At 34.8% G+C, this 115,343-nt stretch carries 111 protein-coding genes and 2 pseudogenes (2 of these 113 running past the window's edge); 41 read left to right on the top strand and 72 right to left on the bottom strand.

The features are described from left to right. The 6 genes from HS129_02810 to HS129_02785 all read right to left on the bottom strand — a co-directional run. A protein-coding gene (locus tag HS129_02810) for a hypothetical protein (protein ID MBE7410985.1) crosses the window boundary here: on the bottom strand, positions 1-46 show its beginning. The gene continues 998 nt to the left of window position 1, outside the view; 46 of the gene's 1,044 nt are visible here — the first part of the coding sequence; its start codon is at positions 44-46; its stop codon lies off the left edge, out of view. A gap of 109 nt (positions 47-155) precedes the next feature. After that, complete coding sequence (locus tag HS129_02805; protein ID MBE7410984.1) at positions 156-1,670, bottom strand: bacteriohemerythrin; 1,515 nt, start codon at positions 1,668-1,670, stop codon at positions 156-158. A gap of 189 nt (positions 1,671-1,859) precedes the next feature. Further along, a complete protein-coding gene (locus HS129_02800; protein ID MBE7410983.1) occupies positions 1,860-4,319 on the bottom strand; it encodes a hypothetical protein in 2,460 nt (819 codons plus the stop codon). A 1,373-nt stretch (positions 4,320-5,692) separates the two neighbouring features. After that, positions 5,693-7,015 (bottom strand): response regulator, encoded by a 1,323-nt coding sequence (locus HS129_02795; GenBank protein MBE7410982.1) that lies wholly within the window; start codon positions 7,013-7,015, stop codon positions 5,693-5,695. Position 7,016: 1 nt separating this feature from the next. After that, complete coding sequence (locus tag HS129_02790; protein ID MBE7410981.1) at positions 7,017-7,409, bottom strand: response regulator; 393 nt, start codon at positions 7,407-7,409, stop codon at positions 7,017-7,019. Continuing rightward, positions 7,406-8,998 (bottom strand): GHKL domain-containing protein, encoded by a 1,593-nt coding sequence (locus tag HS129_02785; GenBank protein ID MBE7410980.1) that lies wholly within the window; start codon positions 8,996-8,998, stop codon positions 7,406-7,408. The genes HS129_02790 and HS129_02785 overlap by 4 nt, the downstream gene beginning before the upstream one ends. Positions 8,999-9,315: 317 nt before the next feature. Here HS129_02785 and HS129_02780 point away from each other — a divergent pair, with 317 nt between their 5' ends. The 8 genes from HS129_02780 to HS129_02745 all read left to right on the top strand — a co-directional run bounded on the left by HS129_02780 (position 9,316) and on the right by HS129_02745 (position 15,228). Further along, entirely contained in the window at positions 9,316-9,723 is a 408-nt protein-coding gene (locus HS129_02780) for a hypothetical protein (GenBank protein ID MBE7410979.1), read from the top strand. A gap of 165 nt (positions 9,724-9,888) precedes the next feature. Further along, on the top strand, positions 9,889-10,197 hold the full coding sequence (locus HS129_02775; protein MBE7410978.1) for a BrnT family toxin: 309 nt from the start codon (positions 9,889-9,891) through the stop codon (positions 10,195-10,197). Beyond that, positions 10,194-10,403, top strand: coding sequence for a hypothetical protein (locus HS129_02770; protein MBE7410977.1), 210 nt, complete (start codon positions 10,194-10,196; stop codon positions 10,401-10,403). Before HS129_02775 ends, HS129_02770 begins: the two co-directional genes overlap by 4 nt. 279 nt (positions 10,404-10,682) lie before the next feature. Beyond that, entirely contained in the window at positions 10,683-10,916 is a 234-nt protein-coding gene (locus tag HS129_02765) for a hypothetical protein (GenBank protein ID MBE7410976.1), read from the top strand. A 203-nt stretch (positions 10,917-11,119) separates the two neighbouring features. Continuing rightward, a complete protein-coding gene (locus HS129_02760; protein MBE7410975.1) occupies positions 11,120-11,338 on the top strand; it encodes a hypothetical protein in 219 nt (72 codons plus the stop codon). A 65-nt stretch (positions 11,339-11,403) separates the two neighbouring features. Then, positions 11,404-11,703, top strand: coding sequence for an Eco57I restriction-modification methylase domain-containing protein (locus tag HS129_02755; protein ID MBE7410974.1), 300 nt, complete (start codon positions 11,404-11,406; stop codon positions 11,701-11,703). A 1,012-nt stretch (positions 11,704-12,715) separates the two neighbouring features. Next, positions 12,716-13,339: a response regulator transcription factor gene (locus HS129_02750; GenBank protein MBE7410973.1), complete on the top strand. Its 624-nt coding sequence runs from the start codon at positions 12,716-12,718 to the stop codon at positions 13,337-13,339. Next, positions 13,336-15,228 (top strand): 7TM-DISM domain-containing protein, encoded by a 1,893-nt coding sequence (locus HS129_02745; protein MBE7410972.1) that lies wholly within the window; start codon positions 13,336-13,338, stop codon positions 15,226-15,228. The genes HS129_02750 and HS129_02745 overlap by 4 nt, the downstream gene beginning before the upstream one ends. Positions 15,229-15,357: 129 nt before the next feature. On the opposite strand, the gene HS129_02740 is transcribed toward HS129_02745, so the two are convergent. From HS129_02740 to HS129_02730, 3 genes are all read right to left on the bottom strand, one after another. Further along, positions 15,358-17,382, bottom strand: a complete 2,025-nt coding sequence (locus HS129_02740; GenBank protein MBE7410971.1) for a long-chain fatty acid--CoA ligase — start codon at positions 17,380-17,382, stop codon at positions 15,358-15,360. 276 nt (positions 17,383-17,658) lie between these two features. Then, entirely contained in the window at positions 17,659-19,008 is a 1,350-nt protein-coding gene (locus HS129_02735) for a thiolase family protein (GenBank protein ID MBE7410970.1), read from the bottom strand. A gap of 92 nt (positions 19,009-19,100) precedes the next feature. Further along, positions 19,101-19,586: a TlpA family protein disulfide reductase gene (locus tag HS129_02730; GenBank protein ID MBE7410969.1), complete on the bottom strand. Its 486-nt coding sequence runs from the start codon at positions 19,584-19,586 to the stop codon at positions 19,101-19,103. Between the two features lie 95 nt (positions 19,587-19,681). Between HS129_02730 and HS129_02725 the strand changes: the two genes are divergently transcribed. The 4 genes from HS129_02725 to HS129_02710 are packed head-to-tail and all read left to right on the top strand — an operon-like array spanning position 19,682 to position 22,517. After that, the gene (locus tag HS129_02725; GenBank protein MBE7410968.1) at positions 19,682-20,179 is read left to right on the top strand and encodes a hypothetical protein; all 498 of its coding nucleotides are present in this window, start codon (positions 19,682-19,684) and stop codon (positions 20,177-20,179) included. 5 nt (positions 20,180-20,184) lie between these two features. Further along, positions 20,185-21,084 (top strand): lipoyl synthase, encoded by a 900-nt coding sequence (lipA, locus tag HS129_02720; GenBank protein MBE7410967.1) that lies wholly within the window; start codon positions 20,185-20,187, stop codon positions 21,082-21,084. Then, entirely contained in the window at positions 21,084-21,860 is a 777-nt protein-coding gene (locus HS129_02715; protein MBE7410966.1) for an SDR family NAD(P)-dependent oxidoreductase, read from the top strand. Before lipA ends, HS129_02715 begins: the two co-directional genes overlap by 1 nt. A 45-nt stretch (positions 21,861-21,905) precedes the next feature. Beyond that, a complete protein-coding gene (locus tag HS129_02710; GenBank protein MBE7410965.1) occupies positions 21,906-22,517 on the top strand; it encodes an SOS response-associated peptidase in 612 nt (203 codons plus the stop codon). Between the two features lie 2 nt (positions 22,518-22,519). Here the strand turns inward: HS129_02710 and HS129_02705 are convergent, their stop codons facing one another. From HS129_02705 to HS129_02685, 5 genes are all read right to left on the bottom strand, one after another. After that, positions 22,520-24,739 (bottom strand): hypothetical protein, encoded by a 2,220-nt coding sequence (locus HS129_02705; protein ID MBE7410964.1) that lies wholly within the window; start codon positions 24,737-24,739, stop codon positions 22,520-22,522. Next, a complete protein-coding gene (locus HS129_02700; protein ID MBE7410963.1) occupies positions 24,736-25,014 on the bottom strand; it encodes a hypothetical protein in 279 nt (92 codons plus the stop codon). The genes HS129_02705 and HS129_02700 overlap by 4 nt, the downstream gene beginning before the upstream one ends. After that, positions 24,965-25,540: a hypothetical protein gene (locus tag HS129_02695; GenBank protein MBE7410962.1), complete on the bottom strand. Its 576-nt coding sequence runs from the start codon at positions 25,538-25,540 to the stop codon at positions 24,965-24,967. Before HS129_02695 ends, HS129_02700 begins: the two co-directional genes overlap by 50 nt. 116 nt (positions 25,541-25,656) lie before the next feature. After that, positions 25,657-26,040, bottom strand: coding sequence for a peptide chain release factor-like protein (locus tag HS129_02690; GenBank protein ID MBE7410961.1), 384 nt, complete (start codon positions 26,038-26,040; stop codon positions 25,657-25,659). 1 nt (position 26,041) lies between these two features. Further along, positions 26,042-26,572 carry a hypothetical protein gene (locus HS129_02685; protein MBE7410960.1) on the bottom strand — a complete coding sequence of 177 codons (531 nt, stop codon included), beginning with the start codon at positions 26,570-26,572 and terminating at the stop codon, positions 26,042-26,044. An 85-nt stretch (positions 26,573-26,657) separates the two neighbouring features. On the opposite strand from HS129_02685, the gene serA reads away from it, so the two are divergent. The 3 genes from serA to HS129_02670 are packed head-to-tail and all read left to right on the top strand — an operon-like array spanning position 26,658 to position 29,952. Beyond that, positions 26,658-27,878: a phosphoglycerate dehydrogenase gene (gene serA, locus HS129_02680; protein MBE7410959.1), complete on the top strand. Its 1,221-nt coding sequence runs from the start codon at positions 26,658-26,660 to the stop codon at positions 27,876-27,878. Positions 27,879-27,895: 17 nt separating this feature from the next. After that, positions 27,896-29,143 (top strand): MFS transporter, encoded by a 1,248-nt coding sequence (locus tag HS129_02675; GenBank protein ID MBE7410958.1) that lies wholly within the window; start codon positions 27,896-27,898, stop codon positions 29,141-29,143. Further along, a complete protein-coding gene (locus HS129_02670; GenBank protein ID MBE7410957.1) occupies positions 29,143-29,952 on the top strand; it encodes a ribonuclease Z in 810 nt (269 codons plus the stop codon). The genes HS129_02675 and HS129_02670 overlap by 1 nt, the downstream gene beginning before the upstream one ends. Positions 29,953-29,965: 13 nt before the next feature. Here the strand turns inward: HS129_02670 and mutL are convergent, their stop codons facing one another. Further along, entirely contained in the window at positions 29,966-31,723 is a 1,758-nt protein-coding gene (mutL, locus tag HS129_02665; GenBank protein ID MBE7410956.1) for a DNA mismatch repair endonuclease MutL, read from the bottom strand. Between the two features lie 3 nt (positions 31,724-31,726). Further along, the gene (locus HS129_02660) at positions 31,727-32,104 is read right to left on the bottom strand and encodes a transcriptional repressor (protein ID MBE7410955.1); all 378 of its coding nucleotides are present in this window, start codon (positions 32,102-32,104) and stop codon (positions 31,727-31,729) included. Positions 32,105-32,215: 111 nt separating this feature from the next. Here HS129_02660 and HS129_02655 point away from each other — a divergent pair, with 111 nt between their 5' ends. Then, complete coding sequence (locus HS129_02655) at positions 32,216-32,695, top strand: flavin reductase family protein (protein ID MBE7410954.1); 480 nt, start codon at positions 32,216-32,218, stop codon at positions 32,693-32,695. A gap of 11 nt (positions 32,696-32,706) precedes the next feature. On the opposite strand, the gene HS129_02650 is transcribed toward HS129_02655, so the two are convergent. Beyond that, the gene (locus HS129_02650) at positions 32,707-33,687 is read right to left on the bottom strand and encodes a hypothetical protein (protein ID MBE7410953.1); all 981 of its coding nucleotides are present in this window, start codon (positions 33,685-33,687) and stop codon (positions 32,707-32,709) included. A 39-nt stretch (positions 33,688-33,726) separates the two neighbouring features. Here HS129_02650 and HS129_02645 point away from each other — a divergent pair, with 39 nt between their 5' ends. From HS129_02645 to HS129_02605, 9 genes are read left to right on the top strand one after another with little or no spacing between them, the layout of a single operon-like run. After that, positions 33,727-34,359 carry an ABC transporter ATP-binding protein gene (locus HS129_02645; protein MBE7410952.1) on the top strand — a complete coding sequence of 211 codons (633 nt, stop codon included), beginning with the start codon at positions 33,727-33,729 and terminating at the stop codon, positions 34,357-34,359. Beyond that, positions 34,347-35,015 carry a heme exporter protein CcmB gene (locus HS129_02640; protein ID MBE7410951.1) on the top strand — a complete coding sequence of 223 codons (669 nt, stop codon included), beginning with the start codon at positions 34,347-34,349 and terminating at the stop codon, positions 35,013-35,015. Before HS129_02645 ends, HS129_02640 begins: the two co-directional genes overlap by 13 nt. Positions 35,016-35,031: 16 nt before the next feature. Next, positions 35,032-35,718 carry a cytochrome c biogenesis protein CcsA gene (gene ccsA / locus HS129_02635; protein ID MBE7410950.1) on the top strand — a complete coding sequence of 229 codons (687 nt, stop codon included), beginning with the start codon at positions 35,032-35,034 and terminating at the stop codon, positions 35,716-35,718. A 28-nt stretch (positions 35,719-35,746) separates the two neighbouring features. Then, positions 35,747-36,880: a SpoIIE family protein phosphatase gene (locus HS129_02630; GenBank protein ID MBE7410949.1), complete on the top strand. Its 1,134-nt coding sequence runs from the start codon at positions 35,747-35,749 to the stop codon at positions 36,878-36,880. After that, complete coding sequence (locus HS129_02625; GenBank protein ID MBE7410948.1) at positions 36,877-37,728, top strand: phosphoribosylaminoimidazolesuccinocarboxamide synthase; 852 nt, start codon at positions 36,877-36,879, stop codon at positions 37,726-37,728. The genes HS129_02630 and HS129_02625 overlap by 4 nt, the downstream gene beginning before the upstream one ends. Then, positions 37,710-37,958, top strand: a complete 249-nt coding sequence (gene purS, locus HS129_02620) for a phosphoribosylformylglycinamidine synthase subunit PurS (protein ID MBE7410947.1) — start codon at positions 37,710-37,712, stop codon at positions 37,956-37,958. Before HS129_02625 ends, purS begins: the two co-directional genes overlap by 19 nt. Further along, positions 37,955-38,614 carry a phosphoribosylformylglycinamidine synthase subunit PurQ gene (gene purQ / locus HS129_02615; protein ID MBE7410946.1) on the top strand — a complete coding sequence of 220 codons (660 nt, stop codon included), beginning with the start codon at positions 37,955-37,957 and terminating at the stop codon, positions 38,612-38,614. The genes purS and purQ overlap by 4 nt, the downstream gene beginning before the upstream one ends. 57 nt (positions 38,615-38,671) lie before the next feature. After that, positions 38,672-39,955, top strand: a complete 1,284-nt coding sequence (locus tag HS129_02610) for a glucose-1-phosphate adenylyltransferase (GenBank protein ID MBE7410945.1) — start codon at positions 38,672-38,674, stop codon at positions 39,953-39,955. Between the two features lie 15 nt (positions 39,956-39,970). Continuing rightward, positions 39,971-41,281: a hypothetical protein gene (locus tag HS129_02605; protein ID MBE7410944.1), complete on the top strand. Its 1,311-nt coding sequence runs from the start codon at positions 39,971-39,973 to the stop codon at positions 41,279-41,281. Here the strand turns inward: HS129_02605 and HS129_02600 are convergent. Continuing rightward, positions 41,276-42,025 (bottom strand): menaquinone biosynthesis protein, encoded by a 750-nt coding sequence (locus HS129_02600; protein MBE7410943.1) that lies wholly within the window; start codon positions 42,023-42,025, stop codon positions 41,276-41,278. The genes HS129_02605 and HS129_02600 overlap by 6 nt on opposite strands. A gap of 106 nt (positions 42,026-42,131) precedes the next feature. Here HS129_02600 and HS129_02595 point away from each other — a divergent pair, with 106 nt between their 5' ends. Continuing rightward, on the top strand, positions 42,132-43,007 hold the full coding sequence (locus tag HS129_02595) for a protein-glutamate O-methyltransferase (GenBank protein MBE7410942.1): 876 nt from the start codon (positions 42,132-42,134) through the stop codon (positions 43,005-43,007). On the opposite strand, the gene rlmN is transcribed toward HS129_02595, so the two are convergent. Together rlmN and sufB are read right to left on the bottom strand one after the other, a co-directional pair. Next, positions 42,996-44,015: a 23S rRNA (adenine(2503)-C(2))-methyltransferase RlmN gene (gene rlmN / locus HS129_02590; protein MBE7410941.1), complete on the bottom strand. Its 1,020-nt coding sequence runs from the start codon at positions 44,013-44,015 to the stop codon at positions 42,996-42,998. The two genes, HS129_02595 and rlmN, sit on opposite strands and share 12 nt — an antisense overlap. Continuing rightward, a complete protein-coding gene (gene sufB, locus HS129_02585; GenBank protein ID MBE7410940.1) occupies positions 44,015-45,415 on the bottom strand; it encodes a Fe-S cluster assembly protein SufB in 1,401 nt (466 codons plus the stop codon). Before sufB ends, rlmN begins: the two co-directional genes overlap by 1 nt. 260 nt (positions 45,416-45,675) lie before the next feature. On the opposite strand from sufB, the gene HS129_02580 reads away from it, so the two are divergent. Then, entirely contained in the window at positions 45,676-46,665 is a 990-nt protein-coding gene (locus HS129_02580) for a CoA ester lyase (protein MBE7410939.1), read from the top strand. Between the two features lie 136 nt (positions 46,666-46,801). On the opposite strand, the gene HS129_02575 is transcribed toward HS129_02580, so the two are convergent. The 23 genes from HS129_02575 to HS129_02465 all read right to left on the bottom strand — a co-directional run bounded on the left by HS129_02575 (position 46,802) and on the right by HS129_02465 (position 71,681). Further along, on the bottom strand, positions 46,802-48,226 hold the full coding sequence (locus HS129_02575) for an NADH-quinone oxidoreductase subunit N (GenBank protein ID MBE7410938.1): 1,425 nt from the start codon (positions 48,224-48,226) through the stop codon (positions 46,802-46,804). A gap of 5 nt (positions 48,227-48,231) precedes the next feature. Continuing rightward, a complete protein-coding gene (locus HS129_02570; GenBank protein ID MBE7410937.1) occupies positions 48,232-49,926 on the bottom strand; it encodes an NADH-quinone oxidoreductase subunit M in 1,695 nt (564 codons plus the stop codon). Positions 49,927-49,929: 3 nt separating this feature from the next. Further along, positions 49,930-51,873: an NADH-quinone oxidoreductase subunit L gene (gene nuoL / locus HS129_02565; GenBank protein MBE7410936.1), complete on the bottom strand. Its 1,944-nt coding sequence runs from the start codon at positions 51,871-51,873 to the stop codon at positions 49,930-49,932. A 4-nt stretch (positions 51,874-51,877) separates the two neighbouring features. Next, entirely contained in the window at positions 51,878-52,198 is a 321-nt protein-coding gene (gene nuoK / locus HS129_02560; GenBank protein MBE7410935.1) for an NADH-quinone oxidoreductase subunit NuoK, read from the bottom strand. Positions 52,199-52,220: 22 nt separating this feature from the next. Further along, positions 52,221-52,793, bottom strand: a complete 573-nt coding sequence (locus HS129_02555; GenBank protein MBE7410934.1) for an NADH-quinone oxidoreductase subunit J — start codon at positions 52,791-52,793, stop codon at positions 52,221-52,223. Beyond that, the gene (gene nuoH, locus HS129_02550) at positions 52,793-53,863 is read right to left on the bottom strand and encodes an NADH-quinone oxidoreductase subunit NuoH (GenBank protein ID MBE7410933.1); all 1,071 of its coding nucleotides are present in this window, start codon (positions 53,861-53,863) and stop codon (positions 52,793-52,795) included. The genes HS129_02555 and nuoH overlap by 1 nt, the downstream gene beginning before the upstream one ends. Before the next feature lie 6 nt (positions 53,864-53,869). Continuing rightward, positions 53,870-55,150, bottom strand: a complete 1,281-nt coding sequence (gene nuoF, locus HS129_02545) for an NADH-quinone oxidoreductase subunit NuoF (GenBank protein ID MBE7410932.1) — start codon at positions 55,148-55,150, stop codon at positions 53,870-53,872. Positions 55,151-55,153: 3 nt separating this feature from the next. Continuing rightward, positions 55,154-55,633 carry an NADH-quinone oxidoreductase subunit NuoE gene (nuoE, locus tag HS129_02540; protein MBE7410931.1) on the bottom strand — a complete coding sequence of 160 codons (480 nt, stop codon included), beginning with the start codon at positions 55,631-55,633 and terminating at the stop codon, positions 55,154-55,156. A gap of 4 nt (positions 55,634-55,637) precedes the next feature. Next, a complete protein-coding gene (locus HS129_02535) occupies positions 55,638-56,852 on the bottom strand; it encodes an NADH-quinone oxidoreductase subunit D (protein ID MBE7410930.1) in 1,215 nt (404 codons plus the stop codon). An 8-nt stretch (positions 56,853-56,860) separates the two neighbouring features. Next, a complete protein-coding gene (locus tag HS129_02530; GenBank protein MBE7410929.1) occupies positions 56,861-57,382 on the bottom strand; it encodes an NADH-quinone oxidoreductase subunit C in 522 nt (173 codons plus the stop codon). Then, positions 57,379-57,939 (bottom strand): NADH-quinone oxidoreductase subunit B, encoded by a 561-nt coding sequence (locus HS129_02525; protein ID MBE7410928.1) that lies wholly within the window; start codon positions 57,937-57,939, stop codon positions 57,379-57,381. Before HS129_02525 ends, HS129_02530 begins: the two co-directional genes overlap by 4 nt. Further along, a complete protein-coding gene (gene ndhC, locus HS129_02520; protein ID MBE7410927.1) occupies positions 57,930-58,307 on the bottom strand; it encodes an NADH-quinone oxidoreductase subunit A in 378 nt (125 codons plus the stop codon). The genes HS129_02525 and ndhC overlap by 10 nt, the downstream gene beginning before the upstream one ends. Before the next feature lie 110 nt (positions 58,308-58,417). Beyond that, a complete protein-coding gene (locus HS129_02515; protein MBE7410926.1) occupies positions 58,418-59,092 on the bottom strand; it encodes a DUF1566 domain-containing protein in 675 nt (224 codons plus the stop codon). Between the two features lie 8 nt (positions 59,093-59,100). Beyond that, the gene (locus HS129_02510) at positions 59,101-60,567 is read right to left on the bottom strand and encodes a BamA/TamA family outer membrane protein (GenBank protein MBE7410925.1); all 1,467 of its coding nucleotides are present in this window, start codon (positions 60,565-60,567) and stop codon (positions 59,101-59,103) included. Positions 60,568-60,904: 337 nt separating this feature from the next. Next, positions 60,905-61,750, bottom strand: coding sequence for a flagellin (locus tag HS129_02505; protein MBE7410924.1), 846 nt, complete (start codon positions 61,748-61,750; stop codon positions 60,905-60,907). A gap of 329 nt (positions 61,751-62,079) precedes the next feature. After that, complete coding sequence (locus tag HS129_02500) at positions 62,080-62,925, bottom strand: flagellin (protein ID MBE7410923.1); 846 nt, start codon at positions 62,923-62,925, stop codon at positions 62,080-62,082. 242 nt (positions 62,926-63,167) lie between these two features. Continuing rightward, positions 63,168-64,028: a metal ABC transporter permease gene (locus HS129_02495; GenBank protein ID MBE7410922.1), complete on the bottom strand. Its 861-nt coding sequence runs from the start codon at positions 64,026-64,028 to the stop codon at positions 63,168-63,170. Between the two features lie 23 nt (positions 64,029-64,051). Then, a complete protein-coding gene (locus HS129_02490; protein ID MBE7410921.1) occupies positions 64,052-64,708 on the bottom strand; it encodes an ATP-binding cassette domain-containing protein in 657 nt (218 codons plus the stop codon). After that, positions 64,708-65,646: a zinc ABC transporter substrate-binding protein gene (locus HS129_02485; protein MBE7410920.1), complete on the bottom strand. Its 939-nt coding sequence runs from the start codon at positions 65,644-65,646 to the stop codon at positions 64,708-64,710. The genes HS129_02490 and HS129_02485 overlap by 1 nt, the downstream gene beginning before the upstream one ends. Further along, the gene (locus HS129_02480; GenBank protein MBE7410919.1) at positions 65,647-67,044 is read right to left on the bottom strand and encodes a hypothetical protein; all 1,398 of its coding nucleotides are present in this window, start codon (positions 67,042-67,044) and stop codon (positions 65,647-65,649) included. Further along, positions 67,044-67,781, bottom strand: a complete 738-nt coding sequence (locus HS129_02475) for a hypothetical protein (GenBank protein ID MBE7410918.1) — start codon at positions 67,779-67,781, stop codon at positions 67,044-67,046. Before HS129_02475 ends, HS129_02480 begins: the two co-directional genes overlap by 1 nt. Positions 67,782-67,837: 56 nt before the next feature. Next, on the bottom strand, positions 67,838-68,182 hold the full coding sequence (locus tag HS129_02470) for a hypothetical protein (GenBank protein ID MBE7410917.1): 345 nt from the start codon (positions 68,180-68,182) through the stop codon (positions 67,838-67,840). 58 nt (positions 68,183-68,240) lie between these two features. After that, positions 68,241-71,681 (bottom strand): PAS domain S-box protein, encoded by a 3,441-nt coding sequence (locus tag HS129_02465; protein ID MBE7410916.1) that lies wholly within the window; start codon positions 71,679-71,681, stop codon positions 68,241-68,243. A 210-nt stretch (positions 71,682-71,891) separates the two neighbouring features. On the opposite strand from HS129_02465, the pseudogene HS129_02460 reads away from it, so the two are divergent. Next, positions 71,892-72,821: pseudogene (locus HS129_02460) on the top strand (DNA cytosine methyltransferase). A gap of 18 nt (positions 72,822-72,839) precedes the next feature. Here the strand turns inward: HS129_02460 and HS129_02455 are convergent. Beyond that, complete coding sequence (locus HS129_02455; protein MBE7410915.1) at positions 72,840-74,189, bottom strand: HEAT repeat domain-containing protein; 1,350 nt, start codon at positions 74,187-74,189, stop codon at positions 72,840-72,842. A 125-nt stretch (positions 74,190-74,314) separates the two neighbouring features. On the opposite strand from HS129_02455, the gene HS129_02450 reads away from it, so the two are divergent. Further along, positions 74,315-76,033 carry an acyl-CoA dehydrogenase family protein gene (locus HS129_02450; GenBank protein ID MBE7410914.1) on the top strand — a complete coding sequence of 573 codons (1,719 nt, stop codon included), beginning with the start codon at positions 74,315-74,317 and terminating at the stop codon, positions 76,031-76,033. Here the strand turns inward: HS129_02450 and HS129_02445 are convergent. From HS129_02445 to HS129_02430, 4 genes are read right to left on the bottom strand one after another with little or no spacing between them, the layout of a single operon-like run. Further along, the gene (locus HS129_02445; protein MBE7410913.1) at positions 76,030-76,419 is read right to left on the bottom strand and encodes an acyl-CoA thioesterase; all 390 of its coding nucleotides are present in this window, start codon (positions 76,417-76,419) and stop codon (positions 76,030-76,032) included. The two genes, HS129_02450 and HS129_02445, sit on opposite strands and share 4 nt — an antisense overlap. Next, positions 76,409-77,083 (bottom strand): endonuclease III, encoded by a 675-nt coding sequence (gene nth, locus HS129_02440; GenBank protein ID MBE7410912.1) that lies wholly within the window; start codon positions 77,081-77,083, stop codon positions 76,409-76,411. Before nth ends, HS129_02445 begins: the two co-directional genes overlap by 11 nt. Further along, a complete protein-coding gene (locus HS129_02435; protein ID MBE7410911.1) occupies positions 77,064-77,372 on the bottom strand; it encodes a 50S ribosomal protein L28 in 309 nt (102 codons plus the stop codon). Before HS129_02435 ends, nth begins: the two co-directional genes overlap by 20 nt. A gap of 36 nt (positions 77,373-77,408) precedes the next feature. Next, positions 77,409-78,194, bottom strand: coding sequence for a TIGR00730 family Rossman fold protein (locus HS129_02430; protein MBE7410910.1), 786 nt, complete (start codon positions 78,192-78,194; stop codon positions 77,409-77,411). A gap of 139 nt (positions 78,195-78,333) precedes the next feature. Between HS129_02430 and HS129_02425 the strand changes: the two genes are divergently transcribed. Continuing rightward, complete coding sequence (locus tag HS129_02425; protein ID MBE7410909.1) at positions 78,334-79,494, top strand: hypothetical protein; 1,161 nt, start codon at positions 78,334-78,336, stop codon at positions 79,492-79,494. Between the two features lie 14 nt (positions 79,495-79,508). On the opposite strand, the gene HS129_02420 is transcribed toward HS129_02425, so the two are convergent. Genes HS129_02420 through HS129_02410 form a run of 3 tightly spaced genes read right to left on the bottom strand, consistent with a single transcriptional unit; the run spans position 79,509 to position 80,619 of the window. Continuing rightward, positions 79,509-79,724 (bottom strand): hypothetical protein, encoded by a 216-nt coding sequence (locus HS129_02420; protein MBE7410908.1) that lies wholly within the window; start codon positions 79,722-79,724, stop codon positions 79,509-79,511. A 35-nt stretch (positions 79,725-79,759) separates the two neighbouring features. Then, entirely contained in the window at positions 79,760-80,230 is a 471-nt protein-coding gene (locus tag HS129_02415; protein MBE7410907.1) for a cyclic nucleotide-binding domain-containing protein, read from the bottom strand. A gap of 2 nt (positions 80,231-80,232) precedes the next feature. After that, positions 80,233-80,619, bottom strand: coding sequence for a ParB N-terminal domain-containing protein (locus HS129_02410; GenBank protein ID MBE7410906.1), 387 nt, complete (start codon positions 80,617-80,619; stop codon positions 80,233-80,235). Positions 80,620-80,704: 85 nt separating this feature from the next. Here HS129_02410 and HS129_02405 point away from each other — a divergent pair, with 85 nt between their 5' ends. From HS129_02405 to HS129_02385, 5 genes are all read left to right on the top strand, one after another. Next, positions 80,705-81,001, top strand: a complete 297-nt coding sequence (locus HS129_02405) for a GTP cyclohydrolase (GenBank protein ID MBE7410905.1) — start codon at positions 80,705-80,707, stop codon at positions 80,999-81,001. Between the two features lie 143 nt (positions 81,002-81,144). Beyond that, entirely contained in the window at positions 81,145-82,305 is a 1,161-nt protein-coding gene (locus HS129_02400) for a methionine adenosyltransferase (protein ID MBE7410904.1), read from the top strand. 1 nt (position 82,306) lies between these two features. Next, on the top strand, positions 82,307-83,281 hold the full coding sequence (locus tag HS129_02395; GenBank protein MBE7410903.1) for a transketolase family protein: 975 nt from the start codon (positions 82,307-82,309) through the stop codon (positions 83,279-83,281). A gap of 73 nt (positions 83,282-83,354) precedes the next feature. Beyond that, complete coding sequence (locus tag HS129_02390; GenBank protein MBE7410902.1) at positions 83,355-83,675, top strand: ATP-dependent Clp protease adaptor ClpS; 321 nt, start codon at positions 83,355-83,357, stop codon at positions 83,673-83,675. A gap of 14 nt (positions 83,676-83,689) precedes the next feature. Beyond that, positions 83,690-85,990, top strand: a complete 2,301-nt coding sequence (locus HS129_02385) for a transglycosylase domain-containing protein (protein ID MBE7410901.1) — start codon at positions 83,690-83,692, stop codon at positions 85,988-85,990. Here the strand turns inward: HS129_02385 and HS129_02380 are convergent. Beyond that, complete coding sequence (locus HS129_02380; GenBank protein ID MBE7410900.1) at positions 85,965-87,431, bottom strand: ABC transporter substrate-binding protein; 1,467 nt, start codon at positions 87,429-87,431, stop codon at positions 85,965-85,967. The genes HS129_02385 and HS129_02380 overlap by 26 nt on opposite strands. An 11-nt stretch (positions 87,432-87,442) precedes the next feature. Here HS129_02380 and HS129_02375 point away from each other — a divergent pair, with 11 nt between their 5' ends. Further along, positions 87,443-89,320 carry an ABC transporter ATP-binding protein gene (locus HS129_02375; GenBank protein ID MBE7410899.1) on the top strand — a complete coding sequence of 626 codons (1,878 nt, stop codon included), beginning with the start codon at positions 87,443-87,445 and terminating at the stop codon, positions 89,318-89,320. On the opposite strand, the gene HS129_02370 is transcribed toward HS129_02375, so the two are convergent. From HS129_02370 to HS129_02305, 14 genes are all read right to left on the bottom strand, one after another. Continuing rightward, positions 89,317-89,892: an MXAN_6521/LA_1396 family lipoprotein gene (locus HS129_02370; protein ID MBE7410898.1), complete on the bottom strand. Its 576-nt coding sequence runs from the start codon at positions 89,890-89,892 to the stop codon at positions 89,317-89,319. The two genes, HS129_02375 and HS129_02370, sit on opposite strands and share 4 nt — an antisense overlap. Positions 89,893-89,896: 4 nt before the next feature. Continuing rightward, on the bottom strand, positions 89,897-92,824 hold the full coding sequence (locus tag HS129_02365) for an MMPL family transporter (GenBank protein MBE7410897.1): 2,928 nt from the start codon (positions 92,822-92,824) through the stop codon (positions 89,897-89,899). Continuing rightward, positions 92,824-93,447: an ABC transporter substrate-binding protein gene (locus HS129_02360; protein ID MBE7410896.1), complete on the bottom strand. Its 624-nt coding sequence runs from the start codon at positions 93,445-93,447 to the stop codon at positions 92,824-92,826. The genes HS129_02365 and HS129_02360 overlap by 1 nt, the downstream gene beginning before the upstream one ends. A 114-nt stretch (positions 93,448-93,561) precedes the next feature. Continuing rightward, positions 93,562-94,782, bottom strand: coding sequence for a pyridoxal phosphate-dependent aminotransferase (locus tag HS129_02355; GenBank protein ID MBE7410895.1), 1,221 nt, complete (start codon positions 94,780-94,782; stop codon positions 93,562-93,564). Positions 94,783-94,799: 17 nt separating this feature from the next. After that, positions 94,800-96,506: a DEAD/DEAH box helicase gene (locus HS129_02350; GenBank protein ID MBE7410894.1), complete on the bottom strand. Its 1,707-nt coding sequence runs from the start codon at positions 96,504-96,506 to the stop codon at positions 94,800-94,802. Positions 96,507-96,564: 58 nt separating this feature from the next. Continuing rightward, complete coding sequence (locus HS129_02345) at positions 96,565-96,852, bottom strand: hypothetical protein (protein MBE7410893.1); 288 nt, start codon at positions 96,850-96,852, stop codon at positions 96,565-96,567. Between the two features lie 10 nt (positions 96,853-96,862). Continuing rightward, positions 96,863-98,512: a 2,3-bisphosphoglycerate-independent phosphoglycerate mutase gene (locus tag HS129_02340; GenBank protein ID MBE7410892.1), complete on the bottom strand. Its 1,650-nt coding sequence runs from the start codon at positions 98,510-98,512 to the stop codon at positions 96,863-96,865. A gap of 77 nt (positions 98,513-98,589) precedes the next feature. After that, a complete protein-coding gene (locus tag HS129_02335; GenBank protein ID MBE7410891.1) occupies positions 98,590-99,153 on the bottom strand; it encodes a hypothetical protein in 564 nt (187 codons plus the stop codon). Further along, positions 99,140-99,676 carry a DUF4416 family protein gene (locus tag HS129_02330; protein MBE7410890.1) on the bottom strand — a complete coding sequence of 179 codons (537 nt, stop codon included), beginning with the start codon at positions 99,674-99,676 and terminating at the stop codon, positions 99,140-99,142. The genes HS129_02335 and HS129_02330 overlap by 14 nt, the downstream gene beginning before the upstream one ends. Continuing rightward, positions 99,673-101,040, bottom strand: coding sequence for a TldD/PmbA family protein (locus HS129_02325; GenBank protein ID MBE7410889.1), 1,368 nt, complete (start codon positions 101,038-101,040; stop codon positions 99,673-99,675). The genes HS129_02330 and HS129_02325 overlap by 4 nt, the downstream gene beginning before the upstream one ends. A gap of 18 nt (positions 101,041-101,058) precedes the next feature. After that, positions 101,059-102,450, bottom strand: coding sequence for a TldD/PmbA family protein (locus tag HS129_02320; GenBank protein ID MBE7410888.1), 1,392 nt, complete (start codon positions 102,448-102,450; stop codon positions 101,059-101,061). Between the two features lie 2 nt (positions 102,451-102,452). Further along, positions 102,453-103,475 (bottom strand): alpha/beta hydrolase, encoded by a 1,023-nt coding sequence (locus tag HS129_02315; GenBank protein MBE7410887.1) that lies wholly within the window; start codon positions 103,473-103,475, stop codon positions 102,453-102,455. 31 nt (positions 103,476-103,506) lie between these two features. Continuing rightward, complete coding sequence (locus HS129_02310) at positions 103,507-104,298, bottom strand: hypothetical protein (GenBank protein MBE7410886.1); 792 nt, start codon at positions 104,296-104,298, stop codon at positions 103,507-103,509. Then, on the bottom strand, positions 104,295-106,298 hold the full coding sequence (locus HS129_02305; GenBank protein MBE7410885.1) for a tetratricopeptide repeat protein: 2,004 nt from the start codon (positions 106,296-106,298) through the stop codon (positions 104,295-104,297). Before HS129_02305 ends, HS129_02310 begins: the two co-directional genes overlap by 4 nt. A 120-nt stretch (positions 106,299-106,418) precedes the next feature. Between HS129_02305 and HS129_02300 the strand changes: the two genes are divergently transcribed. Continuing rightward, positions 106,419-107,591 carry a hypothetical protein gene (locus HS129_02300; GenBank protein ID MBE7410884.1) on the top strand — a complete coding sequence of 391 codons (1,173 nt, stop codon included), beginning with the start codon at positions 106,419-106,421 and terminating at the stop codon, positions 107,589-107,591. Further along, positions 107,588-108,712, top strand: coding sequence for an aminotransferase class V-fold PLP-dependent enzyme (locus tag HS129_02295; protein MBE7410883.1), 1,125 nt, complete (start codon positions 107,588-107,590; stop codon positions 108,710-108,712). Before HS129_02300 ends, HS129_02295 begins: the two co-directional genes overlap by 4 nt. A 70-nt stretch (positions 108,713-108,782) precedes the next feature. Here HS129_02295 and HS129_02290 read toward each other — a convergent pair. From HS129_02290 to HS129_02280, 3 genes and pseudogenes are all read right to left on the bottom strand, one after another. After that, positions 108,783-110,003, bottom strand: a pseudogene (locus tag HS129_02290) (type I restriction endonuclease subunit R). Positions 110,004-110,368: 365 nt separating this feature from the next. Then, positions 110,369-110,683, bottom strand: coding sequence for a hypothetical protein (locus HS129_02285; GenBank protein MBE7410882.1), 315 nt, complete (start codon positions 110,681-110,683; stop codon positions 110,369-110,371). 100 nt (positions 110,684-110,783) lie between these two features. Beyond that, on the bottom strand, positions 110,784-111,473 hold the full coding sequence (locus tag HS129_02280) for a hypothetical protein (GenBank protein MBE7410881.1): 690 nt from the start codon (positions 111,471-111,473) through the stop codon (positions 110,784-110,786). A 364-nt stretch (positions 111,474-111,837) separates the two neighbouring features. On the opposite strand from HS129_02280, the gene HS129_02275 reads away from it, so the two are divergent. Then, a complete protein-coding gene (locus tag HS129_02275) occupies positions 111,838-112,110 on the top strand; it encodes a BrnT family toxin (GenBank protein MBE7410880.1) in 273 nt (90 codons plus the stop codon). After that, positions 112,085-112,360 (top strand): CopG family transcriptional regulator, encoded by a 276-nt coding sequence (locus HS129_02270; GenBank protein ID MBE7410879.1) that lies wholly within the window; start codon positions 112,085-112,087, stop codon positions 112,358-112,360. Before HS129_02275 ends, HS129_02270 begins: the two co-directional genes overlap by 26 nt. Before the next feature lie 151 nt (positions 112,361-112,511). On the opposite strand, the gene HS129_02265 is transcribed toward HS129_02270, so the two are convergent. The 3 genes from HS129_02265 to HS129_02255 all read right to left on the bottom strand — a co-directional run bounded on the left by HS129_02265 (position 112,512) and on the right by HS129_02255 (position 114,236). Beyond that, positions 112,512-112,916: a hypothetical protein gene (locus tag HS129_02265; GenBank protein ID MBE7410878.1), complete on the bottom strand. Its 405-nt coding sequence runs from the start codon at positions 112,914-112,916 to the stop codon at positions 112,512-112,514. A gap of 528 nt (positions 112,917-113,444) precedes the next feature. After that, positions 113,445-113,789, bottom strand: coding sequence for a hypothetical protein (locus HS129_02260; protein ID MBE7410877.1), 345 nt, complete (start codon positions 113,787-113,789; stop codon positions 113,445-113,447). 9 nt (positions 113,790-113,798) lie between these two features. Next, positions 113,799-114,236: a hypothetical protein gene (locus HS129_02255; protein MBE7410876.1), complete on the bottom strand. Its 438-nt coding sequence runs from the start codon at positions 114,234-114,236 to the stop codon at positions 113,799-113,801. 942 nt (positions 114,237-115,178) lie between these two features. On the opposite strand from HS129_02255, the gene HS129_02250 reads away from it, so the two are divergent. After that, positions 115,179-115,343, top strand: the 5' portion of a protein-coding gene (locus HS129_02250; GenBank protein MBE7410875.1) for a hypothetical protein. The gene runs 36 nt beyond the window's last position; 165 of the gene's 201 nt are visible here — the first part of the coding sequence; it begins with the start codon at positions 115,179-115,181; the stop codon falls past the right edge of the window.

Genomic DNA, 115,343 nt, shown 5'->3' with positions numbered 1-115,343 from the left:
CTAAGATAGAGTTTTCAAGAATAAAATTTTCAGAATAGTTTTTCAAAGTACTCGAATCTGAAAAAATAGAACTAAATGTTCAAGCGAATAATTCAGAATACTCCCCCCTAAATTTGGGGTTTTTTATATCCTTCTAAATTATTGTGATTTAATTTCTAAAGCGTAGTTACTCCAGTCCAATCATCTCCAGGTGGAACTCGAAGTAGTGTGCTGCAACGACGAATATATATTTCGGGAATTTCATCTTCAGGACAAATTTTACCACATTCGATGAAAGAGGCAATAGCATCTTGAAACTTTCCGCACTTAAAAAGACTTAGAGCTTCGTCATACAAATTCATAGACTGAATCTTTTTTTCTAAAATTTCTTGAGAGTCGGTATTCAATACTTCAAACAAAGTAATTGGTTTCTCTCTGCCTTTCACTCGAACATTATCTATCTCTCTTGTAAATAAAGAGTTTCCTGACATTCCTCCATCTGTTAAAGAATCTCCACTTACAATTAATGGAACTTTGTAAACTTTAGTTAAAGTTTCAATTCTGGATGCAAGGTTTACACCATCTCCAATTACAGAAATTTCCATCCTGTTGTTATTTCCAAGAGAGCCGACTAAGATTCGGTCTCGATGAATCCCTATACCGGCGGTAATTCCTTCTTTTTGTTTTGTTCTACGAATTTCATTAAATTTATTCATTGCTCGAACGATGTAGATTCCGGCATGAATTGCGGCAATACTACTTTCCGTAAAAACTCCAACAACTGCGTCTCCTACATACTTATCCACAAATCCCGAGTGCTTACGAATTGCAGGCTCTAAAATATTGTAGTAATCATTTAGCAAAGCAAAAGTTTCTTCTGCAGTTGAATCTTCTGCAATGCTCGTAAAATTTCTAAGGTCTGCAAACAAAACTGTCAAATTAGCGTATTTGTAACTGCGTTCAGCAATATCGGCAATAGACTCAACTTCTAATAATTGTATATACTCATTTGGGAGCATCCTTGAAATAGGTTTCGATAATGCACAAGTAAAAGTATTTTCTTGTTCTTGATAGTATTTGCATTGAAACTTAGGTTTTAGATATGGTGTCTTCTCTTTTTTTTTCAGTGCATCAATCAAAGACTGAGCTTGATTAAAAGTAATCCCCCCATTTTCCTGAAGAGTTTTTTCAATAGCTTCAATATCTATACCAAATTGTGCTTCCAAGAGAAATGAGTCCAAGCTATCACTTTTTGCTGAAGTAACAACAGGAAGTGGGAAGGGATTGTTGGATTCTAAAGTCTTCTGATATTCTACTATTTTTTTGTCAGAATTCATAATATGCGACACAAGCCACTGACTCAAAAAATCCAAAACTTCATAAGAGATCGTAGCACTTCCATCTCGAAAACTTTTCTGCAATTCGAGTACTTGGCGAGTAAGCCCATTGTGTTGCTTCTTATGTTTTTCTAAATCAGGATAACCAATTTCTGCCATAATAAATTCTTCATCTTGAAAATGTTCGATTGTGTAGTCTATAAGCTCAGAAAATATCTCTCCTAATTTTTTCCTCTCATGTCCGTGAGCCACAAGTTCGTGAACACGATTGATCAAGCTAACCAAGCATTGATGCTGATCATCTACTTTAGTTATTCCTATTTCTAATTCGTTTGACCATTCTATAAATTCCATAAGTGCCCGTTCCTTAGCGCAAAACCAATTTTGAAGTGTTGGAAATATATTTCAAGGTGAAAAATTTGTATCCCCACCCCCTAAATTGGGGGATTTTCAGATACGTTAGTTTTAATGGAATCCTTCTAAATAATTTTGATAGGTTTAGAAACTGAATTATTTTATTTGCAATTGTCACTATTTTTCTTTTTATAATGCCAATAATCCTTGAAGTCTTTCATTAGGAATCCTGCCCTCTTCGTCTATTGAAAACTCAGGTTTGATTCGGTTCAGGTAGTACATCTTCACTGGGCCTTTGTTTTTTGCATTGACCTCCCCTCTATATTCGCATTCAAAATATTCTTTTACGATTTCGTATGTTGCCTGACTGATATTAATCCGTCCGGGACTTCCGCTTGATTCCATGCGGGATGCTGTGTTCACCGTATCCCCCCATACGTCATAAGCGAATTTCTTTTCCCCAATTACACCTGCAATCAGTGGACCAGTATGAATCCCAAGTCGAAGTTCCCAGCATGGGAGTGCTTGACTTTCTTTAATTTCTTTCATTGCTTTCATAAACGATTGAATTTCAAATGCAGCCAGTACACAATCTATTGCATGTGTTCGATTGGGGCGTGGAATCCCTCCAGCGGCCATATAGCTGTCACCTATAGTTTTCAATTTTTCCAAATGAAACCTTTCGGTGATTTTATCAAATTGTACGAAACAAGTATCTAAATCCTTAACCAATTCCTGTGGAGATAAAATTTCTGCGATTTTTGTGAAGCCCTTGAAGTCAGTAAACATCACACTCACGCTTTCAAAATGGACAGGTTCGGTGAAACCTTTTTCTTTGAGTTCCGTTGCGACATCTTCGGGAAGGATATTCAAGAGTAAATTTTCTGATTTTTGTTTTTCATGATCTGCAATTTTTCTCGCCTCTTCTGTCTCTTTCAGAAGCTGCGCGTTATGCAAAACACCTGCAATCTGATTTCCGAATCGAACAAGCTTTTCAACATCTTCTTTGGAAATTTCAATTTTTTTATCATAGGAAGAAAGATTCAGAATTCCAATCACTTCGTTTTGAAGTATTAAAGGGATTTGGATAATCGTTGTTATCTTTCCTTTAAGTATAATTTTTAAATCAGTTTTACTCCCTTCATAAATTTCTCCGTTAAATTGATTTATATACTGGTTTCTAGTTCCCATGACTCTTTCGTTGACATCAGGAATGTACAATGGGTTTTTTGTCAGGTAAGTCTTGTAAAGTGTACCCAATGAAGGTTCTAATTTTGTTTTAAAACTGCGAAAAAATTCTGAATCAATTTCATCCTCGTAATCAGATTGAGCGATTTTATTATCTGAATAAATATCCTCAGTTTCCTTGTTTACGAGAAGTGTCCAAATATTATTAAATCCGAAAGATTGGTTTAAGTAAGAATAGATTTCTTTGAAAATGACGGAAATATCGGATGTAGAATTGATCAGTTTTGTAAATTCATTCAGCCTTTCCACTTCAAGGCTTGCTTTTTCTACTTTTTCCTTTTCTTCCTGCACTTCTTTATATAAATTCGATCCGTGAATAATTCCCGCAAGCTGTTCACCCAAAATGGAAAGTTTTGTGATATCTTCTTTGGTTAAGTCCATTTTGCCGACATTGTACAGATCAAAAAAACCGATGAGCTCATTTTGCAGGACAAGAGGAATGATTAAAATAGATTCCATTTTTAAGGTTTCAAATACAACCAATTCTTCAGGAGATAAACCGGATTTTCTTTTAAAAGTATTCGGTATAAAAAATGCTTTTTTCGTTTTAAATGCAAATGAATGCGATCCGATAGAATTATTGATTTTCGTTGAAGAATGATTGATTCTTGTTTTTTCTTCCTCAGTTAAAAAATCCGGAGATGAGGTATCTATAGTAATCAATTCATTTTTTTCTTTATCCGCTACAGAAAGTCCATAATACTGTATTTTATAATTGGCTTTCACATATTCATGAACTTTCACCATTATTTTTTTGATGTCCAAACCCTCATTCAAACTTTTGATGAGTTTGTTCAATTCTTCTGTTTCTATTCTTTGAGTTTCTGCAATTTTTCTGGCTTCCTCAAGACTTTGAAGTGCTGAATCAATCCGAGCAGAAATCGGTCGAATTAAGATAAAAGTTGTAATAAACCCGAGTAAAGAAAGGGGGATGCCAAGAAAGACAAGATGAAAGATTTTATTGATTTGCACTGTAGCTTCTGGAAGTGTATGCCATACGAATAAAATGAACAGGAATATAATGAATAGTGCAAACGGTACAAGATACGCACTGATCCTTAATGCTTCCGTTCTGACATTTTTTCCTCCATACCGAATGATGGCATAAGCAAGAATGGAGGTGGGGATAAGACTTAAATTTCCCAGTGGATAAAAATCAATCCCTAGTGTTGCCGGAAGATTGCTGAGTATCATAAATCCTCCGATGATAACATAGAGAGCCGCAAAATTTCCCATTGGATTTGAAGCTTTCTCCTTTTTTAATTTCCACCAGTCATTTAGTATTGTGAAAAAAGCTGTAATGGCAACCAATCCGAAGATTTGAATCACTGGACCGGATGCAGAAAAATTTCCCCACGGAAATTTGTAGTATCCTGTAAACAAATAGGGAGACATTGCCATTGTGCAGAGTACTAATGAGGTAATATCAAATAGATGAATTTTTTTGGTAACGGGGATATTCAGGCTCAGATAAGTGAATCGCATGTGAATGGAGGGAGCAAGACAAAATATAAGATAGCTGAGTTGTTCAATTCTGCGTCCAACAATAGGCTCAAGACTCATAGTGATGCCGATCGTCGCGAGTAGCTGAAAACCATATAGGTACAATGAAATGGAGCCCAGCTGGTTGATGAGCCTGTAGGGACTAGTTCCTCCGATAAATATTCCCAATCCGACTACAACAAAAACAGAAACTAAAGGAATCAAAAGCCAGGGATACCAGCGAGTGGTGTCATAATCATCCGGAGAAAAAGTAAATAGTACAATCCCAGCAATCAAAAGAAGAACAAAGCTCAAGAAAATATTCAGAATATAAAATAATCTACTTTTATCCAAGAATAATCTTTTCAGATCCTTGAAATCAGAATTGAATATCCCGTAGGCTAAAATGCACATGGGTATGAAAGAAAATGTACTGGCCGGAAAAATAGGAATCCCGATGAAGCTGGGCAAATTCGAGATCACAAGAATCAAAAGCAAATTGTGTCCTACAACCAAAAATCGTCTTTCATGGAAAGAATGACTTTTTAGAAAAAAATAATACGCCGGGAATCCGATCAGGATATAGCCAATTGTCGCAAGAACTGCCCAAGGTTTTAAATAAAAAGAAGCAACCGGGTAGATACCAAAGGAATAATGAATAAAATTTCCGGTGAATGCTTCGCCTTTCAGAATTCCGATAAATCCAAAGAGGGTTGTTACCCAATTCAGAATTGCGGCCCATTGAATGATTGAATATTTTTTGTCTAAAATATAATACACTAAATGATAGGAAGCCGGGGCCAATAACAAAACAAATGGATACAGATAGGTATTGAGACTGAGAAGTAAATTCTCATCGCGAACTATTGCCCTTAAGCTCAGTATCAGTCCAAGTATTCCGAACCCAGCACAGGTTCCGCTAAAAGATAGAAAATATCCAAAGTGTTCTTTTTTTCTAAGATGGAAGATCCCAATTACTGTAAGGGTCAATCCAACGATAAAAGTTATAGTTCCTGGAACTGCGAAAGGAAGATTGTACCAAAAGTACAAAATCTCCGTTGGATTGATCGGCATTTCTGGAATTGGATTTAAAGGATATGGATTCATAATCAATTGATTCTTTATAGAAAATGAATATTTTTTTCGTACCTTTTCAAAGTATTCCAATTCCAAAAAAATTAGAATTAAATTCAAGAGAAAAGCCGTAAACACCTCCCCCTAAACTGGGGGTTTTGGAGGTTATTCAAAATTTAATCATGTCAATTCAAATGAACCGTATTCTCAATTAAGCGCTATAATGTGCTGACCCCAGTCCATTCATCTCCGGGCGGGACTCTAAGTAAGGTACTGCAACGACGAATATACATTTCTGAAATTTCATCTTCAGGACAGATCTTACCGCATTCTATAAAACAATCAATCGCTTCTTGAAACTCACCCTTTTTATAAAGACTTAGAGCTTCTTCATACAGTGGTTTAGACTGGATTTTTTTTTCTAATATTTCTTGAGAGTCAGTATTCATCACTTCAAATAAAGTAATCGGTTTTTCCTTACCTTTCACTCGAACATTGTCAATCTCTCTTGTAAATAAAAAATTTCCTATCCTCTTTTCATCGACTAATGATTCACCGCTTACAATGAGTGGAGCCTTATATACTTTTGTTAGAGCTTCAATTCTTGCTGCGATATTCACCGTGTCACCTATAACTGTAGTTTGCAGACGATCTTCTTCTCCTACAGTTCCAAGAATCAACATCCCTGTATGCACTCCTATACCGATACGAATCGTTCTCAATTCCTTGTCGCTTTGTATCGAGTTGAACTTAGTCAAGGCTCGTAACATACCTATAGCGGCTGTAACTGCTTTTTGTGGAGATTCAAAAAGAGCCATGATTGCGTCACCAATATATTTATCTATAAAACCATTGTGTTTGCTAATAACTGGTCCCATGCAAGCAAGATAATTGTTTATGAATTCAAATGTTTCTTCCGGTGACATCTTCTCGCTCATCTCAGCAAAGTTCCGAATATCGGAAAAAAGTACCGTCATCTCTTTTTTCGTTGCATCCCCTAAGCAAATATCTTCGGGCTTACCGGATCGTTTTAATGCTTCTAAAAATTGCAATGGAACAAATTTATGGAAAATATTTACCTGACGCTCTAAATTTGCATTAGCTTTCAATAGAAGTTGATTTTGCTCTTCTAATTTACGTGCCTGAAAGTAACTTCGTAATGCCTCTGTTACAGTGAGTTCTAAATCAGCCTGTTGCCAGGGTTTGGCTATATAACGATAGAGCCGTGCATTATTTACGGCATTGACAACTGCGTCTGCATCGGCTTGACCTGTAAGTAAAATTTTCAGAGTTGTCGGCATTGTAGAATGGATACGGATTAATAATTCATCTCCTTTGATTCCCGGCATAATATGATCTGAAATAATCACAGGTAATTCCCTGCCTTCGTTTTGCAGTTCGGTAACTAATTGAATGGCTTCTTCACCATTCTCTGCAGTTTCAATCGAGAAGTCTGCGGCGAAGGTACGTTTCAATTGGTCTTTTAGAGATCGAAGTATTATTTGCTCATCATCAACGCACAAAATAATTGGCTTAGTCATGTTAGAGACTCATACTGTATTCAATCATTTCGTAAAGTTCTTCTTGTTGCCAAGGTTTACTAAGGCATTTATACAGGTTCGCATTTTTCATGGCGTTTTCGATATTCTCCGGATCGGCTTGACCTGTGAGCATTACCTTGATAACCTTTGGAAAACGCTCATGCACCTTGACTAAAAATTCATCTCCTTTAATACCTGGCATTAACCAATCCGATACAATCAACAGTAGATTTACACCATCCTCCTCAAGGTCTAAGATAATCTCCCACGCTTCATAGGCACTTTCTGCAAATTCGTAATTGTATTGATTTCCAAATTTATATTTTAACTGACCCCGAATAGAATCGAGTATTGTTTTTTCATCGTCCACACATAGAATTGCTTTTTTTGTCATCGTATTTTGTCCTCTATTGGTATCTGTATTGAAAACGCAGTCCTACCCGGTTTTGAATTTACCTGAATATTACCCTTATGCTTTTCGATAATCTTCCTCGAAATATCTAATCCAAGTCCGCTACCCTCTCCTTTCTTTTTTGTTGTAAAGAATGGATCAAATATTTTTCCGATGATTTCTTGTGGAATACCCGGCCCGTTATCAATCATGTTGACCTGAATATATTCATTGAATTTTAATACTTCGATTTCAATCTTACCTTGGTTGTTCATGGCTTGGAGAGAATTGTGTAAAAGATTAGTCCAGACCTGACTAAGTTCGTCTCGATAACATGCGATAGGCGGAACAGACTCAAAACGTCTAATAATCTCTACACCTTGTTTGAGTTGATTTGTGTATAAGGTTAAAATAGTTTCGATAGAATCAATAATATCAGTTTGAGTTCTTTCACCTTCCTCTGTATGGTGGGCTGTTTTTTTTAATGCGAATACAATTTTAGAAGCTCGCTCAACTGCAATGGTTATGTTTGCACTATTTTTACGTTGAGAAGAAAGGTTATAGATTAGTTTTAAGATTAGATCAATTTCTGGATGGTGTAAAAAATCAAGATACGATTCGAGTTTGTCATAGATTTGCAAGCTACTTAAATGCTCTGCAAGGTCTTCTGCATTACGGAAATTATGCTCTGTAAGTTTGGCTTCAATACTTTTGCGATATTGTCTCTCTTCACGCGCCGATATATTGATTGCAGCTTGCATAGACTTTTCTAAAATTTCAAAGAAGTCATGAAATTGTTTTTCATTCAGTAGGACGCTTAACTTGGGTAAGTTCAAGGAAGTATCGGCTAAAGCTGCATTTATATTTTCAATTGAAGCACGAATAGCACCAAGTGGAGTGTTTATCTCATGAGCAACACCTGCAATGAGTTGACCTAAGGCAGCCATCTTTTCATTCAGTATCAATTTGTCTTGAGTTTGCCTTAATTCATTCAGTGTATTGCTAAGTTCTCCGACAACAAAATTCAACAAATAAATCATTAAGCCTACAACAATAGCTGATACTGAAACAATGTTCATAACAAAAAATACAACTGATACATTTGCATCTGTGTTGACCTGATGCTGTCTAACTGTTGAATCAATGATCCCGCTAAAAATCACAAGCAAGCAATAAAAAATAAGCCAGCGAAAGCTGAGTGAGGATTGCTGAAAAGTAAAGGATCCCACCAACGCCAACATCGACCAGAGCATAACTGCACCACTGGCTACAAAGCCCCCCAGAGACCACTGCAAAAGAAATGGCAGAAGCAAACTAATCAATACCTGTATAAATCGAACCAGCTCAAACTTTTTCGTAAACCGGAAAAAAAGAAGATTCAAAATCGTGAGAAAAGTATAAGAAAAGGGAATAGTTGATTGAATAGCTAATCCAAAAATTAGGCACGTGCTACCCCAAACCAAACCTCCCCCACTCATCAAAATACCCATGCAAATCAAAAAAAATTTTCTTTGAGATTCTTCAGGAGAGTCATCCGAAAGATCGCCGAATCTTCCCCAATCGCGTATTTTATCGTACAATCCCAGATTCAATTCATATCCTTTGAAATAAAAATGAGTAAAAAACTAAAATGATTATAAGTAAATTTTTTCCTCACAAATCTCTTTAGGCAACCTTATTTATATTGAAATAAATTTCCAGAAATAAATAAACAATCCATCCCCCTGAATAGGGGGTTTTTGAATTCAATAACAAACCATTGAAGAAGAGGAAAAGGTTTACAGAATGGACTTCCCTGATTTGAAGATTTAAAAATTTTTTCAAAACCCCCAATTCAGGGGGAGAGGTTTAAAAAAAATATATTTAGAGATCACTGAACAAACTATCCAAAACCGGTAAAAAATAAGTAATGCTTTACAAACGTTACACAATTACAAATACATGTCTCATGTTCAAAAAAAATACAATTCATATTTTTCTTATAGCCGGTTTCATTATAATCGGAATCACCTCCCCTTTTAGTGCAAAATCCCGAAAACCAAAAGCTGAAAAAAAATGGGAGTTTCAGGGTGAAATGATTCATTTAACTATCAAAAAAACCTGTGAAAAGCAGGGTAGAAGAGTTCCGATACTCAAAGAACTTCAAACAGCATACCAGAATGGAGAGTTCGAAAACTGGGAACCCGTCGGTCAGTACTGGACGACTGATGAGAAAGAGGGCGATAACACTCAAGTAATCGTCTTTTATACGAAAGATGGAACAACAACGTATTTTAGCAAGGCATTAGGAATGGCCTACCTGGCTTGTATAAAGTAGCACCCAAATTTTACTAAGAGCGCGTATAGAAAAGTGCTTGTACTTTAAAGAGGTGATCTGATATTTCCCAATATGAGAAATATCAGAAAATCATATCCAACAGATTTAAAAGAAAGGGAATGGGAAAAACTTGCATAAAATGACTATCTCAAGATTTATTATTTTATGAGGTTCGACTGGGATCCCGAAAAAAATCTTAAAAATAGAAAAAAACATGGGATATCGTTTGAAGATGTTGTTTTGGTTTTTTCTGACAGGTCGGCGATTTCTATTCCAGATCAGGAGCATTCCAGCACGGAGGATCGTTGGATTACTATCGGATTAATTCCTTATGGTAAAATTATTGTAGTAGTTCATACCGATCAGACAGAAAATGAAAAGGGTGAAATTTCTATCCGGATCATTTCTGCAAGAAAAGCGACTAAAAAAGAAACATCTCAATACCATAAAATGAGTGAGGGTGATAAACTATGAAAAGAGAATATAATTTTTCTGGAGGAGTAAAAGGAAAATTTTATACCCCGCATGAGAAAATCGAGATTCCAGTGTATTTGGAAAAATCTGTGCAGGATTTTTTTTATGAAGCCGCTACCAATAAGAGAGTAGAAATGAGTAAGCTGGTTAATAAAATTCTCAAAAAAGAAATGGAAATTCAAAAAGAAATTTCATTTTCAAAATAATACATATATAGTGAAAGTCGCTCATGGGATGCAAGAAAAAAAAGGAGCACATTAACTGCCAATATTGAGCCTGCATTTTAGCGTTTCATGCAGGAAAAGAAGCCGAACTTTCGACTTTCGCGTAGGAAATGTAATGGGGGAACATTTTCCAAACCAAAATAGGAAAATAATTGGGGGACTTCAACATCTGGTTCTCAGGAGAAAAACTTGCAAAAAAATAGAGAAAATAGACTTGAAAATTAACTCTCAATAAGTCAATGTCTTGAAAAGACGTTAAGCATGTTTACAAAAGAAGAAGCAAAAAAGAATATTAAAAAACTCGCAGAAGATTTCAGTGATCGGATCGATTACATCAAAAATTCTGGGCAATACAAAGAAGCACAAATCGAAGATGAATTTATCAAGCCGCTTTTCAAATACCCCAAAATATATCCAACGAAGGAATCAAAAATCCGTCAGAAAGAGAATATATTGTTCAAATTAGTTGCAGAGGCATACAAGCCTCTGATCTAAGAAAAGAACCGGATTATCTACTCCAAATCAATGGAAAAAGAAAATTTTTTATAGAAGCAAAACATTCCAAATACTATTTGGGTTGAAAAATTTTTGACAATAACGATAACGTAAAGGGCGGAAATGTTCATCCCCAACCAAGTCATGAAATCAAACTTTCCTCAAAACTCAAACGAGACATTCTACGGGCTTATATCTATGCCGTGGATATAGATGCCCAAGCTGTTGAAGTCACCCGGATGAGTCTATCTATCAAAGCACTCGAAGACACGAATCACAATCAGGTTTACGACGAACGCACCCTCTGGCACACAACAATTCTGTCTCCATTGGAAGGGAATATTAAGTGCGGGAATAGTTTGATCGGGACGGATATTTACAGGCAACAAGATTATTTTGCGTTAGGCGACAAGAGGAGCTGAAAATCAATGCCTTCGATTGGGAAGTAGAGTTTGAGAGTATATTTAAAGGTGGTGGATTTGATGTTATGATTGGAAATCCACCATACATTCCGATTGAGATGATTAATGAAAATCAAAAGGAATATTTCTTGAGAAAATTCTCAAAATTAGAAAGGAAATATGATTCTTCAATTCTATTTTTTCTAAGCATGACCCGCAAAATAAATGGTTCTGGATATTTAGGTTTTATATCTTCAATAACTTGGCAAACAGGCGAGAATTGCAATAAATTACGAGAATATCTCATAAAGAAAGTTGGAATTGCTCAGTTGGTTAATTTGCCATTTGATGTTTTTAAAGATGCGTATGTTGATACTGGAATTTAAATCATCAAGGGTAGCCCAATAAGGAGTTATAAAATTCATCGATTTTCCAAGAAAGAAAAAAACATATCTTTTAAAAATATCCCGCTAATTGAAGTACCTATTCAATCTATCGAATCGCCTTTCTTTACAATCATTCTTAATCCAGATGCTTCAAAACTATTAGTTAAGTTTCAATCGAAAAAATTCATTTCCTTGGGAGAGATTTCAAATTCCACGCGAGGTTTAGCTGGAGGTATGTTCGAAAGAATGAATAAGGCTAAGACTAGAATCTTCTATCCCTTTATAGAAAAGGGACAAGTTTATTGATACTTTTTCGTAAACCGGAAAAAAAGAAGATTCAAAATCGTGAGAAAAGTATAAGAAAAGGGAATAGTTGATTGAATAGCTAATCCAAAAATTAGGCACGTGCTACCCCAAACCAAACCTCCCCCACTCATCAAAATACCCATGCAAATCAAAAAAAATTTTCTTTGAGATTCTTCAGGAGAGTCATCCGAAAGATCGCCGAATCTTCCCCAATCGCGTATTTTATCGTACAATCCCAGATTCAATTCATATCCTTTGAAATAAAAATGAGTAAAAAACTAAAATGATTATAAGTAAATTTTTTCCTCACAAATCTCTTTAGGCAACCTTATTTATATTGAAATAAATTTCCAGAAATAAATAAACAATCCATCCCCCTGAATAGGGGGTTTTTGAATTCAATAACAAACCATTGAAGAAGAGGAAAAGGTTTACAGAATGGACTTCCCTGATTTGAAGATTTAAAAATTTTTTCAAAACCCCCAATTCAGGGGGAGAGGTTTAAAAAAAATAACTTGTTCCACTCTTAAAAGAATTAGAAACTGTGCTAAACTAGTTTTTTTTAATATAAAAACTTTGAACTATTTATGACGCTACTGCTCAACCCTTGTGTTGCAAGAGCTGGGCATCGTTAGCAAATGGCGATTTTGTCTGAGTATTCAAACGTATATGTTTCTAAGAAAAACTTTTTGCAGGTGTGCCATTTATGAAAAAAACTCTGTCCATCGGAATTGTAGAAAATGATTTAGAATTTCGTACTACAGTAGAATCAAAACTCTGCGGTATTTCTTATATTCCAAAAGTGTATTCGTGGAATTCAGCTGAAGAATATCTGAGAGAAAAAAATCGTCCAGTCTTGGATCTAATTTTTCTGGATATAGTATTGCCTTATATGAATGGAGTTGATCTCGCCCGTGAAATTTCAAAAAAAAATCCCGAAACAAGTATAATCATGCTCACCAACATGAATTCTGATGCGATGATTTTTGAGTCAATAAAAAATGGAGCACTCGGATACGTGTTAAAATCAGAGCTAGGCACTTTGGAAAATATAATTCAAATAGTTATCGATGGTGGAGCAGTGATTACACCTACAATTGCACTTCGTGTTTTTTCCTCATTTAGAAAAGATAAGCCGCAAGCTCCTGATTTGACAGATAGAGAGAGGCAAGTTTTAGAGCTTTTAGTTAGAGGGAAATCGGTTTTTTCAGTAGCAAGTTTTTTAGATCTAAGTATTCACACTGTTCAAGGTTATGTAAAAACAATCTACAAAAAGTTGAATGTTCATAACCGTGCAGAGCTAACTCAAAAGGCAAACCAACTCTTTTGAATTCTATAGTTCATTCAATACGAAAAACTTCTTTACTAAAAATTTTCTCGATTGCATTTGTATTTTTTTTTATTACCTCCGGATGCAAAAAAAATCTGACTACATTGGAAGCCCCGGGAAAATTAGACGCTACTGACGTTGATTTGAATAAAGAGGTTTTAGATTTAAACGGCTCTTGGGAATTTTATTGGGAAAAGTTATTGTATCCAAATGATTTTAATTTGCCTAATTCTCCGATTCCGGACGGTTATACTAAAGGTTTGAAATCATGGAACTCAATAGAGACCAAAGAAAAAAAAATAGGGAGCGATGGGTATGCAACGTACAGGCTCCGTGTTCAATTACCAAAAAATTCTATTCGATTAGGAATTCGTATTTCTGCACAAAACACGAGCTTTCGACTTTTTGTAAATAAGAAAGAGCTTGCTTTGAGCGGGATCCCTGGAAAAAATAAAGCCGAAACAATTCATGCTCGCACAAATCGCACCATATACTTTCAACCGAATACAGATGAATTAGAAATCATCCTCCACGTCGCAAATTATTATTTTTTTCGAGGAGGACTTCGTGGGTTTATACAGATAGGCTCATCCGAGTTGATAGAAAATGTTCAAAACAGAAGATATGTCTTTGACCTCGTTTTGTCAGGATTCGGGATATATATTTGGTTATACCATATATTTTTATTTTTACAAAGACCCAAAGATCGTTCGATTCTGTATTTCATATTACTGTCAGGCTCTTTCCTTCCAAGATATTTTCTTATAAGCGAAAGAACCCTTTCTTTATTAATTACAGAAGTCCCGTTTGATTTGAATATCCGAATGCTTCATTCCCTGCACGTAATGACCCCTTCTCTTTTATTATTGTTTATGCACTCCATTTTTCCTGAGTTCATCAAGTTTCGGACAGTACTCTATTTTTTATTGTCAACTCTATTATACTTTTTTACTTGGTTTTTTTCTCCTCAAGTTTACACCAGCATGTTTCTTTTCTATTCGGTGGGTGCCACATTTGCAGCTTTGATTCCAATCAGTTTTGCACTTTTTCAATCTTTAAAATTAAAAATCCGAGGAGCTATTTTTCAAAGCCTTGGAATTTTATTTTTTGTGGTACTTCTTGTTTTTGCCTTTTCAGGTGTGCTTCAGGCCGAGTCGTCAGGATTTATGGCAATTCTTGGATTTACTTCCCTCTCTTTCTTTCAGTCGTTATTTCTTTCCGTATCTTATACAGAAAAAATGCAAACAAACTTAGTTATGGCAGAGCAATTGCAGGAGAGTAAAGAAGCTTTAAAAAAGCAAAGAGAAGAATTGGAGTTGAACTTTCACGATGCGTTAGGCGGAAGTCTTACGGATTTAAAAATCTTTACGGAAAGGATAAGAAAAGAAATTCCTAAAAAATCTTGGTCTGATGCTATTTGGAAATTAGACAAAAAAATTTCTGATATAATTCAGACATTTCGTTCACAGCTTCTTTTTATGGAAGATATGGAGTTTGCCTCATCAGAGCTTTTTACAGGACTTCATTTAGCTCTTCTTAGAAGATACTCGGATGCAGGAAGAGAATTGAATTTCACTACTTCGGGTATCGGTCTTACAGAAAATACCTTAGATAAAACAAACGCTTGGATTCAATTATTCTTTCTGGTTATGGAAATTTGCACAAACGATTTGAAATACGGAATTGGCGAATCTAAATGGAAAATTATCCGAAAAGAAAATGATCTCTTTATCCACCAAGAAAATACAATTGCTAAACTAAAAAAAGAAATCTTCACCCCCGGAAAAAGAACTAAGGAAAGGACTGAGCTTTTGGGTGGAAATATAAATGCAGTTATAACTAAAAATAGATTAAAATTAGAGATTCACTTACCTAAGTTCTGGAGATAGTTCACTTATCACAATTTGTATATGAAGATTACGCAAACCTTGTCTATAATTTATGAGTAAATCCCATCTAAAAACAAAAAAGGCAGATCCATGCTTGATCTACCTTTTTCAATGAAAAACTAACAAGAATTAATTGTATAGTTTTTTAATTTCAGATGCGTATTTTTCTGCAATAACATGTCTTTTTAGTTTCATAAGATTTGTCATTTCATCACCTACTTCAAACGGTTTTGCAGTCATAAAGAATGGGGTAACTTGTTCAAATGACTTAAATCCTGTTTTTGTGCTGTTCAACTCTTTAATCTCTTTTTTGATCAATTCATTCACCTTAGGATTCTTGATTATCGTATTTGGATCAGAATCTCCGATTCCATTTTCAGCACACCACTCTTTCAATTTATCAAAATCAGGAACGATAATTGCACCTAGAATTTTTTGGTCTTGACCAACTACCATACACTGGCTGATATATTTAGATTCTGTTAGTTTGTTTTCTATAGGTACCGGCTCTACGTTTTCTCCACCAAGCAGCACCACAGTGTCTTTTGCTCTACCGGTGAGTGTGAGGGTATTTTTAAAATTCACCATTCCTATATCTCCGGTATCCATCCAACCGTCTTTTAACGCTTTGGAGGTTGCCTCAGGATTTTTGTAGTACCCTTTCATTACTTGAGGCCCTTTTACGTGGATTACTCCTTTTTGTCCGAGTTTTCCTTCTACAAGTTTTCCTTTTTCATCAATACCTGTTAACACATTTCCTTTATCGTCTCTAATTTGCAGCCTAGTGTTTGGAGCAATAGGTCCAACTGACCCCATAACCAATTTATCAAAAGTTCTAACCGCAATTACAGGAGTAGTTTCAGTCATACCGTAACCTTCTAATACGTTTACACCTATATCGTTGAAAAAGGCATCTACGTGACGAGGAAGTGCACCACCACCAGAAACAGAGGCTTTCAATTTTCCACCGGTAGCCGCCCTGATTTTAGATAGTACAATTTTGTCTAATGTGAAGTAATTTAGAATCAGGCCAAAACCAAAGAGTGTCCAAAAGATTCCAGAAAATCCTGTGTCTGCTAAGGCAACCGCAAGACCGGCAGAAATCAGAGATACTGTAAACGGGCCGGTTAATAAAACGACGAATACGGACTTTATTGCTCTAAACAGCGAGGTAAAAATATTTCTGCCTTCATAATCCACTTCATTCCCTTTCAAAAATCGAAGAGCTGCGTTAAAGTGTTTAGAGAAGAAGTAGGCTGTATTAAACATAGCTCTTCTGACAGGTGGAGTAATCTTTGGGTCATTTACTTTGGTATAGATTCCAAGGTAGATACTTTCCCATAGTCTTGGTGCAGAGCCCATAAATGTAGGTTGGGCTTTTGCGAGGTCATCACGCAAGTCACGAACATTTGTATAATAGGTAGAAGCCCCGGCTTTAATAGAAATATATTCAAATACTCTTTCAAAAATATGCCAAACTGGTAATATAGAAAGCATTCTTTCAGAAGATGTACACTTAATCAAAGGGAGTACATCATTCAATTGGTGCATCATATTGGAGTGCATAAGCATTACACCTTTTGGAGCGCCTGTAGTTCCAGAAGTATAAATTAAAGTAAATAGATCGTCCGGTTTAATCCCGGCAATTCTTTCTTCTGCTTTTTTAGAGCCTTTTGCTCTCAAGTCCCTTCCTTTTTGAATCAAATCATATAGCTTTAATACACCTGTAGCTTTTGAGTTTTTATCCATCATTATGATTGTTTTCACATTTGGGGTTTGGGATTTTACCTTATTCAGTTTTTCAAGCATTTTATCGTGCTCTACAAAAACTATTTTTGCCTCAGAATGGGTTAAAATGTGGATTAGCTCTGACTCTGTAACATCAGTTCCTCTTGGAACGTTCGCAGCACCAGACATTAGAATACCGTAATCTGTAATGATCCATTCTAAGCGATTGTCCGCCATCTGGCCGACGTTTTCTCTGGCATTCACACCTAAATCAATCAAAGCCTCTGAAAGAGCAAGACCCATTTCGTACAAATCTTTATAATTTGTAGCAGCATACTGTTTTTTCTCATCTTTAGAGCAAAAAGCCGGTAAACTACCGTATTTTTCTGCTGACTCCTTGAATACTTCCGCCAGATTATTCGCCATTTCTTACCTCAAAATAGTTGTATTATTTTTAAAACTTTACTTATTTCTATCTTCCTTATAAATGAGTCAATAAAAAAAGAAAAAAATCTTTGTATTCTTTTTAAAAAGTTATCTTTTAAGAATTCGATTTAAATTTCTAAAATTGGCATCTTTTGAAAGTATGCCAATTTGGAGATATTAAAACTGATTCAATTCTATTTTTATTGGCTGTATAAAAATAGAAACCTCAAATATATTGAGGCTTCCATCAAAGATATTTCAAATTTCTTGAAATATTTATGGTTTTTCTAAGATGATGGCTCCACCTACACCACCACCAGCACAAATAGTACCAATTGATCGTTTTACGCTTGGATTTAAACGGAAATTCATAATTTGGTTTAGTAAAACTCGAATTCCAGTAGCTCCAAGTGGGTGACCAATTGCAAGTGTTCCACCGTGTGGATTCACTTTGCCTTCTTTATCAGCCGCCTCTAAGTCAAAATTATAGGATTTTTTGACTTCTCTCATTGTTCCCATTGCAGTTGCAGCAAAAGCCTCGTGGATTTCAAATGAATCTATATCCGTAAATTTTAAATTGGCGGCGTTTAGTGCTTTATTCATCGCATAAGCCATACCGATTCCCATCCAAGCCGGATCAGTTCCATACATTCCCCAACCGGTGATTATAGCCTGTATATCGAGTCCGAGTCGCTTGGCTTCCTTTTCAGTAGTAACAAAAAATGCACCTGCACCATCAGATCTTGGGCATGCGTTGAATAAAGTCACGGCAGCTTGTGATTCTCCTTCTTTGTAAGGCTTATTGATCCATTTTCCGTACTGTGAGTAGAAATCTTTTAAACTCATGTATTTTGAATCAAAGATCACCGATGCCTTGTCAAACCTGCCAGGATTTTCTACCATTCCAGTTTTACTCATAATGTATTCGTCGTCTTCTAAAAGCCCGTCCGATGTCTGAACTGAAACCTGATACGGTCTATATTTTCCAGCTTGAATTGCATCATAAGCTTTTTTATAGGATCTGTATGCGTAATCATCCAATTCTTTTTTTGTTAAATTGTAGTTTTGAGCAGCAATTTCTCCAGTCATTGCCATATTCATCTTACGAATAGGATCATTTAACCCCTCATCTATAGAATCGATCACTTTTACACCGAGGGATGGAGCATCTGCCCAATTGGTCATTAATTTATCTACGGTTGCAGTTTTGGAGTTTTCTTTCGCGCCTTCTATGATAAAAGGCCCTTGAGACATAGACTCTAACCCCAATGAAAGGTATAGGTCCCCTTCTCCAATCATAACCCTTCTGGCTGCGTCTAATACAGATTCAAACCCGGAAACACAGTTGTTTGCTACTGTGATTGCTGTAGATTCTAAAGGTAGGTTGGCTTTTACGGCAATGACTCTCGCTACGTTTGGAGCACGCATACTCTGGCTGATCTCTCCTGCGGTAACACCATCCACTTCTTCTTTAGAGATTTTACTTCTCTTGAATATTTCTTCTGTTACTAAATACCCTAATTCCATGGATGGAATATCTGCAAAAGACTTTCCTGCCTGACCTACAGGTGTTCTTAAGCCGGATGCGAGAACTACTCTCTCATTATCTACTGTTGTAAATTTCATAAAAGTTCCTTAATTTAGATTCAATATCTAGTTTTTTTACCCATAAATGAGTTTATAATACATTTTTTTTATCTAATTGTCCCAAGTCCACTTCAATTTTTGTCAATAGCCCAATTTTTCAGTTTATGAGAAAGATAAGGAAAGTCTATTGCCGAAACCCCGTACTGCCTATAGAGTAGCTCCCCTTTTTCATTAAAAAAAGCGAGAGCCGGAAGACCCGTGATTTGCAGAGTGTCTGAAAGAATTGTATCCGGATCCAATAAACTATCGTAGGTCATCCCAAAATTTTCTGCAATTTTTTTAACTTCTTTGGGACTTTTACCGGAGTCTGTGTTAATTCCTCTAAAAATAATTTTTTCAGGGTCTGCTCCCTTTTTTAAAGATTCAATCACAGGGATAGATTTCTTACAAGGCTCACACCAGCTTGCCCAAAAATCTAAAACGATTATTTTCCCTCTATAATCAGAAAGAGTAAACTCCTTTCCATTCCAATCTTTTAAAGAAATAGAAAGATAGGTATTTTGTTTTTCCTGGGTGCAACTGATGATAAAAAATAATATGAAAATGATTTTATTCATAATCGAATTTTTTTTATTGCGAATAAAAAATCAAGTAACTATTTCTAAATGATTCTACAGCTTCAATCAATTGCATGATTGAAAAAATTTTTTCCATGACAAAAAATTTTTATAAAATTTTATGGAATGAAAGGCTTCGATTTGTAAAATCAAAAAAACTCAACATGAAATTCTACAACTATTTTTCCGATCAATCCGAATTGTTAATCTATCTTAATGGGATTTTTTCCGGTAAAGGAATTTATTTTCATCCGGATGAATTCAAAAAAAAGGAAACTCTTAGATCGAATTTAAAAATATATTCTAAAGATAAAATGCTAACATTTCGTCTGTATGCAAAAAATAAGAAGTCATTCAATTTTCAAATTCATGCCTCTGAAATTCTTGACATCAGAGAAGATATATGTAAATTTCAAACTAAAGGTTTCAAAGTTCAAATTCAAGCAATGACTGAAGATAAGGTGCATGTTCATGTTTGTGGTGATGAAGGTGATTTTCTTAACATAATTTATATATCAGGAATTCTCACCAGAAATAAATTCTTTAGGCTTCTTTTATTTTTTTCCGGCATAAAATCTATTCGTAAATATTAAACAAAATGAACCCTTTAAAAAAAAAACCAAGAACGCATAGTGTCCAAAATCCTCCTCCAAAACCAAATTGGCTAAAAGTACACCTGTCCTTTCCGACAAAAGAAAATGCAGTCCAAAATGTAAGAGAAAGTTTAGAAAAATCGAAACTAAATACAGTTTGTGAAAGTGCTTCTTGTCCAAACTTAAACCACTGTTGGTCAAATAAAACAGCAACCTACATGATACTTGGAGATATATGCACAAGAAGGTGTCATTATTGCGATGTTCCCTCTGGAAAGCCTGGCTTTATAGACATCGATGAGCCTAAAAAAATCGCAGATTCCGTACAAGAGCTGAATCTAAACCACGTAGTAATCACTTCGGTAAATAGAGACGACCTAAAAGACGGCGGGGCTACTCATTATTCCAACGTGATTTCTGAAATTAGAAAAGTTTCAAATTCTGTTATTGAAATACTCATTCCTGATTTTAAAAATAAACTTGAATCATTGGAAATTGTATGCAACGCAAAACCTGACATTATCAACCATAATATCGAAACAGTGCAGTCTTTTTTTCCGGTAGTAGCCCCTCAAAAAAACTATAAAACTTCTTTGGAAGTATTGCAATATTTTTTCGAGAAAGGGTTTACTACAAAAAGTGGGATCATGCTTGGGTTTGGAGAATCAATAGAGGAAGTCAAAGACTGTCTTCAAGATTTAAGAAAAGTAAACGTAAAAATGATCACCATAGGACAATACCTCCAGCCAAGCCCTACCCATTACCCTGTTTTTGAATATGTTCCTAAAAATATATTTTCTTTCTTGAAACAATATGCACTTGAAATTGGATTTACAAATGTAGAGTCAGGACCCTTAGTAAGAAGTTCTTACCACGCTAAAGAGCAAGCCAAAGAGGTGTTATAATGAAAAAAAATTACATCCAGCCTAGAAAAAAAATAGCAATTATTACAGGCGCATCCAGTGGATTAGGATGGGAATTCTCAAGAGAAATCGACAACGAAAAAGAAATAGAGGAAGTTTGGCTAATCGCAAGAAGAAAAAAAAACTTAGACACTTTATCTAAAAAATTAAAAAATAAACCGGTTGTATTGACCCTCGATTTACAAAATCCAAATTCGATTTCCCAACTCCAAAAAAAATTAGAAAAGGAAAATCCAATAATTCGATTTTTGGTAAATAACGCAGGAATCGGTGCTGTAGGTTTCGCAAAAGAAATCTCATCAGAAAGGCAAATCGGAATGGTTGACCTTAATGTGAAAGCTCTCACAAAGATAACTCTTCTTTCTATTCCCTATATGCAAGAAGGATCAAGCATTATTCAAATAGCAAGCTCGGCAGGTTTTGCACCTATGGCAAATTTTGCAATATACGCAGCCAGCAAAGCATTTGTAATCTATTTTTCAGAAGGTCTAAGAGCCGAGTTGAAAGAAGAAAAAATTCACGTATGCACTGTTTGTCCGGGCCCTGTAAAGACTGAATTTTTTGAAGGTGCAAGCGGAAATAAACCACCAAGGCTTGCAGCAGATCCGGTAGAAGTAGTTAGGCTCGCAATGAAAGACACAAAGAAAGGTAAGGCGTTTTCTATTTACGGATTTCCTATGAAGCTATACTATACTCTTGTAAACTTCCTTCCTAAATCACTGATTTTATGGTTTACGAAAAAAGTGAAATTTGCCTAAATAAATACATATTCAACATGAAATTTTACTCTTGAACTTATCAAAATGTGCGTTTCTTACCAGCTTATTTTACCACTTATCGGAAAAGATACAATAGACTACTTTCAAAACCTTAAAATTGAACTTACAAAAATAGATTCCTTTAACGAGGTAATCTACCCCGGTAGATATTCTTATATAGTTTATAAAAATACAACCTCAAATAAATTAGAAAAATTCCACTTTGGGCTTATACCGAATTTTGCAAAAGAGAAATCTATATATAAAAATTTATTTAATTCGAGAAGTGAAACTATCCAAGAAAAGTATTCATTTAAAAATTCTTTTTCTAAAAGAAGGTGCATTATTCCCTGTACTGGTTTTTTTGAAACAAATAAAAAAAATAAAAAAAAATATATTATAAAAAATTCAAACAACTCAATTATTTCTTTAGCTGGGATTTGGGACGTATGGAAAAAAAATGAAGAAGTACTATACTCTTTTTCCATTATCACTTGTCCGGCTAACTCCTTGATCTCAAAAATACACGACCGAATGCCGGTAATTTTAGAAAACTCAAGTTTGCCTACTTGGCTAAATATAAAAGCCCCAATTTCAAATATCCAATCCATGTTAAAAACTAGTGAGTCTAAACTTTACACAATGGAGGTAGCCTAAGCCTAAAATAAACTACCCTGCTCCAATTTCCACTCTTCACTTTTTGTTGCAATCTCAAAGGGCATTAGCTCTAGTAGAGCTTCTTTTAATATGTTTTTATAAAAAAGTACATCGTATTTTCCATTATAAAGGTAACTCGGTATATATCGGGTATTTTTATCGCTCGATTTTGTATTTACTGCTATGTAATCAATACTTTGGCCACCTTGCATAGAAATCTTTTTTTCCTCCAAAACAGAAAGCACGATTTTAGACGCATTATTTTTTTCGTATTTAGAAAATGGTTTTGAGATTGTTTTATAAATCACTAAACTTTCTTTAGAAATTTTTTTTTCTTCAATTTTAGATTTGTATTCATCGTATATTTGAAATATTTCATTTTTGAAACTCTCGATTTCTTTAACAGAAGAAGCCTTAGACAAGACATTCAACACTTCTTCTTGAAAAGAGAGTATGACACCCGGGGTATCTTTTTTTCTATTCAATAGCCCCCTTACTTTTAGCTTTCCGTTATTTTCTCTCGCAAAATACCTTGTTGGAGTTCCTAAATAGTCCCTTGTCTTAGAGTAAGGAAAACATATCCAAGAATAACTAGCCTCGTGTATTATATTTAGACCGGTTATAGAATTGATTTTTTTACAAAGCTCGTTCACTAAAGAAGTTGGAAAATCTTTTTTATGTAGCCATAAAGAATCTGTAAGCGCATGAAGTAGGATAAACCCGTAATCTTCCGATATTTCTTTTGCAGTAAGTAGGGAGTGCCTTGACCAAGCCGTAATAGCCTCGTGTGCTTCTCTTTGTCCAAACTTAGCGTGCTTAAAACCGGTATATCCGAAAGAAGTAACAAGGCACCACTTAATCGCAGAGGCCCTAAGCTCTAAGGCTCCTCTTTCTTTTTTTGTTAAATTTTTATCTAATAGAATTTTTTTTATTTCGTCTCTTCTATCTAATAATACGCCTATCGTTTCTCCGACTATTCCTTTTCTTTTGGTGCAGGTGTGGTACGGTAAATAGGGTACTGGTCTTAGGCTTGGGCTACAACACTTACAGTTTATTGTTTCTCCAGAAATATTGTGTAGCTTCATTAGATTCGGAAACAAAGATCGAAAGTCTAACTCCACTACGTTTTCGTGTATCCCGGTAATAGGTCTAAAAGTCAAGCCACCATTATCTGCTTTCAAAACTACAGAAACAGGCTTAATCGATGAACTCTTCCCTTTTTGCCTTGGAATAAGTATTTTGCTTTTTAAAGCAAACTCATCTTCCATGCTCGACATTGCAGATCCCGGAGAAGACCTTGCCAATTTTTGAATGGATAGCCTACTAAATTTTGCCATTTCTAAAATACCCTCTAGCTCAGATTCTGTGTAAAAAAAAGACAAACCTTTATCAATGTGTAGTCTCCCATACAAGGGGTAAGGAGTTGTTTTAAATACAACCCTTCCGTACGTGAAAATAGTCCTTCCCTTTAAATTGTGTTTTTTTCTAAAATAGTTATCACTCCTATCTAAAAGTAGTTTTATATTATTTTTATATGCCAATTGGAATAAGTTTGGAAATAAAAATTCATCACCGTGTGAAGTATAAATAATATCCGGGTCTATTTTTAAAAGTAACTCGTTTAAGCTAGTTAATAAATCTATTTCCCTACCGGGCAGAATAATTTTTTCTGTCAGAGATATGTGTACAATTATTCTACCTTCTGTTATTGGCTTGAATTTTCCGTACACAGATTCGATAAATATTTTTCTAAACGAAGGGTATTTTGGAAATAGCGTGTTTTCGTCGTCTAAGCTACGCTCTATTTTTTCTACTTGCCCATTTGCCTCTGTAAAATCTACCTTAGATAAAGGGTATAAATCTTTTTCGATTTGATAAAATTGGGTGAAAGGAATTTCTGTATTGTAAAATTCTATATGCTCTTCAATCTGGATACATTTTTTTACTATCTTTTGAAATCTGTTATAATCTAAAATTTCAGATGCGCTCACTTTTAAAGTATTCCCAGACCAAAGCTCTTTTCTAAATTTTCCACCAATACTTCTTAAAATATTTTCTCTATACAAATAAGAAAGAAAAGCTCTGCCTTTAGAGGTATATTCTTTAGAATAAATCCTTGGAAAATATTCGTCTTTTAGAAATACATTTTTCCCATTTTCTTGCTTTAACCAAAGCTGAACTAAATTACCTAAGTTCCAAATATCTATTAGCCAAGCTTTCATGTAGCATTAGAGAAAGTTTCCCACTTTTCTAGTTCTTTTACTCTATTTTTTAAATTTTCGTTATCTTTTAATAATTGGATCAAAACAGTCATAAAAACTACTTCTAAGGGAAAAGGGTTTGACTGCATACTCCCTGCGTGGGAGTGCTGGATAGCTATCGCGAATAATTTATCAAAATATACTTGCTCTTCTCTATTTAGAGTTTTTTTAAAAGGTTTCCATTCTTCAGACAGGCTCTGTAAATAGTTTGAGTATGTCGGCATTTGTGCGCCCATGCAAAAGCCCTCCTTTATTTTTTACACTGATGCTTTTCCCCGCTACCTCAAGTTTTAACTGGGAGTATTTCTCTAACTGGTAACGATAAAACTTTTGTAATCCTGGCTCGATGGGTCTTCCTTGTTCCCAAAAAATCACCCATTTCTTTTTAAAAGAATTTAGACCTTTTATGCGAAGTGAGTCCTTCTGGAATAAATATTCAGACTCTTTTAAATCAACCCCCTCATCCAAATAATGGTAAGTGAAATCCAAAAAAATAGGCAAATAGCTATTTTCTGAAGTTTCCAAATCACTCAATTGTAAAATCGCGTCTTTTAGATGGTACATATTTAAGATAGATACAAAAAGTAGTTTTCCAGTAACAGAAAAAGGGATTCTGTGGACTCTACTCGTTTTCAAATACTCAGAAAAAGAAAAACTTCTATCCTTGCAGATTAAAACCGGAGTCACTCCTTTTAAAAGTAGCTTCAAGGACAGTTTATGTAAAAACACCTGTCCTGATAAATCTTTGTCATGTAGATACATTTGCATACTAAATTTATTTTTAGTAAACACATGCTTTTGTCAATTCTATTTTGAAAAAAAAATTACTCCTTTAATTGTCCGATTTTTTCAAATCAATAAAATCTTTCTCTTCACTTTTAAAAATCCTCGTCTGTTATAAAACTTTCCTTTTTCTTTTTTTGTTTTTTTGCTTTTTCCTTTTTACTTTTTTGAACTTTTTCTATTAAAGGATTTTGAAGTCCTTGTATTTTTCTCTCTTTTTCTTCTATCTTATCGCAAAGAATAGATCTGGCTTTATAACGGTTTAGACCTTGAGTCCTATACACAGAGCATTTCACTTCTATGCCTGTAGGTTTATGGAGTAAGACTACAGATGTAGAAACCTTATTTACATTTTGGCCACCTCTGCCGCTACTCTTTACAAATTTTTCAATCAATTCGGCTTCAAAAACTTTTAGCCTTGCAAGCCTTTCTTCCAACTTCTTTTGTTTTTCCGGGGTAACAGGGAAGGATAAAGCCATTCTATTTGATAATAGTAAGCTTCTCTGTTTTTTGGATATTTTCCTGAACTTTTTTTATATTTTGAATAAATTTCTCGCGATCACTATTCGAAAAATCAATATTCATTGTTTCTACCCTATTGGAATAGCTAAGTATAATTTTCTTTGAATTCAAAATTTTTTCAATCACTTCCAAACTCAATTCAGAGCCTATTTTTATATAATCGGAATACTCTGTAGAAACCCTTTTCAGATTATAGTATTCTCCGTCAATTCCGAGTGAAACTCCGAGTGGAAATTCAACTTCAAATCTTTTTAAATAATATTCTAAAGAATATTTTCTTTCCCCACTTTCATTACTGACTACAGCTTTAATTACAAGGCTATTAAAAGCAGATTCCCTGCAAATTGTAAAAAAAGAGAAGCAAATAGGCTCAGAGATTACTGTAGTTCTTTCTAAAACAGGCTCTTTAATTACTTTTAGTGAAGAGCAATTCAAAAAAATGAGAAAAACAGGGAAAGTGAAGATTGTAACTTGATAAAGATTTTTCATAGTGACCAAAATATTTTTTAGAATTAATAAATAAATACAAAAATTCTATTTTCAGAATTGGCAAGTGTAAAACTTTAGTATCATTATGGTATCTTTTCCAAAAGACAAAATTAAAGTATTACTCTTAGAGAATATCCACGAGAATGGATTTAATATGTTTCAAAACGACGGATTTCACGTCACCTTGTTAAAGGACGCTTTAAACGAAGAAGAATTGACAAAAGCGATTGAAAACGTGCATATACTGGGAATAAGGAGTAAAACCAATGTCACTAAAAAAGTTATAGACAATGCGAATAAACTTCTGTCTATAGGGTGTTTTTGTATAGGTACAAATCAAGTTGACACGGTTGAATGCGAGAAAAAAGGAATCCCTGTTTTTAACGCTCCTTATAGCAATACAAGAAGTGTTGCAGAGCTGATAATCGCAGAAATTATTTTTCTTGCAAGGAAAATTTCTGATAGCTCCAAAGATGCACACGAGGGAAAATGGACCAAGATTGCAGACGGTTGTTTTGAAGTTAGAGGAAAAACTCTTGGAATTGTAGGGTATGGTCATATAGGCTCTCAAGTTTCCGTACTTGCAGAATCACTAGGAATGAAAGTATATTTTTACGATATACTAACCAAGCTCCCGCTTGGAAATGCAACAAGTTGCACAAGTTATGAAGAGCTTTTAAAAATCTCCGATTTTGTTACATTTCATGTACCTGAAACACCAGAAACCAAAAACTTAGTCACTAAAAAAGAACTCTATACTTTAAAGAAAGGCTCCTACTTAATCAATGCTTCTCGCGGGAAAGTTGTAGATATAGATGCTTTGGTGGAAGCACTTAAATCCGGTCACCTTGCAGGGGCTGCGGTAGATGTTTTTCCGGTAGAGCCTAAGTCTAACAAAGAACCGTTTTATTCTCCTCTCCAAAAACTCCCCAATGTGATCTTAACTCCCCACATTGGCGGGAGTACAGAAGAAGCCCAAAAAAATATTGGATTAGAAGTAGCCACGAAACTTATAAAATATATCAATAACGGCTCAACATCTTTTTCTGTGAATTTCCCGAATTTAGAACTTCCAATTCAAAAGGAAAATTACAGAATACTCAATGTACATAAAAATCAGCCCGGTTTTCTTAGAGACTTAAATAGCATAGTCAGTGACCTTGGAGGAAACATTCTGTCACAGTATTTGAGCACTTCAAGCGAAATCGGTTATTTGATTATGGAAATTGACCAAGCGATAGGCGACACTGTAAAAGAAAAATTAAAAAAGCACCCTTTGAGTATAAAAACAAGAATCCTTTATTAAACAAAATAGGAGAATTTATGGAAACCGACAAAAGAGCTTATAGGGTTCTTTTTTTTGCGTGGCTTGGCTGGTTTGTAAACTTTGCAGACAGACAACTTATCGGGCCATTACTGCCGCTTTTACAAAAAGAATTCAATCTTTCTAATACAGACATTGGTCTTTTAACTTCTGCCTTTTTTATAGGGTATTCCATATCTCCAATTCCGGGAGGGTACCTTGCGGACAGATTCGGCTCAAAAAAAGTGATCGCTTTCTCAGTTTTATTTTTTGGTATCACCACTTATTTTACAGGTCTTGTCGGGGGAGTGATGAGTTTACTTGTCACAAGAGCGTTTACCGGTCTATTTGAGGGTGCGTATTATTCCAGTGCAGTTGGGTATGTTACTTCAGTTTTCCCTAAGGCTAAAAGAGCTTTTGCTTCTGCTATTTTTTCAACCGGTTGGACACTAGGATCTTTTGTAGGGATTCTATTTGCAACTGCAGTGGGCTTACTCGCTTGGAATTTTACGGATGCACTTTTTTCTGTATTTCAATCAACAAGTGTAGAAGTAGTATCGGGAGATTGGCGTTCACCATGGATGTGGATGATTATCCCTACTACAATCACTGCAATTTTAACTTACTTTTTTATGCCTGAAATTCCGATGCAAGAAAGAGCTGCATTTAAGGAGGCTGAAGGCAAAGCAAAATCCCACGGGTTTTCAGAAATTTTAAAAAATAAAAATGCTTGGATAATTTTTTCACTACAATTTGTAGCCAACTTCGGGCTTTGGTCAATCTCTACATTTACTCCAAAATATTTAAGCGAAGTAAAAGGATTTTCACTTGTAGTTGCGGGTGGTTTGACCGCACTCATGTTTATACCCGGAACAATTGGCTCTCTACTAAGCGGTAAGATTGGGGATAAATTAGGAAGAAGAATCACTATCACAATTTTCTATACTCTTTCCGGGTTGTTATGGTATAGAGTGTTGCTTGCAAAAGATGTGGAAGCCTCTCTATATATGATAGCACTCGCCGGATTTTTTATCACAGGTCTTTATCCAACCATACTTGCTTGGATGACAGACTCTGTGTCCGCAGAGCTTTCTGCAAGGGCAACGGGTTTTGGAATCATGGGTGCTGAGCTTGGGGCTTTTACTACTCCAATTATTTCAGGGTTTTTAGCAGATAAATTCGGGCTTGGGTTTGCCATGAATATTTTTATATGGACGTATATTTTAGGCGGTCTTATAGTGTGGCTTGGGAGTGAGAAAAGAAAGTAATGAAAATTTATTTCTTAGGTGTAGGTGAGGCTTTTGATGAAGCTTACTCCAACACAAGTATAGTATGCGAAACAGAAGGTAAAAAAATTTTATTAGACACTGGATATTCTGCAATCCAAAGTATTTGGAAAAATTTTCCGGATCCGAATTCCATTGATTGTATCTATTTTACTCATTTTCACGCAGACCATTTTTTTGGACTACCTGCACTTCTTACAAGATGGTGGGAAGAAAATAGAAAGAAACCTCTCACCATACTCGGTCAAATCGGAACTGAAGAATTTGCTAAAAACTTAATAGAAGAAGCCTACCCGGGAGTATTTTGGGATTATGAGGGAAAAAATTCAGACAAAATAGGTGAGCCCCCGGCTCAAGGAACATTAAAAAAACCCCATTTCCAAATTAATTTTATTGAATCGGACACTTCTTTTCAATTAGAAAAAATACAAATCTATTTAGCCAGAACAAACCACTCCAGAAAAAATTTAGCAATTAGAATCGAGTCAACCGAGAGTAAAAAATCTTTTGCCTTTAGCGGAGACGGTGATTTCACGAATGAGTCTTTAAAACTTTTTTCTGGTTTGGACTTTTTAGTTCACGAGGCATACCTATTTGATAAAAATATTTTAGGTCACGGATCTATTATAGGAGTAGTAGAAAACGCAAAGAAGCAAAATATAAAAAACCTGGCACTAGTACATATCAATAGAATAGTTAGGCGTAGCCAAGAAAAAGAAATTTCAAACTATATAAAAAAATCTAAAATCAATTGTTTTATCCCTCTTCCGGGTGATATTTTTGAAATTTAGAGTTTTATTTTGTTTACTTTCGATGAAACATTTTTTCTAAATCATCTCTTGTGAGTTTTACCAAGGTAGGTCTTCCGTGTGGACAACGAGATGGGTTTTCGCAATAGCTAAGCCTATTTAGAATTTCACCTAAGATATAGTCAGAAACTTGATCTCCTTTTTTGATTGCGTACTTGCAAGCGATTGACTTCGCAAGAGAGTCAAAGATTTCTTTCTCCTCAGAATCGTCTTTGGACCTATTTAAAAAATCAAGAATAATTTCTTTTTCTTTTCCTGTATCTATAAAGTCGGGTACTTCACGAATAAGAATTGTACCACCATCCATTTCATCCAATACAAACCCGGCTTTTTTTAACTCCTGACTTTTCTCCAGTAATTCTTCTGCTTCAAAAATAGATAAATCTAAACGGATTGGTGTAAGTAGATTTTGCGAATGAATTTTTTTTTGAAACTTTTTTAAAACTTCTTCGTATCGAATTCTTTCGTGGGCTGTGTGTTGATCAATAATATATAAACCATCATCTGATTCTGCTAAAATAAAAGTATCAAATATAACTCCAAAATGCCTTTTGGGTAAAAAAGTTTTCTCTTTTTCATTCTGGATATGTGAATCACCAAAGTTTTTAAATTCTACATTTTCTAATTCAAAGCCTTTTTGAAATTGTGGCTCTATTAGAAAAGAGCTAATAAAAGTATTTTGTTGAAGTTCTATCGGGTCACTCAAATTACTCTCAAATTTTAGTGGAGAGCTTAGCCTTCTTTTTAATTCTAAAAAACTTACAGGAGTTTTGGACCTAAGTACAGAGCCTATCGAGTGTAAAAAAATAGAATGAATTGCATCTTCATCTAAAAATCTTAATTCTTTTTTGGCAGGGTGAACATTTACATCTACTCTGGAAGGATCGATTTCAAAAAATAAAAAACACCAAGGGTGGGCTCCACCGGGCAGTAGTTCATCATAAGATTTTTTTAATAAAAAGGAAGCATAGCGTATCTCCACTGCTCTACCGTTTACAAATGTAAACTGTCCCATTCTATTCGATCGGTAAAAGTCCGGATCTGAAATATACCCCGTGATTCGGATTCCATTTTTTTCTGAGTTTACTTCCAATAGATGATCTCTAAAATTCTCACCAAAAATAGATAGGATTCTTTCCCTTCGGTCTTCCGGGTTTAAACGTAAAATTTCTTTTCCGTCTTGAACGAGTCTGAAACTAACATCCGGTCTGGACAGAGCAATAGAGATAACTTTCTCTTTAATTTTTCTATCTTCGCTTTTTTCTGATTTTATAAATTTCCTTCTGACAGGGGTATTAAAAAATAAGTCTGTGACTTCAATCGTAGTGCCCTTTTTACCACTCACTTTTTTTTTAGATTGAATGATTCCTTTTTCTGCAAAGTACTGATTAGAGGCAACCCCGTCTTTTTTTCCTGTTGTCAATCGAATCTTGGATACGGAAGCAATAGAAGAAAGTGCCTCTCCTCTAAAGCCAAAAGTATGAATTTTTTCTAAATCGTTTAAGCTTTGTATTTTACTTGTAGCATGTCTTTGAAATGCGAGTTCAACATCGTCTTCATCAATCCCAACACCGTTGTCTGAGACAATAATTTTTTCAAAACCACCACCTGTTGTTTCTATGTCAACTTCTGTAGATAGAGCGTCTAAAGAATTTTCGACTAATTCCTTGATTACCGAGAAAGAAGATTCAATTACTTCACCAGCAGCAATTTTATTTATAAGAGAAGGATCGAGTGCTTTGATTACTCCCATGTTCTAATGGGAAGATTTGCAACAACTGCATGTTCCTGTAACGGAAACAGTGACCTCTTCTAATTGAAAGTTGTAGTTTTCTAAATGAATTGATTCTGCTAAATTGATGGAAGGTGCGTCAATCACTGCCCCACAAATTGTACAAATTAAATGTGCGTGTTTGTCTAAGCAAGCATCGTAACGACAAGAATCGGAATCTATATTTAACCTTTTTACAAAACCATGGTTTACCAAATATTCTAAAGTATTGTAAACAGTTGCAAAACTAATTCGATCAGTTTCTTCTCTAATAGTGTCAAATACCATTCTCGCAGTCGGATGATCCTTTCTATTTTGCATAGATTCTAAAATCTTCCGTCTGTGTTTTGTTAAATTCTTCATAATTTAATTCTACTTGCATATTAGACTCACTATAAAAAAAATTCAACAAAAAAATATGGTTTTTCTGAATTATTCTTTATTTTTTTAAATAGATTCTAATTTTTTAATTTAATGAACGAGTCTATTGAAAATTTTAAAAACACTTTAGGTCAATTTGCAACAGGTGTTACAGTTATTACTTATCCCGATGGAGATAAATTTGGAGGAATCACAGTAAATAGTTTTTCTTCATTGTCGCTTGACCCGCCATTAATTTTAGTTTGTTTACAAAAATCTATCTCAAGCCATAATAAAATACAAGAAGCCGGAGTATTTGCGGTCAACATTTTAGAAAAATCCCAAGAAAACCTATCCAATCTATTTGCAAGTCGCTCTGTAGATAAAAATGAATGTGTAAATACAAACGGATACACAATAGAAAAATCGAACTCTCCGATATTAAACGGTTGTACAGGATTTTTAGATTGTAAAGTGGAAAACTATGTCGAAGGGGGAGACCATTCTATTGTAATAGGAAGGGTCATTGCTTGTGGCTCTTCACCTGATAAAAGACCACTGCTCTATTATCATCGCAAATACTATTCTATTTGAATAGTTCACGGCTATTCTATTTCTGACTTCTTTATAGTTGCAAATTTGGATGCGATTTCTTTTCTTCTCTCTACAACTTTATAAGAAAAACTACCAAAGAAAGGATCATTGGGGTATTTTAATAATTCGGTGTATTGAGACTCAGCAGTTATATAATCTCCTACAAAGGATGCAGTTTCTGCAAAGTAAAAATGAAACTTCTTATCGTAGTCTTTTCTTTTTCCTTCAGAATCAAATAACTCAGTTCGTTTAAAAATTTTATAAGCATTCATATATTTTTTAGAATTCATTTCTAATCGAGCTAAGCCCATTTTAGCGTTTGGATTTTCTTCATCAATTTTTAGAGCAGCCCGCAAATACAGTAAGGCTCTATTCCTAAGTTCCGAATTTAAAAAATGCTCTGCAAGCAAAATTAACGCCTCTGTGTTGAACTTGTTCAAGGGTACGGCTTTTTTGTACATTGCAACGGCTTCATCAGGCTCATTCGTCAATTCCAACAATCTTCCAAGGTGAATATAAATTTTATAAAATTCAGGAACTTCATAACTTGCAAATTCAAACTCTCTTTTTGCCTTATCGTATCTGTGGTCAATCTGGTACAAACGCCCAAGGTTGTATCTAAATGGGAAAAAATGCGGATCAAATTTCACCCCTGCCTCAAGCATGTTTACCGCCTCTTTTCTTTTAACTATATCTTGATCCAAGGCAAAGCTAACTGCCTTGTTATTGAATCCACCGGAATTTTCAATTTTCTCATTTTTATAAAGAAAATAAGCACGAGACTTAGGAGGGCTTTCCTTCCATAATTTTCCGTAGGTAAGAATAAAATCTTCAGGAACTCTGGAATACGATCCATTCGGGAAATCACTCGTGTCAAACTCTTCTTCTTTTCCCCAAAGTAAGTCTTTATATTGTTTCCCCGCAATATTTGTTTGAGAGTGAGACTCTTGAAATAGTAAAATCGAAAAAAATAGAATTTGAAAATATCTCATAGAATAAAAAATAGTCTTTAAGTAAGAGATTCATTCGTTTTGAAAAAATCAAGCAATCAAAAATTAAAAAATCAAATACTTTCTTGCAACCGACTTAATTATAGTATCGGATATAAAAAAATTCTAAAAAACATATCTTTTCAAATTTTTCAAAATGAAATCACTCTTTTAAGAGGAGAAAATGGCAGTGGAAAATCTACTCTTCTAAAATTAATATTTCAGAATAAATACCACAAGGACAAAATACAGTCCGATGATAATTTAAAAATAGGGTATCTAAGCCATGAACTCGGACTATATTCTTCTCTCAGCCTTAAAGAGAATCTCAGATATTTTTCTAAAATCGGCAGAGGCGATTCTACAAAATTGGATTTGAATGAATACATAGAGCTTTTTCATTTAAAAAATAGAATCCACGACCCGGTGTATTCTTACTCTAAAGGGATGAAACAGAAGGCAGGGATTTTATGCGCACTCGCATCTTCTCCCAACCTGCTTTTATTGGATGAACCTACGAGCGGTCTTGATGAAAATTCCTGCAAAGTATTCTATACGTTCATAGAGAGATTCCAAAACTACGGTTCTATTCTTTGGGTTACTCACGATGCTTCCTTAGAAAAAAAATTCAAAAGCAAAACTCTTCTTTTGGTAAATGGAGAATTGATAAATTGATTTTTGAAATTTTACGAAAAGAAGTACTTCTCATCGGTAAAGCAAAAAATGGAATCTTGTCCATGTTTGTACTTATGGTCTCCTTAGTTTTTATCTTTCACTATTCGGAAGAAAAAACTTCTCTCATGGACATGAACTCGTTACTCGGATTAAAGTGGGCAATCATGTTTATGGTAAGTTTTGTTTTGATTGGTCAATCTGCCTGGGAAGAAAGAGAAAGTGGAGCACTTAGAATAAACCAAATCTATCTTTCGGGAAGTGTATTTTTTTTGTGCAAGTCTTTTGTTCTGTTTCTTGCAATCTCTCTCGTTGCAATTTTAGAAATACTCATGTTTTCATTTTTCTTTGAGTCTTTCAATTTAGATTTCAAATTCTTTTTTGGAAATATCGTATTTTTTGGTCTGGGAATTTTTTCTCTTTCCCTACTCGGAGTTTCTTTAAGTATTGTGAGCTTTGCAACGAGACTCAAAGAAATGGTCTTGCCACTACTTTTAATCCCTTTTTCTATACCAATTTTACTATTTGGAATGGAAGCAGAGAGAAAATTCATTTTCCAAAAAGGGGATACTGTTTTTTCTGTAATTATCATGGTCTCACTCGTGTTTTTGTATTCTGCACTTGGATTACTGTTACAGGAGTTTTCTGTTGAAAACTAAAATAGATATTGTTAAAATTTCGATTCAAACTGAAAAATTCGATTGGGGTTTATTTTTACTATTTGCTTTGGTCTTTCCATTTGCCATTCTTTTTAGTTTGAATTATCCAAATGTTGTCTTAGAGCAAGGATTGAGCCACAAAATTTTTTATTTGCATGTATCTGTTGCTTGGGTTGCGTTGTATGCTCCTGTTTTTTCGGCGATCTTTGGAATTTTTTATCTCATCAAAAAAAATGATATGTATGATTTTTTAAGTGTGTCATCCGCAAAGATAGCATTTCTATTTTCAATTGCAGTAATTTTTTCAGGAAGGATTTGGGCAAAGAGTGCCTGGGGAGTTTTTTGGGATTGGACAGATGCAAGACTTCAATCTTTTACAGTACTTTTTTTTAGTTTGTCAGCGTATCTTCTTTTGCGAAGTATGATAACAGAAAAAATCAAAAGAAAAATTTTTTCTTCTTTTCTTTCTATCCTTACTGCTTTAAATTCTGTGATTACATGGGGAGCTATTCGTTGGATAGAAAATCCCGGCAACCACCCCGGTTCTGTGCTATCAAAGGGTGGAATGGAATCCGACATGAAGATTGCTTTTTGGTTGAATATTATCGCTTACCATTTATTCTTTTTAATTCTTTTTATAATCATTTATAGAAACGAAAAATTGAACGATACTATAGATTATCTCAAAGAAATCAATTCTTAAAAGCTTCCTTGGAAAAAATTGAATTAGAATGAAACCGGTCACAGAAGAAAGAGCAAAAGTTCTAATCATCGAAGACTCTAAAGTTATCGTAGAAATATTAGAGCATGTTTTAGAAAATGGGAGGTTTCTTGTTCGGGTTGCTCGCGATGCAAAAGAAGGAGAAAAAATACTTTCTTCTGAATCGGTTGACTTAATTCTATTGGACATTAATTTACCCGACACCGATGGTTACACATTTTGCAGTAAAATTCGAGCTCAAAAACAATTTCAGCTTTTGCCTATTATTTTTCTTTCCTCAATCAACAGAGATTCCGGTTTTTTGGAGGCTATTTCTTCTGGGGGAAACGATTTTATCAGCAAACCTTTTCACCCTGTAGAGCTAATCGCTAAAATTAAAGCCCATATTCGAGTAAAAAAATTACAGGATACAGTGATTCAGCAAAATGAAATGTACAATTTTGAATTATCTATGGCAAAAAAAGTTCAAGAAGAGCTAATCCCCTTAAAAAATTTTCAATTTGGAAGCTCCAAGGTTAGTACATTTTTCAAATCATTGGGAGAGGTAGGTGGTGATTTTGTGGATGCATGGGTCTCCAATAATAGTCTGCACTTAATGATAGCAGATTGCTCCGGGCATGGACCTTCCTCGGCTCTAATAGCTGCTATGCTTAAAATGCAGTTATTCACTATGACTGAAAGTCAAAACCTTCAAGATAGAGTGAACACGATAAGAACCAATTTAAAAAAAGTTTTACCGGAAGATTATTCGATTACTTTTTTTTATGGAATCTTAAACGAAGACAGGAGTTTTGAATATATAAATGGAGGACACCCCTATCCATTTCTATACAATGGAAAAGATATGCGATATCTGAAAGGTAGCGGGCGCTTGATTATGAATATAAAAATGAGCGATTCGGATAATATTCATAAAGTCCAATTAGAAAAGAATTCCACGCTCCTATTCTACACCGATGGAATCATAGAGGCAATTTCTGAGAACTCTGAAATTTTTGGTCAAGAAGGGCTTAGTGAAATTTTCAATAATTCACTGACAGAAAATAATGTAAACCCGGAATCAATAATGGAAAAAATTTTAAAACACCCATCAAAATTTTCTTTTTCAGACGACGTTGCGATGATTGTATTGGAGGTAGGATGAAACCGAGCTATATCGGAAAAGTAAGAGATGTTTATGACTTGGGAGATTCACTTATCCTATGTTCGACAGATCGTGTTTCTGCATTCGATGTTGTCTTCAATGAGACTATTCCAGAAAAAGGAAAAATTTTAAATTCGATTTCAAACCTCTGGTTTAGCTATTTTAAAAATATAAAAAATCATATAGTAGAAAAAGATTGGAAAAATTTTCCAAAAGAATTTTCAAGCGATGCCTATTTTGAAAATAGATCGGTGCTTGTAAGAAAATGCAAAAGAATCGATTTTGAATGTGTAGTAAGAGGTTATCTTTCTGGCTCTGGTTATAAAGAATACAAGGAAACTGGTAAGTTGGCATTTAGGGAAATTGAAAAAGGTCTTTTAGAATCTTCGAAATTGAGTGAGCCTGTTTTTACCCCTGCGATCAAAAAAGATTCTGGGCACGATGAAAATATCAGTGAAAAAGAAATGGAAAGACTCACCGGAAGTAAAATTTTTCACTTCCTAAAAAATACATCTATTCATATCTATACAGAGGCAGCAAAAAAATTAGAAAAAACGAGTTTGATCCTTGCGGACACGAAGTTTGAATTTGGAATTCTAAATGAAGAAATCTACCTCATTGATGAGCTTTTGACACCTGACTCATCCAGATATTGGGAAAAAGCAAATTACAAAACAGGAGTTTCTCCTCCAAGTTTTGATAAGCAAATTTTGAGAAATTATCTTGAAAAAAGCGGCTGGAATAAAACACCACCTCCCCCAAGTTTACCGGAGAGTCTAATTATTACATTACAAGAAAAATATAAAAAATTGGAGAGTATTTTAACAGAATGTTTATCGGAAAAATAAATATCACACTGAAAGAATCCGTTTTGGATCCACAGGGCACTACCGTTCACCGTACTCTGAATGAAATGGGAGAGGGATCTGTAAAAGGTGTACGAATCGGAAAATACATAGAATTGAAATTGGATTCTACAAATAAAGACACAGCCATAGAAGATTTAAAACGAATCTGCGATAAATTGCTTGTAAATAGCGTGATTGAATCTTACACTTTTGAGCTAAGTCAAATATGAAAACTGCTGTAATTACATTTCCCGGATCCAATTGCGACAAAGATATTGGAGACGCTCTTTTCGAACACTACAACCACAGTGTAAGCTATATCTGGCACAAAGATACTTTTGGAAAAGAATTTGATTTAGTAGTTCTACCCGGTGGATTTTCTTACGGAGACTATTTACGCTGCGGTGCAATGGCTCGATTTGCAAACTCTATGAATTCGGTGATTGAACATTCTAAATCAGGAAGGCTCATTCTCGGAATCTGTAACGGTTTTCAAATATTAACCGAATGCTCTCTCTTACCCGGTGCACTCACAAGAAATAAATCTTTAAAGCATATTTGTAAAACTGTTAGTCTTGTCAAAGGCGGGAAAAATAACCCACTTACTAAAAAAATTCAAGAGAATGAAATTTTACAAATTCCGATTTCTCATGGGGAAGGTGCTTATTTTGCAGATGAAAATACCTTGAAGAAATTAGAAGACCAAGATAGGATTTTATTAAAATATGCAATCGAAAATCCAAACGGCTCACTGAATAATATTGCGGGCATTACATCTGAAAATTTTAAAATTGCAGGACTTATGCCTCATCCTGAAAGAGCCTTAGATGACATAAATCAATCTACCGACGGTAAAAAATTCTTTGACTCATTTTTCGGCTTATGAAAGTATAGCCGGTACGAGACTATGGATAGCGAAAAAAAGAAATGGATTTTAGAACAAATGCACGTAGCCGGAAGCCAATGCTCCGAGTGTGGTGATATTTTTCGCAGAGAACAAAAAGTAATTACACTGATTCTTGGTGGAGGAAAGGGAACTCGCCTACTCCCGCTAACCGAAAAAAGATCCAAGCCTGCTGTAAGTTTTGGAGGAAAATACAGGCTCATAGACATTCCTATTTCCAATGCTTTAAACAGTCAATTCAATCAGATTTATGTACTGACTCAGTTCAATTCTTACTCACTGAATAGGCACATTTCGAGAACGTATAATTTTAACACAATTCACAATAAAGGGTTTGTAGAGGTTATTGCAGCCGAACAAACTATCGCCTCAGTAAAATGGTTTGAAGGAACAGCCGATGCAGTAAGAAAAGTTCTTCCTCATATAAGAGACTATGCCCCCAAATACATTATCATTTTATCGGGTGATCAATTGTATAATATGAACTTGGAGTTATTTTTAAGAAATCATATTTTATGCGAGGCCGAAATCAGTATAGCTGCAAATAGTGTGTCTCCAGATAGAGCATCCGAACTTGGTATTTTAAAATTAGACGAAAATGGATTGATCCAGGAATTCTACGAAAAGCCAAAAGACCTTACTATGGTAGAATCTTATAAAACTCCTACTGGAAATTTTTTAGCGTCCATGGGCATTTATATTTTTAATACAGAAGTTTTAATTGAAGTCTTACAAGACCATTCTAAAACAGACTTTGGAAAAGAGATTATACCTCATTCTCTATCAAACCATAAAGTATATGGGTATGCTTATGAAGGGTATTGGGAAGATATTGGTACGATAAAAGCATTTTATGAAGCCAATCTAATGCTTACCGATGATTTCCCTAAATTCAACCTATACTTAGAAAATACTCCTTTTTTTACCAGACCCAGATTTTTACCACCAACAAAAGTGAATAAAGCCAATCTGACAAAAACGCTTTTATCCGAAGGTTGTATTATAAACGACTCTACTATTATTCGTTCTGTAATTGGCGTTCGTCAAGTTATTGATGCCGGTTGCTATATTGAAAATACGGTAATTATGGGTGCAGACTCTTACGGTAGCTTTGACAGGATGGGGAAAAAAATTCCAGTAGGAATCGGTCAAAACTGCGAAATCAGAAATGCGATTATTGATAAAGATTGTTATATTGGTAAGGGGGTTAAACTTTTAAATAAAGATGGACATATAAATTTTGAAGATGAACATGTAAGAATCGTAGATGGAATTATAGTTGTGCCAAGACGATCCGTAATTCCAGATAATTATGAAATTTAAAGAGTTTTATTTTTGATGCCACTTGATTTAGCAAAAGACTGTTTTCTTATATTCAACCTTTCCAAAAAAAATAATAGTATCGGTGAAATATTACAAAAAGAGTTACATTTAGAAATTATTGAATTTTCGTCTTACAGCGATCTAAAAAACATGAATACTGAGAAAAAACTTCCAGATAACACTCTGGCGGTTATCATAATCGGGGTATTAAACGATTCACAAGACGATATATTTAAAGAGAATTTTGAAATAGTGCATTTTTTCAGACACAAAGCTCGTTTTCGCCATATCCCAATTCTTTATTTTGCTAAAAACTCTGACTACAAAACAAAATTAGCATGTTTATCTGCGGGTGCAGAATGTATCACCACTCCAATTAAAAAAAGTGAATTAATTCTTTTAGTAAAAAAATACATAGGCTATACAAAAGAAATTTTAGATTTAAAACTACAAATATCGAAAGCATCTGAAATTCAGAATTTGTATTGGGAAGAATCGAGAAAAAGGCAAGTCAAGCTCCAAGAAGAAATAGAAACAGCCAAATTAGAAATAGAAAAACAAAACGTAGCGCAAGACGCTATGTTTGAACTCAGCCGACAAGAATTACTAGAAGCAAACCACAAGCTAAAAAAGCAATACGAGCAAGAAATCAAAACTCTAAAAGAAAAAAATAAAATCGAAGCTATTTTTGGAAAATATGTTTCACCTGAAATAGTCACCAGAGTAACCGATCCCGAAAAATCAAAAGAATTAGACGGTGTAAGAAGAGAGATTTGTATATTTTTTGCAGATATAAGAGGGTTTACTTCATTTAGCGAAAAATTGAACCCGGAAAAAGTAATCTTTATATTGAATGAATTCTTTACAGAAATGACTGAAATTATTCATGACGTTGGAGGTTGGGTAGATAAATACTCAGGCGACAATATAATGGCACTTTTTGGTGCTCCCATAGAAATCCCAAACTATTCTGAAAAAGCAGTAATTGCTTCACACGAAATTCAAAAAACTTTTCGCCAACTTAGAGAAGAATGGTTTCAAATTTTCCACATTGATGCTGGATTAAGAATCGGTATAGCAACTGGCACAGCTATTATCGGAAACATCGGCTCTTTTCAAAAAGTATCTTATACTGCAATCGGCGATACAGTGAATGTTGCTTCAAGATTAGAGTCTTCCTGTCCAGACGGAAATGTATTGATGAACGAAAATTGCTACAACCAACTCTCAGATGAAATAAAAGAAAAATACAAAATATACGATTACAGTAAGATAGAGCTTAAAGGAAAATCTGAGCCTGTCCAAACATACACAATGAAATTATAGTATCCCGAATTCGTCGCATTTATCCCGAAAGAAAAGTAAGGCTTCTTTATCTTTTTCTGTAAGTTCAAAATGAAGTTCTTCCGTCAAATAAGTACGTGTCATAGTGTTTGGAAATCTTTTTTCATTTGAAATAATTTCTTCAATATTCGATAAACCGAACTTTAGAGAATCGGTAAATACAGAGTCACTAATTGGAAAAGTTTTTGGATACGCCCAAAGTGCAAAGCAAAATGGAAGACCTGTTGTCTCATTCCACCATGTTGCAAGATCAATTTTTTCATAATATGAATTGTCTCTTGAGTCAAGTAGCGCGTTATCTCCAAATAATAAATGGGAGCCAATTTTTTTATGTAAGTCCTTTGATATTTGATCCGGTGGAGTAGAAATCATTTCAACATTCTCCCCCGTTTCCATCCTTATCAAAAGTTTTAGGAGAGCGACACTGGTTCTGGATCCGGAATCTGTTTTTATATATTTTGGCGGATAGTTTTCATTTTTATTTTTATAGAATACAATAGAACGTACTTTATTATGAGAGGAAACTCCTACTAAGTTGCAATACGACAACTTTTCCGAATTTCTAAAAACTTCTATCGAAGAAATTAGAGCTGTGTCTAATTGACCGGAGATTAATAACCCAACTAATCCGGATGGGTTATCAGAAATAATTTCGTGGTTGCCTGCTCTCTCAAATCCATACGTTAGGGGTCTTGCGTTTAAGTGTTTAATAATTCCGATTTTCATAAAATTTCTACTATATATATCCAAAATAAAATAAACTGAAAAAAGCACAAAAGAGATTTTTCTTTACCTTTTTTAATTGCTATAAATGTTTGGCAAAGGTGATAATATGAGCGATATTTTTGGTAGTTTAGCCAGTATTGAGGATTTAGAATTTAACTATATAAAAGATTTAGTGTATGAAAAGGCAGGAATATTTTTGCCTCCACATAAAAAAATTATGGTTCAATCCAGACTAAACTCCAGACTTAGAGCCAACTCCATGAATAATTTTAAAGATTATGTGAGCAAACTGAAAAACGACAAAGCCTTTTACGAAGTTGAGGTTTTAGAAATTATAAATAAAATCACTACAAACAAAACAGATTTTTTTAGAGAAAACCACCATTTTGAATATCTAACCAATACATTTTTTCCTGAAAAAGAAAAAATCTTACAAAAATTCTCCGTAAAAAAGGTTAGGATATGGAGCTCTGCCTGCTCAACCGGCGAAGAGCCTTATTCGATCGCTATTACAGTAGAAGAATATCTAAAAACAAAAAAGAGTTTTGAAGTGAAAATTTTTGCCTCGGATATAGATACGAATGTTATAGAAACAGCGAAAAAAGGAATATACAAGCAAGATAGATTAGAAACTGTATCTGACGAATTCAAGAAAAAATATTTTAAAAAAGTAAGTGAAAAAAATGGAGTTATCGAATACGAAGTTTCGCAAAATCTAAAAAATCTAATAGAATTCAAAAAAGTAAATCTATTAGAAGCACCTTTCCCATTTAAAGAAAAATTTGATATAATTTTTTGCAGAAATGTAATCATATACTTCGATAAACCAACTCAAAAAAGGCTCTTTAGCAATTTTCATTCCATGCTCGAGGATGATGGTATTCTCATCATTGGTCATTCTGAGACACTTTTCGGTATTTCTGATGATTTCGGTTTCTTGGGAAAAACAATTTACAAAAAGAAAAATCGTTCACCTTTGTAAAGACAGCATTCCGCATGCCCCAAACACATCTTGTCCTGAAGATTTTCTAAGAGTGACCGGAACTTTTGCAGGCTCCAATAAATTTTTAAAAGCATCAATTTCAGAGTCTGACGGTCTTCTCCAACCATAAAACTCTGTATTTAACGGGATGAGGTTGATTTTGCAATTAATAGATTTTCCGATTTGAACCAATTTGTCAGCAGAATCTTTATTCATATTCACACCCGGAATCATAACGTATTCAAAAGTAATTTTCCTGTTTAAAGTTTTTGTGAAAATATTCACACTCTCAAGAAGTTTCGCAAGCGGATATTTTTCATCAATTCCCATAATAGATTTTCTTAAATTTGGGTCAGGGTGGTTTAACGAAATTGCTAAATTGAATGGCTCTGAATTTTGTATAAATCTCTCAATTCCCGTGATTACTCCCGCAGTAGATATTGTAATTTTTTTAGACCCGATATTGAAAGCGTTGGAGCTATGCAGTATGTGAGCCGACTTCATCACCGAAAAATAATTGTGCATCGGCTCTCCCATTCCCATATATACAATATTGGTAGCCCTATCGTTTAAAATATTTTCAATTTGCAAAACCTGATCTACGATCTGCCAAGACTTTAGATTCCCTTGAAACTCTAATTTCCCTGTTGCACAAAATGCACAAGATAATGTACAGCCTACTTGAGATGAGACACAAATTGTTTTTCTATTTCCGTCACCTGTAGGAATCCAAACAGATTCAATTTCTCTATTTGGTTCAACTTCAAAAATAAATTTGACAGTTCCGTCGATTGACTTGATCTTTTTTTTTAACTGAATACTCGGTATTACTGAAATATTTTTCAACTTCTGTTTTAGTTCTTTGGATAGTACACTAAACTCTTCGATAGATTTGTACCTATCTGCATAGAGTCCTTGAAAAACTTGTTTAGCTCTGAATTTTTTTTCTCCGATAGAAATAAAAAATTCTTCTAACTCAGAAATCGAACTACCTTTTAATACAAACATTATTTCAAAGAGGGTTGGTCTGTTTCAGAAATTGCTTTTCCGTCTTCCAAAATCATCTTAATTAGCCTTGTCATTTCTACTGAATATTCCACATTTAAGTCTTTGACTATACTTTCACAAAAACCATTTACTACAAGAAGTTTTGCATCATCTTCGCTTAGTCCCCTCGATTGCAAATAAAATAACTGGTCTTCGTCAATTTTAGAAACGGTGGCCTCGTAATTTAAAGAGCCGTGCTCTCCACTGATGTCATTGTACGGAAAAGCATGCGAAGAAGATCTATCGTCCATTATGAGTCCATCACACTTCACATGACTGTAAGAATTTTCAGAAGAAGATGTAAACCGAATAAGCCCTCTATAGGAGTTTACCCCACCATCCAAAGAGATTCCTTTTGCGAGGACATTACTTCGAGTATTTTTACCGACGTGGATAATTCTTGCACCTGTGTCTTGAATCTGACCACTACCGGCAAACGCAAGAGAAAGTACACTTCCCCTAGAGTTATCTCCGAGTAAAACAATTCCAGGATATTTAATCGTATTGGCTCCGATATTGCAATCAGTCCATGTAATGTGGGCACTCTTATGACATAACCCCCTTTTCACAGTCCAATTGTACATATTTTTTTTCCAGTTTTGGATTGTTGTATAATTAATTTTAGCGTTATCGTGTGCGATAAGTTCAACAACTGCCGTGTGAAAATTTGTTCCATTGTCTTGAACTGAGGTGCACCCCTCACTATATTCGATTTCTGCACCTTCGTCGGCAATCAAAAGAGTTCTTTCGTATTGCCCGGAAGCTGCTGCTGAAACTTTAAAGTAGGCTTGAAGAGGCATAGGAGTTTTCACACGCTTAGGGCAAAACGCAAAAGAACCTCCACTGAATACGGCACTATTCAATGCCGAAAATTTATTGTCACTTACTGAAACAACAGTCCCTAAATATTTTTTTACAATTTCGGGATAATCTCTAATTGCAGTATCAATGTCACAAAATAAAATTCCAAGATCGGCAAGCTCTTTTTTTACATTTGCATAAACTGTTTCAGAATCATTCATTGCCTCTATTCCGGCTAAGTATTTTCTTTCGTGCTCAGGGATTCCGAGTTTTTCAAAACTTTTTAAAACCTCCGGATCAACCTCTGCCCAAGATTTTTTCTTTTTATGATTTGCACCCACGTAATGAGTATAGTCTTGAATATCTACGTGGAAATTCGGGAAAAATCCCCACTTAGGCATTGGCTTCTCTTCAAAAATTTGGTAGGCTTTCAATCGAAACTCTGTCATCCAACCCGGTTCATTTTTTATATGGGAAATAGATTCTACTACTTTTTTTGTAAGCCCTTTCGGAAAATTGTCCGGTTTGTAATAACGGGTTTCATCTAACTCTTCACTCATTTATATCTCCATGTATTAGACTCATGTTTTATATTTTAATTGATGACGTGCCTACAAAATGTCTTTCTCGGAAATATTTACGCTCAAATACTAATGGAAATCGCCATTTAAAAGCGATACAAAATCCATTATAGGGTTTTACATTATCACCATAGTTTGAAACTGAATTTATCTTCAATCGCAAAAAATTCTCTTTACCATAAGTGAATAAAAAAACATGTTGAAAAGAAAATCATATTTTAAAAAAAAAGGACAGACCTATGGCACTAAAACACCCGAAAGACGCACTATTTGAAGGAGAAAAACCTTTTCCGATCATTCCTTCTTGCGAACACTTTGCCGGCTCTGAAAAGCTAATCACAAAAGCTCTCGAATTGCAAAACAAACTTGGTGGACTATTCGATATAACTATGGATTGTGAAGACGGAGCACAAAAAGGAAAAGAAAAAGAACACGCAGAAATGATCGTAAAAATTCAAAATTCTGAATTGAATAAACACAATATGAGCGGGGTTCGTATCCATGATTATACAGACTCTCACTGGAAAGGAGACGTGGATGTTGTAGTTCCTGGAGCTGGCGAAAAAATTGCCTATATCACAATTCCAAAGCCAACAAAGGCTTCTCAAGTAGAAGAAATGATTTCCTATATACAATCTGTTGCTAAAAAAAGTGGAATCAAAAGGGAAATCCCGATCCATGTACTAATTGAAACACACGGTGCACTACTCGAAGTTGACAAAATTGCAGCACTGCCATGGATGCAAGTCTTAGACTTTGGACTAATGGATTTTATTTCAGGTCATCACGGTGCAATTCCTGCTTCTTGCATGAAAAGTCCCGGTCAATTCGATCACGAACTCCTCCGCAGAGCAAAATCTAATGTAGTCGCAGCTGCTTTACGGAATGGAATAGTTCCGGCGCATAACGTAACTTTGGACCTAAAAAATCAGTACCAAACTTACAAAGACGCAAGTCGAGCAAGAAATGATTTTGGATTTCTTAGAATGTGGTCAATATACCCTACCCAGATTCAAGCTATCCTTGATGCTATGTCCCCCGATTTCAGCGAAGTTCAAATTGCAAGTGAAATTTTAGTGAAAGCTCAAGACGCAGATTGGGGTCCAATCCAACACGCAGGAGACTTGCACGATAGGGCAACATACAGATACTACTGGGAAATTATTCAAAAAGCAAAAATTACCGGTGTTGCCCTACCAGAAGAATCCAAAAAAAGATTTTTTTCGTGAATTTTGCACTTTGATATAAGGATTTTTTGAAGTATATTGTTTCGTGAAAATAAATTAAAAAATTTTTGAAAATATATAGATTTGAAAAAAAACTCCAATGAAAAATTGAGTTTTTATTTTTACGAAAAGAAAGCTACTAGAAAATCAATCTACCCGGTTGAACAAAAATCCACAGGAATAATACAGCAAATGTAGAAATTACAACTACAAATGATATTCCATAATTTTTCTTTAAATCAGAAGTTGTAATATCTGCTTTTTTATCCCCACTCATAAAAGCAACAACTGTAACTCTAAGATAATAATAGGCCGCTATGGCTGAATTGACTACACCAGCAATTAGTAATATTCTATAAAAAAAATCATCGGATTCTGCAATCTTTTGAAATAAAAATAATTTTGCCCAAAATCCCCCAAGAGGTGGAATTCCAGCAAGTGAAAAAAATGCAACAAGCAGTCCAAACGCAGAATAAGGATGGGTCTCAACTAAGTCCTTAATCGATTCATAAGTGATAACTCTTTTTCCATCTTCCAAGTAAGCCAAGATAGAAAATGCTGCAATATTCATAAATGAGTAAAGTATAAGATAGTAAATTACTTCAATCCCGGCGTTTGCAACTATACCTGCTGCAACGTAACCCGCATGAGAAATTGAAGAATACGCCAAAACTCTTTTTAAATTATTTTGTTTTAGAGCTACAATATTCCCGTAAGTCATTGAAAAAATAGCTATCACCCCTAAAAGAATCGTCCAAAGTGTTACACCGGGTATAAATTGAAATATTATAAGTAACAATCCAATTGCAGCAGACTTAGGTCCAGATGCCATAAAACCACTGAGCGTAGTGAGTGATCCTTCGTACACATCGGGTGTCCAAGCGTGAAAAGGCACCAGAGCCACCTTAAATCCAACCCCTACTATAAAAAGCCCTAAACCAATTTTTGAATATAGAGCAGAGGCACCTACCCCAGATAAGTTGGCAAAACTTACACTAAGATTAGTAGAGCCACTTCCTCCAAATAAAAATGCAATCCCCATTAACATAAACCCGGAAGAAAATGCACCAAGTAAAAAATATTTCATTGTAGCTTCGAGAGCTGTAATTTCATTACGAGCCATGCCTATCAATATATACAAGCAAACACTCATTACCTCAAGACCGATGAAAATTAAAACTAAATCAAAAGAAGTAGTCATAAAAAACATTCCGGCTACTGAAAATAAAATCAATGGGTAGAACTCGGAAAAATTAATTCTGTGGTCTTCTAAATTTTTTGGTGAAGCGATAACAGTCATTAGAGCGGTTATGATATAGATGATATTCAACCATACCGTAAGTGGAGTAATAGAAATTTGTTCGTTAAAAAATAACCCTTTTTCTAAGTTGATGATTGTAGATATTAAGGCTGCAATCAATGCAAAAATAGATATGAGTCTTATCTGTATATGAGATTTAGAACTCGAAAAAAACTGAACTACTAATTGGACTAAACCCGCAGAGACTACAATGAGTGCAGGTAAAATAGATATAAAATCTTTTATTTCCGGAATCTTATTCATTGAAACTATTCCTTTTTCTCTTGGGCTTTTTCTTTTACTTCGTTTTCAATAGGTGTATTGTCGTTTTTCTTAAATCGAATTTTTACGGAATAATTGCCTGTGTACCCCGATAGTCTCTCTTCAAAACTAAGTATAGGAGATCCGAGAGTTGAATAATTCGTATAGCTTCTGGTAAGCTCTTTTCCACCAAGATCTTTTTCAGCTTGGTTTCTTTCAGCGATTGCTTTGACTGAAGCAGAATTTAGATACACTCTTAAAGAAGGCTCTAAATATCTTAAGAAACTTTTTGGGTATATTCCTAACCAAAATATTAAAATCACCATCGGTAATAATACAAAAATTTCTCTCGTATTCAAATCTTTTAAAGAAAGATTTTTTGAGTTTGTAACTTCTCCGAATAGGATTCTCTTTGTAAACCAAAGCAAATAGCAAGCTGCCCAAACCACTCCAGTGGCTGCAATTATGGCAAGAACTACATTGAACTTCATAGTCCCAAGTAAAACTAAAAATTCCCCAACAAACCCATTCATCCCCGGCAGTCCAACCGAAGACAAAATTGCGATCATAAAAAAGATTGAATACAAAGGAGTGACTTTAGAAATCCCGCCATAGTCTGCAATGAGTCGAGTATGAGTTCTTTCATACATCATACCAATCATCAAAAACAGCATTCCGGTAGAAACACCATGATTGATCATTTGAATCATTCCACCCATAACACCTTCTTCTGTAAATGTAACAAGACCGAGAAGGCAAAAACCAAGGTGAGATACAGAGCTATATGCAATTAATTTTTTGCCGTCTTTTTGCACCATAGCAACAAGTGCTCCATATACAATCCCTACAACAGAAAGAATAGCTATTAAGTCTTTGTATTCCAACGCAATTGCCGGAAAAAATGGAATACAAAATCGAATAAACCCATAAGTTCCCATTTTTAATAGTACCCCTGCGAGTATCACAGATCCGGCGGTTGGAGCCTCAGTGTGTGCATCCGGCAACCAAGTGTGCAAAGGGAAAACAGGAATTTTAATCATAAAACTAATTGCAAATGCAAAGAATAAAAACAATTGCAATTCTTTAGAAAATCCGGTTAAAGAATTGATTGATAGAGCTTCGATAGATACTGTTCCGGTTTTAAAATATATGATTAAAATTGCGGCGAGCATTAGAACGGATCCGGCCATAGTGTAAAGAAAAAACTTTACAGAAGCGTAAATTCTATTCTCTCCTCCCCAGATACCAATCAAGAGAGCCATCGGAATGAGCATCAATTCCCAAAACGTGTAAAATAAAATTAAGTTTGCTGACGCAAACACTCCCAAGACACCGACTTCTAATATTAATAAAGAAATATAAAATTCCTTTAGCCTTTTACTTATGTATGTCCAAGAGCCTACACTGGAAATAAAAAATAAAAATCCGGTTAAAACGAATAAAAGTAAGGCTACGCCATCCAAGCCAAAATGATAATCTACGATCAGTTTTCCAGACACTAACCAACCAGGGATTTTATGTACAAACTGTAGAGATGAATTAGTTGGATCAAATAAAAACAACATTGGAATTGTTAATAGAAAAGTAATGAGTGTAACTATTGCAGAAATCCATTTGATAGCGGTTTCATTTTTTAAAAATAAAATAATACATACACCTACTATTGGAAAAAGTATGATTAACGAAATTAGAAAATCAGGCATTTATTATGCTCCATTTAACGTAAGATACAAAAGAATAATAATCGCACCAATGACTATGGAAAAAGCATAGTCTCCCACAAATCCGGTTTGAATTTTTCTGAATATTGAAGAAAGAAATAGGAATACTTTTCCAATTCCAACTACAAACCCATCAATTACGATTTTATCGAAAGCTCTAGCCAACCATTCAGATAGACGGATGAGAGGTTTGATAATACTCATTTCATAAATTTCATCAATATAGTATTTATTGTATAAAATTTTACTAAACCCAAGTATCTTGTCATCTGTTGTTGGTACAGTCTTTTTTACTTGGAAGAGAAAATACGATAATGCGATACCAATCGCAGCGACTCCGACTGAAATAATTACAAGAGTAACTTCCAAGGAAGTAGAAATATCGTGAGGCTCTTTTACAATACCCCAAGATTTTATAGAGTTTTCTCCGGACTCGAATATCGGGCGAAAATAATCTGTTAGAATATGTGTTCCGCCAAAGAAAATATGTGGAACTTGCAGTAATCCGGCAAGGGCTGCACCCACAGATAAAATAATTAATGGAAAAGTTATGCTCAATGGAGATTCGTGCAAATGCTCTTTTACATGGTGATCGATTCTTTCCTTACCGTAAAATGTTAAGAACACGAGTCGAAACATATAGAATGCAGTACAAAATGCTCCTGCAAGCCCGACTACCCATAAAACTTTTCCCATCCCATGAAAGCTAAACGCCTTCTCTAAAATTAAGTCTTTTGAGAAAAATCCGCTAAATGGAGGAATTCCACTGATTGCTAAAGTTCCGATTAAAAATGTAATCCAAGTAATTTTCATGTACGACTTTAGATTACCCATATTTCTCATATCTTGTTCGTGGTGCATTGCATGAATTACAGAGCCTGAACCTAAGAACATCAGAGCTTTAAAGAATGCGTGAGTCATTAAGTGAAACATACCTGCACTATAAGCACCTACGCCCATTGCAAGAAACATATAACCTAATTGAGATACTGTGGAATAAGCGAGTACCTTTTTAATATCGTTTTGAAGTAAACCAATCGTTGCCCCAAACAATGCAGTCAAGGCTCCAATGATTGCAATAAAAGTACTCGTGCTCTCTGCTGCAAAAAATATTGGATTTAGCCTTGCTATCATAAAAACACCGGCAGTCACCATAGTTGCAGCGTGAATCAGTGCGGATACTGGAGTTGGACCTGCCATAGCATCGGGGAGCCAAACATATAGTGGAATTTGAGCTGATTTTCCCATCGCTCCTATAAAGTAGGCGAGAGCTACCCAATTAATAATTTCCTTAAACGGAAGTGCCGTGGGTAGAGCTGCCATAATATCTACATACTTCACGCTTCCTAAATACCAATAGGTCAAAAAAATACCGATTGCAAAACCAACGTCACCAATTCGATTCGTGATAAAAGCCTTCATCCCAGCGTTGGCTGCAGAGTCTTTGTGATAGTCAAAACCGATTAAAAGGTAAGAGCAAAGACCTACACCTTCCCATCCCAAAAACATCAGTACAAGATTATCCGCTAAAACTAAGTTTAGCATAGAAAAAATAAATAAATTCAGATATACGAAAAATCGGTTGAACCCTTTTTCTCCGTGCATATAACCGGAGCTATATACATGGATGAGTGAGCCTATTCCGGTGATAATCAAAGTCATATACAAAGACAGTTGATCTACTTGGTATGCAAAGTCTGCCTGCAAAGAGCCTGCTTGAATCCAATGCAAAATTGTAAACATGTAAGGTGTGTTTCTCTGCATCGGCTGATAATCGAACAGAGCACCCAAAGTAATGAAAAAAGGAATGGCTACTGCGGAAGTCCCTATAATAGCGGCTAAGAAATTAGGAATTCTTTTGTATAATAATCCGTTGATTAAAAAGCCAATTAGAGGCAATAGAATAACGAGTGGAAACAGTTCTAACATTCTTTCACCACTTTAATAAATTAATTTCGTCAACATTGGAAGTTTTCTTTTGACGATGGATTGCAATAACAATGGCAAGACCTACACCAGCCTCTGCGGCTGCAATTGCCATAACAAAAAACACAATAACCTCTCCATTGATCTGAGAGAGGGCTTTTGAAAATGTAATAAATACTAAATTAACAGAATTCAACATTAACTCTACCGCCATAAATATCATAACAATATTTCTACGGATTAGAACTCCGGCGACTCCAATCGAAAATAGAATTCCGGCAAGAGTTAAATAATAATGAATAGGGACTGTAGAGATTACCTGTTGCAAAATTTTTCTCCGTATGAAAAGTTCATAATTGTTTTCCAAAATCCTTTTTTGCCAAGATTACAGCCCCAATTACTGCTGCCAATAAAAGGACAGAGATAAGCTCAAACGATAATAGATAATCTAAAAAAGTAGATGCTCCCACAGCTGCAATATTCCCTTTTGCACTAACACTTTCACTAAGCGGGTAGTTATAAGAATTGGAGGAGTACCCAAGCGTATGAGCCTTGATTATTAACTCACCATTGTAAAATACACCGAAGAGTAAAAACGCATAGATACCAACAAAAAGAAAAATCACTATTTTTTTGAAAGGTTTTTCCCAAATCTGTTTGTGAGTCTCTTCTCTTAAATTCAATAACATCAAAACAAATACGATCAACACCATAATTGCACCTGCATAAACCAAAACTTGCATTGTTGCAATAAATATAGCGTCCATCACTGCGTAAATTCCGGCTAAAGAAAAAAATGTTAATACTAAAAAAATGGCAGAGGTCACAGGGTTTTTATGTAGAATAACTAAAAAAGCAGAGATGACTGCCAGTGTAGCAAATATCCCAAAAATAATAGTTTGTGGTTCGTTCCAATTTATCATCAGTTAAATAGTCCTTTCCAGTATTTTCCCCAATAGACTACATAGGTTGATCCTAACAAAATTGCAAACAAACTCCAAGGGATTAATTTTTTCCAACCAAGCCCCATGAGTTGGTCGTATCTAAATCTAGGAAGAGTCCACCTCACCCATATAAATAAAAATGCAAAAAATAAAACTTTCACTACAAAGATAATTAATCCAAGTATAGGACGAAAATCATTTCCTTCAAAAAGTCCAAAAGGAACATTGTATCCACCGAAAAATAAAAGAGTCACTATGCAGCTCATTGTGATCAAATTCATATATTCGGCTATAAAAAATAGAGCAAATTTAAACGAGCCATACTCTGTATGAAAACCTACCACAAGCTCTGACTCAGCCTCAGCCAAGTCAAATGGAAGACGGTTGGTTTCTGCAAACATAGCAACTACAAAAATAAAGAAGGCTATAAAACCAGGAAGAGTAAAAATAAACCACATCCCTTTTTGTGCGTCGTTGATATCAGTTAATTTTAAAGAGCCAGACATAAGTATAATCGTTACTGCACTTAAACCGAGAGGCAATTCATAGCTAATCATCTGAGCGGTAGCACGAATTCCTCCCATGAGTGAGTATTTGTTATTGCTACTCCAACCGGCTAAGATAATTCCATATACTGCAAGAGAAGATATAGCAAACATAAACAAAATCCCTGTGTTCGGGTTGACGATTTGCAAATCAAGTACAGTAAACCCAACAATATCTGCAATTGCAGGAGGTAGTGGTATAGACCCTCCTAACGGAACTACTGCCCAAGCCATAACTGCACAAGTTATGGAAACCATAGGTGCAATCAAATACATGATTTTATTTACTTGAGAAGGAAAAATTTCTTCCTTGGTTAGAAACTTTATCCCGTCAGCCAGAGGTTGAAAAAGTCCAAAAGGGCCAGCTCTATTCGGGCCTTTTCTATCTTGAATAAACCCAGCAAATTTTCTTTCTGCCAAAGTGTAATAGGCACAACCGGTAATAATAATAAAGAAAAATAAACCGCTCTTAATTGCCCAAACTAAAATTAGATTCCAATCCATTTTAACTTATACCACCATCTCTCTTTTATTTTCGGGGAGAAATCTTTTTTCAAACTCAGAAGTGAATTTCTGAATAGTAGGTCTTACTGCTCCAACACACGCGTCCGATAACGGACAAATAGTAGTTCCACCTTCCATGTTTACAGAAATAGAAAGAATCGTATCTAAATCTTTTTTGGTCCCCTTTCCGGATTTAATCCTACCCAATAGATCGACCATCCAATGGGTGCCCTCTCTACATGGAGTGCACTGTCCACAAGATTCGTGAGCATAAAATACTGCCAGTCTGTAAGTAGTCTCAACCAAGTCAACCTTGTCGGATATTACAATCACTGCACCACTACCGAGAAAAGTTTTATGCTCCATCATTGACTCAAAGTCTAATTTTGCAGTTTTACACTCTTCTGCATTCAGTATGGGTACGGAAGAGCCACCCGGAATAATTGCCTTCAAAGAATGACCTTCTTTCATTCCCCCACACTCTTCGTTGATTAGTGTCATAAGTGGGGTACCAAGCTCTATTTCATAAACGCCCGGTTTTTTTACCATCCCACTCACACAGAAAAGTCTTGTACCGGTTGATTTAGGTGTTCCAATTTTAGAATACCATTCTCCACCATTCTCTATTATATGAGGAACAGCAGCGTAAGTCTCTACATTATTTACAACTGTAGGGCAACCATACAACCCGGAAACTGCAGGAAAAGGAGGTTTCAATCTTGGATGACCCCTTCTGCCTTCAAGAGAATTAATGAGTGCTGTTTCCTCTCCACAAATATAAGCACCTGCCCCCGCATACAAACCTAATTCAAAATCATAACCAGAACCAAGTATATTTTTTCCGAGTAACCCAGCTTCATAAGCTTCATCTATGGCTTTTTGAACAGTTTTAAAACTTTTAAAATATTCTCCACGAATATAAATAAAACCTTGATGGGAGTCGATTGCCTTGGCTGCGATAATCATACCTTCGATCATCTTATGCGGTAGTTTTTCAAGAATTACCCTGTCTTTAAATGTTCCGGGTTCTCCCTCGTCCGCATTGCACAATAAATATTTTGGCTTGTCAACATTTTTTGGAATAAAAGACCATTTCATACCGGTTGGGAAACCAGCTCCACCTCTTCCTCTCAAACCAGATGCCTTCACTTCATTAATGATTTGATCCGGATTCATAGAGCTCAAAGCCTTCTTTGCAGACTCATACCCACCGACTGATCGATAATGTTTTAGTGTTTTTGATTCAGGGTCTTCAACGTATTTCGTAATTAATTTTCTTTCGCCCAATTTTTACTCCAATGAATCCAAAATCTGATCTATTTTTTCCGGTGTTAAGAATTCATAGTATTCTTCATTGATTTGCATCATAGGCCCATAACCGCAAGCTCCGAGACACTGAACTTCACTCAATGTGAATTTCTTATCTTTCGTAGTTTCCCCTTCCTCGATTCCGAGTTTTCCGCAAATATGAGATGTTACTGAATCAGAGCCTGTAATATAACAAGAAATGTTGGAACAAATTTGTATATGGTATTTACCGACAGGCTTTTTATTGTACATAGTGTAAAACGTAGCCACGCCATATACTTCGGATAGTTTTATTGGCTCTCCGATTTTTTTAGTTAAATATTCCATTGCCTCCTGATCAACAAAACCTTTTTCTTTTTGGATAAGATGTAGTCCCGGTAAAATCAATGACCTCTTATCCGGAAACATTGTGCGTAATTTTTCAAATCTTTTTTCTGACTCACTACCAAATTGAAATCCCATAAATTTAACAGTCTAACTCCCCGGCGATAGCATTTAAGGAACTCATTGTGGCTATTGAATCCGCAATAAGTCCTCCTTTAATTAATTCAGGAAAGGCTTGATAAAACCAAAAACATGGTCTTCGGACATGCACCCTGTATGGCGATTTTTCTCCTTCCGACACAATATAAAAACCAAGCTCTCCATTGGCAGCCTCAGTCGGAAAATAATATTCACCCGGTGGAACTGGTATTCCATGCATGATTAGTTTAAAATGATAAATTAGTTCTTCCATGTTGTTATAAACTCTGTGTTTTTCGGGAAGAAATGCGTGTGGAACATCTGCATGGTAAGAGCCGGATGGAATGTTATCGACTAATTGCTCTATAATTCGGATCGATTGCCTCATTTCTTCCATTCTTACTAAAATTCTATGAAGCACCGATCCGTCTGTTCCTACCGGTATATCGAAATCAACTTTATCGTAAAACATATAAGGCTCATCTTTTCGTACGTCATGCGAAACACCGGCTGCCCTCAAATTGGGTCCGGTAAAACCATAAGACAAAGCGTCTTCTTTGGAGATTCCACCTATACCTGCAGTTCTTTCGTTAAAAATTTTATTTCGGACAAGAAGAGTGTCAAATTCTTCGATAACAGGTTTTAAACCTACAATTAATTCTTTTACTTCTTTTTGGAAGCCCGGGTAAATGTCTCTTTCCATACCACCTACTCTGCAAAAAGTAGTAGTGATCCTTGCACCGGTAAGATTTTCAATTATAGTATAAATTCTTTCTCTTTGGTGAAATAGATACAACATTCCCGAAAACGCACCAAGATCAACCCCAAGAATACCGTTGCATATTATATGATCCATGATTCTGGATAGCTCAGAAATGATCATTCTGACGTATGTAACTCTGTTCGGGACTTCAATTCCCATAAGTTTTTCTACAGTCAATATCCAACCAATGTTATTTAAGGGAGTGGACACATAGTTCATTCGATCTGTACAAACTAAAAATTGGTTATAATCGTATTTTTCTCCTAATTTTTCAAAACATCTGTGGACATATCCGATGATCGCCTCGGCATCCACAATTCTTTCGCCATCCAATTGAATTACATTTTGCAATATACCGTGAGTAGCCGGGTGAGAAGGACCTAAGTTGACTAATACATGGCCTTCAGGAAGATTTTGAAATTTTTTCAGAAAGTGTTTTTCTGTTTTTTCATACATTGCCATAACTATACAGTCTCCTTATCTTCCTTATGAGTTTGCAGAAGATCGGCAATGAGATAATCTTGGCCAAATCCTTCTAAAGGATAATCTTTTCTCAAAGGAAATCCTTGAAAATTATCTGGAAGAACTATTCTTTCCATATAAGGGTGGTTTACAAATCGGATTCCAAATAAATCATAAACTTCTCTCTCGGGCCAGTTCGCTCCTTTGAAAATGGATACGATGCTCGGAATAGATTCACCATCTTCTACAGGGACTTTAAGCATTACACGAAAACTTTTGTTTTTATTTGACTTTAGAAGGTAGCAAACTTCAAATCTTGGATTTTTTTTTCCAAGCCAATCAATAGCTGTTAAATCATTTAAGAAATCAAAAGACAACTCTTTATTATCTTTTAACGATTGAATAACTGGAACAATACCTTCAGATTTAATAAAAAACGTAGGGATGTTTGATTCTACTTCTTCTTTTTTGAAAATATAATTTGCAAGGTTTTCTTGAATAAATTGTTTTGTTTTTTCTTTCATCTTACAATAATAGGGCGAGTCCTTGCGTTTATTTCATCCAATTTTCGCATAACTTCCTGTCTTCTTTCCTCTAACCCTTGTTTCATAACTTTCTTTTGAAGTTTAATCAAAGCGTCTAAAATAGCCTCTGGCCTTGGAGGGCACCCGGGCACATAAATATCTACTGGTAAAAACCGATCCACACCTTGTACAACTGCATAAGCGTCAAACATTCCGCCAGAAGAAGCACAAGCCCCAACGCTTATAACATATTTTGGTTCTGACATCTGATCATAAATTTCCCTGAGAACAGGAGCCATTTTGTATGTAATTGTACCCAATACTAAGATCATATCAGCTTGTCTCGGAGAAAATGAAGGTCTTTCAGCTCCAAATCGAGCAATATCGTTATCAGAGCAAGCTGTACCCATAAATTCGATTCCGCAACAAGCTGTAGCGAAAGGATAAGGCCATAGAGAATAACTCTTCCCCCAATTTACGACTGAATCTAATCTGGCAAGATGGGCAACATCACCGAGCATCTGCCCCGGTTTGTGAAAAATATCTGTCAATCCCATTCCAATGCACCTTTCCGCCAAACGTAATATAAACCAACTACAAGAATGAGTAAAAATAAAAACATCTCTAATAAAAGAAATCCACCAAGCCCTGCTTCTTGAAATCCTATTAAGTTCACTGCCCAAGGGTATAAAAACACGGCTTCAATATCGAATAGTATGAATAGTACCGCTACAAGATAAAACTTAATATTAAAAACTCCTCTCGCGTCTCCGTAATGCTTTACGCCACATTCAAAAACATCGTGAGTTTTGCTTTTTTTAAATGGTTTTATAAGGAAGGCTACTGTCAGAATAACAGCAGCAAAACCCACTCCAAGAATGAGTTGTATAACCACCGGTCCCAAACTCTCAGGTGCAATTCCCATCATCCCTCCGAATGATTTTATCTTGTTTTAAACACTCTGTTTTCGTCAAACAGATTTGTAGATACGGGATGTTTTTTTGGAACTAACACATTCGCCTTCCTATTTAATAACTATCTGGTTCGAACACACCTTACATAAAATCGAGTATCTTTATTGAAAGACCTCTCTTGTCCGTAATTACCACCGACAAAAGAAACTGCTTTTGCAGTCTTCCCTGTTTGGTCATTTTCATCGCCCCAAGATGACCAATAATAGTCGTTCACTGTGCTTGGAAAAAATGTAGTCAACATATTTTCTCCACTCATAGAGAGTTTTTTCAGTTCGATTAAAGAAGGAAGTCTCCAATCCGATTTTCCAGCTGTCCGATCGCTTGCACAAGAAGAGTATGCTTCACTTGTTACATTATTGATAGGGCTTTTTAGAGTTTGAGGCATGGAAAGAGTGTTGCAGTCCTGTCCATTGATATTGCAATAGGTTAACAATTCTGCCCCATAAGTTTGAGGATTTACCGGAGTGATTGTTGCGCTAATTGTACCGAGGCAGTCATTACTTACAGAGCGAAAAGTCTGACCCTGAGTGCATTTTTTCCACTCCACTCCAAGACTACTATCCAATACAGTTCCATTTCCGGTGTTTGAGTAAGTCGTATTCATCACAAACCCCATGATAATAGTTTTTTGCTCTTCTTCGGTTAGCCCAAATTTGTTTTTTCGGGTAATTTCTTCACCACAATTGTAAAGAGTAAATGCAAAAATTAAAAAAATTAAATTACGTAATATTCTCATGTTTATCCTCAAAAAATATGGTTAAAATTAACAAATAACTGAGAGTCTTCTCTGGATCTCGCATAGTCTATCATGATGATTGTAGCCTGATTCCATGCAATCCTAAGTCCTATACCTTTAGAGTATTTATATCCCTTGAGTCCCATTTCACTGGTCTTATCCCAAACTCTACCTGCATCTACAAACGGCACTAAGTTGAATGCAAATCCGGGAACTTCATAAAACTTCCATCTCAATTCTAAGTTATAAAACCCAACAACCGGACCGACAAATCGATCTTGTTTATAACCTCTTAAAGTTCTTAAACCTCCAAGTCCTGATACAGTTCCTTCGGTTCCCCAAAAATTCCTGTATTCATAAAAGGGAGCATCTCCACTCGTTCTACCAACTGCAGCGCGAGCAGCTATAACTAATTTTTCAAAAGTTCTTGGTGCAGGACTAATAAAAATTCTACCTTGTGCCCAAGTCTTATTGTATTCATAGTTTGAGCCCATTGCCTTCATAGTTCTATCGTGGGTAATCTCAGCAAATACCCCCTTGTTTGGATCCGGCTCAAAGTCTCTAGTATCGTAAACCAGACCAATTCTAAGTTGGTTTACATAACCACCTTCACAACCTCGGATTTTTTTGGCTTCACAATCTTCTTTTAGTTTAGTCTTACCTTGTACTACCGGTGTCTCTCCGATAAACATGCTTTTATTGGTAAGTGAGCTTGGAGAATTGTATATTTCACCATCATAAAAATTGATGATGTTTTTAGCAAATCTGACACCACCTACAGTTCGAACAGTTCCTCCAAAAAATGAATGCTCTGCACTCGCTAAAAATTGGGGAGTTTTATTATCGTATCTATAGTATTTTTTATCGGTTACCTGTGTAGGTCGTAGTGGTAAACTTTGACTGATAACACTATTCAACTGAGGGTTTTCGTGATACTGAATCTCATTTGGGTTAGCAGGTCGAGTATAGGCTAAAGCCTCCTCTGTTGCACCAAACCGAGTATTTGTATTCAATGGTTGAGAATAATCGTTCATCGGGTGATATGAAAGTGTTTGCATGGCTTCCTTTCCTCGCCCAAAGTACATGGCTACAGGGTTACTTTCATAAATTGCATCGGCCCTCACCCTCCATTTAGAATCGGCGATGTATGGTGAGTCTAAACTAATCCAATGGTATTGGTAGTTTTTCGTGGTATTAAAATACTGTGCAAAAATCCTAGTGCGATAGGGAGTATATTCAAAAAAAGGATCGCTTTTACTTTTATTGTTAAAAAGTAAAACTCTCGCTCCATAACCAATTCCGGTATTTGGGTCAGAATTCACAAGAGGTAATCCGGTGGGATACCAACCCTCTTTCTTTTTCTCGACATCCTTTACATTTAACCTTTTTGACTCACTCACTTCAAATGGCAAACCACTGACTGGCTTTCTTTCCGTTGCAGGCTGAGCGATTAGTCCTATTGAAGTAACCACCATCAAGCAAAAAATGAATATTTTTCTTCCTTTTTTCATATACATTAGCGCATATCCCGATAATTTCTAAATTTTTTGTCCAGATTAAATGCAAACAGTGGTATCTTTCGTTTTTTTGTCAAATGAAATACAATTTTATTTCAAAATTTACAATTTTTTATGACAAGTATTGAAAAACTTTAAATTGGGTTTTCCAACTACGAAAAAGGTAAGTTTTGCTTAGATTATTGAATACTCTTTTTAAAGAAAGATTTTTCTATAACTGTGTCCTTTTTTGTAAAATAAATGAAAACCCGTTCTTGCAAAACGGGTTTTTCTATTTTTATCACTGCGTTTTTTTTTACTGAAGAAGTTTCAATACAGAGCCGGGTCGGATATTGGATTGAGCTAACATCGCCGTGCCACTCTGCGTTAATATTTGTTTTGTAGTCAATTTAACAACCTCCTCTGCCATATCTGTATCTCTGATTCTAGACTCACTTGCCTGAATATTCTCGTAAGCGGTCATAAGACCCTTAGCCGCATGCTCCAGACGATTAAAGTAAGCCCCCATATCAGCTCTTTGCTTCATGATCCTTGTCAAAGCATTATCTGCAAGACCGATCACATCATTTGCCTTCGACGGGGTCGATATAGATATCGCCCTTCCATCGGCAGTAGACATCTTCAATGCTCGAGATGTCATCGTACCAATAAAGAATCTCTCTCTTTGATTCGCATTTGCACCCATGTGAAACCACATAGAGGCAGTTTTTGAACCTTTAGCAAAAGACCCTTGGAAGAGTTTAAACTTATTAAACTCCGCCTGAGAAGCAACCCTGTCCACCTCGTCAATCAATCCAGATACTTCTACCTGAACCAATTGTCGATCCTCCGGTGTGTAGATACCGTTTGAAGTTTGAACAGCAAGCATCCTGATTCTCTGGATGATGTCTGCGCTTTGCTCCAAATATCCTTCGGCAGTCTGAATGAAGCTCATACCATCTTCTGTGTTTCTTTCAGCCTGTCTTAGTCCATTGACTTGAGTTCTGAGTTTTTCAGAAACTGCAAGTCCTGAAGCATCATCGCCGGCATTGTTGATTCTCATGCCGGAAGATAAAGCCTTCATAGACTTATCTACGTCCCATTGTGCAAACTTCAGAGAGCGATGGGAACTAATCGCACTCATATTGTGATTGATAATCATTGTTCACTCCTTTGTGTTTTTACACCTTCCGGATCTCCCTATCCGAATGGCCGAACATTATCTGTCCGGTGGAGCGAAGGAACTATCGGTGATCAACCCGACAGATACCAGAGGAGTTTCGCATAACGCACAAAGTTACCAATCTCTCAAATTTTTTACTTTTTATTTTTCCTTGTCAAGCATTTTTTTTCAAATATAAAATTTTCTTTTCACAGTTTCGCATAACGCATGCCTGCAAACAGAGATAGCACGCTTGCATAAGCGTGCTATTCTATAAAAGAACTCAAAAGTAATACCTCCGTAAGGAGATATTACTCTAAGATACTTGTTTAACGCAAGAGTTGGAGTACAGACTGAGGTCTTACATTTGCTTGTGCAAGCATTGCAGTACCTGATTGTACAAGAATCTGATTCTTGGTAAAAGCAACAGACTCTTCCGCCATATCCGCATCCCTAATCCGTGACTCAGAAGCCTGAATATTTTCATACGCCGTCATAAGCCCTTTTGTGGCATGTTCAAGACGATTGTAATAAGCTCCCAGATTTGCTCTTTGTTTGTTGATTTTATACAGAGCGTCGTCTAACGTCCCGATAGAATCATTTGCAAATTCTGCTGTAGAGAGAGTCAATAGAGATCCGTCAGTCTTTTTTAGATTTAACGATCTTGCAGTCATTGTTGCAATGAAAACTCTTTCTCTTTGGTGCATGTTTGCTCCCATGTGAAACCACATAGATGCAGTTCTTGAACCGCGAGCAAAGTCTCCTTGTAGAAGATTCATCTTATTGAATTCTGCTTGAGAGGCAACCCTGTCAATTTCATCAATAAGCTGAGAAACTTCTACTTGCATCATCTGACGATCTTCTGCGGTATAAATACCGTTGGAAGATTGTACTGCCAAAACTCGGATTCTCTGAATAATATCGCTCGTTTCCGAGATATACCCTTCAGTAGTCTGAATCATTGACATACCGTCTTCTGTGTTTCTTTCTGCTTGTCTGAGACCACGAACCTGTGTTCTCATCTTTTCAGAAACTGCAAGACCAGATGCATCGTCTCCGGCTTTGTTGATTCTTAAGCCTGAAGATAGAGTTTCCATATTTTTCTGAACTTCGTTGTTTTGAAATTTCAGAACCTTATGCGAGTTAATCGCTGCTAAATTGTGGTTTATGATCATTTGTTTCCTCCTTGAAACTGATCAAAGCCCCGAACTTCCTTGCCCGAGGTTTTTTGCTATTTTGTGTTTTTGGCTTTTTCTCTTTGTAATATTATATTCGGAAATGGAAAACCCAATATTAATCTTACGATTTACAGGCTTTTTCTTTGATTTTTATAGCTTTTCTATTGAATTTAATAGAATTTGAGGTTTTTTGAATTAAAATAATTTTTCAAAATTTAGATTTTTTTTTAGCTATAATACTATTCGTTTGATATTGAAAATCGCATTACAACTTTTTTTTGAATATACCTTAAAAATGCAAAAAAAAGAGAAACTACGACCATAATACTTACAATTACGCTAGAAGTAGGAAAATATATACTTTCTCCTTTTAGATCAAAAGGGAATAGGGATAGGAAAAAACCGGAAAAGGTCGCAAAAATGCTAAAAATCCCAGAAAATACGAATAAAAACCTCATACTTCTTGCAAAACTAAGCGCAGTGAATACAGGAATCAAAAGGTGGGCAATGCTGTAAAAGGACCCAAGAAGATTCACGCTTACAGAAATGGCTATAGTCAAGATTAAGTAAAATGAAATTTCCGTAAAATTTACAGACAGTTTTCTAATTCTAAATTCGTTTTCATCAAATGAAAAAAATAAAATTTTTTCATAGAAAATAACAAACCAAATAAAACAAAGAATGACTATTGTAAAAGTAGTAGAAAAAATTTTTACTTGGGATGTTAAAATATCTCCAAAATAGGCAGACATTAAGTGGTTTTTCACATTTCCACCCAATGACAACAGCAATTGTGAAAATGCGGTAAAACTAACAAATATGATTCCCAATTTTGAATCCAAGTAGGCTTCCTTTCTGGAGAATAGTAAAAGAGGGACTAAGAATACAGAGGATAAAAAGATAATAAGAAAATCACTTCTTAAATCCAGAAAAAGTGAAATAGCAACTGAGGAAGAAACAATTTGTGAAAGTGTAACACCAAAGAACGCCATTTTCCTGAGTACGATAATTACCCCCAGAAAAGAGATGACCGCACCCAGTATAATCCCAAGGGTAAGCTGGGGCAGAAAAAATTTTAACGATTGAAGGTGAGATTCCATATTTTCCTCATATCTGCAAGTCTTTATTTTTTAGCTTCGATTATAGATTTATCTTTTATTTGAAAGATGCGATCAAAATTGTTTAGAAATACTTTTTCTAAATGGTGGGTGATAATAAAAAAAGAAATTCTTTTTTCATTTGAATATCTTTTTATAAGATTCGATATTCTATTCCTTGAGCCTTTGTCCAGAGCGTCCATCGGCTCGTCTAAGAAAATAAAATTTGCTCCGGACAATAATGATCTTGCGATAAAAACTTTTTGTAGCTCTCCACCACTACACTCACGAATTAATTTTTGCAATAAATGTTCTATACCGATTTCTTTTAGAATTTCTTTTTCTTCAAGGCTTATTCCCTTTTTTTTCTTAAAAATATTTTCTAACTTCCCCGATAAAAAAATTACTTCTCTAACACTAAGAGGATATTCTAACTTCATTTTTTTAAATTGCGGAACCATCGACATAGTTGTATTTTCAGAAATCTTTAATATTCCAGAAATCGGGTCTATTAACCCGGCGATACACCGAATCAAAGTAGTCTTACCGCTCCCATTCGATCCGATCAATGCACAGTATTCACCTTTGTATATTTCTAAATCAATATTTTTTAAAACAGGCTCGCTTGGTGAATAACCGATAGACAATTCTTTTAAACGAATTACACTTTCTTTTTTTTGCATTACTGGTTACTTCCCGTTTTTTGAAGGGCTGATTTTAAATTAGAAAGCATGTTATGGATAGAATCTTGGTATGTGTTTATATCTTTCATAGAGCCGACAGAGGTAGGCATGGTGACGATAATAGAACCCGGTATATGGCTTGACACGAATTCTGCATACTTCGGATTGTTGACAGGAGATATTAGAATAACTTTGATTCCGCTTGATTTCATTTTCTTGATTACAGTTTCTAAATAGTGATTTGAAGGGGGAATACCCGGTCTTTCTTCTAAAGAAAGGTCTGCGTTAAATTTGAATCTATTCGCAAGGTAGGCAAACTCGCTGTGGAACACTGCTACCTTAGAGCCAAAGTAAGGTTGGAAGCTACGCATTTCTTCTTTGACTAATTGAACCATCTTTTTTTTGAATATTTCTTGATTCTTTTTGTAAAATTCTGAATTCTCCGTATCTACTCTTTGCAGGGTTTCTAAAATCGTAACTGAGATTTGAATTGCGTTTACAGGATCCAACCAATAATGAGGATTTCCGTAAATGTGCATATCCCCCATAGACCGATCTACCTTAGTAGTAGGTCTTCCTAAAATTTTCACTCCAGAAGATGCGTCGCAATACCCGTCTCTGCCTTTTTGAATTTTGCTATTTCTGGATTGTTGCAAAAGTAGAGGAGACCAACCTATTTCTAAATCAAGTCCTATTTCACAAAACACATCCGCAGTGTTTAGTTTGACTAAAAAATCCGGTCGAGTTAAAACATAATGAGGATCGTCAAAACCTCGGATCAAGGCTTGTGATGAAATTTTTTCTTTACCAATCTCATCTGCAATGTATTTTAAATCGGTTGTGGTAGTCACAACTTTGATTTGTCCAAACACCGGAATGCTAATCCAGAATAAAATATTCAATAGAACTCTCAAAAGTTTTCTCCTTTTCTTTTTCACCTAATACGCATGAGGGGGGTGAGACCCTAAAATAAATGTACACTGCAAATATACCTGATATGTGACCATCTGTGGTTTTGAAGTCTGGCTATTAGGATTTTCAGTATATTCTTTGATCCATTCTTCGTTAGATTTTACTGAATACGCACTGGACCCTATAGTCAAATCTTTACTATATCTTCTTTCAAAAGACAATCGAATAAACGAAAATTCCGATGGTTTAAATGTGACCTGAGGGGTGTATGCCATTTCTGAATTCTCTGCGAGAAATCCTTGTTTATTTCTAAGATTTGGAATCGTAAAATAATCAAACCGAAATCCTAAACTCCACTGTTCATGAAATTGATAGTCTGCAAAAATATAATAACCTACCTGTGTCTCCATCGGTGTCTTAGTCCTTTGAAAAGTCAACAAATCAAAACCATCAGGATAGCGGGTTTCTCTGTACCAAACTTCTCCCATAAGCATAAAAGACTTTAAAAAAGACCTATTCCATCTTAATAGAAAATCTGCGCCATACTGAGTGCGAATTGTTTTATTTGAATTAGAGTCAGGCTCATAGCGAATTGCAGTGAGTCCGAATTGAGTTCCCCAATTGTTTCCAATATAGTAAAAATTTTTCAGATGGATGTAACTCATAGGGTTATTTTTAGGGGAACCTGCGCTGTGGGAATGCCCCCAAGAACGACCGTTTGTGGCACCGATTACAATTTCTTGAGTGAGTTTTTGCCAAGGAAGTAAAATATTGAATTCTGCTCCTGTATCCTGAATAGCTTCTTTATCCATCAGCTTGGAATGTACAATAGGAGCAGTTGAAAAAACCCAATCGTGTTGGTGGATTCTGTTAAGTCTCCCCAAATCTAAAAACATTTTTCCGGCTTTTACTGTAACCTGCTTCAATAAAAATGGGAACACTGCGTTGGCTTCATGGATTTCAAAAACGTATTCTCCATTTTCGTTGTGAGCTGCGATGAGTAGATTCCCCCGAATCATTTGATCCACTGCACCGGAAAAACCGATCTCTGCTCCCCTTACATCAAGATTATTTTCGGTAGTCTTATTTTTATTTTTATCCCACCCCCCGAGTAGATCAATTGCCGCATTTATATCCATCATCAAATTTTGTACATTTCGATCTATAGATGGAGAAGGAAAAATTTTTGGATAACCCAAGTTTTTAGTATCTTTTTTTTCTGTAGAGTTCTTAGTCACTTCTTCAATATCTTTATCTAATTCAAGCTCCCAATCTTCTTGAATAGGCTCCGATTTGGTTGTAGTTTTTTTCTCCGTTTTTTTTTCTTTTACAAAATCTTCGTCCGACTGATTTTTGACAGGCTCTACAGAAAAAATAGGGGCAGAAATCACCCCTAAGAAAAATAGAATTACGATAGGTTTCATTATTCTTGAATACTTCCACTCGACGCAATTTTTGTTCCAACTTTAAAATTGGTTAAAGTCACACCATTTAAAATAAACCCAAGTCCCCTCCCCGGAAAAGTTGTAGATACCTCAGCGTCATAAGAATAAGGAGATCCCTTAGAAACCACAGTGGAGCAAGAAGAAGGAAATAGAATTATATGAGCGTCTGTTTCTTCGTGAAATTCAATACAATACGTTGTTTTTTGTCCGACTGGAGTAGATAAAACTCCACTTCCTAAATTGGATGACGAGCCTGAAGTACCAAATGCCTGTGCAGTTGAATTTGTAAAACGCACCTTAGGGCCAGATAAAGCAGAGGGACTTCCATAAGCTCTCCCTACTACGTCTAAATAGGAATTTTGTGAATTTAAAATAAACGTAACTTCGATATTTACGTCATTACCCATTAACACATTTCCATTGGATGAAATCCTGCTTGAGTTGGAAGTGCCTGTAAGACCGGGTGATACGTTTTCTCCAGAAAATCCAATAGAGCTAAGAGAATTTTGACTGCACCCCGATACCTCGTAATTTGTCCGGGTCGGACTACTGACATTACCCGGATTGGAAATTGGTGCTACAGAAGAAGAAATGCAAGATGCACCTCCCTGCAATAGCAAAAGCACAATTGCAGCGCTATTGTTTTGTTTGGATTTTACTCCCTCGCAGTTCACAAATAGAACTACCAATAAATAATAGAATATATTTCTTAACATTGTTTTCCCTCATTTTTAAAGTTGAAATTACTTTTGTAAAAATTTGTTAATTGTAATTAACTTTCAGCGAAAGGAGGATCGCGACCCGGTAAAAAAAGAAATCTTAAAGATTTTTGAGTATTGATTTTTCCAATACTAAGACTATCTTTAAAAAATATATCTGAATAGGTTTTTAGAGGATTGTTTATCAGAAAAAACAAAGAGGAATGTAAAATATCGCAAACCTTGCATTCATTGTCAACTTTGACTGTGTGGTCAACGGTTAAAATCCCCTCTGCGTGAAAATGTAAGTTCTCTTCTTTGTGGGAATGAAAATTACTTCCAATAAAAAATATAAGAATTGTATAAAGTACAAATACAGAGACCGTACTTCGTAAAATTATGATATTCTTTGCATTCATTTTCATTCTTTCTCAAGATTTTTTACTTATATATAAATGCAACTCTATTTCATTATCATTATGAATATTTGAGCATTTTCTCTTCTAATTCAATTTTTTTAAACGGTTTTGGAAGTTTATCATTAAACCCGTATTCCCTTGGGTTTGCCATAATTGGGTCTTCCGAATAACCGCTTGAAACAAACGCAATAATATTTTTATCAAAATTTCTCAATTCTCGAATAGTTTCCTTCCCACCCATTCCCCCGGGTATAGTCAGATCCATAATAACAAAAGCAAAAGGATTTCCGTTATCTGTGCATTTTTTTATTTTTTCTAAGGCTTCAGTCCCATCTTTAGAATATTCTACCTCGTAACCCATATTGATTAGCATCTGCCCGTGAGCCTCTAATATGAAATCTTCATCATCCATAACCAAGACTCTTCCTACTCCTGTATGAGTTTTTTCTTGTTGAATCACTTTACTTGTCTGAACATTTCCTTTCACTACCGGAAGATAGATATGAAATGTGGTGCCTACGTTCAGTTCAGAATCTACAGTGATTTTTCCACCGTGCTTTTCTATAATCGAAAATACTGTAGGGAGTCCAAGCCCACTCCCTGAAGGCTTAGTAGAATAGAATGGGTCGAAAATTTTCGGTAAAATTTCTTGTGGAATCCCAACACCCGTATCTCTAAAAGATACCCATAAGTATTCTCCCTCTTCTAAAATCGAATTGTCTTTTGCATGAACACTTAAATTTTTTGCGGATACGGTCAGAATCCCTCCATTGGGCATGGCTTGAATCGAATTGATTACTAAGTTGTCAATCACTTGACCAATTTGGTTTTCATCAAAGTCTGTCAGTTGTAAATCTTCTGCAATCTCAAAAAAACAAGTTACATTAGACCCGCTCATTGCAAACTCCACAGATTCTTTTAACAAACTACCCAATTGGCCGGTCTGCTTGAAAGGAGACCCTCCTTTGGAAAATGTAATTAATTGATGGGTTAGGTCTTTTGCTCTGTTGAATACTTTGATAGCTTTTTCTAAATAGTCTTTTTCCTTGCTGCCCTTTGGGCTGATTTCTCTTGCGAGGTCTAAATATCCAAAAATTCCAGCAAGCAGATTATTAAAGTCGTGGGCAATTCCACCCGCAAACACACCCAGTGAAGCCAATTTATCTGCGCGTTGGGTGTACTCGATTAATTTTTGTTTATCCGATATATCTCTAAATACCAAAACGTATCCAATCGTTTTAGAACTGGAGTCGCATATCGGTGCAATACTATAAGCAATGATAAATTCTTTTCCGGTTTTGGAGATAAGAGAGATATTTCCTGTAAAGTCAGATTCTCCCCCTTTTTCGATCATTATATTTAAAATGCTTTCAAATTTCTCTGTAGAATTTTTATCGTGGATTCTAAATACTTCATCTATAAACTTACTTTTTGAATCTTCCTGACTCCACTCGGTCAGGATTTCTGCCTCACGATTCATCATTAAAATATTTCCTATACTGTTCATAGTGATCACTGCATCTCTAATACTTCGTAAGGTTACTGAAAGAAGCTCTTTTTCTTTTTCTAAATTTTTTTCTGCCTCTTTTCTTTGAGTAACATCTCTGGAAATCCCCAGAATGAAAATGCCCCCGTTTTTTTTATCTCGAAAATATCGAGTTGTCACCTCTACTGTTAAAATTCTACCATCTTTGTGGTATTGCTGATTTTCATCCCTATAAGTTTCATCAATTCCACTTTGAAATTTTCTTAATCTGTCTTCAATCGCATAAGCAACATTCTTTCCGGAACTTGGAGTCATTGCAACTCCTGCTTTATTGTTCAAAATCTCTTCTTGCGTAAATCCTCTTAAATTGTAAATCGAAGGACTTACATAAGTGAAGTTTTTGGTTACAGGATTCAAAATCCAGATCACATCAGATGAATTTTCTGCAATTAGTTTGTATTGCTCTTCTATTTTTTTAATTTTTTCTTCTGACTTTTTATTTTCAAATATATTGTACATTAGAATTAATATATGATTTTCCCCATTTAACAGAAATGAATCCAAATACGCCTGAATCCAAAATTCCTTACCAAAACTCGATCTACCGTGCAATTCAAGTTGCTTGGAAACATTTTTATTAATTACTTCTTGAATCAATGCGGACAGTTTAGAATCTTTTACAGTAATTAAATCCCATAAGCTCTTCTTTTTGAATTCGTCAAGACTTCCACCCGCAATTTCACAAGCTGCAGGATTTACAGAAATACACTCTCCTTTGGAATTGTATGTTAATATTCCTATTGGAGATAATTCGATAATTGTATTTACAAATTTTAAAGACTCTTTGATTTTTTTCTCTGCTATTTTTCTTTCTGAGATATCACTGATAGAACCAATAAGCCCGAAGGTCTGCCCTGCACTATTTTTCTTTACCTGTCCCTTGCACAGAAAATATCCATAATTGCCATCTTTTTTTTGAAACCTGATTTCTACACTAAACGGCTCTTCACTAAGTATGTATGCTCTCACATCTTCTTTACTCTTTTGTCTATCTTCCGGGTGCACAAGATTTAAAACCGAATCATAATTACTGTAAAATTCTTTTTTAGAATACCCGAGCATAAGATACACTTTCTCAGACCAATAAATTTTATTTGTTTGTATTTCCCATTCCCATATTCCGTCGTTACTCGCCTCTATTATAGATTTTAGCCGCTCTTCACTTTCTACGAGTGCATACTCTGCCGATTTCCTACTTGTAATGTCTTCAATAAATCCTTCTACTGCAATTAACTCCCCTGAGTCTGAGTAAACTCCGATTCCTTGATCTTCCACCCATTTCACTTCCTTGAGCGCAGATACAATTCTGTAGTTCACAATAAATCTTTCCTTCTTGTTTAAAGAAAAGTTGATCTCTTTTTCAACCCAATCTTTTTCATTTTCAAAAATTAAGTCTCTTAAATGAATTGTTTTTTTCTCCATAAAATCCGTAGATGGAGTACCACATACATCTAAACAACCCCGACTAATGAACTCTAAGGTTTTACTGGTATCGTTTCTATATCTATAAACTATACCCGGAAAGCTATCCATTAGGTTGGATAAAGTCCTTTCGCTTTTTTTTAAAGCAGTTCTGGATTCAAATAACTCCAAAGCCATTTCAATCGTTGACTTGAGAACTGAGTCTCCTGAATCCTTTAATAAGTATCCGTAGCGTGTGACTCCACGTACTTGATCTATAAACTCATCGTCTTCATAAGAGGTTAAAAATATGATAGGAATTTCACGCTTTTTCAGAATTTTGGTGGCTGTTTCTACTCCACTCATTCCCTTACCAAGGTCTATATCCATCAATATGAGGTTTACCTGTGGATTGGAACTCAGCTGATTTATTGCAGATTCTCCAGAGTTGGCTGTTAGTACATCATAACCAAATTTATGAAGGATTGTGTTTAATTTCAAAGACACAACCTTTATATCTTCTACTAATAAAATCTTCTTAGAATTCGGCATATTCTATTTCTTTTAAATATCCAGTAAAATCATTTAGATTGTAACAGTCGAGAAAATTTCGGATATTGTAAATAAAACAATAACTTTAGAACTTATTTTTGTGGACAAACTATTCTAAGTTTACAATGAATATATGAGATCTATGACTTGTTGGAGTATGAGAATTCTTTAATTACTAATTTTAACCCCCAACAATAAAAAAACTGTAGAGTAGATTTATTTTCGGGTTGTGGTGGTTTATCGCTTGGATTTCAAAACGCAGGTTTTGAAATCTTGGCAGCTTTTGACAAATGGGAACCTGCGATTAAGGTTTACAAAGAAAACTTTGACCACCCAATTTATGACACCGATTTAGGAAGTGATGAAGGACTTGATTTTGTAAAAAGCCTAAGACCGCAAATGATTATTGGCGAACCGCCTTGTCAAGATTTTTCAAGTGCAGGAAAACGAGATGAAACTTTGGGACGTGCCGACCTTACAATTTCTTACGCAAAAATTGTATCGGAAACAAAACCTGAATGGTTTGTAATGGAAAACGTTGAGCGAATTACCAAAAGTCGTATTCTGAAAGAAGCATTGCAAATTTTCAAAAAAGCAGGTTACGGAATTTCTTATCAAGTTTTAGACGCAAGTTATTGCGGTGTTCCGCAAGCACGGAAACGCTTCTTTTTGGTAGGACACAAACATTCGTCAGATAATTTAATTAATCCGTATTTCATCAAAAATCAGTCAAGCAAACCAATGACATTGTTTGACTATTTTGGCAATTCATTGGGCGTTGAGTATTACTACCGACACCCAAGAAGTTACGCAAGACGTGGCGTTTTCAGTATTTACGAGCCAAGCCCAACCATTCGTGGCGTGAATAGACCAATTCCCAAGGGTTATTCAAAGCACGAAGGCGACCCGATAGATATTTGCGATAAAGTTAGACCGCTAACAACCAAAGAACGCAGTTTAATTCAAACGTTTCCTGAAAACTTTGTTTTGTGCGGAAGCAAAACAGACCTTGAACAAATTATAGGAAACGCTGTTCCTGTAAAACTTGGCGAATTTGTTGCGAATTGTATCAGAGAATACATTAACGACAGAGAAGAAAACAAACTTGTTTTGTCGGGACAATTAGAACTTATTTTTTAATAAGAAAATCGTAATTTATCATTTCTTATTCTTCTGGCTATGGTATTTATACAACATTTCACGAAGAGTAGTTTTTAGCAGATTTTTAATGTCGAGGTTGTTTTCGATATCTATCTGATCGAATAAAAAAGGCATGACAACCGGATCGTCAATTTTCTCCAAAGATAGAATTGCTTCTTTACGCAAATCGTTTGGTGAGGTAGCCTTAATTATATCTAAAAGAATTGAGACTGCATTCTTTTCTTTGAGTGCCCCAAGAGCACGAACAATTTCTAATTTAACAGGATTTTGAGACTCGTATCTTAAGCCGGTTAGCAAAGACTGAGAAGCAGAGCTCACATTCAACATAGCTATTGCCTGAGCTGATCGGATCCTAACTTCAGTGGACTTATCGTCTTTTAGTGTAGTGATAAGCCCTCCACCTCCTCCGTGATTTCCAAGTGCTATCAAAGTTTCGATCATGGATAATTTTAATTTTGTGATCTGCTCTTTCTCCATAGCTTGAGAAATAAACCGAGAATAATAAGGATCTCGAATCATATAAATTGCCTCAACAGTAGCATTTCTCACTTCCGAGTTCTCATCAAAAATTGTTTTCTGAAATATATATGTTTTGTTTTTATTATACAAATTCTTTAAACTGGTTACTGAATATTTTCTCACTTCATAGTTAAGATCAGAATTTGCCATATTCGATACAGTGTAGTATTTTTCTTTTAGGTTGAGTTTTTCAATAACCAAAACACATTCGCTCCTAATAGCAGGGCTTGGATCGCTCATCAGCTTAGGCAATAATGAAAGAATTCTATCGTCTTTAAAATAGACAAGGGATTCTAAATAATATTTTTTTAAAATTCCATTTTCAGAATTCCCTAATTCAAACAAAAACGGAATTGCCCTATCATCATTTAACGACCCAAGTGCTTTGTATGCAGAAACTCTTACAGAGTAAACAGGGTATTTTAAAAAGTTAGTCAAAGAATACAATAATCTTCTTTCTTTACGATTTTCTATAAAAGAAAAAATTTCGATATAGTTAGACTCTTCTCGATCATTTTCCAATATCCACTCAAAGTCTTCAGTCCATTTTGGGTGGTACTTATCTATATCCACACCATAAGATTTGTAGAGTAAGATAATTGCAGTAACAACGCTTGCATTGGAATCTGAATTTCTCAATATTTCAGGCAATAAAGGAATCAAATCCTCTCTATTCAAAACCTTGATCGAAGAAATTGCTTCGATTTGTGACTGGCCTTTTTTAATTAATTTTTCCCTAAATTCATCTTTGACATCATTAGAAGAATAAATAGGTTGAATAAAAAAAAGAGTAGAACAGAGAAAACTAATTATTTTGAATACACGCATAAACCACTCGCTATCACATCATATTAAAAAAAAATATTTTCCAGTAAATTCTTTTTTTAAATTTCATCAATCAATTTACGTTTGATTTAATTTGAATAGAGATTTTTATTTGTATTATGACAAACTTGAAATACATCGAAAACTCCAATACCAATCCAGCGCTCCTTCCATTTGATATTACCGGCTACACAGGAAACAGGGGGAAAAACTTTTACAAAGAAGATACTATTCTGAAAAGAATCATCATGAATAGTTTTTCAAATTCAAAAATAGACTTTCAGCAAGCAGTCGAAAATCATCTTTCCAATTACGGCAAGCTAATCGGTGAGACCATAGACCCACTCGTAGATGCTTGTCACAAAGAAGGGAAGTACGGTGAAATCATAAAATACGACAATACCGGAAATCGAATTGATGAAGTTAGATACTCTCCCGAACAACTTGAAGTTCGAAAACGAATCTATGAATATGGAATTATCAATTTAGATTTTCATCCCAATTGGAAGCACCCTTTTACTTTTCTCCACAAAATGTCGCTTGCCTATTTGACCAATATGTGTGGTGAAGCCGGGGTAACCTGTCCCACTGCAATGACCGATGGGATGATTCAAGCATTAAAATCCTTAGGTACAGAAGAGCAAAAGAAAAAATACCTTCCTATAGTTGCGGGGTATGGAAGTAACTCCCACTTCATGGCGGGCCAGTATGTAACAGAGAGAGTTGGTGGAAGTAACGTCTCGGCAGGCAGAACTATTGCCAGAAAGAAAGAAAACGGGAAGTGGGCTTTAACCGGAGAAAAATGGTTTTGCTCTAATCCGGGAGATTTATGGGTTACGAGTGCAAAAATAGAAAATACCAATACAATCGGATTATTTTTAGTTTCGAGACTAAAAGACAACGGTGAATTAAACAACCACCATATTTTAAGAAAAAAAGACATTATAGGCTCTAAGGGTAAAATAACCGTAGAAATAGTTTACGATGAAGTGGAAGCTGAAGAATTAGGAAGAACCTCTCACGGAATTGCCAACCTAATCAAGTTTGTAATTAAAGTTTCCAGAATTCATGTTTCTATTGCTTCTCTCGGTTTTAGTCGTAGAGGATTTATGGAAGCATTTGAATATACGAAAATGAGAGAGGCTTACGGAAAAAAAATAATTCAGTTTGGATCTGTCTTACGCTCTTTGACTGAAATGAAAATTTTACACACAATACTTACCTACTCTGTTTTTAGAAACTATTCGTACATAGAAAATTCTGAAAATATAGAATTGTTGCTCACTCCCCTTTTAAAATACATATCCACTACACATTCTACTTGGTTATTACACGAAGCAATCATTCTTCACGGAGGAAATGGAATACTTGGAGATTTTTCTCCCCTCCCAAGATTGTTGAATGACTCCATCATCAACGAAACATGGGAAGGAACTCATCACATCATCACCGACCATGCACTCCATGCCTTTCAAAGACCTAAGGTAAAAGAATCATTTTGGAAAGAATTGAATTCCAATATGTCCGGTTTAGAAAAAGAAGAAGACTTAAAAAATCCTTTAATAGTTTTTAATGAGAAAAAATTAGAATTAGAAGAAGCGTTAAAAAACTCTAAGGACTGGATCGAAATGAATCGCTTGCCAATCTGTGATTTGATTTACTCTTTATTTTCCATCTCTGAAATTATTCGACAAGTAAGGGAATGCGAAAATAAAGAAACAAAAGAAATCCATACTTATATCGCAAACGGATACGCTGAAATCATTCAAAGAGGGAGACTCAACCAAACTAACCCAAACGGAATATTTTCAGATAAAATAAAAATGGAAAAAATTGTGTACTATTAATTTTTATTTTTCTGAAAAAATGGAAATGGTTTTCGGTTTTCGTCCAAGCATACAAACACGACTTTACAAGTGATAATTTCTTTTTTTTCCTTACTTACACTGTTGAAAGCGATAGCGGTAGTTCTTACTGTAAGGGAGGAACTACCCTTTTTCTCAATAGAAGCATAGATCTGAATAATGTCTCCATTTCTACCGGGATTTTTAAAGAAAATATCATCCATATTGACTGTAACAATGTTTGTGTAAGAAATTTTTTCCATAACATAAAGTGCACAAGCTTCATCTATCCAAGAAAGCATGACCCCGCCAAATAAATTTCCGTGAGCATTCAAGTCCTTTGACATGATAATGTGCTGCGTGACTAAATCCATATTTTCAATATTCATTTTTTTCTCCCAATTCACTGGATGGACATATTTTGTTTAAAGGACAATTTTCACAAAGTTTCTTGTTTGCTTTACAAAACTCCCTTCCCAAAAAAACAAAATAAAGAGAAAGATTTTTCCAGAACTCTTTAGGAATAGAGTTCATAAGCTCCTTCTCAATTTTTACAGGATCGGTAAAATTCGTAAATCCCAATCTTTTTGAAACCCTTTTGACGTGGGTGTCAACAACGATCCCTTCAGAAATTTCAAAGATTTCATTCAATACTACATTGGCGGTTTTTCTTCCAATCCCGGGAAGCCCCGTAAGCTCTTTTATGGTAGATGGAATTTTCCCATTATAGTCTTGCAGAATTTTTTTGGCAAATCCTTGGATCGATTTAGATTTATTTTTATAGAAACCGGTTGAATAAATATACTTTTCAATTTCTGATAAGTCTGCATTTGCATAGTCTTCTAATTCTGGAAATTTTTTGAATAATTCAGGAGTGACTGTATTGACTCGGTTGTCTGTACACTGAGCACTTAAAATTACAGCAATTACTAATTCGTAAGGTTTTTTGTAATTTAGAGGACAAGAAAGCTCCCCGTAATATTCCTGTAAAATTTTAAAAATTATTGTTGAATCGGGAGCTTTGAATACAGGTTTACTTAGTATTTTTTTTATTTACAGATTTATTTTGAACGGTTTTTTTTTGAATGCCGACGTATTTTTTAGGCGCAAGAACTTTTAAAGATCCACCATTGTCTTTGATTGCAGACTTTAAACCTTTGTTTCTTAGAGTTCGGAGAGCTCTGGTAGATAGTCTTACTGTAACCCATCTATTTTCATCTTCAAGAAAAATGCTTTTTTTAACGATATTTACCTTCCAAATTCTACGAGTTTTTAAATGAGAATGTGAAACTGCATTCCCAAACATTGTTCCTCTACCGGTAACTACACATTTTCTTGCCATATTTTACTCCCATATCCAATCTAAAAAATTAGCATTTTAAGTCAATTCAATTGTGATTTCTTTCTTTAAAACTTGCATTGCCTCTTCAGGAGAATCTACAAAGTGAAGTAATTTCAAGTCTTCTTCGTGGATAAGTGAATTTTCAACTAAAACCTCAAAGTGAAGAACTTTTTTCCAAAATTCAGTTCCATACATGATCACGGGTTGAATCTCAGTCGCTTTTTTAGTCTGCATCAGAGTTAACGGCTCAAACAATTCATCCAAGGTGCCAAATCCACCCGGAAAAATAATTAGAGCCTTAGATAAGTTTAAAAACCAGAACTTTCTCATAAAAAAATAGTGAAACTCAAAACACAGACTATCCGTAACGAATGGGTTTGGGACTTGCTCGTAAGGTAGTGAGATATTGAGTGCTACACTAACCCCACCGGCATCTAATGCACCTTTATTTCCGGCTTCCATAATTCCGGGTCCACCTCCAGTGCACACCAAAAGCCTTTTTTCAGTTTGAGAAATTTCTTGCCCCCACTCAGTAATCATCTTGGATAAGGCTCTTGCTTCATCATAATACCTGCACAGATTTAACTTATTTTTAGTTCTGGAGATAGTTTTCTCGTCTGCACCATTTTGAGTCAGTCTTTCCAATTCTTTTTCTACTACGGCTCTTTCGCGAATCCGTGCCGATCCAAAAAATACGATCGTGTCTATAACATTTTGTTCATGAAACGATGAGTTGGGGTAATAGTACTCCGATAATATTCTAATCGTTCTTGCTTCTTGGGAGTGAATAAATCTTTGATTTTCGTAGGCTTTTCGTGACATATTGTCAAAATAGAAAACTCAGTCAAAAAGTAAAAAGCTAAAATTGACATCAAAATAAAAAATAGGTTTTTTTTTATAGATTTTCGTTTTCATATTTGCATAATGGGTAATACTCATAAAATTGTTTTACTTTTTTGTTATGAAAAACAAGTTAGAAAATTTCTATTTTCTCTATTTTGATTTAATTCAAAAATCAAAGAATTATTTTACAAAGTGGACGAATTCTATTCAAAAAAAGTGGAAAATTTTACATACTATCAAATCGTACGAATTTATTTCTACAGCAAAAGATACAAATCTTACCTTAGCAGAGCTTTCTCGATTTTTTGAAAATGAAAATTTAGAAAAATCTTTTTTTGACTCTCCCTATTTTCACTCTACTAAAGATTTTCAAATTTCAAAATCCAAAACTAAATTAATTTTCGAGCCTAACACAGGTGATGCGTATATCCAAGAAAAGTTTTTATTGGGAGAGTGGAAACTGAAAAGAAAAATATTTCCAATGCCAAACGGAAAGTCTGGATTCCACGAAATTTTCCAATTTACTCCGACAAATTTTTTATTAGAATTTCTCATAAGAATTGTGCATAAACCTTTTACAAAAAAGATACAAGAATTTATAGAGCTAAGAATACAAACTATAGACCACCTAATTTTCAACATACGTCCTACCCCCAAAAAAATTCATCTGTTTAGATTAACTGCTCCTACAATACATTCAGTAGAAAATTCTATTCAAAATATCTATATTCTGCCGTTTTTCTATGAACTGAAATTATTAAAAAAATACATACCGAAAAAGTTTACCCCAAAATTTTTCGGGAAACATATACTTGTGCAATGTGTGCTGTATCAAATTCAGGCGACTCAAATCGAATTCTCTAACGGCAAAATACTCAGAGAAATTTTCTCCAAGAGCCTGCCAAAAAAAATAGACCTATACGTGGAATCTTTTCCCTATTCGGACGAGAAAGTTGTCGGGTTAGAGACTGAGACAATAAAAATCGGCTCGATTTATCCAAACCAAGCACTTTTAAAAAAGGAGGCAGAATGGGATTTTTCTCCAATAGAAATAACCGGGGTTTCTGTTAATTTTCAACCTACTAAAAAAAGTATATCTTTATTTATAGGAGACAATTTCTACTCCTATATTCCTATTATTGAAAATTCTCCCGGAGATCATTTTTTGGAATTCGGAATATCAAAGTCAGATAGAGTTGTACCCTTTGCATTTTCAAATTCTGAAAATCCGTTCTTGGGGCATTACATCTCTTCTGGATTAAAAAAAGAAAAAGTATAAGCTCTAATAGTTTTTTATTTAGCTACTTTATTTCTAATCCCAATCCATATCTCTGGTAAATAAGCACCTACTATTATTAGAACCAATCCACCTACAGTCCATTGCGTAAAAATACTGTTTGCAGTGAATCTGTCTAATCCAATATTTACAATACTCACAAACCATCCGGTTACGATAAAACAAAGTCCAAAAAAATGCGGGACAGTAAATTTTTTAATTGAATCAAGCATAAGTTTTCCTATTATTTATTCTTCTAAATTTTATATTATGTGTATCTCTTCTTTAACTCTCTTGCGTAGGTTAAATCGGTAGTGAGTAACCTCATTCTTTTTACAAGGTACGAGCTGATAGCTTTATAAAACTTCTTCTCCATTTCTATACTCGAAGACAAAACAGATTGCAAATCACTATAGGTAATTTCCAATAACTCAGTTTTTTCGACTGCCTCAACCGATGCAGATCTTTTTTCTCCATCTAAAAATGGCAATTCTCCAAAATGATCGCCGGCACTAATTGTTGTCAAATTCACATCGTCTCCGTCTTTTGTATTTGTTACGATTTTCAAAGTACCATAACGCACTACATAAAAAGAAGAAGCCGTGTTTCCAGAACTGAATAGAACTTCTCTTTGATTCAACACAATATGTTGAACTTTTGATGCTATTGCTTCAATTTCATCTTCTGAAAATTTAGCAAATAAATAGATATTTTTTAAAATATCCTCATTACTATCCATGTTTATTTCCCCCTAATCCTATCAATCAAATCCAAAATCCAAGCCCAAATGATCCAAAATATATTCGTCTTGGAGTATCTTTCAATCAATTCTTTGCTTCTTTGCAATTCTTCGTTTGTAAAGTCCAATCTGGAAGTATTTTCATCTGCCTCAATCAAAATTCTGTCCTTTTTGTTTTTTATATCAACAACTTTGACTTCAACATGCTCCCAGCCAAGCTCTCTGACTGCTTCAAGCCTTCTCTCACCAGCAATTAATTTATTATCTAAATCTATGATAATCGGGTGGAGTAAGCCTATACGGTGGATAGACTCTTTCAACGCAGAAATATCACCTCGATCCAATCGGATTCTATTTTTAACTTTTATATCTGATACACGTATTTTCATTCTAATTCAATATTTTTAAACCCTCACTCAAGAAGAAAGAAAAATTTATATTGCGAAAACCTATTCTATTATTTTCGATAAAAACATGAAACATTTTTTAGTCCACTTAAATTATATTGTCCCCATAGAAACAGTTGACAAGTATTTAATCGCTCATAGAGAGTTTTTAGACTCCGGCTATGAAAAGGGCATTCTATTATCCTCAGGTCCTAAAAACCCAAGAAATGGCGGTCTTTTTATTGCCAGAGCAGAATCACTCGAAGAACTAATGGATTTTTGCCAGAAAGACCCTTTTTTTATAGCAAAATGTGCAAATTACAGTTACGAGGAATTTATCCCGGTGAAATTTCAAAAAGAAGTAAGAGACTGGTTTACAAAATAAAAGCCAGATATTCATCAAAGTAGCTGAAATTTCCGATTTGCAAATATAGGCTATTATATACTACTGGTTTTAAGATATATTTCTTTTTTCAATATTGATAGAATTGGAATTATATAGAAAAGAACTTTAAAAAGGATTGTTCAATGTCTTTAAAAAATTTTATATTTACTTCAGAATCAGTCTCAGAAGGTCATCCAGACAAAGTATGCGATCAAATCTCTGATGCTATTTTAGACGCTTATTTAGAAGGTGATTCTAAATCGAGGGTAGCTTGTGAAACTCTCGTAACTACAAATCTATGTGTTATTGCAGGAGAAGTTACCAGCAATACAAAAGTAGATGCTCAAGAGATCGCAAGAGATGTAATACGCGATATTGGATACACAGACATTACTATAGGATTTGACTCTGAATACGCAGTAGTCCAGTCTCACTTACACAGGCAAAGCCCTGATATTTCTCAAGGTGTAACCGAAGGAGAGGGGCTTTTTAAAGAGCAAGGGGCAGGAGACCAAGGTCTTATGTTTGGCTTTGCCATAAATGAAACTCCTGAGCTAATGCCGGCACCGATTTATTATTCTCACGAGCTTATGAAAAAGCTATCTGACATTCGTCATTCAGGGCAACTCAAATTTTTACGCCCTGATGCCAAATCTCAAGTAACTGTAGTTTATGAAAACAACATACCTACAAGGATAGAAACTGTTGTGATTTCTACCCAACACACACCGGATATTTCTCACAGTACAATCACAGAATCCGTAATCGAAGAATGTATTAAAAAAGTAATCCCTGTAAATCTTCTGACTAATACAAAGTTTTTTATCAACCCTACAGGAATTTTTATAGTGGGCGGTCCTCACGGGGATACAGGACTTACCGGAAGAAAGATCATTGTAGATACCTACGGGGGGTATGGTCGCCATGGTGGAGGAGCATTTTCGGGGAAGGATCCTTCTAAAGTTGACAGATCGGCTGCGTATATGGGAAGATATATAGCAAAAAATATTGTAGCCGCAGGACTTGCATCCAAGTGTGAAGTTCAATTGGCTTATGCCATCGGGGTAGCCGAGCCTGTGTCTGTGCTTGTAGATACATTTGGAACTGCAACAATTTCAGACGAAGAAATCGTAAAAAGAGTGAAAGCCAATTTCAAGCTCACCCCAAAAGGAATAATCGATACCCTAAAATTACTCGAAAAAGGCAGAAGATACAGGGACACTGCCGCTTATGGTCACTTCGGCAGAACAGGAGAAACTTTCACCTGGGAAAAAACAGATAAAAAAGATGCACTAAAAGGGTAATATGGGATCGATTGAAACTGTAAAACCAAGCCTAAAAGCAACCCGTGACGGTTACGGTGATGCGTTGGTCGAACTCGGAGAAAAATTAAAAAATGTAGTGGTGGTGGATGCAGACCTCTCTGCATCAACAAAAACAATTCTTTTTAAAAAAAAATTCCCAGATAGATTTTTTAATGTAGGTGTAGCGGAACAAAACTTAGTCGGGCACGCTGCCGGTTTATCTCTTAGTGGATTAATCCCATTCGCTTCCTCTTTTGCTATGTTTCTTTCAGGAAGGGCGTGGGAGATTATAAGAAATACGGTTGCCTATCCAAAACTAAACGTAAAGTTAGTAGCTTCTCACGGTGGAATTACAGTGGGTGAAGATGGAGCTTCTCACCAGTGCATTGAAGATTTTGGAATCATGAGAGTGATACCGGAAATGACCGTACTGTGTCCGTCCGACTACACTGAAACAAAGCAAGTCATTCACGAGATCGCCGAATTCAAGGGGCCTGTGTATGTAAGAGTGGGACGACCAGCCATCCCAATTATTGAAAGAAATCCTAAATATAAATTTAAGATCGGAAAAGCAGAAGTTTTAAGAGAAGGAAAAGATGTTTGTATTATCGCATGCGGTATAATGGTAAACGAAGCCTTGATTGCATCTGAAATCTTAGAAAAAAATAAAATAAAAACAACGGTTATCAATTCTGCAAGTATCAAACCTCTTGATAAAAAGACAATTTTAAAATACGCTAAACTTTGTAAGGCAGTCATCACTTGCGAAGAGCATAATACAATAGGTGGACTTGGATCTGCAGTAAGTGAATTTTTATCTGAAACTTACCCTGTGCCTGTTTTTAAAGTTGGAATGAAAGATGAATTTGGAAAATCAGGCACTTGGCAAGAACTAATGGACTATTTTGGTCTAAGAGCAAAAAATATTGCCAAAGAAGCACAAAAGATTATGCAATTTAAAAAATTAAAAAAATAAACTTAGAAATTGTATTAAAAGAATTCTTTTATATAAAAAAAAGAAGTAATCGAATTTCTATAGGAGGTATCTCTTGCCTGTAACAACTCTTCCAGAAATAGAAAATGTAACTGAAATAAAAAAACCAAATTCTGGAGGACCTTGGAAGGTTGTGCTTTGGGACGATGACTCACATACATACGATTACGTCATTGAAATGCTGGTTGAAGTTTGCTCTATGAGCACCGAAAAAGCGTACGGGCATGCAGTTGAAGTGGACACCGAAAAGAAAACGATTATATTCTTTGGAGAGTTAGAGCATGCAGAGCATATTCAAGACAAAATTCTGTCTTATGGGCCGGATCCAAGAATGTCAAATTCAAAAGGCTCAATGACAGCTACATTAGAAAATTAAAATCCGGCTCTTTAGTGAAAAGAAAGAATGTAAGTTATAAATTCAAAAAAATATTTCTTTCTTTAGCGATTGGGTTTTTCATAATTTCACTCCCTATCCTATATGTATTCGGAAAGGGATATTTTGTATGGAAAGAAAATGAGTCAGTCTCCAGAGCAAACTTAAACAAACTAAACCTCAAAATCCAAAGCTCTACAATATCTACAAAATTAGAACCGGTTAAAATCTATGACAGAGAAGGAATTCTAATAGGAGAGTTCTTACCAAAAAATTTTACATTTATTTCTCCCAAAAATATTCACAATTACAAAATCCTTATTCGAGCGATTCTATCAGCCGAAGACAAAAGATTTTTTGAACACTCAGGGTTTGATCTCTTGGCTATTGTTAGAGCATCAATGTACAATGTATTTAGTTTACAAATTTCTCAAGGTGGCAGCACGATCACTCAACAATTAGCAAAGATAATTTTAAATCTACGCGAAAAAAACTTAGTCAATAAAATTGCTGTCACTTTTTTTGCAATTTATATAGAATTGCATTTTCATAAAGAAGCAATACTCTCTATGTATTTGAATAATATATTTTTAGGAGAGGGTTGTATAGGGTTTGAAGAAGCTAGTCTGAGGTATTTTCATAAGCGTGCAAATGAATTAAGTTTTGCGGAAGCTGCCTTACTAGTAGGAATTGTCCCTGCCCCTTCTATTTACAACCCGATAAAAAATTTACAAATCTCTCTACACAAACAAGAAACGGTACTAAAAAAAATGGTAGAGAATATTCAACTATGCAAAAGAGAGATTTGCGATACAAAGCCAATGAATGTTAATAAAGAGGTGAGCGAATTTAGAGCCACGTACAATATAAAACAAATTCAATCCCCAAATAAAAAATATTGGGTAAGCGATATAGGAAAGTTTTTTAAAAGTAAAGAGTACAAAATAAATCAAACCCCCGATTTCAATGACTCAATTCAAAATCAACTTTCTGATACATTTCAAAGTGAAGAAATCGCAACACTTGGACTCAGCGTGTTCACTACCTTAGATTATGAAAAGCAAAAAATAAGTGAAAAATATATGAGAAAATCCTTAGAAGAGATTCAAAAAAATCTTCAAAGCAAAATACAAAAAAGAAAAATTGATCCAAATATTCTGAATGGTTTAAGCGGAACAATGGTTTCCATGAATCCTCAAAATGGTGAAATAGAAACATATATTGAGAAAAATATTCGAACCGGACAAATCGGAATGGGGAAGATCGAAGAAATTCTGCGTCAGCCGGGGTCTGCAATCAAAGGATTAATTTATGCGATAGCAATCGAAAAAAAAATAATCACTCCTTCTACAATTCTAATAGACGAAAAAATTAATATAAGCGGGTATTCACCAAAAAACTGGTACAAGGGTTATCAAGGAAAAATAATTGTTAGAAAAGCATTTGCCCAATCTGTAAATACGATTAGCGTAATTTTGCTTCAAAAAATCGGGGTTGATAATTTTTTAAAAAAACTGTCTCAAATTCTTTCTAAGCCCGAAAGTGAAATTAGGGAAAGGTTTTCTCCAAACCTAACCCTGGCACTCGGCTCAGGTGAGCTAACTTCTATGGAGCTTGCAATCATATATTCTACAATCGCTAACGGTGGAAAAAAAATTACTCCAAAAAAAATCATAAAAATCTTAGACAAGGATAGCAATAATTTATATCGTCCGAAAATCTCGGAAACTTTTGAACAAGTATTGGATCCTATCGCCTGCGCAATTACCATAAATCTTATGGAGGCTGTAGTGACTGATGGAGGAACTATGAACGTGGGGAAACAACTCACATTTCCAGTTGCAGGGAAAACAGGCACTGTGCAAATTCCTCCAGAAATCAAAAAAAGATGGGGAGGGATTGGAGGAGTAAGAGACTCATGGTTTGCAGGTATTACCCCTTGGGATGTGTCTATTGTGTGGATTGGGAATGATTTTGGCGCACCCGTTCCTTCTTTTAAACACTCTCTTAGTGGAACTGTTTGGTTACAGTCAGTCTTGAGATTAATTAAAAAAAATACTTCCAATAAGGAGCTAATCCCTCTGTTTGAAGGAAATTTTGTAAGAGTAGATATCTGTGCAGACAACGAAAAAATCGACTCACCTAATGTGCCTTGCAAAAAAGTTTTAAAAGAGCAATTCTATTATTCTGGGACAGAACCAAAAATAGAATTTTATAACCCCAATCAAGAAAAAATTTTAGATAGTAAAATAGACAGTTTAGAAAATGAAGAAAATTTAGAAGAAGACATAACTACAGAAATTCCTTTAGAAGAGTAAAATTTTTTGCTTTTTCAGACAAAATATAATTTTCATCCATCGACCATAAAAAAATCCAAGGTGCATCTTCTTCAATGGTATCAAACGAATCTCTTAGCTCTTTTTGGCTTAAACTTTTTCCGTCTCTTGCTTTAAGAATAGTAGTCTGAATTTTTTGATTATTATAAAATCCTCGATTTCCCGAATTTCCAAAATTCAATGAAGAAAAAAGAGGATCTAAATAATTTAAAATAGAATCAGAGTCTAAAAACCAAGAAAGTAAAGTTAAGTCCCCTTTACCTTCTCCATTTTCCTTGTACAACTGAATTTTTTCCATTGGCAAAATTTTTGTATGAATTCCTAAATCGTTTAGATTCTTTTGAATCGAAAGACCTATGGCTCTATTCTCATCGTCTCCTCTCATCCTGAATTCAAAATATCTTTTAGTCACCTCAGGGTAGCATTTTGATTTTTTTAAAAGAGTAATTGCTTGTTGAAGATTGTATTCATAAGATAGTTTTTTAGATTCACGATACAGACCTGAATAATATTTTGGTGGAAGTGAGGCATACACCAAATCAGCGTGGTTCTCTAATAATTTTGTAACGATCAAACTTTTATCAATAGAGTAGTTCAGCGCTTTTCTAAAGTTTTTATCAAAGCAAAAATTAGAATTATTTATAGCAATGTATTGAATAGAACTTCCTTTGTTTTTAACGATACTAGCTCCCGATCTCTGAAATTCACCGACCAAGAAATACGGAATTTTCAAGGTATCCAAAATGTTTTTTTTAAATAAAAAAATCCCTGTAGAAGATTGAGGGATTACTTTCAATACAATACTTTGCGGAAGATTTTTTTTCAAATCAAACACATTTCTAGTTAGCTGTATTTCGTCGTTTCGATTCCAGTTTTTTAAACTGTAAGGGCCTGTTGAAATAAAAATTTGTTCTTTACCATAGCTCGAAGCCTGATAAATTGAAGAGAAAGAATTAGAAAGAAGCTCAAATATTTTTCGATTTTTTTTATCTACCAAAATAGAAAATTTCTTATCAGAATCTTTGTAGAATTTTAAAATAAAAGTATAATCCGATCTTCGAGGGCTATTTTCTGTCCTCAATCTATTTAGAGAAAAAATTACATCTTTGGAAGTTAAAATTTCTCCTGTGGAAAACTTTATTTCATTTAATTCAAAATTCAAGCTCCAAGCCCCATTCTTTTTTTTCCAAGTATGTTTTTTTATAAGTCTTGATTTCAAAAAAATTCCTTTTTTGTTTTCAAATAGTCTTTCAAATAGAAATTGATTTAGCTTTTTAGAAGAAAGATCAGTAGAAAATAATGGATCTATCGAATAGGGATCGGAAGGAATTCCCATCATAACACAATTTGCGTTATTGGATTGTTTTTCAGGGTTACAAAAAATGAGTGCAAATAGGATAGAAAAAAGATACAAGGTATTCATGGGAAAAAACCGTGAAAATTTTTGGTAGAATTTTTCAATACGCTTACAAGTATAAAACAAGACTAATTTTTGGAATCCTTTTATCGTTTTTGGTCTCCGTATTCAATGGAGCTTCTTTGACCAGCTTAATTCCCATTTTTGATTCCCTAGGAGCCGGTGAAAACACAAAATTTCAAATCGCACTTACCAAAAGAGACAAACTCTTACTTCAAAAATCAGAGCATAAAGAAAAATTATCGAGAATAGATCGCTTAGAATTTGAGATTGCAGATTTGAAAGAAACGATGAATAAAAAGTTTGAAAAAATGACCCCGGATGAAATCGTGTTTTTTTTCTGCTCCTTAGTATTTCCGATTTATATTTTAAAATTGATCTGTTTATCTGGAACAGTATATTTTATTACATCCACAGGTTTTCTGGCTATTAGAGACTTGCGAGCAGAGTTGTATGAAAAAATATTTGCCTTACCAATGAATTTATTCATCAGAGAAAAAACAGGAATCTTAATGAGTAGAATCATCAATGACGTAGATGTACTTGGAAAAGTAATAAGCACAGATTTAAAAGATGCTATCAACGATTTCTTCTATATAATAACGCACCTACTTATTTTATTTTTTCTTAGCTGGAAAATGTTTCTAATCGTATTTATTGTAATACCACTGATCATGGGACCGATTACTGCTTTTTCTGACAAAATCCGAAGAGCCACAAAAAATCAACAAGAAAGACTCTCGGCACTATATGGTCATCTTCAAGAAGTGATCGCCGGGATTCGAGTAATTCGAGCTTTTTCCATGGAAAAGGGAGAAGCCGGAAGATTTTTAAAGATCAATGGAGAGCTTTCCGATAAAACTTTTAAAGGTCATTTCTATCATCAAGTAGGCCCGGCTCTGATTGAATTATCAGGGTCAATCGTATCGGCTATATTTTTAGCTTTTGGAGCCTATATCATTTCTGAAGAGAATTTCTCAAAAGGAATGTTTATGGCGTTTTTTCTCACTCTCATTTTTCTGATGAGACCCATGAAACAAATGAGCGTAATGTTCAATTTAATTCAATCTGCAAGATCGGCTGGAGAAAGAGTTTTTGAGCTTTTAGACTCTAAGATTGAAATTCAAAATATTTCTAAACCTAAAATTTTTACAGGACTTAGAAAAGAAATCCGATTAGAAAATGTCAGCTATCAATATCCGGAATCCGAAAACCATGCACTTTCAGAGATCAATCTCACCATAAAAAAAGGAGAGACAATCGCATTAGTGGGGTCCAGCGGATCAGGGAAATCTACCTTGACAGATTTAATCGTCCGACTTATTGATCCTATTTCTGGAAAATTGAGCTTTGATGGAGTTGATCTTAGAGAAATAGAGCTTGGTTCTATTCGAGAAAAAATTGGAATAGTTTCCCAACAAGTATTTTTGTTTAATGGAACGATTAGAGAAAATATTATTTGTGGTAGAGTAAATGCCAGCGAAAAAGAAATCAGAAAAGCAGCAGAAGATGCATTTGCAACTGAATTTATAGAAAACTTAGATCAAGGATTTGACACATTCATCGGAGAAAGAGGGGTCATGCTATCAGGTGGTCAAAGACAAAGAATCTCTATTGCAAGAGCTTTTTTAAAAAATCCTGAAATATTAATTTTAGATGAAGCTACCTCTGCACTCGATACCGAATCTGAAAGACTCGTCCAAATAGCCTTGGAAACTCTATACAAAAACAGAACAACCATACTAATTGCACACAGACTTTCTACAGTTCAAATCGCTGAAAAAATCTTTTGCATGGAAAATGGAAGGATAATCGAAAGCGGGAACCATCAAGAGTTAATTGACTTAAACGGGAAATACAAAAAACTCTACGACCTAAACTTTGCAGAAGTTTAAGACTCTGACTCTATTTCTATTTTTTCGTTTTGTTCGTCTTCAGAAAGAGGTACAGGGTTTTCTAAATTATCTAATAATTTTTTTATTACAAGAAAATACGGTGTTACCTTGGACTGAATCTTATTCCCAAATTTTTCTGTATAGGTTTTCACCAGAGAAGCATTTTCTTTTTCATCTATAGGAAATGTTTTTTCAACAAGTCCACTCCACACTTCTTCGGAAGTTTTGCAATTTACGAGCTGACCGATTGCGAGAATAGCAATCTGATCGGACTTTTGTGACTCTCTAAGCCGAATTGTAAAAATTCCCTGAATTTTAGAATCCTCTTTGCAACTAAATTTCTCATTTCTTTTTACATATACGATAAATTCTTTATGATGAGAAATATAATTTTTTGTCATTTCAAATATCAAACCTATTTCTTCTTTTGCCATTGCACGATTGTTTTCTACAACTACCACAATTCTTTTTAAAGTCTTTAGATCACTTTCTAAATTTTTGGATCTTTTAACCTCTGTGGTAGAGCACCCAATAAAAAAAAGCCATACTATTATTATAGAGAAATTTTTCATAAGTCTATTTCTTCTTTTTCAATCCCTTCTTTTTTGCTTGAGGTAATTTTTTCTTTTTAGTTTTGATTTTGTTTTCAATATTTTTATTTACAATAGAAGTAGATTGAACTTCTGAGCTTTCTTCAAGAACAGTCTTTTCAGTAGTCTCCCAAAGCGGGTGCTCTTTTTCAATATCTGCAAATTTTTTATTGGAATATACAATCGAAAGTAAAGACGGATACAAAGTAAAGGCTACAATCAAAGAAGAACCTATTCCAATGCAAGCAACTAAGCCCAAAGAGTGAAGACCTCTATGCTCTGCAATGAGAAGCACTCCCCAACCTACAAGAGTAGTCAAAGTGGAAGCCGTGATTGCGGGACCTACTTTAGAAATCGCAACAGAAATATCTTTCTCTTCTTTAAATCTGTAAAAAATATAAATGCCATTTTGTATTCCATAACCTATTACAATAGGAAACACAAGTATGTTCATGAAGTTGATTTTCTGACCCGACAAGCCCATAATTCCAAGCATTACTCCTATTCCGATGATCAACGGGAATAGGGAAATAACGGCAGGAAGAAGTCCCCTGAAGAAAATCACAAGAATAACAGTGACTAAAATCAAGGTGGCAAAAAATGTAGTGAACCCTTCTGACTGTACAATTTTTGCAAGTCTCGCAAACAGGATTACGCTCCCCGATGTATTTGCCTTCTTTGTTAATTTTCGAACTTCCTCTAATGACTTAAAAGGTCTTTTCTCTACAATAAATTTAGAAGTTCCTGGAAGAATTCCGACTCTTTCAAATTTTTCTTGCGAGAAGGTATTCAGCGCTTGTAGAATTTTTCCTTCTTCTTCTTTATCAAAATTTTCTTTAATCGGTATAAATTTAGAGCTTACTTTCTCTCCATTTTCAACATACAAAAGAGTATTCAATGTTCTTTTGCTAATCACTGGAAATTGAAACTTGGAAACAAATGAATAAAAATTTAAAAGATCTTTACCATGCCAAAGTGCGATCTTAGGATAAATAAAAATCATAAATCCTTTTTCTTTACTGGTTGGCACTTCTCTAAACTGATTGTAAAAGACTTTAGGAACATCTTCAATAGAAAATTGCTTGACATTCATATATTTTTTTACTACAGGGAGGTATTTTCTTTGATGAGGTTTTAAAAAAGCAGGCTTCACTCTTTTTATATCTTTATTTATCTTGTGCAAACTTTTTATATTTTCTTTTTGCTGAGAATACGGTGGTACAAAATTCCAAATGGATACAACTTGATCTACAGAATTTGCCATTTCTTTCGGCACTGGAGTGAAATAATCAAACACAGCTTCTGAGTCTTCCAAGGTATCCAAAACTATCGCTTGAGGATCGCTCGATATATCAAACCTGTCTCCAATCTCATCGTATAAAAGCAAGGACTCTTGGTTTTCCAATAATAAATCTCTTCCACTATAATTGAATTTTACATCAAAAGCAAAATAACCAATAGCAACTATGGAAAGAATACTTACTAAAAGTATAATCGCAGGACGACCATAAATTCTAAATAAAAATGGAGATATAGTTTTCTCCTTTTCTTTTAAAATAATTATTGTTTTTAATTTTGGGAATATTTTCAATAGAATTGCAATTTGTAGAGCAGTTACAAAATACATGGATAGTGCAATAAGAAAAATTCCATAACAGGCAATCAATCCAAATTCACTAAACCCCCTAAATTCAGAAAACATCAATACTACAAAAGCTGAGGTTGTAGTCAAAGCCGAGCTTAGAGAAGCAATTCCTGTATGATAAATAGTTTCTTTTACGGAAAATAAAAAATCATCGCTTTTCGTAAACTCCTCACGAAACCTATATAAAAATTGAATTCCATAATCTATTCCAAGCCCCATCAAAATAGCGGCCATAATACTGGTGATAGTATTTAACCTACCAATTACGATATAGGTGACTCCAAAGGTTAGGATCACACCTGTTACTAAAGAAAGAACAAGTGTAAAAATAAATACCGGATTTCTAAAAAAGATTAAAAGTAAAATAGTTATCCCAAGTAGAGAAGCAAAAGATACAGGCTTTAAGGCATTCATAAGACTGTCGTAGTCATCGAGATTCAATTTATACGTGCCGGTATAGCCTACCTTGATTCCCTCTGACTCTATATTCATTTCTTTAATTATAGATTGAACCTTGGCATCAAATTCTCGAATAAAGCCGATATCCGTAAAAATTCCCGTGGGCTTTACGAGCAGTAATAGCATTCCTTTATCTGGAGAGATATTGTACTCGTCAAAAATATCTCTTTTAGCGAGTTTTTGGTACTTCGTAAGTATATCCGTAAAATCCGGATTGTATTCTTCCTTAGTAAGTTGGATATAGAATGGATTGAGTTTTTCGATTTCAAGATCTATTTTTTTCTTTACTCTTTTTCCAGACTCATAAATATCTTCAGGCAAAATAAACAAAGGAAGTCTTTCTTTTATAAAACTGGTGTCATAGCGGTAAGAGATGTACCTAACGTCTTTTTCTTTTAAGAGTCTCGCATTTAGTATATCTGCGTATTTTTTTAGTAACAATTCTTTTGCTTTGTAATAAGAAGAAAATTTGTTTTTCTCTTCCTCTGCGAGTTTTAATTCATTTTTATATTCTTCGAGTTTTCCTTTACTTTTTGCCATATAGGCATTTTTTAAGTGAAATTCTTTTTTGTACTCATCGTTGAATTTTAGTACAATAATATAAAATCCATTTCCACCGATCATCTCAATTACTTTTTTTGCTTTTACAACTTCCGGGTAATTTTCCGGAAGTAGATCAATCTGATTGGAATTGATTGTTAGTTTTGTTGCTAAATACACAGAAATAGTTGTAATGCAAATTAAAACTAAAAGAGAAATAAATGGTCGAATGAGTATTAGATCACAAAATTTGGATAATATTTTTTTCATTATTTGGAAATCTTCTTTAAAATGGAAATCACTTCTTTTATGCCTTTCTTTTTATACATTGGCTCAATTTGTTTTGTTCTGTTTACTTCAGAAACCCTTTTTCCCTCTGTAATAAAGTCGCTAATTAAAAACTTTCCGTTATTTTCAGTAAGTACCCAAGAAAATGCAACCTTTTCGGAACCTTGGTAAAGAACGGAAGATCCGATAACTGCCTCTTCTCCTTTGATAACTGGTTTTTCATAATTAATGTCCACTTTATCGAAATATTTTAAAGCGATTGGAAACGATTTATTAATAATATATTCTTTCAATGCATTTTCAAATTCTTTTTTATCGGAAGAGCTAAGGGAATCAAAATGGTTTTTCAAAAGATTTTTTGCAAATTGGTGGGTATCTACAAACTCAATTGCCTTATTATTTTTCTTGTAACGAATAAAACCAATCATTTTTTTTACAGAAGAGAGTGCGTTGTCTTCAAGTGACATAGCTTCTTTTTGTTCTTCTGCTTGTTTCTGTGGTTCTGACGAATCCGATTTTTTAACTTCTTCTTTTGGTGGCTCTGCGTAAATAGAAATGGATACGGATAGAAAAATTTGCAAAAAGTAAATAAAGAAAACTTTCAATGTTAAGACCTCACGTTTTTATTTTATAAAATATTAAATACAGTAAGAAGTTATTTCTTTTTGAAGTCAAGAATAATGAGAATGAAAGAAATTGAATTTTAATTAAATTATAATTCAATTGGATTTCAAATCAGAAATCATTTTTGCTATTCTCGATACTCCCTTATCAATAGCTTCTTGCCCTAATGCATAAGACAATCGTATGTAATTGTCGTCTCCAAAAGCAATTCCCGGGACTGCAGCCACTTCATACTTCTCCAAAAGATAACTACAAAACAGAGAGCTTTTTGAGGATTCGTTAGAGCCTGTTAATAATTTTTGGAATCCGGGCAATTCATAGACTTTTTTTATTTCAGGGAATACATAAAAAGCACCTTGTGGGGTCTTGCAATTTACTTCAGAAATATTATTGAGTGAGTTCACAATTTTTTTACGTCTATCGTCAAAAGCTATGAGCATTTCTTTAATACAGGACTGATCCCCTTTGAGTGCTTCTTCTGCAGCATACTGTGCAATAGAGCATGCGTTTGACGTTGACTGCCCTTGAATGGTATCCATATTTTTTATTATCGTAGGGTTGCCGGCTCCATAACCAATTCTCCACCCGGTCATAGAATAGGCTTTGGACACACAATTGGCTATGAATGTTTTTTCTTTCAATTCTTCGGAGAGCATTGCAGGATTTGTAAATTGAAAATCGTCATAAATTAAATTTTCGTAAATATCATCACTGAGTATTAAAATATCTTTACTTATAAGTATATCGCATAACGCTTCTAAATCTTTTTTTGAATAGCCTGCGCCTGTCGGATTTGAAGGAGAGTTAAAAATAAATACTTTTGTTTTTGGAGTAATTGCTTTTTTCAACTGCTCCGGGGAGATCTGAAAATTATTTTCTGACTTTGTTTCCACAAGAACCGGAGTCCCCTCTGCAATCTTTACTATATCGGGATAGCTAACCCAATAAGGCGAAGGAATGATTACCTCGTCTTTTGGGTTTAGGACTGCCATAAAGAAATTATAAATAACTTGCTTTCCGCCTGCCCCTACAATAATATTTTTACGATCGTACTTTAATTGGTTTTCTCTTTGAAACTTTGTAATAATTGCATCTTTTAAGCTCACAGTACCAGACACTGGAGTGTATTTTGTCTTTCCTGAATCGATTGCTTTTTTTGCAGCCTCTTTGATATGAACAGGAGTGTCAAAATCAGGCTCTCCTGCTCCAAACCCGACAATATCTTTTCCCTCTGCTTTTAGTGCGTTTGCTTTTGCGGTAATCGCGAGTGTTGGTGAAGGCTCTACTAAATTTAGTCTATTGGCTTGTAATAACATTTTTTTATCCTATTCATTTATACTGTTGCTAAAACTTTTTCCGGCTCTAAAGATTCACAAAATTGTTCAAAAGTATAAATCTCGTATTCATACCCTTGCTCTGTTAAAAAGAGTTGTCGGTTTTGTCCGAATCTTTCTTCACTCGAATCTCTGGATATCAGTGAATAAAAAACCGCAGTGTTGTCGTTTTGCTTTGGACGTAAAATTCTTCCAAGTCTTTGAGCTTCTTCTTGTCTTGACCCGAATGTACCTGAAACTTGAATTGCAATATTTGCATCCGGCAAGTCAATGGAAAAGTTTGCCACTTTACTGACTACTAAGGTTCTAATCTTTCCTGTTCTAAATGCGTCGTACAATTCTTGCCTTTCACTAAGCGGAGTTTTTCCGGTAATCAAAGGAATTTTAAATTTATCTGCAATAGCTTCTAATTGGTTGATGTATTGACCAATGATTAAAATATTTGACTCACTGTGCTTCTGTAAAATTTTTTCGATAGCTTTCATTTTATCTGGATTCTCTGAGGCCAAGCGAAACTTTTCTCTGTCGTCTGCAACCGAATATTTTAATCTCAATTCTTCTTCCATGGAAACTCGAATCTCAATACACTTTGCCTCTGCGATCCAAGATTTATTTTCTAACTCTTTCCATGGAACGTCGTATTTTTTTGGACCGATCAAGCTAAACACGTCTTCTTCCAATCCATCTTCTCTAACAAGAGTTGCAGTCAGCCCAAGCCTTCTCTTTGCCTGTAGTTCAGATGTCATACGAAAAACTGGTGCAGGCAAAAGATGCACCTCATCGTACACAATTAAACCCCAATTATTTGCGCTGAATATATGGAAGTGCGTAAAATCAGAGCCTTTCTTTTTTCTATGTGTTAAAATATTATACGTAGCAATTGTAATAGGTTTAATCTCTTTTGTCTCTCCAGAATACTCCCCTATATCACTTTCGGGAATATCTGTCTTATCTAAGATTTCATTTTTCCATTGACGAATAGACAATGTGTTTGTTACCAAAATCAAAGTTTCTGCACCGATGATTTGCATTACTCCGATCCCTACTATTGTCTTGCCTGCACCACAAGGAAGTACGACTACCCCAGAACCTCCCTCGTTTCTTCCACCAGCGTGAAATACTTCTACAGAGGCTCTCTGGTAATCTCGCATTCCAAAATTTCTTCCGCCAATAGTAACCGGTTTTAGATTGAATCCGTATTTATTTCCTTCATCGTATCCGGCAAGGTCTTCTACAGGAAATCCGATTTTAATCAAAGCCTGTTTGATATGGCCTCGATATTCTTTTTTCACAAGGATCTTATCGTCTTTCATCCTTTCTTGGATAAAAGGCTGTATTGCGCGATGGTTACTAATCTCTTGCAAGAATCCGGGCTCATTGGAAATAATAACTAAGTCTCCGTTGTCTTCTTTTACGAGCTTGACCTTACCGTATCTGCCTATTTGCTCTTTAATTTCATTAATTACATTTTTAGGGACTGAGTATCTGGCAAATTTTTCTAATGACTCAATAATTTCATCGGCAGTCATCCGAATAGAAGCTGCATTCCACAAAGACAAAGGAGAAATTCTATAGGTATGCAAATACTCCGGACTTTTTTCAAGCTCTGCAAATTTAGAAATCATGGATCGGCAATCTTCAAACTCAGGGTTATCCACTTCCAAAAGCATAGTCTTATCACTTTGCACAATCAGAGGTTTACTCATTTATAATCCGCCTTTTTGCCAAGCCTGAAAAAAAAGGTGATTTTGTCAAGCTCAAAATTTAGACTATCCAGCGACGAATGTTTTGTCCTCTTTGTAAATATTTTCCTGCCTCTCTCGCATCGTGGCTTTTTGTGTTTCTATAAACATAGTTTTCCGAAAAATTTTTCAATGTTTTAAATGAATTTAATTTATAAATAAAACCGGTTGAAAAATCTTTTAACTCATCTTCTTTTAACTCAGGCAAATCAAACAGTAAATTGATTTCATTTCCTTCGCTCAATACTCCTGTGATGATTCGATTCCCGTTGTAGTTTGGAATTTTTTCTGAAATTTTTTCCATAGTCATATTTGTTTCCCTATACCTTACTTTGTAATAATGATTTAGCGTAGTCACTTGGAGGCTCAAACCCCATAATCTCCATAATCGTAGATGCAATATTGGCAAGTCCATTTTCAGGGTCACTATGCAAACTCCATCTATTCTTCTTGTCTATAAGAGTTAGACGAACAGGGTTTAATGTATGGCTTGTTTTTGCAACTGGATTCCCGTTAGACAAAACTACGTTTCCTTTTTTATCTAATTGGTACATCTCATCGGAATTCCCGTGGTCGGCAGTAATCAAAAGAGACGTTCCAGTTTTCTCGCACTCTTGAACAAGTCTGCCGATGCAAGAGTCTAAAAATTCAAGGCTATCCATGGTGGCTTGAAAATTTCCTGTATGCCCGACCATGTCTCCGTTTGGATAATTGACTCGCAAAAAATCAAATTTATCAGATCTTAGGGCTGCAACTAACGCATCCGTAATTTCTTTTGCTTTCATATATGGCTTTTTATCGAATGAAATAATGTCCGAAGGGATTTCCTCATAATCTTCTAATTTCTCATTAAAATGACCGCTCCTGTTTCCATTCCAGAAATAAGTCACGTGTCCGTATTTTTGTGTTTCGGAAATAGCGTATTGCCTCACTCCGTTACTCGCAAAATACTCTCCCATAGTTCTGTCTATCAGTGGTGGTGTAACTAAAAATTTCTCCGGAATTTTTAAATCACCGTCATACTGCATCATTCCTGCAAATTCAACTTTCGGAAATTCAATTCTATCAAACTTTGTAAAATCTTTTTCGGTAAAAGCTCTACAAATCTCTATTGCCCTGTCCCCTCTAAAATTAAAATAAACAACACTGTCCTTGTCTTGTATTTTTCCAAGTGCGTTTCCATTTTTATCACTGACTACAAAACCGGGTAGGTACTGATCGATTACTTTCTCACCCTCTTTGCGAAAAGTTTCAATTGCTTCTTCTGCACTGTAAAACTTTCTGCCTTCTCCGAGTACATGGATTTTCCAACCTCTTTCTACCATACTCCAGTCTGCCTCATACCTATCCATTGTGATCGTCATCCTCCCCCCACCGGATGCGATCCTCGCATCAAATTCAGAATTATTTAGCTCACTTAAAAATTTTTCAAAAGGCAAAACATATTCTAATGCAGAGCTTTCCGGAACATCTCTACCGTCTAAAAGAATATGAATTCTAGATTTTTTCACACCGGCTTTTTTTAAGCCAATAAGCATTTCTTTTAAGTGGTCTATGTGACTATGAACATTTCCGTCAGACAATAAACCTATGAAGTGAAATGTGGAATTATTCTTTCTAGAGTTTTCAGTAAGTAGATTCCATGTATCTGATAAAAAAAGTGTACCGGAGTGAATTGCATTTGAAACTAACTTAGCCCCTTGGTCGAACACCCTTCCACAACCAAGTACGTTATGCCCTACCTCAGAATTTCCCATATCTTCGTCAGAAGGCATACCGACTGCCTTACCGTGTGCTTTTAATAAAACAGTAGGGAATTGGCTCCAAAGAGAATTTAGTGTAGGTAGTTTAGCTCCCGCCACTGCGTTTCCAAACTCCTTTCCTTTTGGGGAATACCCTACCCCGTCCAAAATTATGAGTAGAACTTTTTGAATTGGTTTTTCAAAATCAAATTTCTTTTTTAATTTCATAGATTAAGAGTAAATTCAGTCAAAATTATGAAAAGAAAAAAAAGTCCTTAGTAGCAGACTTAAAGCCCATAACCTAACTATTTTGTAAATTTAATCACTAAACTAATCTTAGTTTCAATTTCTCCCGTAAAAAGCTCTGATTTATACGTATACTTTAAGTCCGCAGGGAACAAGGTTTTTAAATCAGGGTAGGATTTTTCTAATTTTAAAGCCCTTTGCCTTTCTTTTAGCATACTTCCAAGGTATTGAAAAGAGCCTATCCAATCATCCCCTATTTCTAAGCCTTCTACCTTACCTTCAATTCCCGAAAAACGAAAAATGGATCGATATGAATTTTTTAGTCTGATTTTTTCGCTCACCGTAAATCTTCTGTTAAATTTCAGTAAGAAACCCGGAGTTTCTCTCGCATGAAAATACAAAAAGTTTCCCAACTTTTCCCAAGAATCTATTTTTTGTGTAGCTGGAATTAAAATTTCATAGGTATGGTTTTTTTCTTTTTTTTCCAAACAAGTACCATCCGAGCGAAAATTATCACAAAGAATTACCTCTTGTATATTCAATTCCTTTGGTTGGAAGTTTTCTCTACAAAAAGTAAAGAATCCCAAAATCACTAAAGCTATACTCAATTTATTTGTTATCATGGATCGACTCCCTTAAATTCTTAAAAAAATATATAGATTCTTTGGTTGAAAAAAATTGAGGGGAATGTGTTTGGTATACAAATTTCCCTGCTTCATAAACATATACAATTTCTGCATACACCCCGTGAAAAATATACACTCTATGCAGATCATCAAAAGAAGAAGCTATAATTGTATTTTGCTCGGAAAGATACCCCGGAATAATTTTTAGAGAATTGTCCTTTTTAATAAATTTTTCACAGATTTTCAAACACTTCTTTTTTACATAAGGAAGCTCTTCTCTATTGATTTTTCTTCTAAAAGATAAAATTTTTGTATTATTTCCCACATCCCCTTTTTCTCCTTTCTGCAATATCCATTTTGGCATCTGGGTACTTTCGTAAGAAGATTCTAAAAAGTATTTTTCTAAATCTTTTTTTACCTCAAAATATATCTTATCTTCATTAAAGGAAATAACAGTAAAAAATATCGAAGATTTTGCTCGAGTGAGTGACTCACTATTTTGAAGCTCAATTCGATTCATTTTCCTGTTATATCCATGCCTTCTATTACGATATGAGGGCGATACGAGGAAGAGTGGATTAGTTTTCTTTCTTTACTAACATGAGAAATACGCTCTAAAGCATCATAGATATTTCCTGATACTGTTAATTCTTTTACAGGAAATTTTTCCGTACCTTTCAAAAAATATCCTCCCTTCACTACACCTGAAAATTCTCCCGAAGAAATATCACTCGACCCGGATATTCTACCGATTTGAATTGTTGCTTGAGTTGGTTTTAGTATGTCGCCTAACGCAGTTTTCCCTGCCGAAACCTGCAATTGTCTTGGACCACACGATGGAGGAGCAGACGATCCACCTACTGCATTTCCCCCAGAGCCTTTCAATCCAGCTTTTTTTGCCTCGTAGTGATTGTAGAAAAAATTTTTAACGATTCCCTCTGCAATCACTTCTTTTGGAATTGTAGGGATTCCTTCTCTATCAAAAGCAGTACTCCCTGCAAATCCTGAAATTCTTGGCTCCTCTACCACTGAAAGAAGAGATGAAAATACTTTTTTTCCGAGCTTGTCTTTCAATTTACTTTTTCCTTTGCGAATCATGCCCGCAGTCATCGAGCCAATTACATCACCTAAAAAAGAAAAAATACTTTCAGGAGGAATGAGTATATTTCCTCTAAAACTTTCTATCTTTTTGGAGCCAAGAAACCCCATGCACCTTTCTAAAAATTCCGAGTAGTTTATTTGCAATATTTTTTGAAAATCAGATAGGTTTCGAGATTCACAACTATCGTAATCAAAGCTGCCAATGTCGTCACCCAAAACCGCCATTCCCATATAATTCGCCGTAATAGCTCCACTGATTTCAGATTGAGAAATTCCCTTTGTAGAGGCGACATGCTTAAATGCTTTGTAAAAAGAAAATCGACCACTATCAAGATTTACATTTTCATAACTTGCATTTCTTAACTCAAGACACATAGAAGCAAGTTGTAAAATTTCTTCCAAATCAATATCGTCTAACGTCTCATCGTATAAACCGTCGATTGGCACCACAGGCAATGGATTCGGAAGTTCTAAGTCGGTGTCGGGAGTATTTTGAGAAATAGCCAAAGTTTTTGCCTGTAAAATGGACTCGTATAGGGAATCAGGATCGTTGGTTGCAGCAAAACCTTCGCAATAGTTTTCGATAACCCTAACTCCAAAGTTGGTCTCTTCCGAAAAGTTAGATGCGTGAATATCATTTTTCTCTAAACTGACTTCACCGGATTCTGAAAAATATACATAGATTTCTACTTGAGAAATTCCGTTTTGCTTCGACTTAGATAAAACACTCTCTACACGATCTTTCGTATTTTCTAACTTTTTTTCTAATTCTTTTTTATTCATATTGTATTTGTAAAATAACTACTTGAGTCTGCCTCCGAGTTTAACACAAGTGCGGATATAAGGTCCACCGGCATCTACCTTAGCGGGTTGCCCTTTTCCACAATACCCTGCCCCCAAATCCCACTTGAATTCTTTTGAAACCCGATCTGTTTTTGACAAAACATCGAATGCAATCCCGGATACAGTTACTCCCTTAAATAGTTTTGTTATTTTACCGTTTTCAATTTTATAGGCTTTTTGTACTCCAAACATAAACTCACCCGTTGAATCTGCTTGACCATTTTTTGGACCTTCTAAAAAATACCCTTCTTTCGTTTCTCTGATCATTTCTTCTAAACTCGACTCACCCGGCTCAAGATAAGTATTTCTCATTCTAATCAGTGGAAGATCAGAATACTCCCAGGCTCGTGCTGAACCTGTAGGCTCTACTCCAAATCTATGAGCTGTCTCTCTATTGTGGAGATACGATTCCAGTATTCCATTTTTTATGATTACAGTTTTTTTAGTTAACACGCCCTCGTCGTCAACAGGAATAGTACCTCCTGCACCATCTGCATATTCAGAATACCCGCTATCGCACAAAGTAATTAAATCAGAGCCTACTCTTGTCCCTATTTTTCCTGATGCAATGCTCCCCGCTAAAACAAAGTCTGCCTCCACTGTGTGTCCTATTGCTTCGTGAACTAATAGCCCTACGATAGATGGAGACAAAATTACAACTGAGTCTCCACTAATTGGAGACTCGCTATCCAATAAGTCGATTGCTGTTTTAGAAGCTAACTCTCCAAACTCTTCTGGTTTTTTTTCTTTAAACAAACAATCCCAGCCACCGGTTACGCCAATGGATTCTGATCCGGATTGCATTTCTCCATTTTTTATGGCTATCGAATTGACTCTAAACTCAGGTCTTACGAGTGATATAGAAACATCTGCACCATCTGTAGTTACAATTGATTTTTCTTCAAAACTTTCAGAATATCCACAAGCAACGCTCTGTAGTTTAGGTGAAAGCAATCTAGTAGATTCGGCTGTCTTTAGTACAAGCTCAATTTTTTTATCCAAAGAATGAGAGCGAGCCTCTTCTACTCCTTTTACTACAAAATCTCCTATTGCAAAATTCGCTCTCGGTAAACTTTGAATTTTTTCTTTTCTGATTTTTGAAGATGCTTTAGCGCTATTTTTGGCTATTGCGATTGCTTTTTTAACTGACTCTAATGTTAGCTCACTTGTAGAAGAAAACCCCCAAGTTCCATTAGCCAATACCCTTACACCGACTCCCATTCTTTTTTTTAGAGAGCTTTTTTCGACTCTCCCTTTTTCGGCAGACACACTAAAAGATTCTTTTTTGTGGAAGCGCAACTCAACAAATTCATTTTCGTTTTCTAAACAGCTTTTCAAAAATTCTCTCATTATTAGTCTTCGTCCTCTTCTATTTGTCTTAAAAAATAATCTAGAATAATTTTATCAGCCCAACGCCCATCCGGTATTTGGTTTGACTTGCTTGAAATAAAGCCAACATGTCCCCCACCCACAGTCAGGATGCTCGTAATATTTGGAATTTTTTTCCATTGAATACTATGGTAGTTATAGGAAGGGACTATAGGATCGTCATCAGCGTGTATCACTATTCCCCTTTTTTTTATATTATAAATAAAATTTTTAGAGGATGATTTTTTATAATAATCTAAGGCTCCCTTAAATCCATGGAAAGGAGCAGACACCCAGTCGTCGAAATCGAACATTGTCTTTGCAGAAAACGCAGATTTCATCATTACAGGGGACATTTTATAAACACCACTTCGGATTTTTTTTCTTACCCCTGCCAAAAAATGATCTCTGTAAAATTTGGCTTCTTTAGAATCAATGTATTCGCAAGAAGATTTTAAATCCAAGGGAGGAGAAACTGCAGAAAAATAACTCGCTCTAATTTTTTTATTCTCTCCGAAATGTTTCAGCACCATATTTGCAGAAAGAGAATAACCACAAAATATAAATTTTTTAGTTATATTTTTATAAACAAAGTTTTCTATTGCCTCTAAGTCCTCAGTCTTACCTGCGTGGTATGCCTTGTGAGAATACCCCTCTCCTCGACCGCAACCACGTAAGTTGACACGAATCACCCCAAACCCCTTTTCTAAGGCAGCCTTAGTCAAGGTAATCATATAGTGGCTTTCCGTTGTTCCTTCCATGCCATGCAACAAAATAATATAATATCCATTGAAGGCAAGTGAATGCTCTTGAAACGATTCGAGAGGGAAATTATGCTCCAACCATAAAATATCACCTGTATCGTCTAACGTATCTATTAAAATATCTTCAAAAAGATAATTTTCTCTTAAAGTATTTTTTGGTGGAAATACGATATTGACAATGGTCTGTGCATGCCCATTAGAAAGATATTTTCTTGGAGTGAATTTAGGAAATTTGTCATTCATAACAATTGAAAATCCAATTCAGGCAAATTCATTAAAAACGAAAAACAGATTCAGGAATATCAATTCCTCTTTTTAAACTTTTAAATTGAATTGAGATAAGATTGGTTTCTTCATCTGTTTTTAAATTTGTCACCTTAGTGATGAGTTTTCGAGGAGGATGAATAATATTTTCTTTCATAACTGCAATTGCTTTCATATTTTTTGACTTGGAATAAAACTCCAAAGATTCTAATTTCCCACCATCAAAAACGTACTGATATTCGTCTGCTCCCCTTTTCACCAATACCCTACTTTCTTCAGGACTAAAATAACTTTTGTTCTTTTGAAAATCTTCTATAAAACTCGAAGTCAAAGAATAAAAAATAATCGGGAATGGAACTACGGTAGTTTTCTTAGTTTTGGGATCCACCAAACTAATATCATCCATAGGTTGATAATGGATATTAGAAGAGCCAGAAGATCGAATTTCAATTTTATCTCTATCCGAAATTACCTTTGCAAAAGTTAAACCAAAAAACGCATCGGATAGAAGTATTTTAATTTTATTCAATGGCTTACTAAAATATACTTTACCTTCTAAATTCAAAATTTCTTTCACTTTGGATCCGGTCACAATCTTAATAGTAAAATCACCGGAATAAGATATTGATTCTTTGTCTAAATTTTCAGCTATACTAATAAGCTCTTTGGATTTTTTATTATTGTATGGATAGTATTTCCCCTGACGCACAGAAAGAAAGTCTATGTCCTCGATTTTTTCTGTCGTCTGACAACTCCAAATGAAAGAAAGTATTGTTGCATAGATGAAAATTTTTTTTATCATTGAATTACCTTGATTGTTTTGGCTTTATCAATTTTTACTTGTACTCTTTTTTTTTCTTTTTTATCCAGAATCAAAGGAATAGCCTTCTCCCAAAAATTCATAGCGAGCAGGATTTCATTTTTTTTGAAATACACATCGCCAAGATGATCAAATACAACAGGGTCAGTATCATTTCTATCTGCCATCAATTGTAAAGCTAAGTTTAGGTGGTGGATTGCATCATCCAATCGGTTCAATTTAAAATACACCCATCCAAGGCTGTCTTGAAAAGCTCCGTTGTCAGGCTCCAACTCGACCGCTCTTAAAATCAATCGAAAGGCTTTATCTACTTCCATATTTTTTTCAAGATAAAGATAACCAAGATAATTGTGAGCGTTGGAATTATTCGGATCGAGTTCAATAGCTTTTTGCAAATCGGTCAGGGCGTTAGGTAAATCTCCTTTTTTATCGTAAGCTGTCCCTCTATAAAAAACATATAGTGAATTTTTTGACTCTAAAGCAAATGCGTTTGTCAAAGCATGAATACTTTCTTTATACTTTTCTAAGCCCAAATAGTTTAACCCCAGTAAAAAATTTGCATAGGCACTATCCGGGTTTAATTGAATTACCTCTCGTATTATTTCTATGGACTCTTGGTATTTTCTGACATTGGGAAGCCTTAATATGTAAGCAAGGTGCAATTTGAAATTTTCTGATTCAATACTATTCCCCGCAAGCTCAATTGCTTTTCTGGAAGACACAATGGCTCTATTGGGAGAGAGAGACTCTTCATAACAACTTGCTAAAAAATCATAAGCGCGCGCAAAGTCTCCTTTCAGATCAGGATTTTTTTTCCATAACTGTACCAGCTCTTCAATCAACTCGCTTGCTAAAACGTATTGCTTAATTGAAAAAGCAAGTTCTGCGGTCTTTTTTAACTCTAAAGACAACTCTGAAAATTTCTTTGTTCTTTTATAAATTTCAACGAGTGCTAATCTTGCAGAAAGCCTCATCGGATTTTTACTCAAATAATCTAAAAAGAATTTTTCTGCCAGAAAATATTTCCCTGTGAGAACGAAATGCAAATTTTCCATAAGAGACTTGGCAGGGAGTTTATTTTCAGAATCCAATTTGTCAAAATAGGAATACGCATTCACTCTGCTTTCAATAAAGTACATCTCCCCAAGAAGTAGCTCCACGTGTAAATTACCGGGGTTAGATTTTAAAATAGTTTGCAATTCTCTTTTAGACCCACCAAATTCTCCAAGGCTATTTAAAATTTGTGCTACCTTGTAACGCACATCTGTATCGAATGGCTCATACCGTAACAAATTTCTGTAGTAAAAAAGAGCTTTTCTTATTTGATCGGACTTGTTGTAATTCTCTCCTAAAGATTTTAAAACCACTGTCTTGTACCGAGCTTCTCCCTCTCTTTTTTCAATCGAATCGAGTAGAGAACTATGGTACAAAATTGCCTTAGGTTGGTTTCCCAATTCAGAAAATAACGATCCGAGAAGAAAAAGCATATCGGAATCTTCAGGGAACATAGAAATATTCCTTTCAAGAAATTCAGACGCTTCTTTCAACCTTTCCTGACGAATAAATATCCTAGACTTTAAAAAATAGGCATCCCGGAATTTAGGTGAAATTTCAATAACCGTTTCGATTTCTTTCAAAGCTGAAGGAAAATCCCTAAGCTCAAAGTAATTCAACGACTTCAGGTAGAATGAAGTCGGGTTTGGAGTTTTACCATTTTGATTCAAGCATTGAAAATACTTTTCGTAATACTCCAAAGATTTGCTATAACTTGATGTTTTTGCTGATGGGGTTTTTCGAGTATTATGGTGGAAAATAGCAGTCTGCTCGCTTATAGCTAAAGAAAGAAAGTATTCTGGATAGACAGAAAAAACCTCTCCAGAAATTGAAGTATATGTACAGTTTTTTTTCTGTTCTTTGGAAAATACCATTACCGGAAAAAGAAAAAAACCGATTATAATAAATTTATATGCTTGATTTTTCAAAAATATTACTTCCTTTACTAACTTGGACTCGACCACTCTACAGGTCGAACAATTATTTAAAAGATTTTCCATTTTCAGAGAAAAACTTTATTGGGATAAATTGGACCGGCGTAAAAAGAATTGAAAAAATTATTTAAAGAAAATCTAAAATACATAATCTTTGTAATCATAATCTGGATTGTATGTGCCCCACTTATCCTATATTATAAAGATTGGATCTATGCAAAGTACGCACTCTGGTCCAGTCCGAATTCTTATTCACCTAAAGCTATGAAAAACTTTATTGAAAAAGGAGATAACGCAAAATCGGATATTGATTTAGATCTGATGAAAGAGTCTTGCAATTTTTATTCTTCTCTTTCCAATCTCGATAGTGTTTTTTATGAGCCTACTTGGCTCGATAGATCAACAAGGTGGTCAGCCGACAAAGAAAAATCTCAAAAAGGAGTCGGAAATATTAGAAAAAGTCTCCCTACAAGCATAGATCCCAAAAATTATTGGAATGAAAATTTTGAGAAAGTGGCTAAGGCTTTAGACTACTACAAAAGAGCGTTAAATATTTCAGGACCAGAAGTTATCGCAGCAAAAAAAATAGAGCCTGTTGCACTTGCAATTTGTCGCCCCTCTGATAACTTATTAGCATATTCTACCCATATAAAAAATTCAGAAAATTATATATTGGAAAAAATTTCTAAAGATACAGATGCACTAAACAGCCTTACAGAAAAGCAACAATTGTCCATAGTTTGGGCAGAGATAAAAAACTCTAAAATTCCAGAACTACCACCAAATGATTTTTTATACAGCATGACTTATCTTATTTCCAATATGAAGCTAACAAAAAATTCTCCGATTGAAGCTTTATCTATATTAGAAAAATTAATTTATTTCAGCAGTGGCTCAGAATGGGAAGAGAACAGATTTCACTTTTTAAGAGGACTTCTTTTTTATGAAATTGCAAAAGAAAATACGAACTACTACAATAATGCAATTCTTGAATTCAAAGCATCTTCCAATTTTCAAAATTTAAAGGAAGCTAGTACTGCGAAAGTCAGACTTATGATTTTACATAGGTTTAAATCTACACTTATGATTGCAAAATCCTACTATCAAAAAAAAGATTTTCGCCAAGCACTATCTGTAATTTATTCTCTCGAATCTCAATTAAGAAATATTGATGGTAGAGATGGAGGCTTGAGGGATTTTGAATTGTTGGATGAATATCTTTATGCAAAAAGAAGAATCCTCAGAATGTTAAATAGAACTCAAGAAGCTGATGAAGGTTTAGAATGAATTCTAAAATAGTGTATTTTGATAACAACGCAACTCATGCTCCAATCAAAGAAGTTTTAACAGAATCGTTGCAAGAATATCTTCAAAGTTATTACAACCCTTCAGGGATAACAAAATTTTCTCTTAATTCTCAATCCAAAATTGAAAACGCAAGAAATTATTTTGCAGAAATAACAAAGAAAAAATCTTCCGGTTTTGTTTTTAACTCTACAGGTACAGAATCAAATTATCTTCTTGTAAGCGCCTTATCCAAAACTTTAAAACAAAAAAAGATACTTACTTCTCCTTTTGAGCACCCTTCAGTTTATGCAGCTTTGGATTTTTTCGGATTTGAAACAATTCGGTTACAAACAGATAAATCTGGAAAAATCGACCTAAACGATTTAGAAACTCAACTAAAAAAACAAAACTTACCTCTATTTATAATTTATACTTCCAATGAGACCGGTGTAATTCAACCTATTGAAAGCATAATCGGTTTAGTAAATCAATTTAATACATTTTTATTCACAGACTTAATCCAAGCATTCGGAAAAATTGAGATAGATTTTACTTTTCTATCCGGTTTTAGTTTTTCAGGACACAAAATTGGAGCAGGAATGGGAACTTCCCTTGCTTACATAGAACCTAACCTTATTCAAAAAAAAGATTTTTCAATATTTCATGGCGGTAATCAAGAAAATGGGTTTAGAGCCGGAACAGAAAATTTACAAAGTATAATCGCATTTCAGAAAGCATCCGAGTTTCAATTACTCCGCCTCCAAGAAAAAAATCAAAGGTTAAGAAACTTCCAAAAGAAAATTGAAATCGAATTAAAAAATCTTGGTGCAATAATCGTAGGGGAAAATTCCGAGAGACTGTCTTCCACAACTTTTGCAATTTTACCGGATACCGATATTGACTTTCTAATGATCGGACTTACTGAAAAAAATATAATTCTATCGAATGGCTCTTCTTGCAAATCCAGAACTCGCACTCCCTCTGAAAATCTTTTGGCAATGGGATATTCAAAACAAGAAGCACTTTCTGCAATTAGAATTTCTTCGGGATTATTCACTACCGAAGATGATGTTGAACTTCTTATTAATAGAATAAAAGAAGTTATCCTTAAATTAAAGTAATCTATTCTTACGAATAGGTTTCTAATACTATTAACGTATCTGAGAGAAAACTTTTTTTACCAATTTCGTTTTATAATTGTCCTCCTACTCCTTTAAACTTCTCTACAAACGAAACTAACTTTTGAAACACACGCTGCTTTTTGGTCAAATACTGAGGGTTTAAAGGACTCATTTTCGGTAAAAGAGCATTCAATTCTGTTCCATTCTCACTGGCATATTCTCGCTTTAAGGAAGTAGTTATGTATCGCTTGGCAGCTTCTTCATTTAAATTTTCTTCTGCAATTAATTCTATTGCTTCTGCTTTCTGTTTGCTTTGAGCATAGACGAAGAATGAATCAATAACATTTGCTTTGTCTTGAAGCGTGTCCAAGTCGGTTTCATTGATGAAATCAACTACTAAACTTTCTTTGGCTCTGTTTCCAACGCTTGCACGAATAACTCTGCGTATTTCTTCAATTAGAGTGGCTTTGTCTTTTTTCTTTTTGTTGTGCTCAAATATTAATTCAAGAATGTAATCAAGGTTTATTTCCTGCGTTTTTAATAAGTCTATTTCAAAAACTACATCGTCCCAATCAATGTTTGAGTCTTCAGATGCTGCCCCACTCTTCTCCCGTCTTAACCAGTCTCGTATATCATTATAAGTTGAACGGTAATCATGAACTGTCCTTTCTTTGAGCAATTCAATTTTTTGCATTGCAGCAATATCCTCATCTGTTACAAAATGAGCTTTTTTAAATTCTTCAACTGCTTCGAGATTGTTTATGTCAATGCCTTGAAGTGCTTTCAGGTTATTAAATTCATCGTAATTCTGGAGTTTTTTTTCTACTCTCAAATATTCTCCGAACAGTTTTGCAAATTCTTTTTTGTCTTTCTCCGTTGCAATCGCATCTGGGTCAGGAAACTTTTCATTTAACTCTTTTACAACTTCCACATAACCCCTACGTGCTTCACCTGTAGCAATGTCCGTAAAGTCCTCCAAATATTCTTTATAGCTCTTTTCAAGAACTACATTTTTCGTATTGCTATCTCCGAAAAGCGTAATGGCATCAATTGTTGCTTTTTCTAAATCTCTGAATGTAACAACATTTCCGAATGTCTTTGTTGCATCATAAATTCTATTGGTTCGTGAAAAGGCTTGTATTAAACCATGATAATGCTCCAATTCAGAAGAAAATTTCTTTTCATTGATAAAATCAAACCCTTTCTTATCTGTTTTGATTTTAGAGAAGATTTGTAATCCATCTTTAAAACTTTCTTCATAGAAATACGGCTGAAATTCAATACTATCGATATTCAAGACATCCAGAGAAAGATTCTCTATTTCCCGGAGCTCTAATTTGTATTTTTGCGATTTGTGACTATCGGTCGATGAGTTGCTATAACTGCTATGCAGAATGGAATATTTTTTTGTCGAGCCATTTCCATTTATTATTGTAATGAGCTTTTCGGAAAGAATATCAGACAGCGCTTGCTTGTCGGTTTTTTCGTAAACGGTAAATTCTATTTTTAACTGTTGAATATCCAAATCGGTATGGTTAGATTTGATGTTGTATTCTTCTAAAATTATAACCGGATATTCAGCCTTGTTTACTTTTATTTTCATATCCAAAACTTTACACCATCTCCCTATTCCGCCAATGTCAAATTTTCCGATATTTATCTCTCGAATTTATATTGAAGTTCACTTCCATCGTCGAATTTATAGGGTAGTTCATTCCCATCGTCATCGACGGCGATTAAATCCGGACCTCCCCAAACTGATCCAGAGTAATTTAATTCAATAAAATCATCAAGTTCTTTGGGAAGACCTGCATCGAGGAGGGGCAACAATTCCTGAACTCTTTGACGGTCTGTTTCCTTTACCTTACCCCTAAACGATTTTGTCATAAAACATTTTTCATTAGGGCCTGTTTTGTATTTCTTAAATATTTTTTTGATCTCTTCCATTGCGGAAATCTGTTCGCTTGTCATTTTAAAAGCCCCTCCCTTTCAAAAATATTATCGATGATGGAAATCAGTTTCTTGAAGTCCTCTTCCTCCCATTGGGAAAGTCCGTCTAAATTATCCTTCGCTAATGTTTTTTGACCCCGTCGAGGATTTTTTTATTTTTGCTTTTCGTTCCAATATATTGAGAATATGCCCTTGCCCATAACTCCTGTTTGTTGAGCAAATAACGGATATGATTTCTTCTATCCTGTCGCAATAAATCATTTCTGAATAGTCCAGTTCTTAGAGCCTCTCTTAATTTTTGGACAGGGTTTGTTTCTTCTATCGCCAGAAAAAATTCACTCATAAAAGGCGTTTCCGAATAAAAAGAGCCTTTGTTTCCCAAAACTTCGAGATCAACAAAATGCCCTATTTCATGGGCGGTATTCAATTCAAGAAAATCCTTGTGAACCGGATGTTTATTGATTTCGATAAAGACAGGGTTTTTGGTCAAAGGATGGTAGCCCAAAGTTCCACCTGTACCTGAGTAGTCTCTGTATTCATTAATTGGAACCACATCGATATTTTTTTTGAATCCGTGAGCACTGTCAATAGAAGAAAATATATCTTTAATTGAAGACTTAAAACTTCCTGTGGCTTGATTGTTAAAAACATCGGATGCTCCGGCACTCAGACTTTGCTCGGAGCCAGTAGCAGTCCACTCGTCCTTCCAGGGTTTGGTGTCCGGTTCGTCTCCGAAGGCAGGTTCTGCCCAACATCGGCAGTTATAGTCTTCGCCGGGATGGGCTTCGGTTGTGCGTGTGCCGTAGAGCATTTTCGGGCGTTTGTCCCATGAGTGAAATGTTGCGGCGAGTTTGGAGTGTTGGTCTCGCGTGTGATAACCGGTGATTTTCCAGATATAGCCCGGAATGCCGGATTCGGTTTGTTCAAGTCTTGTGAGAGTTCCGAAAAATTTTCCGGATTGTCAAGTTTTTTCAGGTTCACAAAATCTCCTTATATTGCGCATTTCGTTTCTAATTGTAACTTTTCAGGTAATAATTGATTTTTTTTGAGACTTTCCAGCGAAATAGATTAATATTTTTTTTTAAAACCAAAATTATTCGATTTGAAAAAACTCATTAGAATAGTAAATAATTATTATTGACAATAAGGTATAATAATGGTATATATTCTATATCATGAAGTTTGAGTATGATTTAACAAAGAGTAAGTTAAATAAAGAAAAACACGGTATTGATTTTGAAGAAGCAAAGAATCTATGGAATAACCTCATTGCCGTAATTCCATCAAAATATATTGATGAACAGCGAAAATTGGTCATAGGACTTTTAGATAAAAAATTCTGGACTGCAATTATCACAGAAAGAAAAGGCATCGTTCGCCTGATTTCAGTAAGAAGATCAAGAATGGAGGAAAAAAAATTGTATGAAAAAATCGCAGAAAACAACTAAAGCAAATCTTGAAGAAAGGTTTGATGCCGGAAAAAGTGTTATCGATTATTTCGATTTAGACACGGGTATCGTCCGCGTAAATGTGGACTTTCCAAAATGGATGGTCAATGCTCTTGATAAAGAATCGAAAATTCTCGGCATAGCACGGCAGTCGTTAGTAAAGATGTGGATTGCTGACAAAATTGACTCCCTTCATTCACATGAATTCCCAAAGAGAAGCAAACACCGGAATGTTCAATCAGGAAAGTGATTGCCGTGTTTATAGGTATTCCAATTTAGAATTTTTCACAGAACAAATTCCCATTTTGGAGAGCGCCTAACGCACGGATTTTGAGATATTTTAAAATTCAATTTGAGTTTGAAAAGCAGGATTGATGGAGTCTGGAAAAATATTTCTTATCTCAAGCCGCTTTCACCAGAACAAGATCGTCATGATGATACTTTTTTAATACGTTATAATTTTCTTTTGATACAACCAGATTATAACCATACTCAATGGCAAGGGATGCCAGATAATAGAGATTGTCTCTATAAAGCTTACTATTTGATTTTTCTTTCGCTGAATAATATTTTCGGATATCAGAATAAATCAATGCAGTTTCCATGCTTAAATCCAAGATTTGAACACCTTTCAAAAAATCCCTGATTTTGAATATCGAAATATCTTTTTCCCCTGCAATATAGAAAAGTTCTGAAACTGCAACCATTGGTATATAAAAAACGATCTCATCTAACAATTCAAATTTCCCTTTTTTGTATAATAAGAAAGAGTCTTTGTCGAGAATTACTTTTTTATTTTGTTCCAAGAAGTTTATCTATTTCCTTGTCAGTTAAAACCTTTTCTGACTTTTGTTTATATTCAGAAACAAGATTCCCTTTTGAGGATTTCTTCTTATTTTTACTTTTCGGAATATTTAAAATTTTCGTTTTTTTCTTTACTTTTGTCTGCACGGCTTACCTCACGATGTACACAACTTATCCCAAATTTTCCGGATTGTCAAGTTTTTTCAGGTTCACAAAATCTCCTTATATTGCGCATTTCGATTCTAATTGTAACTTTTCATGTAATTATTGAAATTTTATTGAGACTGGGATTTGATACCGAAGAAATTTATTGCTTCAATTCATCCAATTTTGCATTTTTCGCACGAACACATTCCTATATTAGCGAGCGCCTAACGCACGGATTTCGATATTTTAAATTACAATCCGGGCTTGGAAAAGCAGGACTGCGGAGTTTCTTAGGGAGAAAATATTCATTCGAATAAAAGAAGGGTGATGAATAATTAACAAAACGCCTGTCTCTAAGAGAGGCATTTTCTAAAATACTTATTCTATTTAGATAAATCTTCCAACCTTTGTCTAATGGAATAAATTGACCTCAAATGCACACTACTTACATCTGTATGCCTGTTTCGTACTAAGGATCGAAATTGACGATTTCTTCCTAAAATTGTTGGACTTAGATTATTCATTATTTCAGGAAATTCTGTAGTAATAGTATCTTCATAATTTTTCCAGAAAAGAAGTTGACGATAAACAAAAAACAATTCCTTTTTAATTTTTGCATTTTCTAAAAAGGTTTTTTCTGCATACAATCTAACTATCCAACCAATTGAGCCTCCTGCTAAAAGGCTTACTATAGCATTTGAAAGACTCAAAATTTGGTCGAAATTCATATTATTGACCTAGTTATATCCTTTGCCACCAAAACGAGTTTTTACTGAACAAGAATACTGTTTCGCTTGGCTATGAGTTAAGCTATCAAAATGAAAATTTTTGGAAGCCCCGCTTGCGATTGAATCATATAAAGTATCACAACTTGAATCAATATGAGTTCCACTCGGAGCGTACCAATCACAGCATACAGTTATATCTTTTATAGTTGCCCCAGAATTATTTTTTATTGTAACGTAGTAAACAGTCGTAATTTCACTTGTAAGATTACATTTTGAGGATGTTATCGTGACGCTCGAACTGTCATTCACACTTTTCGAATCTGTTTTGTAACATTCTGCTTTATTTAAATCGACTATTTTATTTTCTTTTAAAAACTCAACATATTTTGGATATGTTTTTCCATAAATATCTTCAATATCTTTAAGATGTCTTACATATTTACCCATAATGCAAGCAGAGCCATCACCATTTTTACTTGCTCCAGCGATTAATTTATCTTTATAAAAATCAAAGGCTTTTAATAATATTTCATCTTTAATTTTTGTTGCTTTTGAAATATTTGGGTCACTATTTTCAATTTTGGAGATAAGACTAAAAGCATAAGCATATTCATGTTTGATAATAGCGCGTTCTGCTTTTCCAATATTGCTATTATCTTGAAATATTACTCCTAATATTCCAAATACAAGTGAAGGAATACCAAAGTATTTTAAGACATTTTTTCTAGTTTTTTCTGCATTCCACAGAATTACTGCAGCTGGCTTCGACTAACCAACAATTGTAATGATGACTGTAATCGCTCCTAAAAATTTAAATAATTCTTCCATTATTATCTCCTTAATAATTTTTTAGAATTTTTGCATTATCCTGAGCATGAATGAAAGGTCTAAAAGATTCTTGGTTGGAGAATTTATACTTTCAAACATGCTCAAGACAAAGTCCAATTTTCCATAAACGAATAATCAACATTTACCATGATTGGGATTCTGCAAAATTCAGTTAAACAAAATATCCCAATATAGGATATTTCTTAATACGATATTATAAAATTACTATATGAATGTTAGAAAAAATGGATTATCCAAAAATAGCATATCCTTTTGGGGATATAACTATTCAGAAGTTACAATAATTCTAAATAATTATGGTTTTTTGAAAGGTGGAGGTCTGCCTGCAATAAGCAGTAAATTATTTCCGAAATCACCTTCAATAGTTCTGATATTTTTATGAAATCTAATTTTTTTTTATAAAATTACGCATTTTTTAAAATTCTTTTTCAGAAAATCTGTTTCTATTGAAATATTTTTTACCTGCTATTATTAGCGAACAGCATTTTCAAATTCCTCGCTGAGAGGATGGATTACGGGTTCTCTGAGACTGAAAAACGAATGCAATTTGGTTTCGCTGAATCTGAAAAGCGTTTTCAGATGCTCATCGAGCAGATGAAATTCGGTTTTGCAGAAACAGATAAAAGGTTTCAGCTATTGAATGATTCTATGCATAAACGATTCGCCTACATGGAAAAACTGCAGATATCCATGCTCGGGTGTCTC

Source organism: Leptospiraceae bacterium, assembly GCA_015075105.1.
Taxonomy (GTDB): Bacteria; Spirochaetota; Leptospiria; order Leptospirales; family Leptospiraceae; genus JABWCC01.
The sequence above is the reverse complement of the archived record's forward strand: the minus strand, read 5'-3'. Positions and strand labels throughout refer to the sequence as shown.

What these genes read in the sequence shown, in the direction of transcription:
- HS129_02340 (MBE7410892.1), bottom strand. Translation starts at nt 98,512, where the DNA reads ATGAAATTAAAAAAGAAATTTGATTTTGAAAAACCAATTCAAAAAGTT.
- serA (MBE7410959.1), top strand. Translation starts at nt 26,658, where the DNA reads ATGGTATCTTTTCCAAAAGACAAAATTAAAGTATTACTCTTAGAGAAT.
- HS129_02380 (MBE7410900.1), bottom strand. Translation starts at nt 87,431, where the DNA reads ATGAATACCTTGTATCTTTTTTCTATCCTATTTGCACTCATTTTTTGT.
- HS129_02275 (MBE7410880.1), top strand. Translation starts at nt 111,838, where the DNA reads ATGAAGTTTGAGTATGATTTAACAAAGAGTAAGTTAAATAAAGAAAAA.
- HS129_02580 (MBE7410939.1), top strand. Translation starts at nt 45,676, where the DNA reads ATGGCACTAAAACACCCGAAAGACGCACTATTTGAAGGAGAAAAACCT.
- HS129_02475 (MBE7410918.1), bottom strand. Translation starts at nt 67,781, where the DNA reads ATGTTAAGAAATATATTCTATTATTTATTGGTAGTTCTATTTGTGAAC.
- HS129_02435 (MBE7410911.1), bottom strand. Translation starts at nt 77,372, where the DNA reads ATGGCAAGAAAATGTGTAGTTACCGGTAGAGGAACAATGTTTGGGAAT.
- HS129_02710 (MBE7410965.1), top strand. Translation starts at nt 21,906, where the DNA reads ATGTGCGTTTCTTACCAGCTTATTTTACCACTTATCGGAAAAGATACA.
- HS129_02480 (MBE7410919.1), bottom strand. Translation starts at nt 67,044, where the DNA reads ATGAAACCTATCGTAATTCTATTTTTCTTAGGGGTGATTTCTGCCCCT.
- HS129_02655 (MBE7410954.1), top strand. Translation starts at nt 32,216, where the DNA reads ATGAACGAGTCTATTGAAAATTTTAAAAACACTTTAGGTCAATTTGCA.
- HS129_02500 (MBE7410923.1), bottom strand. Translation starts at nt 62,925, where the DNA reads ATGATCATAAACCACAATTTAGCAGCGATTAACTCGCATAAGGTTCTG.
- HS129_02690 (MBE7410961.1), bottom strand. Translation starts at nt 26,040, where the DNA reads ATGGCTTTATCCTTCCCTGTTACCCCGGAAAAACAAAAGAAGTTGGAA.
- HS129_02490 (MBE7410921.1), bottom strand. Translation starts at nt 64,708, where the DNA reads ATGCAAAAAAAAGAAAGTGTAATTCGTTTAAAAGAATTGTCTATCGGT.
- nuoL (MBE7410936.1), bottom strand. Translation starts at nt 51,873, where the DNA reads ATGTTAGAACTGTTTCCACTCGTTATTCTATTGCCTCTAATTGGCTTT.
- HS129_02315 (MBE7410887.1), bottom strand. Translation starts at nt 103,475, where the DNA reads ATGAATGACAAATTTCCTAAATTCACTCCAAGAAAATATCTTTCTAAT.
- HS129_02555 (MBE7410934.1), bottom strand. Translation starts at nt 52,793, where the DNA reads ATGATAAATTGGAACGAACCACAAACTATTATTTTTGGGATATTTGCT.
- HS129_02765 (MBE7410976.1), top strand. Translation starts at nt 10,683, where the DNA reads ATGTTTACAAAAGAAGAAGCAAAAAAGAATATTAAAAAACTCGCAGAA.
- HS129_02430 (MBE7410910.1), bottom strand. Translation starts at nt 78,194, where the DNA reads ATGTCACGAAAAGCCTACGAAAATCAAAGATTTATTCACTCCCAAGAA.
- HS129_02465 (MBE7410916.1), bottom strand. Translation starts at nt 71,681, where the DNA reads ATGCCGAATTCTAAGAAGATTTTATTAGTAGAAGATATAAAGGTTGTG.
- lipA (MBE7410967.1), top strand. Translation starts at nt 20,185, where the DNA reads ATGAACCCTTTAAAAAAAAAACCAAGAACGCATAGTGTCCAAAATCCT.
- HS129_02355 (MBE7410895.1), bottom strand. Translation starts at nt 94,782, where the DNA reads ATGTTATTACAAGCCAATAGACTAAATTTAGTAGAGCCTTCACCAACA.
- nuoE (MBE7410931.1), bottom strand. Translation starts at nt 55,633, where the DNA reads ATGGGATTTCAATTTGGTAGTGAGTCAGAAAAAAGATTTGAAAAATTA.
- HS129_02730 (MBE7410969.1), bottom strand. Translation starts at nt 19,586, where the DNA reads ATGAATAAAATCATTTTCATATTATTTTTTATCATCAGTTGCACCCAG.
- HS129_02750 (MBE7410973.1), top strand. Translation starts at nt 12,716, where the DNA reads ATGAAAAAAACTCTGTCCATCGGAATTGTAGAAAATGATTTAGAATTT.
- HS129_02270 (MBE7410879.1), top strand. Translation starts at nt 112,085, where the DNA reads ATGAAAAAATCGCAGAAAACAACTAAAGCAAATCTTGAAGAAAGGTTT.
- HS129_02715 (MBE7410966.1), top strand. Translation starts at nt 21,084, where the DNA reads ATGAAAAAAAATTACATCCAGCCTAGAAAAAAAATAGCAATTATTACA.
- HS129_02670 (MBE7410957.1), top strand. Translation starts at nt 29,143, where the DNA reads ATGAAAATTTATTTCTTAGGTGTAGGTGAGGCTTTTGATGAAGCTTAC.
- HS129_02365 (MBE7410897.1), bottom strand. Translation starts at nt 92,824, where the DNA reads ATGAAAAAAATATTATCCAAATTTTGTGATCTAATACTCATTCGACCA.
- HS129_02775 (MBE7410978.1), top strand. Translation starts at nt 9,889, where the DNA reads ATGAGGTTCGACTGGGATCCCGAAAAAAATCTTAAAAATAGAAAAAAA.
- purQ (MBE7410946.1), top strand. Translation starts at nt 37,955, where the DNA reads ATGAAAACTGCTGTAATTACATTTCCCGGATCCAATTGCGACAAAGAT.
- HS129_02470 (MBE7410917.1), bottom strand. Translation starts at nt 68,182, where the DNA reads ATGAATGCAAAGAATATCATAATTTTACGAAGTACGGTCTCTGTATTT.
- HS129_02455 (MBE7410915.1), bottom strand. Translation starts at nt 74,189, where the DNA reads ATGCGTGTATTCAAAATAATTAGTTTTCTCTGTTCTACTCTTTTTTTT.
- HS129_02780 (MBE7410979.1), top strand. Translation starts at nt 9,316, where the DNA reads ATGCTTTACAAACGTTACACAATTACAAATACATGTCTCATGTTCAAA.
- HS129_02525 (MBE7410928.1), bottom strand. Translation starts at nt 57,939, where the DNA reads ATGGGATTGACAGATATTTTTCACAAACCGGGGCAGATGCTCGGTGAT.
- HS129_02740 (MBE7410971.1), bottom strand. Translation starts at nt 17,382, where the DNA reads ATGGCGAATAATCTGGCGGAAGTATTCAAGGAGTCAGCAGAAAAATAC.
- HS129_02530 (MBE7410929.1), bottom strand. Translation starts at nt 57,382, where the DNA reads ATGAAAGAAAAAACAAAACAATTTATTCAAGAAAACCTTGCAAATTAT.
- sufB (MBE7410940.1), bottom strand. Translation starts at nt 45,415, where the DNA reads ATGAGTGAAGAGTTAGATGAAACCCGTTATTACAAACCGGACAATTTT.
- HS129_02330 (MBE7410890.1), bottom strand. Translation starts at nt 99,676, where the DNA reads ATGAATCGAATTGAGCTTCAAAATAGTGAGTCACTCACTCGAGCAAAA.
- HS129_02255 (MBE7410876.1), bottom strand. Translation starts at nt 114,236, where the DNA reads ATGGGTAAATATGTAAGACATCTTAAAGATATTGAAGATATTTATGGA.
- HS129_02630 (MBE7410949.1), top strand. Translation starts at nt 35,747, where the DNA reads ATGAAACCGGTCACAGAAGAAAGAGCAAAAGTTCTAATCATCGAAGAC.
- HS129_02770 (MBE7410977.1), top strand. Translation starts at nt 10,194, where the DNA reads ATGAAAAGAGAATATAATTTTTCTGGAGGAGTAAAAGGAAAATTTTAT.
- HS129_02700 (MBE7410963.1), bottom strand. Translation starts at nt 25,014, where the DNA reads ATGGGCGCACAAATGCCGACATACTCAAACTATTTACAGAGCCTGTCT.
- HS129_02350 (MBE7410894.1), bottom strand. Translation starts at nt 96,506, where the DNA reads ATGAGTAAACCTCTGATTGTGCAAAGTGATAAGACTATGCTTTTGGAA.
- HS129_02515 (MBE7410926.1), bottom strand. Translation starts at nt 59,092, where the DNA reads ATGAGAATATTACGTAATTTAATTTTTTTAATTTTTGCATTTACTCTT.
- HS129_02280 (MBE7410881.1), bottom strand. Translation starts at nt 111,473, where the DNA reads ATGCTCTACGGCACACGCACAACCGAAGCCCATCCCGGCGAAGACTAT.
- HS129_02625 (MBE7410948.1), top strand. Translation starts at nt 36,877, where the DNA reads ATGAAACCGAGCTATATCGGAAAAGTAAGAGATGTTTATGACTTGGGA.
- HS129_02425 (MBE7410909.1), top strand. Translation starts at nt 78,334, where the DNA reads ATGAAAAACAAGTTAGAAAATTTCTATTTTCTCTATTTTGATTTAATT.
- HS129_02335 (MBE7410891.1), bottom strand. Translation starts at nt 99,153, where the DNA reads ATGATAACAAATAAATTGAGTATAGCTTTAGTGATTTTGGGATTCTTT.
- HS129_02650 (MBE7410953.1), bottom strand. Translation starts at nt 33,687, where the DNA reads ATGAGATATTTTCAAATTCTATTTTTTTCGATTTTACTATTTCAAGAG.
- HS129_02285 (MBE7410882.1), bottom strand. Translation starts at nt 110,683, where the DNA reads ATGACAAGCGAACAGATTTCCGCAATGGAAGAGATCAAAAAAATATTT.
- HS129_02415 (MBE7410907.1), bottom strand. Translation starts at nt 80,230, where the DNA reads ATGGATAGTAATGAGGATATTTTAAAAAATATCTATTTATTTGCTAAA.
- HS129_02345 (MBE7410893.1), bottom strand. Translation starts at nt 96,852, where the DNA reads ATGACTATGGAAAAAATTTCAGAAAAAATTCCAAACTACAACGGGAAT.
- HS129_02510 (MBE7410925.1), bottom strand. Translation starts at nt 60,567, where the DNA reads ATGGTGGTTACTTCAATAGGACTAATCGCTCAGCCTGCAACGGAAAGA.
- rlmN (MBE7410941.1), bottom strand. Translation starts at nt 44,015, where the DNA reads ATGTTTGTATTAAAAGGTAGTTCGATTTCTGAGTTAGAAGAATTTTTT.
- HS129_02755 (MBE7410974.1), top strand. Translation starts at nt 11,404, where the DNA reads ATGATTGGAAATCCACCATACATTCCGATTGAGATGATTAATGAAAAT.
- mutL (MBE7410956.1), bottom strand. Translation starts at nt 31,723, where the DNA reads ATGGGAGTAATCAAAGCACTCGATCCTTCTCTTATAAATAAAATTGCT.
- HS129_02695 (MBE7410962.1), bottom strand. Translation starts at nt 25,540, where the DNA reads ATGTATCTACATGACAAAGATTTATCAGGACAGGTGTTTTTACATAAA.
- HS129_02410 (MBE7410906.1), bottom strand. Translation starts at nt 80,619, where the DNA reads ATGAAAATACGTGTATCAGATATAAAAGTTAAAAATAGAATCCGATTG.
- HS129_02595 (MBE7410942.1), top strand. Translation starts at nt 42,132, where the DNA reads ATGAGCGATATTTTTGGTAGTTTAGCCAGTATTGAGGATTTAGAATTT.
- HS129_02575 (MBE7410938.1), bottom strand. Translation starts at nt 48,226, where the DNA reads ATGAATAAGATTCCGGAAATAAAAGATTTTATATCTATTTTACCTGCA.
- HS129_02795 (MBE7410982.1), bottom strand. Translation starts at nt 7,015, where the DNA reads ATGACTAAGCCAATTATTTTGTGCGTTGATGATGAGCAAATAATACTT.
- HS129_02600 (MBE7410943.1), bottom strand. Translation starts at nt 42,025, where the DNA reads ATGAAAATCGGAATTATTAAACACTTAAACGCAAGACCCCTAACGTAT.
- HS129_02400 (MBE7410904.1), top strand. Translation starts at nt 81,145, where the DNA reads ATGTCTTTAAAAAATTTTATATTTACTTCAGAATCAGTCTCAGAAGGT.
- HS129_02295 (MBE7410883.1), top strand. Translation starts at nt 107,588, where the DNA reads ATGAATTCTAAAATAGTGTATTTTGATAACAACGCAACTCATGCTCCA.
- HS129_02310 (MBE7410886.1), bottom strand. Translation starts at nt 104,298, where the DNA reads ATGATAAAAAAAATTTTCATCTATGCAACAATACTTTCTTTCATTTGG.
- HS129_02610 (MBE7410945.1), top strand. Translation starts at nt 38,672, where the DNA reads ATGCACGTAGCCGGAAGCCAATGCTCCGAGTGTGGTGATATTTTTCGC.
- HS129_02675 (MBE7410958.1), top strand. Translation starts at nt 27,896, where the DNA reads ATGGAAACCGACAAAAGAGCTTATAGGGTTCTTTTTTTTGCGTGGCTT.
- purS (MBE7410947.1), top strand. Translation starts at nt 37,710, where the DNA reads ATGTTTATCGGAAAAATAAATATCACACTGAAAGAATCCGTTTTGGAT.
- HS129_02705 (MBE7410964.1), bottom strand. Translation starts at nt 24,739, where the DNA reads ATGAAAGCTTGGCTAATAGATATTTGGAACTTAGGTAATTTAGTTCAG.
- HS129_02605 (MBE7410944.1), top strand. Translation starts at nt 39,971, where the DNA reads ATGCCACTTGATTTAGCAAAAGACTGTTTTCTTATATTCAACCTTTCC.
- HS129_02800 (MBE7410983.1), bottom strand. Translation starts at nt 4,319, where the DNA reads ATGGCAATGTCTCCCTATTTGTTTACAGGATACTACAAATTTCCGTGG.
- HS129_02735 (MBE7410970.1), bottom strand. Translation starts at nt 19,008, where the DNA reads ATGAAATTTACAACAGTAGATAATGAGAGAGTAGTTCTCGCATCCGGC.
- ndhC (MBE7410927.1), bottom strand. Translation starts at nt 58,307, where the DNA reads ATGGGAATTGCACCTGAGAGTTTGGGACCGGTGGTTATACAACTCATT.
- HS129_02420 (MBE7410908.1), bottom strand. Translation starts at nt 79,724, where the DNA reads ATGCTTGATTCAATTAAAAAATTTACTGTCCCGCATTTTTTTGGACTT.
- HS129_02725 (MBE7410968.1), top strand. Translation starts at nt 19,682, where the DNA reads ATGACAAAAAATTTTTATAAAATTTTATGGAATGAAAGGCTTCGATTT.
- HS129_02260 (MBE7410877.1), bottom strand. Translation starts at nt 113,789, where the DNA reads ATGAATTTCGACCAAATTTTGAGTCTTTCAAATGCTATAGTAAGCCTT.
- HS129_02320 (MBE7410888.1), bottom strand. Translation starts at nt 102,450, where the DNA reads ATGAGAGAATTTTTGAAAAGCTGTTTAGAAAACGAAAATGAATTTGTT.
- HS129_02505 (MBE7410924.1), bottom strand. Translation starts at nt 61,750, where the DNA reads ATGATTATCAATCACAATATGAGTGCGATTAGTTCCCATCGCTCTCTG.
- HS129_02685 (MBE7410960.1), bottom strand. Translation starts at nt 26,572, where the DNA reads ATGAAAAATCTTTATCAAGTTACAATCTTCACTTTCCCTGTTTTTCTC.
- HS129_02570 (MBE7410937.1), bottom strand. Translation starts at nt 49,926, where the DNA reads ATGCCTGATTTTCTAATTTCGTTAATCATACTTTTTCCAATAGTAGGT.
- HS129_02790 (MBE7410981.1), bottom strand. Translation starts at nt 7,409, where the DNA reads ATGACAAAAAAAGCAATTCTATGTGTGGACGATGAAAAAACAATACTC.
- HS129_02395 (MBE7410903.1), top strand. Translation starts at nt 82,307, where the DNA reads ATGGGATCGATTGAAACTGTAAAACCAAGCCTAAAAGCAACCCGTGAC.
- HS129_02660 (MBE7410955.1), bottom strand. Translation starts at nt 32,104, where the DNA reads ATGAAGAATTTAACAAAACACAGACGGAAGATTTTAGAATCTATGCAA.
- HS129_02805 (MBE7410984.1), bottom strand. Translation starts at nt 1,670, where the DNA reads ATGGAATTTATAGAATGGTCAAACGAATTAGAAATAGGAATAACTAAA.
- HS129_02370 (MBE7410898.1), bottom strand. Translation starts at nt 89,892, where the DNA reads ATGAAAAATTTCTCTATAATAATAGTATGGCTTTTTTTTATTGGGTGC.
- HS129_02445 (MBE7410913.1), bottom strand. Translation starts at nt 76,419, where the DNA reads ATGAATATTGAAAATATGGATTTAGTCACGCAGCACATTATCATGTCA.
- HS129_02495 (MBE7410922.1), bottom strand. Translation starts at nt 64,028, where the DNA reads ATGGAATCTCACCTTCAATCGTTAAAATTTTTTCTGCCCCAGCTTACC.
- nuoH (MBE7410933.1), bottom strand. Translation starts at nt 53,863, where the DNA reads ATGGATTGGAATCTAATTTTAGTTTGGGCAATTAAGAGCGGTTTATTT.
- HS129_02535 (MBE7410930.1), bottom strand. Translation starts at nt 56,852, where the DNA reads ATGTATGAAAAAACAGAAAAACACTTTCTGAAAAAATTTCAAAATCTT.
- HS129_02405 (MBE7410905.1), top strand. Translation starts at nt 80,705, where the DNA reads ATGAAACATTTTTTAGTCCACTTAAATTATATTGTCCCCATAGAAACA.
- HS129_02325 (MBE7410889.1), bottom strand. Translation starts at nt 101,040, where the DNA reads ATGAATAAAAAAGAATTAGAAAAAAAGTTAGAAAATACGAAAGATCGT.